Here is a 115,293-nt window from a genome sequence, read left to right as displayed (position 1 = left end):
CCCATCAATGATGTATGCCACCCATGCGTTGAGAGCCTTTGAGGAGCTTTCGCCCTGACTATCAACGTAGCCGGATTTCTGCCGGTTTCTGTCGCGCTATCCAGTTCTCCGACAAAGCGTCGTAGCGTGCGACTTACTGCGGCGCCATGTCCGCATGATGATGCATATGCCCATCCATCGCATCAGCACCGTGGTCCGACAGCTGCGCGTCGAACCATGCGTGAAGTGACGACACCAGATTCGGGTCATTGCTGCGATAGGTGAGCTCGCCTCCACCTCTAATGTCCTTATACGTAATCGATATCTGACCAGGCTTTGCCGCCCTGAGTTGCGCCAACCCGGGCATGTCGGCTCCGTGAGTCCGGGCGGGCCCCGAAAAGTCGCCACGCTGAAACTGCGTCTGTATTTCACGCAGATGCTTGCGAATCAGCCCAATTTGGCGGCTATCAGACGGGTTTTTCGCAATTACCTGCTGGCTCCCACCATCGTCCGATTTGGTGAAGATGTGAGTTGTGGCCTTGAGGCTGAACGGCATGACCTCCGCACCTCGCTGCGCGACCTCGGCCTGACGTTCAGCGTCCGCCGCGAACGATTCAACCGCCGCGCCCAGGCCTGCCATCACGATAAGCGCAGTAAATAATGTGCCCGGCTTCATTGAATGAAATTCCTGCGTAGTAGACAGTGATCGCCGATTACACTCAATCCCCTCTCGTGCCGGCCACAATCATGTCAAGAACAAAGAGCAGCATGGGTAATGCCACGATAACGTCGCCAGCATCCGTCAGCGCCAGAATCAGGCCGACAACAGCTCCCGGTAGCATACTGACTGCAGCCATGCGGTCCATTCCTCTGCCCCTATAAGCGCGGGAATTGCGCGAACGGCTCACCAATCCGTGCGCAGCGTGTCAGCCCTGCTGCCGACTCAATTTCGCGCGTTCGACGAACTCGAACACGGCCATGCCACCGAGCATTGCGGCCACAAAACCCCATGCTTTCGGAAAGCCAGCGCCCAGTGCGACCAGCGCGGGTCCCGGGCAAAATCCCGCGAGCCCCCAGCCGATGCCGAATACCGCACTTCCCAGCACAAGTCTCAACGTCACGTTGGTACTGGCCGGAATCTGCATGGGCAGCCCCAGCAGGGATTTCTTGCGGCCTTTTGCAAACAGGAACGCGATAGAGCCGATGGCTATCGCGCCGGCCATCACGAATGCAAGAGAGGGATCCCATCGTCCCGCGATATCGAGAAATCCCAGCACCTTCGCCGGATTAGCCATGCCGGACACGATCAGGCCGACTCCAAACAGAAGGCCGGAAATTAAAGCAGCGAGCAAACCCATTTCAACCTCCAAGCAGATGCCTTGTCACGAACACGGTCATAAAACCGCTTGCCATGAATGTTGCCGTCGCGACCAGCGAACGGATAGAGCCGCGCGAGATGCCGCAGACACCATGGCCGCTCGTGCAACCGCTCGCGTAACGCGTGCCTATGCCGACGAGAAAACCCGCAATGAGTATTTCGGTCCACCCGGCCTGGATATCAGGCGCTACCGGGTTTCCAAGCAGGCTTGCCAGCACCGGTGCTCCAATCAACCCGGCAAGAAAAGCGACACGCCAGCCGGCATCTTTGTGTGGCGCGCCAAGCAGCCCACCGAGGATGCCGCTGATGCCAGCTATACGTCCGTTGGATAAAACAAGCACGGCAGCCGCGGCGCCGATCACCAGACCGCCAGTCAATGACAGGCCCGGCGTAAAACTCGCGATATCAATCGACATGGCCTCTCCTCACCTTCATTGGGCGCAAAACTGGTCGTACAGCACGGTCATGACCGCAATCGCTTCCTTGCTCGCGATGGAATAAAAGATGCTCTTTCCCTCCCGCCGCGTCTCAACGAGCTCGTTATCCCGAAGCACCCCAAGTTGTTGTGAGAGTGTGGGCTGACGTATGCCTAACTGCTCTTCCAGGTCACTCACGCACAACTCGCCCTGGGACAACTGGCACATCAACAGCAACCTGTCGGGATTGGCCAGCACCTTCAGGAGACCACAGGCTTTCTCCGCCGATGCCTGCATTACCGACAGATCGATTGGGGCGGACTTCTTCCTCATCTCACCTTCCTATCATTTGCACATTGATAATATATCAAACTATATATTATTTGTGAGCACAATGAGCGCTATCTCAGGATGGTCGGGATGCAGCGCATAGTTCGACCAACTGTTTCGTGAAGACGGAGAGTTCTTCATCGGAATGTGAACGGCAACCATGTCGCTGATCACCTCGCCGCTTTCCTCAGTCGCGTTAACGAGTCGTAAATTTTTGCATTGGCATGACACGGGCAGGCAGGTCGACGCTCCTGATGGCCTCGCCAAGTCGTGCGCCATTCATCGCAGGCGCCCACTGGTCGATCATGCCCCCGCGCCGCCCATGTCGACCGCGCTGACGCCGTCAGGCCTTTATGTTGATGAGGGTGCCTACCGTCTGACCGCTGGAGTTGACACTCGGCGCGGCGCCCGATGGTGCTGCAACCGCCGGGCTAGCCTTCCGGCCCCCGTCATCAGCGTCGCCGTCGAGGTCGGGTCCGACTTCACCAGCTTCACCACCCTTGACTGCCTTTTGCGGCGTCGGATATTGCGCGCTGATCTGAGGATTCGCGATGGAGGAAATTGTCATGGTTCACCTGAGGACGAATGTGAGCACGACCATTCGTGCTCGATGCAGATAACGGCGCCATGATTTTTTACTTGATATCTATTGAAAGAAATATTCGGGAATCGAAAAGTCAATCGGATAATAGCCCGGCGCGATCCATTCTTCATTTTTCGGGTGCTTAAGTTTTCCTTCAGGTCGATATGCTAGATTCAGCGCAATTCGATTCATCTCGATGAAACCGGTATCTAAATTTTCGCGGTCCGACTGGTGGCGCGACTCGTGGCGCATGCCCCTGAAGAGCTATTCGTGACATCCTTGTTTCGGCTGTCGGCAGTCGCCCTGATACTGGGCGCGCTCCTGGTGATCAAGCGTATGGCGCGAAGAGCGTTTCGTGTTGGCCTTGTGCGTAATGATGTGACCTTCACAGGCACGTCCTCACATCGAGCATTGATTTCGCTGACATGCCCGCAACGGCCGCTAGTCATTCTTCACATTAAGCTCGCTGGCGTGGCGAGAGATACCTTTCGTCCATAGGTAATCGGAGTTTTCGCTCGAAGCGGCCCGGCTTGTTGCGGGGAGGGATATCTCCGTTCGACCACCATCAATCGTCAACGGCGCTGAATCCATCTGCGTAGCGGCATTCTGAATGACTGTTCCGGAAATGTTTTACGTGTCGATCGATGAGCCGCGGACAAAATGCTTTCTCTGAATTAAATGCGTGTACAGATTGCATCGGACCTCCATCTGGACGTCCTCGAAAAAAACAGAGGCTTCAATGACTTACCGCTTCAAGTCGCAACCGACGCGGATGTTCTTGTCCTTGCTGGCGATGTTCATTGTGGCACGCACGCTGTCGACTACTTTGAGCACTGGCCGGTGCCGGTTGTCTATGTTTCGGGGAATCATGAAGCATTTGGATTACCTTATGCTTCGGTCGTAGAGGCGCTTCGAGTCAGGTCGGCTGGCACACAGGTCAGATATCTTGAGCGTCAATCTGTCGTTATCGGCGGCGTACGGTTTCTCGGAGCCTGCCTGTGGACCGACTACGAGCTCTACAGCACGCGTGATTCGAGTATGGATTACGCACGCGCCCACATGTCGGACCATTCGGCGATCTGGCTTACTGATACCGAACGCTTCAGCCCGGAACACGCTTTTATCGAACACAAAGGCGCGGTCGACTGGCTGACGCGCCAATTGAGCATCCCGTTTCCAGGAAAGACAGTCGTGGTGACTCATCACGGCGTGTCACCCGATTCGATTCACCCGCGCTTTCTGGATCACCCAATCAATCCTGGCTTTCTCAGCGATCTACGCAACCTGCTTGGCCAGGCGAATTTATGGATTCACGGCCACGTGCACGATTCGTTCGATTACCACCACGGTGCGTCGCGGGTCGTTGCGAATCCGCGTGGATATCCGGCCAACCTCGGCAACGCCAGGTCATACAGTGACCTTACGTGGGAAAATCCGGCGTTTTGCTCGACCAAGGTGGTGGAATTATGATTCACCGCGACTGCGGCAGCGGCGCCGGCTTGGCAGCAACCGCCTTCGCTTATCGATATGACGACGGTACAGGGCATCTGATCATGGAACCGACTGAGTCCCGACTTGCCAACCGCCTTTAAAGGCAGCACTTTCTCGCCATCTGGAGTGGTTCGAAGGCGGTTGATGTCACGTCCAAAGGATGACCCTTCAAGGTGACGCGCTTCGCACTATTTTCGCGAGCGTTCAGTTGCGCATCGTGCGCGTAGCCACCGCCAGATCAATCGTCATCGTCGCCGCGGTGATGGTGCTCCCATCCGCGGTGGCGGCCGTGATCATGCCACCTGCGTTCGTCGCCGTAACCCCCTTCATAGCGGTATCCATAGCCATAGACCGGTGCCGGCGCGTAGACCACTGGCGGCGGTGCTTCATAGACCACTGGCGGCGGAGCCTCATAGACGACCGGGGGAGGTGCGGCATAGACGGGACCCGGCACACCGAGAAACACGCCGATATCCGCATGTGCGAGAGCCGCGCTGGATGCGCACGCGGCGCAGAGTCCCGCCGCCAGAAAAAGGGTAACGCGTTTCATGGATATCTCCTGTATCGCCGGCTTCTGGCGAATACCAGGCAATGGCGAACAACGCGGATTTTAGAGAGGCGCGCGGACGCAGGTGCGTCCGAAGTGTCAGTTCTGTAACCGGCAGTAACCCGCTGCGAAAACTGCCGGGTACAACCATGATTACGACACGCTTAGCGAGTCTCCTGAGACATGGACGCGCTCACCCACCTGGACCGAGGGCTGCGTCGAGTAATTGAAATTCCGGTAGCTGCCGTCCTGCATTCTTACCTGCACCTGGTAGCTCGTCGCCTTGCGCACCGCATGCTCGATGCCGTTGCCCGCCAATCCGCCGCCAACCGCTCCTGCAATCGTTGCCAGCACGCGACCGCGCCCTCCTCCAACCTGGTTTCCCAACAGACCGCCGGCGACAGCTCCGCCTACGGCGCCAAGACCCGTCGTTGATTCGGGTTCCTGAACTGTGTTAATGGCCACAACTTCGCCGGCATTCGGGTCGACGGCGACCGGCCTCGCTGCGGGCTGTGCCGAGTTTTGATAGGCGTCGTTGTTCCCATATCTCGGAGCCTGCTCGGGCGCCGCGCTACGATGATGATGGACGCCTGGTTGCGCTGGCGTCTGCTCATGCGTGACGCGCTGCTCCGCGACCGGTTGCGGCGACGTCGCCGGGGCGCTGGCAATTTGCGCGGCCACAGGTGCTGCCGCCGTCGAAGGCGCGGTCGTTGCCCGTGACGTTGGCAGAATGCCGGTCATCGCAGCGATGCCTGTGGCACTGGCCAGGATGACGGCCACAGCCGCACCGGCAACCAGAGGGTGAATACGACTGCGTTGCGGCGAATTGGAAGTCAGGTTGGTGTTCATAGTGCGCTCCGTTGACGTATGTCAGCAAGAACGCGGGAGCCGGCAAATTGGTGGACGTAATGCCGGCAAGATTTGTAAGCACTTGTAGCATTTCCCGTCGACTGGTCGGCTCGGGGTTTCATCGAAAAACCGACGCTGTAGCGACCAGCGCCTCAGGCTATGGCACCAAACTTGACTACCATTGTTCAGGCAGCCGCTTGTGCAGGTTGTACTTCAACCGTGACATGCGAGAGGCCCTTGAAACGCTTGAGGACCGCGTGATAGAAGCGCGAATCGCGATGCAGTTCATTGGTCGCAACGGACACCACAGCGCTCATATGGCCGGGGCCGAGTCGCCACACGTGCAGGTCAATGACCTTGTCACCCGAGTCTTCAATCACCTGACGGACGCTGTCCGCCATCCGTCGGTCGGGGTTGATGTCGAGCAGAATCGCGCCTGTGTCACGCATCAGTCCGTAGGACCAGTTCGCAATCACCAGTGCTCCAATGACACCGGCGAGCGGGTCCATCCAAAGCCATCCGAATGCGCGCGCCAGCAGGAGGCCGACAATGGCCAGCACCGAGACCGCTGCATCTGCTATCACGTGGATGTAGGCAGACCGCATGTTGTGGTCCCGAATGGCCGCATGATCCACCTCGTCGTGATGCACATGTTCTTCGAATTCGACCTCGTACTCGCCGCCCGCCATCCGCACCACAGCTTTAAATGCGTGCGGCTCCGGAATGGGGTCTTTCGACTCCAGATACCCACCCCGCTCTACTAAATCAAACACCTGTCGCGATCCGTCAGGTCGTACGGTCGTAATGGCTCCCCCGGCCGCTTCCAGCCGCGAACCCGCAGTCGCAGGCGCAACCCGAAAGACTGGAGGCACACCGTCTTCAAAGATAGACACGTCAAACACGCCGGACGCGGTGAAGACCTTCTGTGCGTCGTCTTCGTGCGCATGGTCGTCGTGGCCATGCTCATGACCGTGCCCGTGCCCGTGGCTGTGAGCATGGCTATGACCGTGATGGTCGCCGCCAAGAAGCCAGACACTCGCGAGGTTCACCAGCAGGCCGACTACCGCGATAGGAATCGCCTCACCGAAATGGATGGGTACCGGCGAAAGGAAGCGTGACACTGCCTCATAGCCAATCAGCAAGGCAATCATTGCGAGCACGATGGCACTAGTAAATCCCGCCAGGTCGCCCAACTTGCCCGTACCGAATACGAAGCGGGAATCCGTGGCATGTTTGCGCGCGTACGTGTAAGCCAGTGCGGCAATCAGCATCGCACCCGCGTGCGTCGACATGTGGAGTCCATCGGCGACGAGCGCAAGCGACCCGAACAAACTGCCACCGACGATTTCCGCGACCATCATGGCCGAGCACAGCGCAATCACCGCCCAGGTCCTGCGTTCGTTCTGCTCATGGGCTGAACCCAGAAAGATGTGGTCATGCCCCGCACCGAACGCGGCATCGTTGAAATCACTCATTTTTGACTCTACTTGAAATAGCTGTGAACAACTTCGATGAGCTGTTCGGTCGCGCTGACATCAGGCTCATCCGCGCTTTCTGCATCGACGAGATGATTGCGGATATGGTCCTCCAGTACGACGGCAAGCAGGCCATTCATCGCTCCGCGGCAACTCGTAATTCGCTGCAGAACATCGGAGCAGCCATGCTCTTCCTCGAGTGCCCGCTCAATGGCTTCAACCTGCCCCTTGATACGGCGAACCCGGTTGAGAAGTTTCTGTTTTTCATGGACCGTATGACTCACCGCGCTCCCCAGACACCCCTTCAGGGCGAAAAATAGACTTGAGTTTAACATAGGGGGTGGGGGTATCCGTCGGTTTCGTCAAACCAGCCTTGCGAATTTCGCCTGATACCGCCTTGCTCGTATTCGAAGGCCGATTTCTGTGACCTCGCAACCTTTGCCCACAACCGTGGTCCGAGTGAAGCACGTCCCGCTGACAATTCAGCTGCTCAACATTGGAGGTTGTGATGAAAATCCTGATGGTTTTGACGTCCCACGATCAACTCGGTAACACAGGAAAGAAGACCGGATTCTGGCTCGAAGAATTTGCCTCACCCTTTTATGTATTCAAGGACGCGGGAGCAGAAATTACTTTAGCTTCGGTCAAGGGAGGCCAACCGCCGCTTGATCCAAAAAGTGACGAACCAGACGCGCAAACCGAGTCAACGAAACGCTTTCGCGCTGACAAGGAGGCGCAGGCACTGCTCGCTCATACGCATCCGCTGTCGGAGGCTGATGAAGCGGAATACGACGCGGTCTTTTATCCCGGCGGCCACGGCCCGCTGTGGGATCTTGCCGAGGACTCGAAATCGATATCGTTGATTGAAGCATTTCAAACAGCTGGAAAACCGGTTGCGTTTGTCTGCCATGCGCCTGGCGTCCTTCGGCACGTGAAGGGCACCGACGGAAAGGCGCTCGTGAACGGGAAAAAGGTCACCGGCTTTTCCAATTCAGAGGAGGCTGCAGTCGGGCTTGTCGACGTGGTTCCGTTTCTTGTCGAGTCGGAACTGCAAAAGCTTGGCGCGCATTACAGCAAAGGACCGGATTGGGCGAGCCACGTGGTGGTCGACGGACAGTTGGTGACGGGGCAGAACCCTGGCTCATCGGAGGCGAGCGCAAAGGCAGTCATAAAGATGCTGGGCTGAAATGCGGCGCAGTAGTCGACACCCGAGCAGTGCGGTGTCGACTCTGTGGTCTCGCAGGAGGGCGGGTGACTTTTCTCGCGGATTCGGCCAGTTAAACCGCTGCGCGTGTGCGGCACAACAGGCCTCATCAACGCGAAGACCCAGCCCTTGCGTTCAGGCTTCGCTTCATGCGGCCTTAAGCCATTGCAGAACCCGCCCCCAGTCCTGCGGCGTCATGGCGCCGAACCAGTCGTCGTGATCGGCGTTGGGCAACAGCATGAGCCGGGCGTGATCGTGTTCGCTTGCGAAACGGCGTGCATGCGCGACCGGAATCAACTCGTCTCGTTGCGCCCCGATGATGACCAGCGGCCCCTCATAACGCGATACGGCGGCGATCGAATCAAAGCGGTCGTGCAGTAGCCACCGCACCGGGAAAGCCGGATACTTTTCAGCGGCCACATTCGCAAGCGAGTCCCACGGCGTAATAAGCACGACGCCCGCGATTGCCGACTCGTTGCCCTTGACCACTTGCGATGCCATGCCCGCGCCGAGCGACTCGCCCACTAGATAGACTGGACCGCGCCATTGCGAGAGCACGGATGCCAAAGCTTCACGGGAAGCAACCGTCGCCGCTTGCATGGTCCGCTCACCTCCCCGCTTGCCGTGCCCCGGATATTCGACAATGACGACCCGATACCCGGCGTGTACGAATACATTGGCGAGCGGCAGCTTGGTCTCCGCCGACTCCTCGTTGCCGTGATAGACGATGAACGTACCGCGCGGTTCGTGCTCCGTCGGCGCGACGACGTAACCCGCGTACGCGCCTTGCGCTTTCCACGCGTCAATGTGGTTACCCGCGTTCACGACCGTGCGCAGATCCGCCGCGTCCGGGGTGGATGGAAGCAGCATGCGGTCCTGCATCAGATACAGCGTCAGCGCCGCGCCCAGATAGGCGGCGACAGCGAACCATAGGGCATAGGTGAGCACTCGCATGCTTTGTCTCGTGCGAAGCGGCTTTACTAGTTTCGGGGCCGATATAAGGACAAACGCCGGATCGATGCGCTAATTCCCATTGGTCAGTTTGCTGCCATTGCATTCGGGAAAACACGGCCCAGTCCAAACTTTGCCTGATATCGCCGGATATGTCACAAAAGTGTCTGGCACAATCACTGTTTCATGGGTCAATGTCACCTCGCCGTATATAACAAAATGAAAGTCAAAAACTCTCGCCGCTGGGCGCCGCGAGGCCGCAGACGGTGGATTATTGCAGCTACGGCACTTTTTACCGCCGCTGCCATCCGATCGGTACTGCACCCGCTGCTTGGTCCGATCATGCCGGGCACCGCCTTTCTCATCGCCGCCGTGCTCGTGGAATACTATTGTGGTCTCGCGCCCGCATTCAGCGTGATGCTGGCGGGACTCTGTCTCGCGGATTACCTGTTTGTCCCGCCGTACGGACGCCTGGACGTCATCGACGCGTCGGATATCCGCCTGCTGGTGTCGTATCCGCTGATCACGATTGTTGTGATCACGCTGGTCGAGCGTTTGAAACGCGCGCAGTATCGCGCCGAACTTCTGGCGTCTGTCGCGCAGTCGCGCTATGAAATGCTGCTGCGCGGCGATAACGAACGCCTGCTCGCGCGTCGTGCCACGGATGAAATGCATCGCATGCTGCATCACATCGCCCAGCACAACCGCTCACTTATTCTCATCAAGGCAGTCGATCCGGCAACGAGCGCGCCGCCTAGCAGTTTTGTTGCGGCGGCGGCGACTTCCACGGCCGACGGCGTCATCGACGACGAATCGTTTCGTACGGGCATCGCCTACGGCACCAGGAATTCGGAAGTGCATCAGGATGATCTCGCGCGTGTGAACGACCGCCTGATGCCGGGCCATCACCGCATGCGTTTTCTATCGAGTGGACACGGTTGGCGCGCGGTCGAATGTATGTGCGAACGCTTCATTACGCCGTCCGGCGAGTTTCTGATCCTTCGGGCGGAAGACTGACCATGAAGCCCTCTCCATTTCCCTCCGCTCAGGGCAACGATCACGCTGTCCTGCTTTTACACGGCCTGTCGAGTTCTCCCGCGGAATTGCGCTTCCTTGCGCGCGCGCTTGCCGAAGAAGGCTTCGTGACTCACACGCCGGAGCTTCATGGCTACAGTGCCGGCACGGGACATGCGCCGATGGAACAGTGGATCAGCGCTGCCGTCGCCGAATTCGACGCGCTTGCCGCGCGATACCGGCACGTTTCGGTATGCGGACTTTCCATGGGCGCGACGCTGGCCGCCGCCGTCACTCAACAGCGCCCGACCGCGCGCGCGTTGCTGCTGTTGTCGATCACACTCAGTTACGACGGCTGGGCGATTCCCTGGTATCGATTTCTACTCGACTACGTCTACTACACGCCGTTGCGCTCGCGCTATCGCTATCGCGAGCACGAACCCTACGGTCTGCGCAACGAGGCATTGCGCTCGAAAATTGCGCGCGTGATGCAAAGAGGTGAAATCAGCGAAGTGGGACCCGCATCCATTGCGATGCCCGCGCTTCACGAAGCGAGCCGGCTTGCGAACTGGGTACGCGAGAAGCTGAAGAGCATCAGCACCGACTGCCTCATCATTCATGCGATCGACGACGAGACGTCCAGTCCACACAATCCGCAGTATGTCGTGGCGAACGTCGGCGCGTCGTTTCTTCGCACCATCTGGCTCGACGACTCGTACCATATGATCACCTCTGACAACGAGCGCGAGGTAGTCGCGCGGGAATGCGCGCTATTCATGCGCGAAAGCGCCGCAACGTCGGCGTCCTGCAACAATCCGACGCCTGTCGTATCACGGGCGCTCGCTCGACGCCTGAGACAGTTGGCCGCCGTGGCGAGGAAAGCATGAAGCTCCATATCGCATCTTTCCGACGCCGCTGCCTGGCGCTCGCAGCGGTAAGCGCGTGTTGTACGACGGGTATCGCGCACGCCGATGAACCGCAGGCGGACAGCGACTGGAAAATCTCGGTCGGGCCGGGCATGTATGTGTTCCCGAAGTTCCCCGGCTCCTCACAGTTGCAAGTGCTTCCCTTCCCCGTGCAGGACATTTCATGGAAGGACCGCTTTTTCTCGCAGGGTCCGGATGTGCTCGGCGTCAACGTGATGCACGCGGAGAACTATCACCTCGGCATGTCGGTGAGTTTCGACTTCCAGTCGAGATCATCGTCCGACGATGCGCGGCTCAAAGGCTTACCCGATGTGCACTATGGACCGAAGCTGCGGATCTTCGGCGATTACACGTGGTGGGCGTTCACCGGCGCGGTGGCGGCCTACCAGGACATCGCGGGAACGGGGCAAGGTCTGACGGCGATGGCCGATCTGTTCGTATCGGCGCCGATCGGCAACTGGCTGATTTCGATGGGTCCGGGCCTCACGTGGGCCAACGCGACCTATACCCAGACGATGTTCGGCGTCACGCAGCAGGAAAGCGCGGCATCGGGACTACCGCACTACGATACCGGTTCCGGTTTGCGCGATGCTCACTTCAACGTGAATGCCACGTACAAGATCAGTCCGCACTGGTCGGCGAACGTTGCGGCCGTTGTGGGACGCCTCGAGCGTTACGCCGCCGGCAGTCCGATCACCGAGCGCCGGCTCGACCTCAACGGGATGGCGTCGGTCCTTTACCGCTTCTAGCAGCGAAACTCATTCGCGCAATCTCACTGGACGGAATGAACAATGGCGCTCAAAGAAGCCGGACGGGCCGGCTATCTGTGCATTCGGAATGAGTTGCCTTCACTACGTCCTGATGGAACTGCATGGTTTTCCATGCCATCCGATAGCGCGGATGATCAGGCTGCCGGCTCCCTCCTGGTTGGCCGCTGCGGAATCAGCACGATACACGCCACCATGAAAGTAAGCAGGATACCCGACGCATACAGCCGACTCACCTGCAGTCCGCCCTGCGCCACCGGTTTATCGAGGAAGTCCCCCAACGTCGCGCCGAGTGGCCGGGTCAGAATAAACGCTGACCAGAACAGCGCCGTGCGCGATACACGCGTCCAGAAATAAAGTGCGGCCACGACAATCAGGCCCGCTCCAAAGAGCATTGCGCCATATTCGTATCCGATACCGAGCCCGCCGCGGTCTTCACCCGCTACCCAGTCCCCGAGCGCCGTGCCGAGCGTTTGTGAAAACAGGATCGTAATCCAGTAAAACCATTCAGCCCTGGCGGTGACGATGCTCTCGACCGAGACCGTCCCCTCCGACCGATACCATATGGCCAGACTGCCAATCAATAGCGCAACGACTAGCGTAGTCCCGCCGGGATATCCGATGCCTAGCGATCTATCGGCGAAGTCCGCCATTGTCGTACCCAACGTGGTCGTGGCGACAATCGTCGCCCAGTACAGGAAGCGATGGAAATCTCTTGCCTTGACCTGGGCGGAAACGAGGGCGACGAATAACACGAGGAAGATCGAAGAGCCGACCAGATAACCAAGATTCAGCGACATGGATACCCAATCTCCGCCGGTTTCCCCCAGCGTCGTCGCGGCCACCTTGATCGCCCAGAATCCGATCGTTACCTCGGGAACCTTGCTGACAGCCTGGCTGGCAAAGCTCGCAGTGCTTCCTTTCATGTTCATTCCTCTTTCTTTGCACTTCAATCGATCGTTGCGCCCGCAAGCGCCTGCGCCTCGCGCCAGCGGCGCCGAAGACGTGGCAGACAGATTGCATCAGTCAGGTTAACACCCGCTTAACCAGGCCGTTCGCGCGTATTCAATCCACACGGAAGCCGGATAAGCGTCACCTAAGGTTCAACACGTACTCTGATGATGCACGTCACAAGGGCCCTCGACGTGATGCTCCAGATCGGCGCGCAGGACTCGAAGCGCGAAGGTCAGGAATATTCATTCAGATTCCCAAGGAAAACGCACTATGAAACGCATCCTCTCCATCTGCATCCTTGCCATCACCGCTTCGCTGCCTGTCGCCAGCTTCGCGCAGGCGACCAATGGTCCACTCACGCGCGCCGAGGTGCGAGCGCAAACAGCCGAAGCCGAGCGACACCACACCCTGCATCAATCCAAAATGGGTTATCCGGCTTCTCAGCAATATGCGAGCCCGCGCCAAACAGCCGGTGCGACTGGTTACGGCACGCAAACGGGCGGATCGTCAGAATCTCGGACGCCGCCCGCTCATGTTGCGTCGTCTGGCGCGGATGCCGGGCTTTTCACTCACCACTAGACTGTCCATGCGTCGTCTGTCGACCGGCGCATCGCGCCGTTCCGCAGCGCTTTCGTTTGCCCAAGAATGCGACGGCGTGCATGAGGGCTTCGATCCGCTTGCTCACGAAAGGCAGATAATATTGACCAAACGCTTAACAATTGCTTAAGGAAACGTTAATTCCGGATGCGCGACAATGTCGGATGGTGAACAACGCAAGGAGCGCCGATGCGTCTGCTTCTGGTAGAAGACGATGAAATGATTGCGGAAACCGTGCTCGAATCAATGGGGCGCGAAGGATATGCAATCGACTGGGCACAAGACGGCCGGGCGGCCGAGTTGTCGCTTGGCAACGGCGTGTACGACCTTGTCCTGCTGGATCTCGGCCTGCCTAAAAAAGACGGCATCGACCTGCTCAATAGCTACCGCAAACAAGGTGGTCAGGCGCCCGTCATCATCCTGACAGCACGCGACTCCGTGAACGAGCGCATTCGCGGCCTCGACGCCGGAGCCGACGACTACCTCATCAAGCCCTTCGATCTGGATGAACTGGCAGCAAGAGCGCGGGCGTTGCTGCGACGACGAACCGGCCAGAAACAGCCGATCTATTCCCATGGTGAACTGACGCTTGACCCCGCCGCTCACGAAGTGAGGAAGAACAGCGCACCGGTAGCGCTCGTGCCGCGGGAGTTCGCGCTGCTGCAGGCGCTGATCGAAGAGCCCGCGCGCGTCTTCACCCGGTCCGAACTCGAAGACAAACTGTATGGATGGGGCGATGAAGTGGGAAGCAACACAATCGAAGTGCACGTGCACAGCCTGCGGCGCAAGATCGGCGCAGAACAGATCGTGACGGTGCGTGGCGTTGGCTATCGATTGAAGAGGCATGAATGACGTCGATTCGCCGCTGGCTACTCGGCTGGCTGATCTGTGGCCTCGCCGCCGCCTCCGGAATTGCTGCATTCGGGATTTTTCATACGGCCCGCGAAGAGGCCAATGAACTGTTCGACTACGAACTGCGTACCGTTGCCCTATCCTTGCCATCGAATCTCGAAACGGCGGAGACAGTCGAGCGGCAAGGCTCGGAGTTCGAAGGTATTTCGGACGACCGGATTCTGATCGAGATATGGGACAAAGGGGGCTCGCTCGTCTACCACTCCCGCTTGTCGCCGGTTCTGGCGCGACTGCCCGCGGGTATTCGCACCATCGAACGGGGCGAGGCTCACTGGCGCGTCCTGGGCTTGCAGCAGCCGGACCGCTTTGTCCAGGTTGCGCAACCGGTGTCCGTACGAGAAGCGCTGGCGCTCCACCTCGCGCTCCATACCTTGTGGCCGCTCGGCCTGCTGATGCCTGTGACCATCGTACTCGTGCTGTTCGTCGTGGCGAGAGGTCTCGCGCCGATTGGCGGCTTATCGCGCTCACTGGCAACGCGCTCGCTCGATTCGCTCGAACCATTGCGTCTCGACGGCCAGGTGCCGGTCGAAATCCGGCCGCTCGTCGATGCATTGAACGACCTGCTGCAGCGTCTGAACGCCGCCTCACAGGCGCAGCGCACTTTCATTGCGGATGCCGCGCACGAACTGCGCTCGCCGCTTGCCGCGCTGAAACTGCAGTTGCAGGCAGCGTCGAACAACGGCACCTTGAAAGACGATGGCCAGACGATCGAGCGGATCGACACACGGCTCAATCGCATCATCCGCCTCGTTCAACAGCTTTTGACGCTTGCAAGGGAGGATGCAAATCCGGCAAACGAAGGCGTATCGGTCAGCTTGAGGAAACTCGGCGAGCAGGCAGTCAGCGATTTCTCCCTGCTGGCGGAACAGAAGCAGATTGATTTGGGCCTGGAGTTCCGGCATCCCGTGACGCAGGACAATCCGTGCGATGTGCGAGCTGATCCGCACGGGGTGAGTGTGCTGCTGAATAACCTGATCGACAATGCGATCCGCTACACGCCGCAAGGCGGCAGGGTCGACGTCGTACTCTGCCTCACAGGGGAGCGCCTGGGCTTCGACGTGGTGGACACCGGACCTGGCATTCCCGAGCGAGAGTTGGAGCGTGTGCTTGACCGCTTCTATCGCGGAGAGCATACCAAGGGGACGGGCAGCGGGCTCGGACTCGCCATTGCGGCCCGTATTGCGCAGCGACAGCAGTTGACGCTCAAATTGGCGAACAACGTAGATGTAGCCGGTCTCACGGTGTCAGTCCGCGGATTTATCAGACCTGACGGGTCCAACGCAGCGGCACTTTAGCCCCACCTTCGACGTACGAGGAACCCTTCGCCTGCGTTCGGCGCGACAACGATCACACAATTGCCAAACACTGTCTGATCACGACGGGATTCGAGGCGTGCAAGACGTTCAAATACTCGCGACAACGTTCCGGTCAACGTTAGCGATTCAGCTCAACTTTTCAACCCACCACTCAATCCTTAAGGAAACCTTAAGGCAATTGCTGATTGCTGTTTTTTTCCAGTCCATACCATTAGCCGCTTGCTGGTTATGGAATCGAAAGCGCCCATTCATCCTGACGACTCAATTGCCCTGCACATTCATTCCCGGATTACCAAATGTTTCGTGGCAACCTGAAAAAAGGACGGGAAATGAAGACGATGCGCATAGGGAAACGCAAGCAAATCGGCCTTGGCGTGGGCGTTGCCCTGCTCGCCGGGCTGTACTCGATGGGCGCGGCGGCGGCCGATCAGCATGAACACGAGCACGAGCACGAGTCAGTGAAGCATGTGTTGCTGATCAGCTTCGACGGTCTGCATGAACAGGACGTCGCACGCTGCATCGGTTCGAATGCATGCCCGAATCTTGCGCTGCTCGCCAGGTCTGGTACGACCTACACCAATGCGCACACACCGGGCCTGTCGGATTCGTTCCCGGGTCTCGCGGCGCTCGTCACCGGGGGCTCGCCCAAATCCGCCGGCCTCTTCTACGACGTATCCTACGACCGCACGCTCTTCGCGCCGTCCGATAGCAATTGCACCGGCAAGCAAGGCTGGAATGTCGTATTCGACGAAACGACTGGCATCGACGGCGAGAACGGCGGCGCACTAACGCATCTCGACGGTGGCGGCGCGTTCAATCCGCAGGCTATCCCGCATACGTTGGTCAATGGTGTCTGTGCGCCCGTCTATCCGCATAACTATGTGAAGACCAATACGATCTTCGAAGTAGTCAAACGCAACGTGAAAGGCGCGCGCACCGCCTGGGCAGACAAACATGCATGGGGCTACGACTGGCTGAACGGGCCGTCAGGCACGGGCGTGGACGATCTCTCGCGCACCGAGATCAACTCGATCGATCCGGCCACCAAGACGAACTACACCGACGTCTATACGCACACGGAAAAGTTCGACAATTTGCATGTGCAGTCGCTGATCAATGAGATCGACGGCAAAGACTCCACAGGTCAATCCAGCGCCGATGTGCCCACACTGTTTGGCACCAACTTCCAGACTTTGAGCGTCGCACAGAAGGCGACGGTCGCGCATGGCGGCGGCTATCTGGATGCGAGCTTCACGCCGGGGCCGCAGGTCAGCAATGCGATTGCTTATCTTGACAACGCTCTGGGTCGCATCGTGACCGAACTGAAGCAGCGTAATCTCTATTCGTCGACGGCGATCATCGTCACGGCCAAGCATGGGCAGTCACCGACCGAACATTCGAAGCTGATCAAGAACGGCGACACGCTGTCGAAACTGCTTGAAACAAGCAACTATCTGGATCCGAACGGCAACTTCGGGCAGAACGCTACGAAGAGCGGCAACCTCAATGACGGAACGGGCCTGGTCGGAACGGGTTTCGTCCAGACCGATGACGTCGGACTGATCTGGTTGCGCGATCAAAGCCAACTGTCTGCCGTCGTGAAGACCCTCAAAGGCAACCTCGGTTGCAACGCTCCCGGTATTTGCGCAGACGGTCCGCAGGCATACATTCTCTACGGCCCGCAATTGACCGGCCGGTTTGGGGACCCTGCCGATGGACGCACGCCTGACATCGTCGTCCAACCGAACCCGGGTGTGATCTATACCTCGAGTACGGCAAAGGACGAAGAGCACGGCGGCAACGCTCCCGACGACAGCCATCTCGGTCTTGTGATCTATGTGCCCCACGCCCAACACACTGGACAGATGAACGGCGAACATGTACTGACCACACAAGTTGCGCCCACGATTCTGCGTTTGCTCGATCTGAAGCCAGAACTGCTGCATTCGGTTGCTGTTGAAGGAACGCGTGCGTTGCCGGAATTCGATCGCGAGCACTTCTAGGCGAATGGCCGTGCTCCGTGGCTGAAAGCGCGGCACTTCAATAGTGCGATGCTTCAGGATATCCAACGGCGTTCGGTGCTCGCGCAGACGGAAGCGTCATGAGGGGCGTCGCTCCCGGTTAGCCGAGTTGGGCGCTCGACGACATGTTCGCAAACATGTTGTCGAGCGGCGCAGCGATCTATCGCTAGCCAGTGCCAGACCGCTTCACACCTGCGCCTTCGGCCGACCGCTGCCCTCACCCGCACCCGCCCGCACATCAAACGCCCCGCCCGTCAGCACCTGATCGCGCAACGTGACCGGCCTCTTGCCGGGCAACAACGGGAACACAAGCTCCGCGAAACGGATCGACTCCTCGAGATGCGGATAGCCGGACAGCACAAAACTATCCGCGCCCGCGTCGACATACTCCTGCAACCGCGCGGCGACCGTCTTTGCATCGCCGACCAGCGCCGTGCCCGCGCCGCCGCGCACCAAACCCACACCGGCCCACAAGTTGGGGCTGATCTCCAGCTTGTCGCGGCGTCCGCCATGCAACTCCGCCATCCGGCGTTGCCCGACCGAATCCATGCGCGCATAGTTCTCCTGCGCGCGGCGGATGTCTTCGTCGTCGAGCTTGCTGATGAGGCGCTCGGCTTCGGCCCATGCCTCTTCGTTGGTCTCACGCACGATCACATGCAGACGCAGCTTGCGGCCATGGGCGGCGGCACGCCGCTGCACATCGGCGAATTTTTCGGCGACGGCGGCAGGCGGCTCGCCCCACGTCAGATACGCATCCACATGCTTGGCCGCGAGTTCATGCGCGGCCGGCGACGACCCGCCGAAATACAGCGCCGGCGCCGGCTGCTGCACCGGCGGATGAAAGTTGCGCGCCTGCTCCACGTGAACGTATTTGCCCTTGAAGTCCACCGTCTTGCCGGAGAGCAGATCGCGCCAGACGGTGAGGAATTCGTCGGCGGCCGCATAGCGCTCGTCGTGGGGGAGAAACACGCCGTCGGCGGCGAGTTCGGTGGCGTCGCCGCCCGGCACCACGTTCAGCAGCAGGCGTCCATGCAACGCCTGGTCGAGCGTCGCGGCCTGGCGCGCGGCGGCAGTCGGGCCGCTGATCGAGGTGCGCAACGCGACCAGAAGCTTGATGCGCTGCGTCACCGGCACGAGACTGGCGGCGGTGACCCACGGATCCTGACAACTGCTGCCGGTCGGAATCAGCAAGCCGTCATAGCCCAGACTCTCGGCCGTGACCGCGATCTGACGCATATATTCGTTGGTCGGCGGCCGGCCAAAATCGGACTTGCCGAGATAGCGTGTATCGCCCGAGGTCGGCAAAAACCAGAAAATATCGAGACTCATGCGTGCTCCTGTGACAAACGTTGTGCGAGGCGGACCGTGTACGGTTTCATACCGCCTCCGCGGCATGCTGCCGGAAGCTCGCCGCCGCGTGCCGGGCCGGCAACTGGTCGCCCTCCCCGAACAGCTTGTGGCGCAGCGCGCCGTCGGTATAGGCGGTCTTGTACAGGCCGCGATTCTGTAATTCCGGCACGACCAGATCGATAAAATCTTCGTAGCTTTCGGGCACCACCGTGCGGCTCAGGTTAAAGCCGTCGACGCCCGTTTCCTCGATCCACGCCTGCAGTTCGTCGGCAACCTGCGCGGCGCTGCCGACAATGGCCGGATAGCGGCCGCCTAGTTCGAACATCTCCAGCAACTTGCGGCGTGTCCAGCCGTGCTGTTTGGCTGTTCGCGTGGCCGATTCGATCGCGTTGCCGGGCGCGTAGTCCACCGGCGCGTCGAGATCGTATTGCGCATAGTCGATACCCGTGCTTGCCGCGAAGTGCGCGAGCCCGGCTTCGCGGCTCGCATATTGCCGATAGTCGGCATATTTCTCGCGGGCCTGCTGCTCGGTTGCGCCCGCAACCACCGCGGCGCCGACGAACACCTTCACGTCCTCCGGACGGCGGCCGGCCTGCACCAGTTGCTCGCGCAACGTGCGCACGGTTTCGCGCGCGGCTTGCCGGTTCGGCGGCGAGATGAACACGCATTCGGCGTGACGCGCGGCGAACCACTGGCCGCGCCCGGAACTGCCGGCCTGGAACAGCACTGGCGTGCGCTGCGGCGACGGTTCCGCGAGGTGATACCCCTCCACGTTGTAGTACTTGCCCGCATGCCGCACCTGATGAACCTTCGCCGGGTCCGCATACACGCGTCCCGCCTTGTCGCGCAGCACCGCGCCCTGCTCCCAACTGCCTTCCCACAGCTTGTAGAGAATCTCCAGGTATTCGTCCGCCCGGTCGTAGCGCTCGTCGTGCGGCAGTTGCTCGCTGAGTCCCATGGCGCGCGCCGCGCTGTCGAGGTAGCCCGTGACGATATTCCAGCCGACCCGGCCTTGCGTCAGATGATCGAGCGTCGAAAACCGGCGCGCGAGAATATAGGGCTGCTCGTAGGTGAGATTGACCGTCACGCCGAACCCAAGATGCTCGGTCACGGCGGCCATTGCCGACACCAGCAGCGTGGGATCGTTGACGGGCAACTGGATCGATTCGCGCAACGTCACGTCCACGTTGCGTTGATAAACATCGTAGACGCCGACGATGTCGGCGAGAAAGAGCCCGTCGAACAGTCCGCGCTCCAGGGTGCGCGCGAGGTTGGTCCAATACGGCAGCAGACGGTAGTCGCTCGAACGGTCGCGCGGATGCGTCCACAGGCCGTGGTTGATATGACCCACGCAGTTCATGTTGAACGCGTTGAGCAGGATCTGTTTCTTCGCCATCACAAGGCTCCATGCCGCGGCGGCAGCTTGTCGTTGAGGTAGTAGTTGCCCACGGCGTGATACTTCCAGCGCACCGGGTCGTGCAACGTGTGAGTGCGCGCGTTGCGCCAGAAACGGTCGAGGCCGAGACCGTCGAGCGTCGCGGCGGTGCCGGCGAGTTCGAACAGGCGCGACCCGGCATCCAGCGACACGGTCGTGGTGAGCGCGCGCGCCTCGGCCACAGCGATCGACGCCTGCGCGACCGACTGCTCGGTGGGCTGCGCCTGCGCGGCATCGACGAAGCGACCCGCGCGGCGCAGCAACGCTTCTGCCGCGCGCAACCGCACTGAGAGGTCGCCGAACTGCGCAATGGTCAGCGGATCGTCGGCGGCCCGTTCGACCTTCGCGTCGATCCACGGTCGCGAGTGCTCGCGCACGAATTTCAACGCGGCTTCGAAGGCGCCGCGCGCCTGACCGAGATCGATTGCCGCATGAATGATCTGCGCGAGCGGCCCGATCGTCGTGGCGCGCTCGAATGACGCCTGAAACGGCACGACCCATTCAGGCTCGACGTGCACATGATCGAACTGCACCGACCCGCTGCCGGTGACACGCTGGCCGAAGCCATCCCAGTCGTCGGTTACGGTGACGCCCGGTGTGCCGCGCGGCACGAACGCCAGATAAGTGACGTCGCGGCCCTGCTCTTCGGCGACGACCAGCGTGGGGATCCAATGTGCGTAGAGCGCGCCCGTGCAATAGAACTTCCGGCCGTCGACATACCAGCCGGCCGCCTCTCGCGTGAGCCGTGTGCGTCGTTTGAAATCCTTGTGGCCGATTTCCGCGAGCGCATTGCCAAAACGCTCGCCCGCGAGCACCCGTCCGTAGAAAAAGCGCTGTTGCTCCAGGCTGCCGCCAACGCGCAGCACCTCGAGCGCATAGAAATGGTTCTGCGGGATCTGGCCGAGCGAGCCGTCGGCTGCGGCGATCGTTGCGGTGACTTCGGCGAGCGTACCGTTGCTCACACCCGCGCCGCCGAATTCGCGCGGCACGGTGACGCCCCACAGGCCGCTCGCCACGAAGGCGTCGAGTTCGGCCCACGGAAGCCGCCGTTCGCGATCGCGCAGTGCGGCTTCGGACGCGAATGCCTCGGCCAGAAAGCGAGCGACGAGACGCGCCTGCGCGTCGTCAGCGATCAGCTCGGGAGTGGGCAGCGAACGCAGTTCGCGAGGCAGCACGGCTGGCGCGGCGCTGTCGCCAACCGCGGAAGAAAGGTCAATGGTCATGTTTCAATTCCACGAATGCCGCGCGGGAAGCACCTGATTCAGGTGATAGTTGCCGAGCAGATGCAGCTTCCAGCGCACCGGGTCATGCAGCGTATGAGTGCGGGCATTGCGCCAATGCCGGTCGAGGTTGTGTAGCGCACGGGTCGACGCGGAGCCGGCCAGTTCGAACAGCTTTTCACTAGCCTCCAGCGCGATGCGTGTGGTCAACACCTTGGCCTCGGCAACGGCGACGGAGGCGCGCGCGCTGGCTTCGGCATCGATCGGCCGGGTCGCGATCGCGTCGAGCGTGCAGCCGGTTTCCACCAGCACTTCATGCGCGGCATGCAGGTCGATCTCCAGACGGCCGACATCGGCGATGATGTACGGGTCGTCGGTTGCGTGCTCGAGGCCGGAATCGACCCACGGCCGCGCGCGTTCGCGCACGAAGGCGAGCGCGTCGGCAACGGCGGCCTGTGCGATACCCTGGTCGATCGCCGCCTGAATCAGTTGCGACGTCGGGCCGGACAGACCCGGGCGGTCGGCCAGTTGCCAGATCGGCAAGACGTCCTGCGGATCGACGGGCACCGCGTCGAAGGTGACGGTGCCGCTTGCCGTGGTGCGCTGGCCGATGGCGCTCCAGTCGTCCACCACCGTCAGGCCCGGCGCATCGCGCGGCACCCAGACCTGCACGGCGCGTCCTTCGTCGTCGGTCGCGCGCGTCGGGACGCGGTGCGCGAACAACGCGCCGGTCGAATAGAACCGCTTGCCGTCGAGGCGCAAGCCGTCGGGCGTCGCGCGCAGGCGCGTCGAACCCTGCAGGACCGTCGCGGCCGCCGCCGAGCGACGTTCCGGGCCGGCATTACCAAGCCGCCGGCCGGCCAGCACTTCGCCGTACAGACGCTCTTTCTGCGCCGGGCTGCCGACTTCGCGCAGCACGCCCAGCACGCCGAACTGGTTCTGCGGAATCTGCCCTAACGCGGGATCGGCCGCGCAGAGGTTCACGAAGACTTCGGCCAGCGTCGCGAACGACACATCCGCACCGCCATATTCGCGCGGCACGGTGATGGCGCCGAGACCGCTTTGCGACCATAGATCCAGTTCGGCCCATGGCAGCACGCGATTGCGGTCACGTTCGGCGGCGCCCGACGCGAAAACGTCGGCGAGGGTGCGGGATGCGGCGAGCGCCTGTGCGTCGTCAGCGATCCGCGTGACGCGCGCCGGATCGGGACGCGCCGGCAGTCGCGACGCGACAGGGCTGGATGTGGGACTGGACATGATGGCTCATACAGACAGTTGAGACCCGTCCGCTTGCGGCGTTTCGGCCTGTTGCCATTGGCAGCAGTACGGGTCCGACTCGCCACGGAAGGGCTAATCGTCTATTGGACCAGTACCTGCGCGTCACGCCTACTATCGAATTGGCAATTGCTTATCACGCGTTCCGATTTGCGGTGACGGCCTGCCCGGCTGCCTTGCGGCTTTTTCATTCGCGGAGTCCACCGAGCGGCAACGGCGTAGCAGGTTCCTCATTCGATCGCATAGTGGCGTGAGCGGACGGTGTGTGCAGCAGGATGCGGTGAGCGATCCATTGCAACGCGGAGCACAGCAGCAGATAAACGATGCCGACGAACACGAAAATCTGTGCGGGGTAAATCATCAGGCGGCTGTTGACCTGATTGGCGAGGAACGTGAATTCCGGCACGCCGACGATATACGCCAGCGAGGTGTCCTTGACCAGCGACACCCACTGATTGACGAACGACGGCATCATGATGCGCACCGCCTGTGGCAGCACCACGTGACGCAACGCCTGCCAGCGTGTGAGCCCGAGCGACAGCGCCGCCTGTTGCTGACCCGCGCCGACCGACACGATGCCCGCATGCACGGCGTGCGACAGGTACGCGCCGCCGATCAGCGACAGCGCGCACACCACCGCGACCAGTCCCGGCACGTCGATATGCAGCAGGATCGGCATCAGGAAGAAAGTCCAGAAGATCAGCATCAATACCGGAATCGCCCTGAAGAACGCGACGATTGCGACTAGCAGCAGATGCACGCCACCGCGTGTCAACGAGAGCGCCACGCCGCCCGCCAGCCCCACCGCCGCGGACAGCAACGCCGACACCACGGATAGCACGACCGTCAGCGCGGCGCCGCCCAGTGGCCCATTGGGGAACGCGCCGAGCAGCAGATACCGCAGCGTCGGCAGCCACTCGAGCGCCGTCATGCCCGCCCTCGCTGCAACGCACGTGCGCCAGTGTGTTGCCAGATCACCAAGGCCGTTTCGATCAACGCGATGGTGCCGATATACAGCACGGTTGCAGTCCCGAAGGCCTGGAAGGTGCGGAAGCTCTCCGTGTCCACCTGACGCGACATATAAGACAGTTCGGCCACGCCGATCGCCATGGTCAGCGACGAGTTCTTCACGACATTCATGTATTGCCCCGCGAGCGGCGGCGTGGCGATACGCACCGCTTGCGGAAGAACGACGTGCCGCAAGGTCGCATAACGCGTCATGCCCAATGCGGCGCCCGCCTGGTATTGCGCGATGCCCACGCCGCGGATGCCGGCGCGAAACTCCTCCGCGATAAAGGCTGTGCTGTAGCAGGTCAGGCCCAGCCAGCCGGCGAACAGTTCGAAGCTCGGCCAGTGCACGGCAAAGGGCCCGGCGCTCAACACATGCGGCGTGTTCAGCCACGTCATCCAGGCTTGAGGCAGCAGCGTCGCCGCGCCGAAGTACCAGAACAGCAATTGCACCAGCAGAGGAGAGTTGCGAAACACGAGTACATAGCCTTTTGCCGCAGCAGCGACCGTGCGATGTTGCGCGATATGGGCCATTGCCAGCCCGAATCCGAGCAGCGTCGCGCACACGCTCACGCACGCCGACAGGATCAGCGTGATGAGAAAACCGTGGGCGAGCCAGCCGAGATAGCGCGGGTCCAGCCAGAAATTCAAGAAATGCATGCGGGAAAAACGCGGTCCGGTATCAGCAAGAAGGCCCGGTCACGCGTGTCGGGCGGTGACCGGGCCATGTGGAGGCGGCTGTGAAGCGAGGCGCGTCAGATCTTCTGCGGATCGCCGATCCTGAACAGACGCGGCAACGGCGCGGCGCTCTTCGGGCCGAACCAGGTATCGTAGATCGTGCCGGCCGTGCCCTTGGCTTCGAGATCCTTCAGCGTATCGTTGACGACATTCAGCAGGCGCGTCTCGCCCTTCGGTACGCCCACGCCTTCGTAGTCGTTGGAGATCGTGAACGGCGGGATCTCGTAGTTCGCCTTGTCCGGCACCTTCGCGAGCAACGCGACGAGCTTCGGTCCGTCTTGCGTGATTGCCTGCACGTTGCCCGTGCGCAGCGCGGCGAAGGCGAACGGCGTGTCGTCATAAGCAATGATCGTGGCGCTCGGGAATTGCGCACGCACCTGCTGCTCATTGGTCGTGCCTTTGTCCGCGCCGATCCGCAAACCGTTCAATTGTTGCGGCGAGGTAAGCGTGCCCTTCTTCGCAATGAATTGCGTGCCGGACGCAAAATAGGGGGTGCTGAAATCCACCTCCTTCTTGCGATCGTCGGTAATCGTAAAGTTGGCGAACACCAGATCCACCTTGCCCGACTTCAGGAAAGCAATGCGATTGGCCGGATTGGTCGGCTGGATCTCGAGCTTGACGCCGAGGCGCGTGGCGAGCGCTCGCGCATAGTCGACGTCGAGCCCGACAATCTGATTGCTCTTCGGATCGACGAAACCGAACGGCGGATTGCTGTCGAAAGCGGCCACGCGCAACACGCCCGCTTTCTTGATGTCGTCGAGACGATCCGCATGCGCGGCAGCGGACATGACAAGCAGACTTCCTGCGATCACTGCGCCAAGCACTCTGAGATTCATAACGGTGGTTTCCTGTTGTTTTAATGGGCCGCGCGTGAGGTCGAACGGCGCGTGCCCTTAGCGTGAGACGTGGACTCTAACAACGCTCGCGGACGGCACAAACCAAGCAATTTTCAGGTGCTAAGCAGCGTTGCTGATAACCCCTCGCGTCTATGGCCGAGATCGCGAACAGGTGTCGTGAACAGATAACTTGAACGACTCAGCGGCGCACGAGCATGGCGAGCGAGCGGTGCGCATCGAGTTGCCTGTCGTAGCCCGCCAGCGCGCCGTCCACACGGCGCGTCAAAGCCGGCGTGGCGACAGTGGTTACATCGGGCTCAAGCGGCGACGCGCAGACCGGCGTCGCGCCCGACAAACAGTAGCCGACATCGCGCCGGGCATTGATGCACGTGCGCACCTTGCCGCTGGCGATCAGCGTGGCGAGCGCGGCTTCGACCGCTTTCTCCGATACGCCGAACAGACGGGCGAAAGTCACAGCCGTATAGACGCGGCTGTGCCTCATTTTCAGCATCAGACTCTCGATCAACGGATCCATACTCGATAAAGGTGGGTCACTGCGGTTATGAAATAGACGCCGCGCGCTGACACCGCGCACGGCCTGAGTCAAAGCATGGCAGTGTTGGCGCGAATTTGGAAAGACCGAGTTCCGATATGGTTATGAAGCGAGCGGCACATCGCAAATCACGGTGGCGGCCCGAACGCTGCGCGGCATCATGCTGGTCTCGCATGCGGGCGAACCTTAGTCGTTGTCGACATATCGATGCCAGAAATCGTTAGTGGTCTCGAATGCACAGCCAATCGACAATTGAAGAGTCGGCCAGATGCCTTTGCTCCTTAGTTGCTGGCCCTTCCCGCATTCGACCAGACCCATGAGAAACGACCCGCCGCGCCAGCTCCATCTGAACGTCAACATTCTCCACTCAGGCTTCGTGCCTTCCGCCTGGCGTACCGAAGACGCGGACCCTCGCGCGTTCATCGATATCGCTCACTATGTTCGCGTCGCGCAGATCGCCGAGGCGGCGAAGTTCGACGCCGTGTTTCTCGCCGACAATGCATCGATCGCCGATCAGATCGACTTCAGGCCGATCACGGCGCTGGAGCCGACCGTGCTGCTCGCCGGCATTGCTGCGGCCACGACGCATATTGGTGTGATCGGCACGGCGTCGACGAGCTACAACGAGCCGTATAACATCGCGCGGCGCTTTGCCACGCTCGATCATCTCAGCGCGGGGCGCGCGGGCTGGAACATCGTGACGACCGCCGATCTCGGTTCGGCGCGCAACTTCGGCCGCGAAGCGGTGCCCAATCATGCCGAACGCTACGAACGCGCCGCCGAATTCACGGAGGTCGTGAAGGCGCTGTGGGATAGCTGGGAAGACGACGCCCTTATCGGCGACAAGGTACATGGCCGTTTCGTCGACGCGGCGAAGGTGCATCGCATCGACCATCGCGGCAAATATTTCAGCGTGGATGGCCCGTTCAATCTGCCGCGCAGTGCTCAGGGCCACCCGGTGCTGATCCAGGCCGGCGGCTCGGTGGATGGACGCGAGCTTGCGTCCCGTCATGCGGAAGCGGTCTTCTCCGCGTCACAGTCGTTCGACGAAGCGGCTTCTTATGCTCGCGAGCTCAAGTCGCGCGCCGCGGCATTGGGGCGCGGCAACGACGCGATCCGCGTGCTGCCCGGCCTCACCACCATCATCGGCGCAACCGAGGCGCAAGCCTTGCGTCGTCGCGATGAACTGGTGGATCTGATTCCGTGGACTTACAGCCTCACGCGTCTGGCGGGCATATTGGGTGTGAGCGTCGAGCGGTTGAAACTCGACGAGCGTCTGCCGGACGATCTTTCACTGCCCGGTGGCGGCAACGGCAATCACACGTTCTTCCATGCCACGCTCGCGCAAGCTCGTGCGAATGGCTACACGGCGCGCCAGTTGATCCGCGCGCTGGCCGGCGGTGGCGGGCACCGTGTCATTGTCGGCACACCGGAACAGATCGCCGACGATATCGAACACTGGTTCAAAGGCGGCGCCGCCGATGGATTCAACCTGATGCCGGATGTTTTGCCGGGCGGCTTGCAGGATTTCGCGGACGGCGTGGTGCCGCTATTGCAACAGCGCGGCATTTTCCGCACCGAGTATGAAGGCCGTACGTTGCGTGAGCACTTCGGTTTGCAGCGGCCCGTGAGCCGCCACCTCGAAACACGGGAAGCGGCAGCGACCGTTTGAACGCTCAACCGAGCCGTCATACGGCGTGTCGCGCAGAAGTGGGAGTGGTGCCAGTGGCACCTCACGCGGCAGATTGAGAAAGCGGCAAACGCAAGCGTTACCACTGACCGGATTCATTCGGTAAAAAGGCGGCAGCCGTAGCCGGCCACCGCCTGTATTCAGCGTCGCGAAGACAACCGTCGCACTACAGACACCAGCGCATCGACTTCATCGCAGGTGTTGTAGAAAGCGAGAGACGGCCGCACGGTCGCCTCGACGCCAAAGCGTCGCAAGATCGGCTGTGCACAGTGATGCCCCGAGCGCACGGCAATGCCCTCTTCGTTGAGCGCCTGCCCGACTTCCTCGGTCTCGTAGCCTTTCAGCACGAAGGACAACACACTGGCCTTGTCGCGCGCAGTGCCGATCAAGCGCACACCGGGCACCGGTTGCAGCACGCTCGTCGCATACGCGAGCAGATCGTGCTCGTAGCGCGCGATATTCTCGATGCCGACGCGTTGAACGTAGTCGATCGCCGCGCCCAGACCCACTGCATCGGCGATATTGCCCGTGCCGGCTTCGAAACGATTCGGCGGCGGCTGGAACACCGTGCGCTCGAACGTGACGTCGGCGATCATGTTGCCGCCACCCTGCCACGGCGGCATGTCCTCCAGAATCGCGCGCTTGCCGTAGACCACGCCGATGCCGGTCGGACCGAACACCTTGTGACCCGAGAACACGAAGAAGTCCGCGTCGATCGCCTGCACATCCACCCGCATATGCGACACCGACTGCGCCCCATCGACCAGCGCCTTCGCGCCGGCCCGATGCGCGAGCTCGACGATCTCCCTGACCGGCACCACCGTCCCGAGCGCATTCGACACCTGCGTGACGGAGACGATTTTCGTGCGGTCATTGAGCAGCCGCCGGTATTCGTCGAGCAATACCTGGCCGCTGTCGTCGACCGGAATCACGCGCAGCTTCGCACCGGTTTGCGCGGCAAGCTGCTGCCAAGGCACGATATTGGCGTGATGCTCGAGGTGCGAGACGATGATCTCGTCACCCTCACCCACATGCTTCACGCCCCACGTCTTCGCGACCAGGTTGATCGCCTCGGTAGTGCCGCGCACGAAGATGATTTCCTCCGGCGACGCCGCACCGATGAAACGCTGCACCTTGCTGCGCGCGGCTTCGTATGCGTCGGTGGCGCGGCCGGCCAACGCATGAGCCGCCCGATGGATGTTGGAGTTCTCATGCGCGTAAAAATACGCCAGCCGGTCGATCACCGCCTGCGGTTTGTGCGTGGTCGCGGCATTGTCGAACCACACCAGCTGACGGCCGTTCACACGCTCCTGCAGAATCGGGAAATCGCGGCGAATCGCATTCACATCGAACGGCGGATGAGCGGACGGCCCCGCATGCGGCACACCTTGCGACGCGCCGGCTGCCTGCCCTGGAACGCGCGACGGCTCGTTCAGATTCAGGAAGTAGTGCGAGCCGCCCGGGTGTTCCGCGGGCGTGGACGATGGCGCGGCATGCGCGGCATGCGCGGCATGCGCGGCATGCGCGGCATGCGCGGCATGCGATGCAGCCGGACGGTCATACGGGAAACGTTGCTCGGCAAGCGGCTCATCGACAGCGGGCAGACCGAACGATTGCGCACTCACCTCGCTCCAGACCGGCACGACGATATCCGGCGACGCAGCCGACGCGGCGCGAGGTTGACCCGATTCGCCGAGAAAATAAAACGGCGAGGCGGACGCCGGCGAAACCGGCGACGCGGGTGTCACCGGCGAAGCGCCACCCGCGGACGGACGCTGCGCGCCGTGTCCCTCCGGCACACCCAGCGCGGAGCCGCCAAAGCGCGGATCGAGTGCGGGCGCAACGGTCACCACGCTGTCCGGCAAGCCGTTCTGCGCCGTCGCATGCGGCGTCAATGCGGGCGCGCGGTTACCCAGCGACAGCACATGCGTCGGCGACGAGGGCAACAGGTTGGCGCCGGGCACATGCCCCTGCGGCAACGCTGCACCCGGCACGCCGGTGCCCGTGCCGCCGGGACCCGCGAGCGGCGAACCCGCAGGCGCAGGATTGCTGATCTCGCTGGTCACCGGCGCCGTGAACGGCAGCGTGCCGGCGAGCCCTGGCGTCGCGCCCGACTGCGGCGGGCTGCCCGGCAGTGCCGAAAAGAAAGCATTCGCCAGCGACGCCAACGTGGCAGGGTCAGGCAAACCCGCAGGCAAGCCCCCGGGCGGACCGCTCGGCACATCGTGCGGCAGGACGCTATCCATGGGCTTACTTGTAGGTGTCTGGGTAGTCATGGTACTTGCCGATCTCCACGTCATCGAGAACTGCCAGCGCGTCCGGCGAATGCACGGCGAGCGAGCAATAGAGCGAGATCAGATACGACGCGATCGCGTGATTGTTGATGCCCATGAAGCGCACCGACAGACCCGGCCCCTGCTCGCCGGCCACGCCCGGCTGGAACAGACCGACCACGCCCTGGCGCTTGTCGCCCACGCGCAGCAGCAGAATCTTGGTCTTGCCGTCGGCCACCGGCACCTTGTCCGACGGAATCAGCGGAATGCCGCGCCATGTCAGGAACTGCGAGCCGAACAGGCTGACCGTCGGCGGCGGCACGCCACGGCGCGTGCATTCGCGGCCGAACGCGGCGATCGCGAACGGATGCGTCAGGAAGAACGCCGGTTCTTTCCAGACCTTGGTCAGCAGTTCGTCGAGGTCGTCGGGCGTCGGCGCGCCGGTCAGCGGAAACACGCGCTGCTCTTCCGCCACGTTGGCGAGCAGGCCGTAATCCGGATTGTTGATCAGCTGGCTTTCCTGCAATTCCTTGATCGTCTCGATCGTGAGCCGCAGTTGTTCCTTGATCTGATCGTGCGGGCTGCTGTAGAGATCCGAGATCCGCGTGTGCACGTCGAGGACCGTGCTGACGGCATTCAGGAAGTACTCGCGCGGTTGCTCTTCGTAGGGCACGAAGGTGCGCGGCAGGATGCTTTCATCTTCACGCGCGGTGCAGGCGGCCACCACGGCTTCGGGATTCTTCACCTGATTCAGGCGATAAATGCCTGCCTCGACCGGCAGCCATTGCAGCAGATGGGTGAGCCAACGCGGCGTGATCGTGGCCAGTTGCGGAACGGTTTTGGTGGCATTGGCTAGTTGCCGTGCTGCGTTATCGCCGAGCGCCGTCAGGCCGCCCACTGTTGCTGTCATCTGAAGCTCCGGGATTGATAGAAGAAAAACGGGAAAGCTTATGAGCGAAGGCGATTATCGGGAGGCCACCCCTGCGCTTCAACATGCTATAGACGGCAAACGTTGATCTACCTCACGGACGGCGGATCGACGAACGCAGAGCGCGCGAGCACGGCAATGCCCGAGGCTTCGGAAGACAGGGTGAGCAGGTGCTCGATCGGCACCTGGAATGCGCGGGCAAGCTTGTCGACCGTGACGATCGACGCGATGGCCGAGCCGCGTTCAACCTCGCCGACATACGAGCGGTTGAGTCCCGCGTATTCCGCGAGTTGCTCCTGAGACCAGCCGCGTGTCTCACGCAGACGCCGCACCGCGGCGCCGAACTCCCTGACGAGTCCGCTCATCGTGCGGCTCCCGCCGCGACAGGAAGCGCGTCTGCATGACCGCGCGGCGTGCGCTCGCCATTCGCGGCGGCGGCGGTGCCCTCGTTGCGCGACACGGCCTGCGTCACGTGCGAGCCCGGCGCGACATCCTGCGTGAGCCAGACATTGCCGCCGATCACCGAACCCCGGCCCAGTGTGACGCGGCCGAGAATGGTCGCGCCCGCGTAGATCACCACGTCGTCCTCGACGATCGGATGGCGCGCATGGCCCTTTTCCAGATGCCCTTGCGCATCGCGTGGAAAACGCTTCGCGCCCAGCGTGACGGCCTGATAGAGCCGCACGCGCTCGCCGATCACGGCTGTCTCGCCAATCACCACGCCCGTGCCGTGATCGATGAAAAACCCGGCGCCGATCTTGGCACCAGGATGGATGTCGATACCGGTTTGCGCATGCGCGAGTTCGGCGACAATGCGCGCCAGCAGCGGCAAACCCAGCCCATATAGCTCGTGCGCCAGCCGGTGATGGATCATCGCGAGCACGCCGGGGTAACACAGCAGCACTTCATCCACGCTGCCGGCTGCGGGGTCCCCGTGAAACGCCGCCAGCACGTCGCTGTCGAGCAGGCTGCGAATCGCCGGCAAGCGCGCGGCAAACGCGCGCACCGCAATGCCCGCCTGAGCCTCGATCGTTGCGGCTGGCGGCGGATGATGCCGGCTGCGGTAATGCAGCTCCAGCCGCGCCTGGCTCAACAGCGCATGCAGCGCGGCGTCGAGCGCGTGCCCGACATAGAAGTTTTCGCTTTCCTGACGCAGATCGAGCGGACCCAGGCGCATCGGAAACAGCACGCCCTTGAGCGTATCGATGATCTCCGCGAGCGCTTCGCGCCCCGGCAATTCGCGCCCGCCCGGTTCGAGCGAGCGTTTCTGCACTTCGCGCCATTGCTGGCGGACTGTCTGAAGCGCCTCGACAATCTCATCGACATCAAACACAGCCACAGTGGTGACTCCCCTAAAGTGCAGCGTGAGCGATCAGGCTTTTCAGTCCTGAATCCACGGCAGCCCGTGAAAACGCCATCCATTGCTGGCGCCGCGCCGTTGCGCGTCGTCCAGCTCTCCCTCAAAACCTTCCAGTACATTGAAAACCTGCGTGAAGCCGGCCTTCGCGGCGGCTTCCGCGGCCAGCGCGGAACGGTTGCCGCTGCGGCACAGCAGCAGCACGACGGCATCTTTGCCCGTCTTCGCTTCCAGCTCACGCACAAAACGCGGATTGCGCGTCAGACTCGTACCGGTCGCCCACGCGACATGCAAACTGTCGGGCACGAGCCCGACAAATTTGCGTTCTTCGGTGGTGCGCACGTCCACCAAGACAGCGTTGCCGGCCTGCACGAGTGCCCATGCATCCTGCGGCGACACGCCACCGGCGTAGGACAGGCCGGCTTCGGCGGCGCGGGATCGAGCGGCTTCGAGCAGCGCGTGGGTGGGTCGTTCTACGAGTTCAAGCGTCATGACGTCTCCTTCGATATCGCGCGCATCCTTACGCGCCGGTTCAGGGCCAACGGTGAAAGCAACCGTCTATAGCCATCAGGAGACACTATGAAAGATCGAAGGCCGAAGCCGAACCAATTAATTGTGATTTCTAAAGAAGCATCGGTTTGGTCGCTCCCGCTCGGGATTGCCGATGCTCCGCGCCCGTCTGCTGTCTGCGGAGCCCTCAATCCGGCGGTATTTCCAGCGGCACGACGAACATGCCGGCGGTGTATTCCATATGGAAGTACCCGGAGCGTGCGTAGGTGGCGATGCGTTCGAGCCGCTCCTGCGATTGGGCACCGTCATTGGGAACAGGCCTTTCGCCGGCCGATTGATCAAACGCAATCGGCGCGCGCCTTGCGAATTGTTTTTTCAGGGTGCGAATGGGGTGTCGAAGTCCGACCTGGAAAAATGTCGCTGAAAGCGTGGCCATACGCCCTCCGTCGATTCGTTGCCATACGAACGAATCTAACGGCCAGAAAAACGAAGCGCAAACAAGGTTTTGTGGATTGGTTTTCGTGGAACGTATCAAACGCAAATGACGTCGGGCGTGCGGATGACGGAATAAGGTTGCGAGAATAAATCGGTTCAGTCGCCCGGTGCGCGCGGATAAAGTGGCTCGGCAAAGCCTGACGCGACTATCCACACACCGCACTATGCAATCGACAATCCGTTGCTAGTGTTTTTGCCGACGGCTTCGCATACTCATCGGCCACCTTCCTGAGGAGTCAAGCCGGCATGTCCCTTTCACTCGACCACGTCGTGATCCGCGTGCAGGATCTCGAACAGACCATCGCTCATTTCAGCGCACTCGGCTTTACGGTGCAGCGCGGCGGCACGCACGCCGACGGCGCCACTCACAACGCGCTGATCGGCTTCGCGGACGGCAGCTATTTCGAACTGATTGCCTTTCTGCGGGACGCACCGGAACATCGCTGGTGGGACGCCGGTAATCGGGTCGGCGACGGCTTCGTCGATTTCGCGCTCCTGCCGCAGTCGGTCGCGGCAACGATCGATGCCGCTCACGGGCGCGGGCTGCTCTACGACGGCCCGATTGCCGGCGGACGCGTGCGCCCTGACGGCGAGCGGCTCGAATGGCAGATCGGCAAGCCGCGCAGCGCTGACCTGCCCTTTCTCTGCGGGGATTTGACACCGCGCCGCTTACGCGTCGCCGAAGGTGACGTGCGCCATCACGCCAACGGCGCGCGCGGCGTGGCGAACATCACGCTTGCCGTGCACGATCTGGATGCCAGCCTCGCGCGGTATCGTGCGCTGCTCGGTGAATTCAGCGTGCAGCGCGCGCCTTTGCCCGGCTACGGTATCCGGTTCGCGATCCTGCCGCTCGGCACGACGACGTTGACGCTCGTCAGCCCGTCACGCCCGCCTCACGAACCCGTTGAAGGTTTGGCATCCGACATTCGGGATTATCTGGCCACACGTGGCGAAGGCGTCTTTGCGGTTGCATTGGAAACGCATGCAGGTGGCTCGCCGCGTGAATTCGCGCGCGAACTCACACACGGTGCCACCCTCGAACTCGTGGCGGGTTCCTGATCCCCGAATGTCGGAGAGGCGGCCGTCAAATGACCGCCGACTGATCGCCGACGGCCTGCCGCTCCGGCCGCTCGCTATGTTCATCGCGCCCACCGGCCACCGTCGCGCCGCAAAGGACAACGGACGCTACGGCAACGGCCCGCGCCGTGCCGCGAACGCTATAGCCTCCCGCTCACGATGCCGTTTCCGCCGCAAGCGACCCGCCAAGATAAGCATCGCGAATCCGTTGATCGCCGAGCAGTTCGCTTGCGGTGCCGGACAACACCACTCGGCCGGTCTGCAACACATAGCCGCGATGCGCGATCTGCAAGGCAAGGCTCGCATTCTGTTCGACCATGAAGAACGTAATGCCCTGCCGGTTGATGGTCTGGATCAGCTCTAGCACCTTGTCGACATAGAGCGGCGACAGCCCCATGGTCGGCTCGTCCATGCAGACGAGCGCCGGGCGGCTCATCAGCGCGCGCGCCATGGCCAGCATCTGCTGCTCACCGCCCGAGAGCGTGCCGGCGCGTTGCGTCAGGCGCTCTTTCACGCGGGGGAACAGGTCGAGCATGCGTTCATAGTCCGCGGCGATACCGGCGCGGTCGTTGCGCGTGAAGGCTCCCATCAGCAGGTTCTCGCGCACTGTCATGTCGCCGAACAGGCGGCGCGCTTCCGGCACGGAAGCGATCCCGCGCCGCACGATCTGCGAGGTCGGCAGGCCGTTCAACGGCTTGCCGTCGAAGTTGATCGTACCGTTTCGCGGTTTGTGCAGGCCGAGGATCACTTTCATCGCCGTCGATTTGCCGCTTGCGTTGCCCCCCAGCAGGCTCACGATCTCGCCGCGCCCAATGCTGAGATTCAGGCCGAAGTGCACCTGAATCTGCCCATAGAACGTGTCGATCTGGTCGAGTGTCAGCAACGGCTCTGTCATGGCTTGTTCAGTTGTGGGTAAATCATTCGACGACACGAGATGCAGGCTGGAGCTCGTCATGCGGCGGCCGTTTCGTTGCGGCCGGCCTGCACGCCAACTTGACGATGCCCAAGGTAGGCTTCGATCACCGCGGGATCGTTGCGCACCTCGTCCGGCAGACCGGACGCGATCTTGCGGCCGTCGTCGAGTACGAGCACGCGGTCGGAGAGACGCATCACCAGGTCGAGCTTGTGTTCGATCAGCAGGATCGTGAGTCCGTCGCGTTTCAGTTCGAGAATCAGTTCGAGCATTTCCGCGGTCTCGGACTCGTTCATGCCGGCAGTCGGCTCGTCGAGCAACAGGATGCGCGGACGCAGCGCCAGCGCGCGCGCAATCTCGACACGCCGGCGGTTCGCGTAGGACAGGCTGTGCGCCGGCTCGTCGATGCGAGGCGCGAGGCGTGTGCCGAAGCGCGCAAGCAGCGCCTTCACTTCGTCGCGCAATTCGGCTTCCTCGCGGCGCACCGCCGCGGGCCCGACCAGCGCGCGCAGCACTTCGGCGAACGCTCCAACAACGGGCCAGCCGCGCCGCGTCATCGCAAGACGCGCGTGCGCGCCGATCAGCACGTTGTCCAGCACGCTCAGGTTGCCGAACACCCGCCCATGCTGGAACGTCCGGGCGACCCCGCGCGCGGCGAGCTGTTCCGGCGCCATGCCGGTCACGTCTTCGCTGCCGAAGCGCACCGAGCCGGAGTCGGGCGTATCGATTCCGGTCAGCAGATTGAACAGCGTGGATTTACCCGCGCCGTTCGGTCCGATCACGCTCACGCATTCGCCGCGCGCAACCGACAGGTTGACCTCGTCGACGGCGACGAGGCCGCCGAAGCGCCGCGTCACGCGCCGCACGTCGAACAGAATGTCCGCACCACCACTGGAAGAAGTTGTCATGGTCGTCCCCGTCATACCGCGCCGAACAGGCCCTGTGGCCTGAAGCGCACCAGCAGAAGCAGAATCACGCCGTAGATCAGCATCCGGTAATCGGCGGCGAAGCGGAAGAGTTCGGGCAGGCTGATGAGTGCGATCGCCCCCGCCACCGCGCCAACCACGCTGCCCAGGCCGCCGAGGATCACCATGGTGAGCGCAAGGATCGACACTTGCGAGTCGAAGGTCTGATAGTTGATGTAGCTGTACAGATGCGCCGCAATGCCGCCCCCGATGCCGGCCGCCAATCCACCGCACGCGAATGCGATGGCCTTGTAGCGGTTAGGCCGCACGCCATACGCGCGCGCCGCGACGTCGTCCTCGCGGATCGCGCGCCATGTACGGCCCAGATGCGAGCGCAGCAGCCGTACTTGCAGCAGCGCAAGCAGCACGAGTACCGCAAGCGTGAACCAGTAAACCGCACGCACGCCCGTCAACTGCCAGCCGAACAGCGACAACGGCGGAATGCCGGTGATGCCGACCGGCCCGCGCGTCAGGCTATCCCAGTTCAGCACCACCAGTCCGATGATCTCGCCGATACCGAGCGTGGCAATCGACACGTAATGTCCGCGCAGCCGGAACGACGGATACACCAGCAGCGTGCCGATAGCCGCGGTGATGAGGCCGGCGAGCGGAATCGTCAGCGCGGGCGACCAGCCCAGATTCACCGAGAGCAGCGCCGACGCATAAGCGCCGATCAACAGGAGTGCCGCGTGGCCGAGCGAAATCTGCCCCACGGTCCCCGCGACGAGTGTCAGGCTGAGCGCGAGCAGGCCATAGATCCAGCCGTTGGTCAGCGTCTGAAGCACATACGCCGACGGTGTCGCGAACGGCAACACGAAGGCGAGCGCCACCACCGCGACGATCACGCGGCGCGGAATCCTGACCGCCTTGCGGTTCGACAGGAACGTACCCGTGAGCGGCTCGGGCGGCAGCCGGCGGCTCGAACTGAAGAGCCCGTTGGGCCGCCATACTAGAAACGCCAGCAGCAGCACGAACGCGAACAGGTCGCGATAGCTCGTGCCAAACAACGCGACGCCATAGCTCTCCACGAGCCCCAGCAGCAGGCTGCCGGCGATTGCGCCCGGCACGTTGCCCAGCCCGCCGATCAGCAGTGCGACGACGCCTTTCAGCGTAGCCTGAAAGCCCATCGCCGGATCGATGCTGTTGTAGTACATGCCGACCAATAAGCCGCTCAGGCCGCCGAGCCCGCAAGCAATCGCGAACACCGCCTGATTCACGGCATTCACGTTCACGCCCATCTGCTGCGCGGCGTCGCGATCCTGCGCGGTGGCGCGCACGGCCCAGCCGAGCCGCGTAAAGCGCAGGAACACGTAAAGCACGGCCGCGGCGCCGATGCCGATCGCCGCGATCAGCAGATCGAGCGAACCGAGCGTCGCCCCGCCGAGCGAGAGCGTCCAATCCGGCAACGGGCTCGGCACCGGACGCGGATCCGGGCCGAAGACGATTTGCGCGAGCTGGTCGAGCACGAAACTGATGCCGATCGTGGCCAGCAGCGGCGCGATACGCGCGGCGCCCTGCAACGGCCGCAAGCCGATCCGTTCAATAAGGATGCCGAGCAGCGCGCAGCCCGCGATGGTCGCGACGAGCGCGACCGGCAGCGGCAAGCCGAGCCGCGTCAGGCACAGCCAGCCGATGAAGCCGCCGACCATGTACACGGAACCATGCGCGAAATTGATCAGATGCGAGACGCCGAAGATCAGCGCGAGGCCGACCGCCAGCAGCGCATAGATATTGCCGACGATCAATCCGTTGATCGTGTAGTCGAACCAGGCCGTCATAGCGTGTCAGTCCCGTAGCCCGCGTTGATGGTGCGTTCGATCATTGCGCGCGCACGGCGCTCACGCCGTCCCACAACGCAAATTTACCGTCCTTGACGACCAGGTCCAGGTTCTTTGCACCGGCCACGCGGCGCGTTTGCGGATCGAATTTGAACTTGCCGAAAATCACGCTCGGCACGTCGTTGATCTTCGCGAATCCGTCGTGCACGGCCGTGCGGTCGGCGCCATAGCGGCGGATTACCTCGCTCGCCAGAATCATCGCGTCGTAGGCGCGCGCGGCGAACGTGTCCGGCTCGGCGTTATATCTGGCGCGGTAACGCTGTACGAAGCTCTGCACTTCCGGGCGCGGGTCGCCGGGGAAAAAGTTCGATTCAGTGTAGACGCCGTTCACCGCGGGTCCGCCCAGGTCGAGAAATTTGGGCGAATACACCGAGCCGACGGCCGCGATCGGTGTATGCACGCCTGCTGCTCGCGCCTGGCGAACGATCTGCGCACCGTCTGAATAGTACGAAATCAGGACGATCGAATCCGGCTCCGCGCTGCGCACGCGCGTGAGCGTCGCGCGAAAGTCTTTCTCGTTCGGCTGATAGGCCTCGGCCGCGACGACCTCCGCGCCGTTCGACGTGACGGCCTTCGCGAAGATGTCCTTGCTGGTGCGGCCCCAGTCGGTGTTCAGATACAGCACGGCGATCTTTTTGAAGCCGAGCCCTTTGGTGACGTAGCGTGCAAGCATCGGCTGTTCCTCCGCCTGGCTGATCGCCGTGCTCCACATATAGTCGCCGCCCTTGGTGAAGTCCGGGTGCGAGTTGGTGAAGCCGAACTGCACGAGGCCAGCGCGCTGGTAAACCGGCGAAGCGGCCATCGACGCTCCGCTCGACAGATCACCCAGTTCGAGGAGGATGCGTTTGTCGTCGACGAATTTCTGCGCGATCGCGACGGCCTGGCGCGGATCGCTGCGGCTGTCCTCGAAGTCGTAACTGAGCGGATGACCATTAATGCCGCCATTGCCGTTGATCTGCTCGAGCGCGAGATCGAAGCCACGCTTCCACTGCTCGCCGTATTGCGCGTCCTGTCCGCTCAGCGGTCCGGTCACGCCGACCCAGTAGGGATCCGCCGCGTGTGCAGCAGGCATTGCGCCGCCCAAAGCAATAGTCAGTGCGCCAGCCAGTTGAAGCAGCGTGCGGGCTGCACCGCGCTTGTTGTTCCACAGAATCGACATGCTTTTCTCACGCCATGTAATTGAGTGAGACGATGTAACCATGTCGCCTGGAAGCCGGCCAACGAAGATAACGGTCAAAGCTTATTCCCGTGAATCCGCCAAGCTTATGAGTGTGAGCGATTACGCAGTGCGCCGAGCTTGTGCGCTGCTGCGGCCAATGCAAAAAAGCCCTTATTTCACGGCACTTTTTGCACTTCCAGCGGAAAGATGATTGGCTCACGTCAGTTGCGCGCGTGCGGGAGGACCGCAACTTTCGTCAATTGCATAGCCGAATTTATTATAAGAATCGAGCATGAAACGGCCTCTAGAATGCACCCATCACATGGATGAGGCATCGCATGGAGTTGCATCAACTCGAAGCGTTCTCGGCAGTCATGTCGGCGGGCAGCATGACCGGCGCGGCTCGCCTGCTGCGCCGCTCGCAGCCGGGCGTGACGAGAACGATCCAGGATCTCGAACAGGAGATCGGCTATGCACTGTTCGACCGCAAAGGGCCACGCGTCACGCCGACGAGTCGCGCATTTCTGCTTTATGACGAAGTGGAGCGTTCGCTGATCGGCCTCGATGCGATCCGTGCCAGTGCGCGCGCCATCGGCCGCGACGAACCCATGCCGCTGCGCGTCGTGGCAACGCCCGCACTCGCCGCGGCGCTGGCGCCGCGCGCCCTTGCGAAGCTGAACCAGGCGGCCGCGCAAGCAGGCACACGCGGCAACACGCAACTGCGCAGCGCGTCCGCCGAGCAGGTCGTGCAGGCGTTGCTCTCGCGTGCCGCCGATGTTGGCATCGCCACGCTTCCACTCGATCATGCGGCCCTCGATGTGCACTACATCATCGAAGCGCCGTGCGTGGCCGTGCTGCATCGCGACGACCCGCTGGCGCAGGACGCCGTGTTGCCGCTCGCGCATCTCGCCGGACAGCCGGTCGCGACGCTGGCGAACCGCTACCGGCTGCGCAACAGGATCGATCGCGCGTTCGATCAGGCCGGAATTGCGCTCCTCGCCGCGCTGGAAACCAACGCGTCGCTCAACGCGATGATGGCGGCGCAGGAGAAGCTCGGCGTCGCCATTGTCGATCCGGTGACGGCGTTCGGGCTGCGCCTCGCCGATGTCGAAGTGCGGCCGCTCGACGTGCCGATCCCGTTTCTGTATGGCGTTGTCACGCTGTCGGGCCGACCGCGCACTCCCGCAATGGACGCGATGATCGACGCCCTCGCGGAAGTCTCACACGCTCTGCTGCCCGGCGCGGTGCGCCACGCGGCGTCGCAGCATGGCGCACTGGTCGCTCACGATCGCATGGATGGCGCGGACAAGGCTGGCGATTCCGATTCCTCCTCTCATCGCGACACCGGAGTTCCGGCATGACCGTATTGAATCCACCACCCGCCGCCGACTGCCTTGCCGCGCTCGAAGCCCGGCTTCGCGAAGACCTCGACTGGCTCGAACTGCCTGCGCCTTCCTGGGTGCCCGCGCGAAACGTCGGTGCGCAACGCGTGCTCGATGTCGCGATCATCGGCGCCGGCATGGCCGCACTCGCGGCGAGTGCCGAGTTGCGTCTGCTGGGCATCGACAACCAGCGGCTCTTCGATCAGGCGCCGGCGGGCCGCGAAGGTCCGTGGGTCACCTACGCGCGGATGCAGACCCTGCGCTCGCCGAAACAGCTGACCGGGCCCGCGCTCCGTCTGCCCGCCCTGACCTTTCGCGCATGGTACGAAGCCCAGTTCGGTCGCGAACAATGGGACGCGCTCTACAAGATTCCGCGTACGCAGTGGATGGACTATCTGCGCTGGTATCGTCGCGTGCTTGAACTGCCGGTGCGCAACGACACTCGCGTCGAAAAATTGCGCCCACGCAGCGATGGCCTGATCGAACTCGATCTCCTCGACGGAGCGGCGAACGACACCAGTCGCGCCCGGCGCGAAATCGTGCTGGCCAGGCATGTCGTGCTGGCAACCGGACGCGAGGGCCTGGGCGGCCCCTTCATTCCCGAGGTTGCACGCGAACTTCCCGCCCACCTGCGCGCGCACTCGTCGGATGCGATCGACTTCGCCGCGTTGCGCGGCAAGCGTGTCGGCGTGGTGGGTGCAAGCGCGTCGGCGTTCGACAATGCCGCGAGCGCGCTCGAAGCCGGCGCGGCGCAAGTCGATCTGTTCGTGCGACGCGACGCGCTGCCTCGCATCAACAAGTTGACCGGCATTGGCAGCCCCGGGCTCGTACACGGCTTCGCCAGCCTGCCTGACGAATGGAAATGGCGCTTTCTGCACTACTCCGCCCAGACTCAGGCGCCGCCGCCGCGCGATAGCGTGCTGCGCGTCGCGAAGTATGCTCACGCGAAGCTGCATCTTGCCAGCCCGCTCACGCGCGTAAGCCACGAGGACGACACGGTCGTCGTCGCTACACCGAGAGGCCGCTACACGCTCGATTACCTGATCTTCGCGACCGGTTTTCACGCCGAGATCGACACCCGCGACGAGTTTGCGCTGATCGCGCCGCATGTGCGCCGCTGGCGTGACCGCTTCGAACCCGCGTGCGAACTGCCGAGCGACGACCTCGGCAGCTCGCCGGATCTGGATCGCAACTTTGCCTTGCAGGAACGGATCGCGGGCACATGTCCGGCGCTCTCGCGCATTCACTCATTCAATCACGGCGCGAGTCTGTCGCACGGCAAGATCGCCGGCGACATTCCCGCGATCAGCGACGGCGCGCAACGTCTCGCGCGCGCCATCGCCGCCATGCTGTTCGACGCCGACCGGGACACGCACTACGCCGCGCTGCAGGCATTCGACACCGCCGAGCTTGCCGGAGACGAATGGGCCGACGCCGACGCGCCCGTAATCGACACCACCGCCTGACTCTCCCCTGACGAGACCTATCACTCATGTCTTCTTCATTGACCGATCACACATCCACTGCCGCAACCGATGACTTGGTCGCAGCGTTGGCGGGGCTCGCGCCCGACAGCCCTGTCGCTGCGTTGCGCGCCTTCCGCGGTGACGCAACCCGCTATACGCAAGGCAGTCACGACGCGCTGTTCTCCAGCGACGTCGTCGATCTAACGCTGCGCGAACGGCTGTACGCGGCGTGGTATGCGGCGCTGCTCTCGCGCTCGGAGCAGACCGCGCAAGCGTATCGCAAACGCCTGCTGGCACTCGAACCAGCCGCGGGACCAGACGCGGAAACAGATGCGCACACAACGAGCGCGTTGCTCGATGCCATTGCGCAACATCGCACGGCGCCCGACGTGACGGCCGACCCACGACTCGCGGCGATCCTCGTGCATACCGAAGCACTCGTATTGCAGCCTGCCGCGACCGGCAAGCCGGCCCTCTCGGCGCTACAGTCAGCCGGTCTGACGACGCGTGCGATCGTCGCACTCGCGCAACTCGTCGCATTCGTCACGTATCAGGTGCGAGTCGTCGCCGCGTTGCGCGCGCTGGAGGCACGAGCATGAGCACGGATCACGGCTTCACCTCGCAGACCCTCGGCTGGCGCGCATGGCTCGATACCGTCCCGCTCGCGCAGGCATCGCCCGCGCAGACGGCGGTGCTCGAAGCGAGCCATCCCCAGGCGAAGACTTCGGACTATTACCTGCTGCTTGTGCACGAAGCGGAAATCCTCCGGCAGCGCTCCGGTGCGTTCAACAGCATCATGTACGCGCCAGGCGGCCTCTCGCGCGCGGAGCGCGAGCTTGCGAGCACGGTTGTCTCGCGGGTCAATGGCTGCGTGTACTGCGCCTCGGTGCATGCGCAGCGCTTCCAGCAACTCGCGAAACGCGACGACGTAATCCAGCAGATCTTCTCGGACCCGCAGACCGCGGGCACGACGGAGCGCGAACGCGCCATCGTGAAGTACGCGATCGATCTCACGCTGCATCCTGAAGCGCTCAGCCGGGCCTCGCTCGACGCGCTGCGCCGCGCAGGGCTCGACGATACGCAGATTCTCGACTTAAGCCAGGCGATTGCGATCTTTGCGTGGGCAAACCGGCTGATGCTGACGCTCGGTGAGGCCGTATTTCCGGCGTAGGTCGGGCTTCGCATTGCATTGACCTCGCATCGCGCGGGCCGGCGAATATGGATATGCGAATCGCTTCGTTGTCGCACGATGTGATGCGTTAGAGACTCGCAGTCCAACTCATTTCGGGGGAAATGCCCATGTCTGCCTCGCATCCTTTCCTGCGGTTCCGGCGACTGTTCACGCTCGTCGGCGCCGTGCTTGCCTTCTCCGTTTATGGTGTATCTTCCGCGGCGCCGGCCACCGGCGAGCCGGTATTCTTCGGCGTAAGCGGACCACTGACCGGCCCGAATGCGCAATATGGCGCGCAATGGAAAGCCGGCTTCGACCTCGCGCTCGACGAGATCAACAGCCAGGGCGGCATCAACGGCCGACCCTTGCAGTACGTGTTCGAAGACAGTCAGAGCGACCCGCGCCAGGCGGTCGGCATTGCGCAGAAGTTTGTCGACGACAAGCGCATCCTGATCGAACTCGGCGATTTTTCGAGTCCGGCCTCGATGGCGGCCTCGCCGATCTATCAGCGCGCCGGCCTCGTGCAGTTGGGTTTCACTAACTCGCATCCTGACTTCACCAAGGGCGGAGACTTCATCTGGAGCCCGTCCGTCAGCCAGGCAGACGCCCAACCGCTGCTCGCGGACCTGGCCGTCAAGCAGGGTTTCAGGCGCATCGCCGTGCTGTTCCAGAACACGGATTGGGGTCGCGCCAGTAAGGACGTATTCGTGAAGGCGGCGGCCGCGCGTGGCGCGCAGGTCGTGGCCGCCGAAGGTTATCAGCCCACCGACAAGGATTTTCGCGCCACGCTGCTGCGCGTGCGTGATACCAAGCCCGATGCACTGGTGCTGATTTCCTACTACTCGGACGGCGCGCAGATCGTGCGCCAGGCGCGTACGAGTGGCATCAGCCTGCCGATCGTGGCCGCCAGCTCCGTGTACTCGCCGAAGTTCATGGAGCTGGGTGGTGAGTCCGTCAACGGCGTGACCACCAATACCAGCTTTTTCCCGGGCGATCCGAGTCCCGAAGTTCAGCATTTCGTTCGTGGCTTCGAGGCGAAATATCACCATCAGCCGGACGCTTTCAACGCGTTTGCTTACGACGCCACGATCATCGCCGCTTATGCGTTGCGCGCCGGCGGCCTCGATCGCCGAGCCGTGCGTGATGCGTTGCCAAAGTTGCATGACGTGCCCAGCGTCGTGTTCGGCAAGGCGACTTTCGATCCGGCGACGCGCCGCGTGATCGGCGTGAAAAGCGTCAACCTCGTAGTCGAAAATGGCGAGTGGGCGCTTCTTGGCAGTAAGGCTGCGGTGGCGGCGAAGTGAGTGCGGGATATCCGGCGGCACTCGGAGGCGTGAGCCTTGCCGAGGTTGCCGGACGGTCTGGATGCAAAGCGTACCCCGGAAGTGGTGCTGATCACGCCGGGCTGGAAGTCGAGGGGAAGCGGACACTCCTTCCCCTTTCTCTCCACACGCTCTACGGCTGAATATACAAATCAGCAAAATTCCCGCGCAACCCTTCCCCGGTCGGCGCATAGTCCCTCACCTTCTTCGAAACGACCGTAATGCTCGGATTCGCGCCGAACTCGATCGACGGAATGTCGTCGTGAACGATCTGCTGGAACTGGATGAATAGCTGACGGCGCTTTGCTTCGTCGGTCTCAACGGAGGCGGCTTCGAGCAAACGGTCGACCTCCGGGTTCGAATAGTGCGCCGCATTGGAGAACGGCAGTCCGATCTTGAAGTTCTTCGACCAGAAAACGCGTTGCACGCCCACTGTCGGGTCGAATACATTGGAGAGCGCTTCGAGCGTGATATCGAAAGCGCGATCGGTATAAGCCTTCTTTACGTAGGTCGCGAAATCATAACTCTCGATCTCCCCATCGATCCCGATACGCGCCAACGACTGACGCACAAAATCCGCCGCCCGCGGATCCTGGAACGGATTGAACAGCAATCGCAGTTTGAAGCGCTTTCCGTCCGCGCCGCGCTTCAAGCCGGCCGCATCCAGCGCGGCATTGGCCTGAGCAATGTCATACGGAAAGTAAAGAATGTCGGCGTCGTGATACTTCGTATTGGCCGTGCCGACCGGCGCAGCGGACACCTGACCATAGCCATACCAGACCACGCGGTTCAATGCATTGACGTCGATTGCCTGTGAAATCGCTTTGCGCACGGCCTTGTCTTTGAGAACCGGCGTATCCAGGTTGAAGATCAACTGCTGATGGTTGCTCGCGTACGGCCAGTTGGTCGTATCCACATTGAATTCAGGCAGTGTCGTGAACCGCTTGACGTCTGCTAACGGAATCGCCTGATCGCCGAGATTGGCCGCACCCGATTCAAGCGCTGCCGCGCGGGCCGCGCCATCGGGAAGAAAGCGCACGATGATCTTGTCCACGTAGGGCTTGGGTTTGTCCCAGTAGTCCGGATTGCGTTCGAGCAGAATATAGCTGCCGTGAACAAACGATTTGTAAATGAACGGCCCCGTGCCGACCGGCGCGCTGTTATATGGGTTGGATCCGATGTCCGTCCCTTCGTACAAGTGCTTCGGCACGATCGGCGACTCGGAACCGGACAGCGCGGTCAGCAGAAACGGCGCGGGTTTCGATAGTTCGATGATCGCGGTGTAAGGGTCCGGTGTCTTGACATCGGTGACGTTCGCGAACGTGCTGCGGCCGCGCGGATGCACCTGCTTGAGCGTCAGAATCGAAAAGGCGACGTCTGCGGAAGTAAACGGCTTGCCGTCGTGCCACTTTACGCCGCGCCGCAAATTGAAGCGATATTGAAGCCCGTCTTTGCTCACCGACCATGCGGTAGCCAGCAGTGGTTGAGGATTGAGGTCCTTGTCATAGGTCAGCAAGCCTTCCACCACCTTCGGGCCGATCTCTGCGTTACCGCCAGCGGTGGTGGTCAAAGGAACGATCGACGCAGGTTCAGGCGTGACGAGCCATGTGAGGGTTCCGCCATGATTGGGCGCCGCCAGAGCGGGCGCCGGACTGGCGGCAATCAGCGAGAAGGCGAACACCGCGGCGGAAAGGGTTCCGCACAAACCGTTTTGCAAGCTCATAGGTATCCTCTTTATTATAGGAATGTCGGATAGTAAGGCGGCTTGAAAGGAACGAAAAGCAAGCAAAAGTGATTAGCTTTGCATCCTGTGTTTAGCGTGATTCAAGGCGCTTTCCGTAGCTCACTGACATGCCGCAACGTACCCACGCGCTTTGCTAACGCCGATTGCTCTTTTCCCGCCGCAAACTGCCGGTGTGTGCGCGCGTTCAACACTACTGTGCCGCCAGACGGTCTTCTCGTTCATCCTGCCATGCGCGATATCTCCGCTATAACAGCACGGCTTTGCAGCATCCGTCGCTTCAATTGAAAAGCAGAATTCATTGTTTTGCATTCCCAACCTTGCATGATCTACTGCGTTCACGCGAGCGTTGACGTGGTGGCGAGAATCGTTGCCGCCGCCAGTCACGCGCGATGGTCGACCGCCCATCGAATGCGCGCTCTTTACGCCAAAACGGCACGGACAATTACTGTGACTGATTCCATTCTCGCCGCTCCACCTGAGGCCTCGGCGCCTGCTGCTGAAGATAGGCGGGCTGCCACGCCATTCGTTCCAGTTCGATCACCGGCTGCATTCGCCGATAGCCCGGTCTCACGCGCCTTCGAACAGCCGCTGCTGCTGGGACTATTTCTGCCGATTCAGGCGGGCGGGTGGAGCGCGTCAACACTGCCTCGCTCCACCGATTGGAACTTCGATTACAACCTGGCACTGGTGCAAAAAGCCGAGGCATTCGGTTTCGATCTCGTCTTCGCGCTGTCGCAATGGCTGCCAAAAGGCGGCTACGGCGGCGTATTCAACGGTGAAGCGCTCGACTCGTTCATGTCGCTGGCCGCGATGACGGCGCGCACCGAGCGCATCATTCTGGTCGCCACCAGCCACGTGCTCTACGGGCCATGGCATCCGCTGCACTTCGCCAAATTCAGCGCGACGCTCGATCACATCTCGAAGGGACGGTGGGGTATCAATGTCGTCACCGGCCATCGCGCCATCGAGCATGAAATGTTCGGCTGGCATCGTATCGAACATGACCGGCGCTACGAACTTGCCGCCGAGTTTCTCGATGCCGTGCAGCAACTCTGGGCGCAGGCTGAAAATTTCAGCTTCGCACCCGAGCTATCCAGCTGGAAGCTCGACAAGGCGTTCGTCACGCCGAAACCGAAATACGGCCGTCCGCTTCTCGTGAATGCGACCGGTTCCGACGCGGGTATCGACTTCGCCGCCCGTTACTCGGACGTCGTGTTCATCACCAGTCCGGCCGGCTCCGAAATCGAAGCGGCGTTAGCGGCGCTGCCGGCGCATACGGCGCGCGTGAAGGCTACCGCCGCGAAGCACGGCCGCAAGATCCGCACCTTGATCAATCCAATGGTGATCTGCCGCGAGTCCGAGGCAGAAGCACGCGCCTATCACGACTCGATCGTGGCGCACGGTGACGAAGGCAGTTTTCATCGCTTCGACAGCGACGCGCACGCATGGCGCGGCAACGCTGAACAGCGCAATCAGGCCGCCGCCCGCGCGGTGGGCGGCAACATCGCGATGGTCGGCTCGCCGCAGCAGATCGCCGATTACATCGTGCGTTTGCATCAGGCCGGTGTCGACGGCGTGCAGTTGAGCTTTTTCGATTTTCAGCCGGACCTCGATTTCTTCGGCGAGCGCGTGGTGCCGTTATTGCGCGAAGCAGGCCTCCGATACTGATTGCACGCCCACCTTTGGATGCGAAAACCGCCGTCCGGTTGCCCGATAGTCTTCAATTACAAGGTCATTGTATGAGCCGCCTCTGGTACACGCGCTGCCCCGCCCCCACGCCATTCGGCATTGCCGTGCAGAAAGGCTGGCTCGAAGAGGAATTCGCGGCCGACGGAATCGATGTCAGAGCGCTACAGGACGCCGACGACGTGACGATCCGTCGCTCGCATTTCACGCATACGCAGCCCTGGTCGTTCCGTCAGGGCGGCAATATTCCCGCGCTCTGGGCGCGCGCACAAGGCAGCGACACGCGTCTGATCGGCCTGAGCTGGGTGGACGAATTCCAGGCCCTGATCACGCTCGACCGTCACCTCGAAGCGAGTCCGGATGCATTGGCCGGGCGTCGTTTCGGGTTTCCGCTCAATACGCGCGCGGGCGTAGTCGACTTTCATCGCGCCACCGCACTGCGCGGCTTTTCTTCGTTGCAGGGCGTGCTGGGCGTGCAACTCGAAGATATCGATCTGGTCGACCTGCTGCACACGCCGCGCAGTCTCGAAGACGCCAAACCCGCCGCCGATGCGCCGCTCGCCGATTGGCTCGACGCGCAACGCTCTCACGAGTACGCCCGCGAGGCCGAAGCGCTGTTGCGCGGAGAAGCCGATGTCGTGTTCGTCAAAGGGGCGACGGGCCTCGATATCGCGAACCTGCTCGATGCGAAGATCCTCGTCGACATCAGCGCGCAGCCGAATCGCCTGCTACACGCGAACAATGGCACGCCCCGGCCGTTGACGGTAGACGCGCGTCTGCTACGTGAACGCCCCGACCTGGTCGAACGGGTGCTCGCGCGCACGTTGGTTGCCGGCGATTGGGCCGAGGCTCACGCAGGCGATGTGGCGCACTACGTCGCCCGCGAAACCCGCAGTGCCGAACATTGGGTGGAGCGCGCCTATCCCGGCGGGCTGCATCGACAATTGACGATCGGACTCGACCCGCAGGCGCTCGCGGCGCTCGCCGACTTCAAGCGCTTTCTTTTCAAGTGGGGCTTCATTGCATCGGATTTCGAGTTCGACGCATGGATCGACCCCGCGCCACTTCACGCCGCGCTCGCGCGCCGGCCCGCGCTGACGGCATTCGCAAACTGAATCCGCTTCTTCACCCGATTCTTCTCTCACACAACCATACGATGACCTATGTCACAACGCAGGCGGCGCCAAGCCGCCGCGGCGCGCGCCTGTTCAAGGGCGCGCTCGGTCTGGCAGTCACCCTGATCGTCACACTGTTTGCTGCGCACGCGCAGGCGCAGACTCGCGGCGGCACGCTCAATTTCATCGTTACGCCGGAGCCAACCGCGCTCGTGGACCTCGCCACCACGGCGACCAACGTGCTCAAGGTTAGCCCGAAAGTCGTGGAAGGCTTGCTGGAATACGACTTCAAGTTTCAACCGAAAGCTTCGCTAGCCACCTCGTGGGAAGTGAGCGACGACAGCCGCAAATACGTTTTCCATCTGCGCCGCGGCGTGAAATGGCACGACGGCAAGCCCTTCACGTCCGCCGACGTCGCGTATTCGATCCAGACGCTCCGGCAGGTGCACCCGCGCGCCAAGACCACCTTCGCCAACGTTACCGATGTCGCGACGCCGGACCCTTATACCGTTGTCATCACGCTGTCGAAGCCGGCACCGTATCTGATCAAGGCGTTCTCTTCGTCGGAAACGCCGATCGTGCCAAAGCATATCTACGAAGGCACCGACGTGCTGACCAACCCCGCGAATAACGCGCCGATCGGCACCGGTCCGTTTCGCTTCGTCAAATGGGTGCGCGGCAGCTACGTCGAATACATGCGCAACGACGACTACTGGGACAAAGGCAAGCCGTGGCTCGATCGCATTGTCGTCAAGGTGATCAACGATCCGGCCGCCCGCACCGTCGCTTTCGAAGACGGTTCCGTGGACCTGAGCGGCGACTCGCCCGTGCCGCTGTCCGATCTGGAGCGCCTCAAAGCCAACCGGAAGCTCGGACTCGAGACTCGCGGCTACGAGTTCCAGGCGGGCGTGGCGCGCATCGAGTTCAACCTCGACAACCCGGTATTGAAGAATCCGAAAGTGCGTCAGGCAATTGCTTCGGCGCTGGATCGTGAAGTGATTCGCAAGGTGATCTACTACGGCTACGCGACGCCGCTCGCCAGCCCGATCATTCCGTCGAGCCCCTACTACGACCCGGCGCCCACGCCCTATCCATTCAACGTGGAGCGTGCCAACGCGTTGCTAGACGAAGCGGGCTATCCGCGCAAAGCCGACGGCACGCGTTTCGCCCTGACCGTCGATCCCTTGCCGATCGGCGATCTGCCAGCGCGCACCGCCGCCTATGTCAAGTCGGCCCTCGCCCGTGTCGGCATTGCCGTCACCGTTCGCAGCCAGGATTTGCCTGCTTATCTGAAGCGAATCTACACCGACCGCGATTTCGATTTCTCGATCAATGGCATGAGCAATCTGTTCGATCCGGTGGTCGGTGTGGCGCGTCTCTACACGACCAGCAATTTCCGGCGTGGCGTGCCCTTCACCAACGGCTCCCATTACAGCAATCCGGAGATCGATCAATTGTTCTCGCAGGTCGCCGAAGAAACCGACGAAGCAAAGCGCAAGCAACTCTTCTCGCAGATTCAGCGCATTCTCGAACGCGATCTGCCGGACATCAATCTGGTGTCACCGCAATACCTGACCGTCTACTCGCGCGCGGTGCATAACCATACGACCTCGCCGGACGGCGTGTCGTCCAGTTTCGCCGATGTGTGGCTGCAACGCTAACCCTCTCCCGATTCACTCTCTCACGGAATTCGACTCACATGGAATACAGACAACTCGGCCGCAGCGGCATCAAGGTCTCGACGCTGACGCTCGGCACGATGATGTTCGGCGGCCCCACCGACGAAGCGAGCGCCGCGCGCATCATCGATCAGGCTCAGGAGCACGGCGTGAATTCGATCGATACGGCGGACGTGTACGCCAAAGGCGAGTCCGAGCGCGTGGTGGGCCGCAGCATCGCCGCGCAGCGCGAGCGCTGGGTGCTGGCGACCAAATTCGCGAACCCGCTGCAGGACGGCGATATCAACGCGCGTGGCGCATCGCGCAAGCACATCATACGGGCCGTGGATGCCAGCCTGAAACGCCTCAACACCGACTACATCGACCTGCTCTATATCCACCGCGAAGACCACGAAACACCGGTTGAAGAAACGGTGCGGGCACTCAACGATCTGATCCAGGCCGGCAAGCTGCGTTATTACGGCTTGTCGAATCATCGCGCGTGGAAAATCGCCGAATTCAGCCACACTGCGCAGGCGCTCGGACTCGATGCGCCGGTAGCGAGCCAGCCGCTCTACAACATCGCCAACCGCCAGGCCGAGGCTGAGCAATTGACAGCCGCGCACCGCTACGGACTCGGCGTGATTTCCTATAGCCCACTCGCGCGCGGCGTGTTGACGGGCAAGTACGAACCGGGCTCGACGCCAGGCGCCGATACGCGCGCGGGCCGCAGCGACCGGCGTCTGCAGCAGACCGAATGGCGTGCGGAATCACTCGAACTGGCGCGGCGCGTGCGCGAGCATGCGCAAGCGCGGGGGCTTTCCGCCGGGCAATTCGCACTCGCGTGGGTGCTCAATAGCCGTTACATCAGTTCGACCATTGCGGGCCCGCGCACGGAAGCGCAGTGGCTGGACTACTTGCCGGCGCTGCGCTACCGCCTGACGGCGGAAGATGAAACGTTCGTCGACTCGCTCGTCACGAGTGGCCATCCGTCCACGCCCGGTTTCAACGATCCGGGCCATCCGTTCTTCGGGCGAATCCCGCGTCATGGCACGTCCGAAAAAGAACCCGTGCTCGTTCAGCAGGGATCGCATTGACTTTCCACGGTTGCCAGCTCATGCAGTTGGCGACGGTTTTTTTCCGCCGGCACGGCAACCGCCTGGCCGGTCTTCGCAAAGCTACCGCGACTGACAATCGCCCGATAGCCCCGCTTCTTCCAATCACCCCCATTCCCCGCACTTCTATCATCATGTCCCGATCCATTGCAGCACCATCAGCCGTCAGACGGCGTGTCACCGGCGCTTTACTTCTGGCCACCACGCTTGCGAGCTTCACCGCGTTCTCCGCCCTCACCGCTTATGCCGCGGACAGCGGCGGCACCGCGCAGGAACTGCGCGTCGGCTTCGTGCCGGGCCCCTATGCCGACGAATTCAAGGCAGGTGTCGAGCCGCAATTGCGCAAGAAAGGCTATGCGATCAAATACGTCGAGTTCAGCACCGGCCTCGAAGCGAACCAGGCTGTCTATCGCGGCGAGATCATCGCCGACGTCATGCAGCACGAGGTCTATCTGAAGTCGTATAACGATCGCAACGGAACGGATCTGGTGGGCGTGGTGCAGGTTCCCACACCGCCGATGGGACTCTATTCGAGCAAACACCGTTCACTCGCGGAAGTGAAACCCGGCACTCGCGTCGCGGTACCGAACGATCCGGTCAATCTCGAACGTGCGCTGAAGATACTCCAGCGGATCGGCTGGATCAGGATCAAACCGAACCCGAATCCCGTCGACGTCACCGAGCGTGACGTGATCGCCAATCCGGCCGGCATCAAGATCGTCCCGCTCGAATCGGCACAGGCGCCACGCGCCCTTGAAGATGTCGATTACGCCGCGATTCAGGGCAATTTCGCGATCTTCAGCGGCCACAAACTGACCGATGCGCTCGCGCTCGAAGAGATGACGCCGCCGTATATCAACCAGGTCGTCGTGAAGGCATCCAACCGCAACGCACGCGCGACTCAGGATATCGTGCAGGCTTATCAGTCTGCAGACTTCCAGCACGCGATTCGCAGCAATCGCTTCTATGACGGCTTTCGCTTGCCGGCGTACTTCGGCAACGAGTGAGACGGTTTGAAGGATCGCGAGGGCGCCACCAGGCCACCCTCGCGAGGACTCGCACGCTATGCGGCCTGCGCGTCGAATGTCCGGCCCGGAATCGCGTCGAGCAGCGTGCGCGTGTACGGGTGTTGCGGCGCGCGCCAGATGTCCCGATGGTGCCCGCTCTCGACAATGCGCCCCGCCTGCATCACATGCACGCGATCGGCGATATAACGCACCACGGAAAGATCGTGCGAGATGAACAGATACGCCAGCCCGAGATCGCGTTTCAGATCGACCAGCAGATTGAGAATCTGCGCCTGAATCGATACGTCGAGCGCGGACACCGGCTCATCGCAGATCAGCAGATCCGGTTCCAGCACCAATGCCCGCGCTATCCCGATGCGTTGCCGTTGACCACCCGAAAACTCATGCGGAAAACGCGCGAGGGCCGAGCTCGGCAAGCCCACCCGATCGAGCATGGTGGCGATGCGTGAGCGGCGTTGCTGGGCGTTGCCAACACCGTTTCCCACCAGCACGGTATCGAGAATGTCCGCGACGGTGCGGCGCGGATTGAGCGACGCGTAAGGGTCCTGAAACACCATCTGCACATGACGCCGCAACGGCCGCAACTCGCGCTCGCCCAACGGCACGAGATCGGTGCCGCGCAAGCGGATGGCGCCGCCGGCGGCCGGCACGAGCCGCAAGATCGCCTTGGACAGCGTCGATTTCCCGCACCCGGATTCGCCGACAAGACCGACGGTCTCGCCGCGAGCGATCTGCAACGACACGCCGTCCACGGCGCGCAGCGTGCTCTTCCCATGGCGTTGCGGGTAGTCGATCCGCAAGTCCCGCAGTTCGAGCAACGGCGCATCGCCGGGCGACGCGGCACGCCCCGTGGCATCCGCGTCCGCCACGTATTGGCCGGTGCGCACCGAACGCGGCACCACGGCGAAACTCGGCTTGCCATCGTCGCCGATACCGTGACGGATTTCCGGCAGCTTCCACCCGCGATAATGCAGATCGTCCGCCAGGTTCAGCGAGGCGCCGAGCAGCCCGCGTGTGTAGGCATGCTGCGGTTGGGTAAAAAGCCGCGCAACCGGCGCCTCCTCGACCTTCTCACCCGCCAGCATGACCGCAACACGGTCCGCGTGCTTCGCGACGATGCCGAGATCGTGCGTGATAAGCAGCAACGACATCGACAACTCGCGCCGCAAACCATCGAGCAGTTCGAGAATATGCGCCTGAATGGTGACGTCGAGCGCCGTGGTCGGCTCGTCCGCAATCAACAGGCGCGGCCGGCAGGCCACCGCCATCGCAATCATCACCCGTTGGCGCTGGCCGCCGGAAAGCTCGTGCGGATAATCGAACACGCGTCGCTGCGGATCGGGAATCTGGACCAGTTCGAGCAATTCGACCGCGCGCTTCCATGCCGCCGCTTTGGAGAGGCTCTCGTGCTGGCGCAATGTCTCGACGATCTGCGCGCCGATCGAAAGCACGGGATTGAGCGAGGTCATCGGCTCCTGGAAGATCATCGAGATCTGCCGGCCGCGAATGTCCCGGATCTGGCGTGCGGGCAGATCGAGCAGCTCGCGGCCGTCGAAACGCAGGCTGCCCGTCACGCGTCCCGGCGTGGGCACGAGCCGCATCAACGAAAGCGCCGTTGCTGATTTGCCGCAGCCCGATTCGCCGACCAGCGCCAGCGTCTCGCCTTGCGCGATATCGAAACTCAGGCCGCGCACGGCTTGGTGCGCGCCGAAACTAACGCGCAGGTCGCGTACTTCAAGCAGGTTTGCCACTGTGCATCCTCGAATACGTTGTCAGCCGCGCGGCAGGCCGCGTCATGCGCCCGCCATTCAGCCGGATAGGGTCTCAGGCGCGTTCGCGCAGGCGCGGATTGAGTGCGTCGTTCAGGCCGTCGCCAAGCAGGTTCAGAGCGAGCACCGCGAGCACGATCGCCGCGCCGGGAACCGCGGTCAGATACCATGCCGTGCGCAGCGAATCGCGGCCGGCGCCGATCATGCCGCCCCAGCTGACCACGTTGGGGTCCCCCATGCCGAGAAACGATAGCGATGACTCGATCAGGATCGCGCTCGCCACCATCACCGAGGCGGTCACGATCACAGGCGGCAAAGCGTTCGGCAAAATCTCGCCGAAGATGATGCGCGCGTTGCTGAACCCCTGGCTGCGTGCGGCGAGCACGAAGTCGGACTGGCGCAGCGAGCGGAATTCCGCTCGTACGATTCGCGCGACGGTCGGCCACGAAGCGATCCCGATCGCGAGCGCGATGACCGTCACACTCGGCCGGCCGATCGCGACGATCACGATCACCAGCAAGAACGACGGCACCGTCTGGAAGAGTTCGGTAATACGGACCAGCACATTATCGATCACTCCGCCGAAGAAACCGCCCGTTGCACCGACCAGCGTGCCGATCACGAGCCCGATGCCGGCCGACACCGCGCCGATCAGCAGCGACACGCGTGTGCCATGAGCAATGCCCGCGGCCACGTCGCGCCCGAGTGAATCGGTGCCGAGCCGGTATTGCGTGTCCGTCCCCGGCCATTCGAATGGGGCCGCCACCATATCGAGCGGGTCGCCGGGAAACAGATGCCCGGCGCTCAGCGCGAGCGCGATGAACGCCGCGAGCAGCACCAGCCCGGCGAGCGCCGACGGATTGCGCAGCAGCGCGCGCCAGACGCCGCGCCCCGCTCCCGCGCGCTCCGGTGCAACGGCCGCATTGCCGCGCCGCAGACCAAACAGCGTACCGGCCAACTGGCGCCGCCACGGCGATGCCGTGGGCTCGGGCGGAGTGGAGATCAAATTGGAAGAATCGGAAGCCATGTCATCCTTCTGGAAAAAAACGAGTGGCGTCGACGCGATCCATCACGCGACGCGCGGGTCGAGCCATGCCTGCAGCAAATCGACCAGCACATTGGCGATGATCACGAGCAGCGAAGACAGCAGCAGCACGCCGAGCAGCACGCTGAAATCGCGCGCCATTACGGCGTCGAGCGCGAGTCGCCCGAGGCCGGGCCAGCTGAACACTGTCTCGGTCACCGCGGCGCCGCCCAGCAACGTACCGAAATGAATCCCGACGATGGTCGTGAGCGGCATCAGCGCATTGCGCAGCACATGCCGCACCGTGACACGCCACGGATGCAAGCCCTTGGCCTGCGCGGTACGCACGAAGTCCTGACGCTGCACTTCCAGCATCGCGGCCCGCGTCAGCCGCGCATAGATCGCGACAAAGAAGGTGGCCAGCGTCGCGGCCGGCAGCAGCACGTGCCGGGCTGCATCGGCGAAATACGCGAAGCCGTGCAATTGCACGCCGAGCGTGAGGTTGCCGCCGCTCGGCAACCAGCCCAGGTGTACCGAGAACAGCACGATGGCGAGCAATCCAATCCAGAAACCCGGCGTCGAATAGAACAGCAAGGCCAGCACGGAGAGCACACGGTCCGGCCACTTGCCGGCCCAATGTGCCATCACCGCGCCAAGCACCACGCCCGTCACGATCGCGAACGACAACGCCACGCCCATCAACAACAGCGTATTGGGCAGGCGCGACAGGATCAACTGCATGACCGGCATGTCGTAGCGCGGTGAATAGCCCAGGCTGAAGTGGGAAAGATGCGTCAGGTACGACCACAATTGATGCAGCACCGGTTGGTCGAGACCGAACTTCGCGCGCAGCACCTGCATGGTTTCCGCGGTCGCCGAACCGGATTCGCCGGCAAGCACGTCGGCGGCGTCGCCTGGCATCAGCTTCAGCAGGAAGAAGTTCAGGATCACGATGCCGATCACCGTCGGCAATGCCTGCCATGCGGTACGCCGGAGAATCGCACCAAAACGCAAACCTCGACTCATCGTGCCGCTCCTGTCATGCGCTGAGGTAGACATCCGCGAGATTGCCTTCCAGGCCTTGTGCGGACACCGTATGGTTGTGAACGCGCCGGTTCGCCAGCGTGACCATGCGCGGCGCGACCAGGTTGAGGATCGGCAGATCGCGGTACACGATCTGCTGGAACTGCTGGTACAACACGACGCGTTTGCTTTCGTCGGTTTCGACCGCGGCGCTTTCGAGCAGGCGGTCGACTTCCGGATTGCTGTAATGCGGTGCATTCGAAAACGGCACACCTGGGCGGATATTCTTCGACCAGTAGAGGCGTTGAACCCCCACGCTCGGGTCGAATAGCGTGTTGACGCCGATGCTCGTGAAATCGAACTGGCGATCGGCATACACACGCTTCAGGAATGCAGGCAAGTCCTGCGAGCGAACCGTCACGTCGATACCGACACGCGCCAGCGCGGATTTGACGTAGTCGGCCTGGCGCCGGTACATGTCGCCGTACGGCAGGAAGTCGTGCGTCAGACGGAAGCGCACGCCGCCGTCCTTGCGCGGATAGCCCGCGGCGTCGAGCAGCTTCTCCGCGTTGCCGATATCGAACGCGTACGGTGCGAGTTTTGCGTCGTGATAAGGCGAGCCCGGCGTGATCGGCGTGGGCGACAGATCGGCATAGCCGTAGGCCACCGTGCGCTGCACGACCTGCGGATTGATCGCATGCGCGATGGCCTGGCGCACGCGCACGTCTTTGAGGATAGGATGATCGAGATTGAAGTCGATCTCGGCGAGCGGTTCCAGAAATCGATAGCCGCGCGTTTCGACCGCCAGTTGCGGCAGTTGCGTGAGGCGCGGCAGATCCGTGAGCGGCACCGGGTTCTCGCCGCCCAGATCCAACGCGCCGGTTTCGAACGCGGCCGAGCGCGCGGCGGCGTCGGGAATGACCTTGAACACAAGGCTGTCGATGTACGGCTTGCCCGCGTCCCAGTAGTCCGGATTGCGCTCATAGACGATATTGGCGCCGCGCGTCCACGATTTGAAACGGAACGGTCCGGTGCCGATCGGCGCGTTGTTGTGCGGATTGGACAGCGGGTCGCCCTGCGCGTACAGGTGCTTGGGCACGATTGGCGATTCGCCGGCCGAGAGTGCTTTCAACAGATACGGCGCGGGCTTCGACAACTCGATCACCGCCGTGCGCGCATCGGGCGTGGCGACGCTTGTCACATTCGCGAACGTGCTGCGGCCCCTTGGATGCACCGATTTGAGCAGATCGATCGAGAAAGCGACGTCGGCCGACGTGAACGGCTGGCCGTCGTGCCATTTCACGTTCTGCCGCAGGGTGAAGGTGTACTTCAGGCCGTCCGGGCTGACGGACCACGCCGTGGCCAGTTGCGGCTTCGGGCGCAGGTCGAAGTCATAAGCCAGCAAGCCTTCCAGCACTTTGGAACTCGCGACGAGCGCGGGTCCGGTCGTCTGGAAGATCGACACGAGCACCGGCGGCTCCGGATTGATCAACATGTTCAGCGTGCCGCCCCGTTTCGGCGCGCCGGCCTCGCCCTGGGCGAACGCAAGTGCCGGCATGCCGGCCGCCGCGAGCGCCGCGCCCGATGAAATAAGAAATTCGCGTCGATTCAACCGTGCCATGTAATCCAGATCCTTATGCCGATGTTTCGGCCTTGCCGGCCGAATAGAGTGTTGTCGTGTCGGCAATGCCGCTGCCGCAGCGCTCACGATAAAGCCGCAGCGTCGGTAAAAGAACCAATCGTTATGTATATGCAAAGCATGGTGCGGAGGAAAGGCGCATCGGCGGGACGCCGCCTTTCCTTTTGTTACGTCGAGGGAGCATCGCTACGAAAACATACAAATAAGGATTGCGTATCTATTGTCGAGAGTTTGCGTTATTACTAAAGAATCGGTGTTTTAGCGCTTATTCGAGAGAAATAGTCGATATCCATATCGAATTTGATTGTTTGTTTCGTCGATTCGTTTTGCTTATCGTTGCTCGCCCGATTCGAGATTTTCCTCGGGCAATCACTTCTCCGACTCGCCCTCAAAAACGATTCAAACAACTATGAAAAAACTGCTTTTCGCTTTCAGCGTTTCGTCTCTCATGGTCGGTACGGCCAGTGCTCAAAGCAGCGTCACCCTGTATGGGATCGTGACCGGCAATGTGACCTACTCGAATAACGCGCAGACGGCTGCAACGCCGTCCTCCGGCAAACCCAAAGGCGGCGCGCAGGTGGCGCAGTTCGATAGCGGATCATCGGGACTCGCGTCGAGTCGCTGGGGCCTGAAAGGCGTGGAAGATCTGGGCGGTGGATTGAAGGCGCTGTTCCAGCTTGAAAATGGCTTCAGCGTGAACAACGGCGCAATTGGTCAAGGCGGCACGGAGTTCGGACGCCAGGCGTGGGTCGGTCTGAATGGCGGCCGCTACGGTACGTTCACGTTGGGACGCCAGGGCGACACCTCGGTGGAATTCGTATCGCCACTGATCTACGGGTGGTATTGGGGCAACCTCGCGATTCATCCGGCGGACTACGACAATCTGAACTTCACTCACCGCATCAACAATTCGCTGAAGTACCTCTCGGATTCGTTCAACGGCTTCCGCTTCGGCGCGCTGTACAGCTTGGGTGGCGTGGCCGGGAACGTCACGCAGAATCAACTGTGGTCCACCGGCGCCAGCTATACGGGCGGCGCGTTCGCCATTGCCGCGTCGATCGTCAACGCGCGCAATCCGAACACGTCGCTTTACGGCACCAATGCGAATGCAAGCGCCACGGGAAACAACCTTGGATCCGCGGGTTCGGCAACGACCGCCGAGTCCAATCCGGCGATCGCCGGCTTCGCATCGGCAAACACGCAGCAGACGATTTCCGTGGCGGCAACCTACACGGCAGGCGGAGCGATTGTCGGTGCGGCCTACTCGACCACCCAATTCCGTGGGCTGGGCTCGAACTCTTCGCTGAATACGCTGCACTATAGCGGTTCGACGAGGCTGAGCACCGTCAGTGCGAGCCTGCGCTATCAGGCCACGCCGTTTCTTCGATTCGGCACGTCGTTCGACTATACGGAGGGCGGCAGCGTGAGCGGAAAAGAGAGCGCCAAATACGAGCAGTTGAACCTTGGTGCGGCGTACTCGCTTTCCAAGGCAACCGACATTTACGTGACCGGCGCTTATCAACACGCGAGCGGCACCGATTCATTGGGACGGCCGGCGGTCGCGGCAATCGGCTATCTGACACCGTCCACCACCAGCAACCAGGTGGCCGTCTCGGCGGGTGTCAAGCATCTGTTCTAGAGCGAAGCAACAGGCCCCGGTCGAGCAACGGCTCGGGGTGAATGCCGTTGTCACATCGAAACACGCTAACGACATTTACCCCAGCATACACCCCGCTTCAGCTTCGTCAATGCACTTTGGGGAAACCGTGACGCTGCGCGAGTAGATCGAGAATGCGGCGCGTGTCCGTCACGAAGCGCTTGCTGCCCAACGTCTGGGCATCGGCGGGCGCGGGCTGCTCGTCACCGAGAATCAGTACCGGCAGACTCTGGTGCTCAGCGTCCAGCGCCTCGATCACCTCGGCGCGCGGACGCGCAAACGGCAGGCGGCGAATGTCGAGATGGGCGTTGCGCGCGGGATCGCTCGCCAGCAAACCTTCAATGGGCGCTCCGTCCGGGCAGATAAAGCGCTCGCCCGGATGATCCGGATCCGTAAAGCCCGGCTCCAGTAGTAACAGCAAATCTCGGCTCATAGTGTGCAATGCTCGAAAGGTGGTGAATGGATGGCAATCCGTTAGAACACGCGTCCTTCGGTCAGATGCGTAGTCACGCCGTTCAACTCGTAGTCGCCGATCACGCGCGCTTTGTGCAGCAGAGGGTTGTGACTGAAAATGGTGCGCAGATTGCGCCAATGACGGTCGAAATTGTGCGCGCGGCCTGTGGCCGATGCGCCGCCAATCTCGAACAGACGCTCGCCCGCATAAAGCGCCAGCTTGCTCACCACGAGCTGGGTTTTGGCAGTGGCCAGTGCGCCTTCCAGCACCAGCTCCTCCGCATTCGCCGCGCCGCTGTGGATCGCATTCGCCGAGCGGTCGAGCGTGCGTGCGTTCGCCGCGACCAGTGCATCGATCGAGAGGCTGTGCGCCGCAAGGTCGCCCACCACCTGCTGCACGAACCCATCCTCGCGCGCCGAGGGCGCCGGACTATGCAGCACCGGCCGGCCGTATTGCGTCACGTAGCGCCGTGCGTCCGCGAGAATGTTTCGCACGATACCCGCCGCGACCGTCACCAGATGCAGCTGCCGCACGGCGCTGCCATGCCGGCCGGCGAGCGTCGTATAGCCGCGTGTCGCTATCTCGTGAGAGAAAACCTGCACGTTGTCGAGCACGAGGCTGCCGCTCGCCGTCATGCGTTGCCCCATGCCGTCCCAGTCGTCGAGTACCTGCAATCCTTCACGCGACACGGGAATCACGATCGACACTTTTTCGTCGTTCTCGTTCTGCACGTTGATCCGCGCATAGTCGGCGAACGCGGTGCCGGTCGAGTAGTACTTTCTGCCTGTCACACGAAAGTGCTCGCCGTCGCGCACCAGCTTCGTCACGATTTCGCCCGGCCTTGCCGTCCCCAGTTCCGTGGACGCACCGCCAAAGATCGCCCCTTGCCGTATGCGCTCGATCTGCGTGTCGTTGAAGGCGGAACGCGGCGACAGCAGCAGTTGCTCGGTCTGGTCGAAGTGAATCCGCAGTGCGTGCGCGACATTCGATTCATGCGCGCCCAACGTGGCGATCACCTCGAAGAGGTCTTCCAACGTTCCGCCCAAACCGCCCCACTCGACCGGAAAACGGAGCACGCCCAGGCCGGATTCGCGAAACAGCCTGAAGCCGTCGAATGGCAACTCGCGCCGCACCTCACGTTGCGCGGCGTCTTCGCCAATCGCCTGAGCCAGCGCGGGCAACCCGGCGAGTGCTGCGTCGAGCCTCGCACGCGCCGTGGTGTCCTGAGAGACCTGCATGCCTTGATTCCTTGTAAAAGCGCACGGATCGCATTCGATCCGACTGTTTGAGTTGGGAAGATGGACCGGCGCGCCAATAAGACATGCCGCTGTGACGAATCAGTATAGGGACACGGCTCTCCGCACAAAACCAGCGAATCAAGCTATGAATATGCGCGATTGTGAAATGCGAATTGCGGATAAGGATCGATGAATCCGTTATTGGAGCAACGGGCGCCGCATTTCTATACTCGATCCCGGTCAGCACTCACCAACGACGAGTGCCAGAATTTAACCGTGGAAATGGAACCATGAGCCTACGTCCCTTGCATGACCGCCTGATCGTCAAGCGTCTCGACCAGGAAACCAGAACCGCTTCAGGCATTGTCATTCCGGAAAGCGCAGCGGAAAAACCCGACCAGGGCGAAGTGATCGCCATCGGACCGGGCAAGCGCGATAGCGACGGCAAACGCATCGAACCCGATCTGAAAGTCGGCGAACGCGTGCTGTTCGGCAAATATGCCGGGCAGTCGGTCAAGGTCGACGGTAATGAACTGCTCGTGCTGCGCGAAGAAGATGTCGTCGCAGTCGTCACTCAATAACGAAGGGAGCGTCTAACCATGGCAGCAAAAGAAATCATTTTCAGCGACGTCGCCCGCTCGAGGCTGGTCGAAGGCGTCAATATTCTCGCCAATGCGGTCAAGGTCACGCTGGGTCCGAAAGGCCGCAACGTGGTGCTCGAACGCAGCTTCGGCGCACCGATCGTCACCAAGGACGGTGTGTCGGTCGCGAAGGAAATCGAATTGTCGGACCGCGTGCAGAACATCGGCGCGCAGCTTGTCAAAGAAGTCGCTTCGCGCACCAGTGACGCCGCGGGTGACGGCACCACGACGGCGACCGTGCTCGCGCAAGCCATCGTGCGTGAAGGTCAGAAATACGTGGCGGCGGGCCTCAACCCGCTGGATCTGAAGCGCGGTATCGACAAGGCCGTGGTCGCCGCAATCGATGAACTAAAAAAGATCAGCAAGCCGACCACGACCAGCAAGGAAATCGCGCAGGTCGCGACGATTTCGGCCAACGGCGAAGAGTCGATCGGTCAGCGTATCGCGGAAGCGATCGACCGCGTCGGCAAGGAAGGCGTCATCACCGTGGAAGACGGCAAGTCGCTCGACGACGAACTCGACGTGGTGGAAGGTCTGCAATTCGATCGTGGCTACCTGTCGCCGTATTTCATCAACGATCAGGATAAACAGGTTGCGGTACTCGACAACCCGTTCGTGCTGCTGCACGACAAGAAAGTGTCGAACATTCGCGATCTGCTGCCGATCCTGGAACAGGTCGCGAAAGCCGGTCGCCCGCTGCTGATCATTGCGGAAGACGTGGAAGGCGAGGCGCTCGCCACGCTGGTGGTCAACAACATTCGCGGCATTCTGAAGACCGTCGCGGTGAAGGCGCCTGGCTTCGGCGATCGTCGCAAGGCGCTGCTCGAAGACATCGCGATCCTCACCGGCGGGCAAGTGATCGCTGAAGAAACTGGCCTGACACTCGATAAAGCGACGCTCGCCGAACTGGGTCAGGCCAAGCGCATCGAAGTCGGCAAGGAGAACACCACGGTCATCGACGGCGCGGGCGACAGCAAGAATATCGAAGCGCGCGTGAAGCAGATTCGCGTGCAGATCGAGGAAGCGACTTCCGACTACGACCGCGAAAAACTTCAGGAACGCGTCGCGAAGCTGGCGGGTGGCGTGGCGGTGATCAAGGTGGGCGGCGCAACCGAAATCGAGGTCAAGGAAAAGAAAGACCGTGTCGACGACGCACTGCATGCAACGCGCGCAGCCGTTGAAGAAGGCATCGTGCCGGGCGGCGGCGTCGCGCTGATTCGTGTGAAGCAGGCGATCAGCGGGCTCAGGGGCGTGAATGCCGATCAGGATGCAGGCATCAAGATCGTGTTGCGCGCGCTCGAAGAACCGTTGCGCCAGATTGTCACGAACGCGGGCGAGGAAGCGAGCGTGGTGGTTGCGAAGGTCGCTGAAGGCACGGGCAATTTCGGTTACAACGCACAGACCGGCGAATATGGCGATCTGGTCGAATCGGGCGTGCTGGATCCGACCAAGGTCACACGCACCGCGCTGCAGAACGCGGCTTCGGTAGCCGGGCTGCTGCTGACCACCGACGCCACCGTTCACGAAGCTCCGAAGGATGCGCCGGCCGCGGGTCAGCCAGGCGGTCCTGGCGCGGGCGCCCCGGGACTCGATTTCTGACGACTCACCGCTTCCGCCTGGCACCAGGCAATTAGCGCGGTAAACACGGGCCGGTACTCGCTTTCCAGCGAGCCGGCCCGTTCTGTTTTCCACTTTCCTCGCACATGTATGGCAGACGCCGAACCATGCCCATCGCTATGTCATCGCGATCCTGCATGCGACTCGCGCTGGTGTGCTTTGGTGCACGAATCCCGCGCTGGCCGCGGGTCCGCATACTAATTCAGCATTTCTACAACAAACTAAAATATTGCGGTGCAGCAAAATGCACTAAACTCAGCGTAGAAGTCTGCAATTCGCACTCACGGTCATGTTGCGACGGAGGAATGTGCCATGACGACTCATGAGGCTTTACACGTAACAAACACGGCTGTTCTGCATGTCTTCGAGCAGGACGGCGGCTGGCATTGGGGCATCACCACGCCGCGCGCGGCGGGATCCGGATTCAAGGTGGTGGCGTTCAGCAAGGAAACCTTTCCGATTGAGGAAGCGGCGCGCAGCGATGGCGATCGGGCACTGCGCTGCCTGTCAGGCACCGACGTTCGCGAATCGACCCATTGACGACGCCTCCCGCGTGACATCGGCCGGCGCTATCGTTCACTGATCACAAGTCCAGCGTTACACCAGCTTGCACACCGGGATCGCCGGCAACCGGATGCGCCATGCAAATCAGCGCAGCACCGGGCTCGATCTGCGCCTCCACTTCGCCGTCGTACTGAACCTTTCCCGCCAACACGCGCGTCGAACATGTACCGCACATACCCGAGCGGCAACTCGACGGCGCGTTGATGCCGTGCGCCTCGGCAAGCTCCAGCAAGCTGCCGTCGCGCGGCAGCCATTGAATCGTACGCGCCGAACGCGCAAAGCTCACCTGCACACCGTCAGTGCCTTGCGCCGGCGCTTCCTGCGCCTTCGTCCCCTCGCTGGCGCGCGTGCGCTTCACGGTCGCCGGGCCGAAAGCTTCGAAGCGAATCCGTTCATCCGCGACGTTCAGTCCACGCAGCCCTTCATACAGGTCCTGCATGAACTGCTCGGGCCCGCATAGATAGAAGTCGTAGTCGTCGAAGGGCAGCGCGCGTTTCAGCGCGTCGATGCCGATCCGTCCGGGCGATACGCCGTCAGTCGGCACAGATACGGTGCTATCGAAAAGATGCAGGGAAACTGCCGGATTACGCGCCGCGATCTCCTTCAGATCCGCACTGAAAGGTCGTTCACGATCACTGCGCGCACCGTGAAAGAAGAAGAGTCGCCTCGCTTTCGCGCCGTCGTCGCGCGACGCGGCCGACGCATGCCGGAGCATGGCCATCATCGGTGTGATGCCGATACCCGCCGAGATAAAAACGGCGGAGCGCGAGCTCTCTTCCGCATAGGTGAAGGTGCCGCGCGGCTTCATCGCTTCGATCTGCATGCCGGCAACCAGATGCTCGTGCAACCAGTTCGAGGCGACCCCTTCGCGTTTCACGCTGATTCGATACCGCAACGGATGGTGCGCATCGGAAAGCGTGTAGGTTCGCAACAGTGGTGTGTCGAGACCCGGCACAGGCAGGCGGATCGGCAGAAACTGCCCCGGTTTGTAAGGCGGCAGCGGTGCGCCGTCGATCGATTCGAAGTAGAAGGAACGAATCGACGGTGTCTCGTCGACCACCGCCGCAACCGTCAGCTTGTGCCAGGGCGACGCAGCAACCGGCTTACGTACTGCCGCCGCAAACTGCGGCGCAAACTCCACATCGGACCAGCGAAACGGCAATGCGCCCCGGCTGCGCCGCACTTCCCGCACGTGAAAACGTACGAGCCGTTGCGCGCCTTCGAACGCCGCCAGCTCCGCGCCGTCCCAGACGATTTCCGCAACTGCGGCGACATACACCAGATCGCCGGTCGCGAAGTCGATGAACAGCAACCCGGCGCGTGGATCGTGGATCAGGTTACCGATCGTATTGAAGAAGTTGTTGCCGCTGTAGTCGGGCGTGGTTAGCGTGTGCTCATCCTTGATACGAACGAACCCCGGCGGCCCGCCGCGATGCGACACGTCGACGCCGCGAGCGAGACCCGCGTTCTCTTCGAGATTCGCGCTCGCGATGAAAAACGTGTCGGCTCCCGCCAGCAGCTCACGGTCGGCGTCGCTGAGTTGCGTTGCTATTTCCGGCGGCACCGAAGGCCCGGACACGCCCTGCTCCACCCAGCTCGGCACACGGCTCTGAATGTACTTCGCGCAGTTGCCGAAGCTCTGGCGAACCTCGACGGTCAGCGCGGCTCCGTCCACCGATGTCACCACGCCGTTGATCCGGTTGCGGCGCCGGGTCTTCGGCTGCAGTCCAAGGCCGCCGATCATGGCACCCTTCTGCCAGCGGTCCGCAAGTGGATCACCGGCCAGCACACCGCCTTCGATCCGCAGCGTCCGCGCATCCGGCGAGCTTACGAAACCCGGCGCGCCCGCGCGCACCGTCGCCCATGGCTGGCCGTGGGCGTCGACACCGCCGAACACCATGAACGGCTGTTCGGCGAAGAACTGGCGGTGCTGGTCCGGCATGGAGCGGCGAATGCCGCGGCGGCCCGACGCATCCGCCTGGCTTCTCACCCCCGCACGCTGCTGGGCGGCGAGTTCGGCTGTGTGAAACGGCGAGGCGTCGGCGCCCCAACTATTCAGAGGAATAAACGTGGACATCATCGGACTCCGTTGACGTCAAAAATCAGCCGCTCATCCGGCGAGCAGTCCGGCCTTCGTCGACGGCATGGCGACAAACCGCGGCAACGCTTCGACGCGGCGCAACCACGCACGAATGTTCGGGTACGGTTCGAGCGACACGCCGCCTTCCGGTGCATGTGCGATATAAGTGTGCGCGGCAATGTCGGCAATCGTCACCTGATTGCCCGCGGCGAACGCCTTGTCCGCTAGTTCGCTTTCGAGCACGTTGAACAGCTTCACGGCAATTTTCTTCGCGCTCTCATGATCGAGCGGCGCGCCGAACACGGTAACGAGCCGCGCGGCACATGGCCCGTAAGCGATCTGGCCGGCGGCGAGCGACAGCCAGCGCTGTACGGTGGCCGCGCCGAGCGGGTCTTCCGGCAGCCACGAGGCGTCGCCGTAACGCTTTGCCAGATACACGAGAATCGCGTTCGAATCGAACAGCGTGAGCTCGCCGTCCTGGATCGTCGGCACCTGCCCCAACGGGTTGAGCGCCAGATACGCGGGCTTGCGGTTATCACCGGCTTTCATGTCCAGTTCGACCACTTCGAACGGCAGGTCGAGCAGGGTCAGAAAGAGCTTCACCCGATGGCCGTGGCCGGAAAGCAGTGTTGTATACAGGCGGATCGGTTGGGCGGGTCGCGCAGCGGGCATAACAGGCTCCATCGAGCAGGAAGGGATGGGACGAGCATAATGCGCACGAGCGCCTTTGCAGAAGCCCGATAATCCGGGAAACACAGTCAATCGAAGATGGACAATCCACCATGGCCGACGTACGCGACGTAAACCTGAACCGCCTGGCGATCTTCGTCGCGGTCGTCGAGGCCGGCTCGCTGACCGCCGCGGCAGCGCGTCTGGGCCTCGCCAAAACCATGGTCAGCACGCACATGCAGCGGCTCGAGGCCGAGGTGGGCGCGAGCCTGCTGGTCCGCACGACGCGGCGGCTAGGCTTGACGGAAGCGGGCCGCGCGTTTTACGACGCCAGCGTGAAGATCCTGCGCGCCACGGAAGAAGCACTGACGGCGATCGGCGGAGAATCGGCGCCTGTGCGCGGCACCTTGCGCGTGAGCTCACCGATCGACTACGGCTCGCTTGCCGTCGCGCCGGCGCTCGTCGAACTGCGCCGCGCGAATCCGCAGCTCAATGTCGAATTGCTGTGCACCGACCAATATGTGGATCTCATCGCGGACGGCATCGACGTGGCAATCCGCCTCGGCCGGCTGGCCGACTCCAATTACCGGGCGGTGAAGCTCGGCAGCTTCGTCAAGTGGATCGTCGCGAGTCCGGAGTTCGTCGAAATAAGGGGAGAGCCGCAAACGCCCGCTGAGCTGTCGGCGATGCCCTACTGCGCGTTGACGGTCTTGCCGCATCCATTGACGCTCGAGCTGCGGCGCAGCAATGGCAAGAGCACAGACGACGGTGACGCCGAAAGCGTGCGCTGCGAAAACGCGTTTCTTGTGAACACGGCCAACGCTTGCCGCTCGGCGACGCTTGCCGGCGGCGGATTCGGCCTGTTGACCGATTTCTCGATCGACGCCGATGTCGCCGCGGGCCGGTTGATCCGCCTGTTGCCCGAATGGGCGACCGAACCCGCCAGCATTCAGGCGGTGTTTCCGCCCACCAGCCATCCGCCGGCCAAAGTGCGGGCGCTGATCGAAACGTTCAAGAAACAGCTCGAACGGCCATCGTAATGGCGCGGGCGGTTCCCGTGACACACGGAAAGCCGCCCTTTGCCGCCGGTCAGAACGAATGACGCATGCCGATCCGCACGTCGCTCTGCGTGTTCGACGAAGACGGCGTGAAGCTATAGCCGATCACCGCGTTCACGCCATCCGACGCGCGCAGATAGTCGCCGGAAATATAGACGTCCGTGCGCTTGGACAACAGGTAATGCAGGCCGAGCGAGCCCTGGTTCCAGTGGTTGCCTTCGAACCGTGTGTGTTGATAACCGCCGTACAGCATCAACGCCGGGGTGAACGTATAAGAAGCGCCGACCTCATAGACCTGCATATGCGAGGTCTCGCCGAGCCCCTTGATCGTCGTGTAAGTGAAGTCGCCGCTCAGCATGACCTTGCCGATCGTATAGGCCGCACCCACGGCAAACGCTCCTTGCTTGTCGACCGGAAACGCCGACGAGCTGTACAGGTCCGTTACCGCGCCGGTCGCGGGATCGACGGACACGGTCGGCTTGCCGAGGAACGTGCGCGTGCCGATCATCGCGTACGGGTCGAATGCGTAGATGCCGTACGGATTGTTCAACTGCGTATAGGCCGCGCCCATGTTGAAGTCGCTGTGCTCGTAACGCGCACCCACGCTCCATGCGCTCTTGTTGTGAAAGTCGCCCGCGGTATTGCCGAAAGAATACATGCCGCCGAACGAGAAGCCTGCGTAGTCGTTAGAGAGAAACTTGACTGAATTCGGCAGCCGGTCGCCGTTCATCCGGTCGAAGTCGCCCTGATGGATCGCATAACCGCTCGCCCACGACGAGATGTTATAGAGGTAGACAAACTCCTCGGTCATGTCGAGCTGATTACCGAGCGAGAGCGTACCCCAGTTGCTCTTCAGGCCGACATATGCCTGGCGGCCGAACAACGCGCCGCCGAATCCGAGTTGCCCGTTGCCCACGTGAAAACCCGACTCGAGTACGAACACGGCCTGCAAGCCGCCGCCGAGATCTTCGACGCCCTTGAAACCGATCCGGTTACCGTACGAAATACCGTCGTCGAATTTGAACTGGTTGGCGCCACCGGCATTGTTCACGTAGGTGATGCCGGCATCCAGAATGCCGTACAGTGTGACGCTGCTTTGCGCATGGGCGGCCATCGGCGCACAGATAGCGCTTGCCGCGATAGCGAGTCCCGAAAGGCTGACGGCATTGCTCTTCTTCATCTAATTCTCCCCTGCTCTTTGCCTGCGTATTTCGTTGGATAAAGCGATCCCTGCTGCGCGCTGTTGACCAGCGCGCGGCGCTTCTCGCATGACGGGCAGTTCGAAACCGGCTGAGACCGAGTAAAACGGATTGAAGCTATCTGCGATGCATGTAATGACCAGTCACATTCACATCGCCGGATCAAGAATACGAGTCCAGATTTAGGAGGATTCGACCGGAAGCGACATAAATCTGTCGCCTGGCGACTTCATGGTTAGGAATGCGCTGTTATTTCATGCCGAGCGCCGTTTGCACGGCTTGCAAACCATTGGCGCCGCTCGCCGTGTTCACGCCGTCGAGCCACGACTTCAACAATTCAGGGTGACGCTTGAGCGCTTCGGTCGCGGCAGCGTTCACAGGGGTCTTCTTTTCCAGTACTTCGGTGATCACGCCGTTTTCCAGATCGACATTGAAGGTGAGCTGCCTGAACAGCTTGCCGACGTTCGGACACTGCTCGGCATAGCCGCTGCGCGCCACCGTATTGACCGTGGCGCCGCCGTAGTTGGGCCCGAAGTACCTGTCGCCGCCATCAAGGTAAGTGAGCTTGAACCTGGTGTTCATCAAGTGCGGTTCCCACGCAAGAAAGACAATCCATTTCTTCTCGCGCACTGCCCGCTCCACCTGCGTGAGCATGCCGGTCTCGCTCGACTCGACGAGCTTCCAGTTGCCGAGGCCGAACGCCTTGTCGTCGACCATCTTCTTGATGTTCTGATTGGCCGGTGCGCCAGGTTCGATGCCATAGATCTTGCTATCGAACTTGTCGGCGTTCTTTGCCAGATCCGCGAAAGAATGGATGCCGGCCGCCGCCACATAATCGGGTACGGCCAGCGTGAACTTGGCGTTGCTCAGATTCGGATGCACGACCTCGATCGACTTTTCTTCCTCGAACGGTTTGACGACCGGCGCCTGCGCGGGCATCCAGTTGCCGAGAAACACGTCGATCTGCCCTTTCTTCAAGCCTTGATATGTGATCGGCACCGACAGGTTCGCCACGCTCTGCTTATAGCCCAGCGCCTTCAACAGTACGCCGGTGATCGCATTGGTGGCGTCGATGTCGGTCCATCCGGGCCCCGCCATGTTGACTTGCGTGCACGACTGCGGCTCGGCGGCCAACGCGAATGTGGCCGACGCGCAAAGCAGCGCCACGCCGGTTACCGCCTGTTTGAAGAGCTTTTTCATTATGTCGGCTTCCTGTTCGTGAAGTGGGGTGGATCGTTAGCAGAGTGGGAATCAACGCACGACGGCGGGAAAACGCGCCATCGCTTCGAGCGTATCCAGATCGATGTGATTGCGCATATAGCGCTGGCTCGCATCGACATGCGGCTGCCAGTCCCACGACGCGACCGTGCCCTGTGTCGTGGAAGCGAAATGAAAATGACGCCGCCGCTGGCTTTGCAACACTTCGTTGTGCAGCGCGGCGAGATCCCAGCGTTGCGCGATCTCCTCACGCAAAGCCGCGACCTGTGCCGCGTATTCGCTGCGCGCGGCAAGATTCTCCCGCTCCAGCGGGTCCGCTGCGACGTCGTAAAGTTGATCGGGATCCGCCGGCGTATGAATGAACTTGAAGCGGCCGCGCCGCACCATCACGATCGGCGCAATCGCACCTTCCGCCAGATATTCGCCAATGGCTTCATCGTGACCATCTTGGCGGCCCTGCAGATGCGGCACGAGGCTCTGTCCATCGAGCGAATCGGGCCACATGGCCGGCGATTCGCCGCGCGCCAGTTCGACCAGCGTGGGCAGCAGATCGAGATGCGAAACGGATGCCCGCACGCGATGCGCGTCGAATTGCTGCGGCGCGTGCACGATGAGCGGAACGCGGCAGCCACCTTCGAAGAAGGTCATCTTGTACCAGAGGCCGCGCTCGCCGAGCATCTCACCGTGGTCGGAGGTTACGACGATCATCGTGTCTTTCGCGAGTCCCGACTGTTCGAGCGCTTCGAGGATCGCGCCGAACTGGTCGTCGACGTAGGAGATTGCGCCGTAGTAGGCACGGCGCGCATTGCGGATCTGTTGATCCGTGGGCGGCGTGCGGTCGGTTTCGCATACATGGCGCAGGCGCTTCGAATGCGGATCGGCGTCTTCGATTGAATCGCGAAACGCGGGCATGTCGATGTCTTCGTCGCGATACAGGTCCCAGTACTTTTTTGGAATCGCATACGGGTCGTGCGGATGGGTTAGCGAGGCGACCATGCAGAATGGTCTTGCATCTTTTCCGGCATGACGTTCGCGTGCGATGTCGAAGAGTTTCTGGCGCGTGGTGAACGTGACTTCGTCATCGAAATCGAGTTGGTTGGTGCGCACGCACGGGCCCGCATCGATCACGGAGCTCATGTTGTGATACCACGTGGGGCGCGCTTCGAAATGCGCCCAGTCGGGCGTCCAGCCAAAGTCGGCAGGATAGATGTCGGTGGTGAGCCGCTCTTCGAAGCCATGCAACTGATCGGCGCCGCAGAAATGCATCTTGCCGGACAGAATGGTGCGATATCCTTCGGCGCGAAGATAGTGCGCGAACGTCAGCGTTTGCGACGGAAATTCCGCTGCATTGTCATAGGCGCCGATTGCCGACGGCAGCTTGCCCGACAGGAAGGAAAACCGCGATGGCGCACATAGCGGACTCGCGCAATAGGCGGATTCGAATACCACGCCTTGCTTGGCGAGCCGGTCGAGATTGGGGGTCCTGGTCAGACGGTGTCCGTATGCGGCCAACGCGAACGGCGTCATCTGGTCAGCCATCAGAATGAGGATATTCTTTTTGCTCTCAAGCATGGGGGCGTGCCTCGAATAGAATCACAAGTGTCGGTGCAAATGCCGCCGTTGTTGCAACGGCAAACGCGCGGCCCGATGCCGGGCCCGCCATGCGCACCACTATTGCCGTCCAATTCACGACTGTGAAGACGGCAAATCGTTATGTGCCTATAAGGGGTCGTTATGCCGAGGCAGGATCGCTTGCCGCCAATGCAGGCGCTGGCCATGTTCGAATCCGCGGCGCGTCTGGCCAGCTTCACGGCTGCCGCGCGCGAGATGGGTTCGACACAGCCGGCTGTCAGCCAGCGCGTCGTGCAGCTTGAAGAAGCGCTGGGCACCCCGCTCTTCGAGCGCGGCCATCGCGGCGTTACGCTCACGGAAGACGGCGTGCGCTTGTTCGAAGCGGTGCGCCACGCGCTCGACACGATTCGCCTCGCCACCAGCGAAATCCGCGCGCGGCGCATGCCGCAAACCCTCACGCTCTCCACCGATTTCGGCTTCGCCACCTATTGGCTGATGCCACGTTTATCGCAGTTCAAGGCGCTGATGCCGGACGTCGACGTGAAGATCATCACCTCTCAGAACGTGTTCGATCCTTCGCACGATCAGGCGGACATTGCCATTGCATTCGGCGACGAACACGCCGACTGGAGCGCGCGCGGCGTGGTCAAACTGTTTCCCGAGCGCGTCACGCCGGTGTGCAGCCCCGCCTTTGCCGCGGCACACCCGTCGCTGCGTACGCCGTCCGAGCTGCTGCACCTCCCGTTGCTGCATCTCGAACCGACCCAGCCGGCGCGCTGGCTGTCCTGGACCGACTGGTTCGCCGCGCACGCGCTGGATGCGCCGCCCGCGCATCGCGGCATCACGTTCAACAGTTTTACGCTCGTGGCCCATGCGGCGATCATGGGCCAGGGCGTCGCGCTCGGCTGGGCGCCGCTCGTCGACGAACTGCTTGCAACGGGGCAACTCGTCGAACTGTTCGAGCCGCCGGTCGTCACCGAGCGCGGCTATCTGCTCGTCACGCAGCGCGCGGCGACGCCCGCTGTTAGCGCCTTTCGCCAATGGCTGCTCGGCGAATGCGGACTCGACGCCGACTGAGCACCGCCCCCGAATCTGGCGCTCCCGTTCCAGCGCGACGGCGTTTAGCTTCTATCCGCGCATGCGCCTGATTTGATCTACTGCGATGATGCATGCCGCGCCCCGTGGCATCGCCCTATCATCCAAGTGGAGAGCGCATGTCCGCCGATTCCCGCCCCGATCAACTGGTTCTCACCGTCGCGTGTCCGAGCGCGGCGGGCCAGGTCGCCGCCGTTGTCGGCTTTCTCGACCGGCATCATTGCTATATCGACGAACTGACCGTTTTCGACGACGACCTGAGTGAACGCTTTTTCGTGCGCTGCGTGTTCCACGGCGTGGACAGCAGCGAGACGCTGCATGCCGCGGGCCTCAAGCGCGAATTCGAGCCGATCGCCGAGCGCTTTCGCATGACATGGGCCATGCACGACGTCGGCACACGGCCGAAAGTCCTGATCATGGTGTCGAAACTCGAACACTGTCTCGCCGATCTGCTGTTCCGCTGGCGCATGGGCGAGCTGAAAATGGACATTGTCGGCATCGGTTCGAATCATCGCGATCTCCAACCCTTGGCGCAGCAGCATGGCCTGCCCTTCCACCATCTGCCGATCACCGCCGATACGAAGCCGCAACAGGAAGCGCGCCTGCTCGATCTGTTCGAGACATCGGGCGCGGAGTTGATGATTCTCGCGCGCTATATGCAGATTCTGTCCGGGGAAACGAGCCGTGCGCTCGCGGCACGCGCGATCAATATCCACCATTCTTTCCTGCCCGGCTTCAAGGGTGCGAAACCGTATCACCAGGCACATGCGCGCGGCGTCAAACTGATCGGCGCCACCGCGCACTTCGTCACTGACGATCTCGACGAAGGTCCGATCATCGAACAGGTGGTGGAGCGCGTCGATCATTCGTATAGCCCGGAGCGCCTGCTTGCCACCGGGCGCGACGTCGAATGCATCACGCTGGCGCGGGCCGTCAAGGCGTTTATCGAACGGCGGGTGTTTATCAACGGCGATCGGACCGTTGTACTGCAATAAACGAAAACGCCGCTAAAAAAAGCGGCGTTCTCTGGAAGCTGCCGCTTCACCGAAGCGGCAGCACGTTCACACTAAGCGCGTAATCACTTCACCCAGCTATCCACGCGGTCGCCGTGCGCGCTGATCCACGCATCCGCGGCAGCAGTCGGCTTCTCGCCGTTTTGCGTGGCCAGCATCACGCTGTCGATCTCACCCGGCTTCCATTGGAACTTTTTGAGGAACGCGACAACCGTCGGCGCCTTCTTCTCGAGGTCAGGATTCACGACGCTATCCACGTGCTCCGCTTCGCCGAATACTTTCTTCGGATCTTCGAGGAATTTGAGCTTGTACTTCGCGAACATCCAGTGCGGCTTCCAGCCCGTCACGATAATCGGCTTGCTCGCCGCTTCCGAGCGCGCCAGTTCGGCGGTCATCGCGCTGCCCGAGCTCGGCATCAGCGTGTAATCGAGTCCGTAGGCCTTGATCGCCTCGCTGGTTTTCTGCATCACGCCCGCGCCGGCGTCGATCCCAACGATGCGGGAGCCGAACTCCGTCTTCTTCGCCTCCAGATCGCCCACGCTCTTCACGTCGGCGTTTTCTGGCACGATCAGGCCGATCTTCGCATCGTTGAAGTTCGGACCGAGGTCGACCACCTTGTCCTTGAAGTTGTTCCAGTACGCGCCGTGCGTGACCGGCAGCCACGCGGACAGCGTCGCATCGAGGTCACCGCGCGCCACGCCTTGCCACATCACGCCGGCTGCGACCGGCACGAGTTGCACCTGGTAGCCCAGACGCTTTTCGATCACGCGCGCGGCCACGTTCGAGGTCGCGACGCTGTCGTCCCAGCCTTCCACGTAACCGATCTTGATAGTCGGCTTGGTATCGGCCGACACACTCACGCTGCTTGCCGTCAGCGCCGCGCTCAATGCGCTCAACACGAATATCTTTTTGATCAGTCTCATCGCCGTTCTCCCGTTTGCCGTCACAACAACCCAATGAGCATTTAGAATCGCCAGCCAGAATTGCCAGGTAGCGTTGTTTTCCGACATCCAGTTGTCCGCACGCGACTTCGGCCACTGGGGGCCGTCCTTCTCGTCTTACTTATCCACGACCAGATCGGTCAACGGCTTGCTGCAGCACAACAGCACCATGCCCTGATCGATCTCACGCTGGCGAATGCCGCCTGCGTGTTTCATCGCGACTTCCCCCGATACCAGCTTGACCTTGCAGGTGCCGCACATACCCTGAGTACACGACGCGGGCAGCCGCACGCCCGCTTTCTTCGCGGCGTCGAGCACGTGCTGGCCACTGCCGCATTCGATCTCGCGATTGCTCTTGGCGAAACTCACCTTGAAGCGGGTTTCCGTTTCTATGGAAGCGGGCGCCGGTGCGAGCGCGGGCGTGAAGCCCGGCGCCTGTTCGCGCGCCTCGATAAAGCTCTCGGCCGTGACCGGCGCGCTCGCGTTCAGCAACGCGTCCGCCACGTGAGCGGTGGTCAACTGCGCGGCCACTTCGCCCACGGTCTCGAACGAGAAACTTTCCTCATGGTAGTGACTGCGATCGAAACCGCCCTCGTCCAGCAGATTGCGCACCGCTTGCATGTACGGCGCGGGTCCGCAGGTAAAGATCTCACGTTCCAGAAAGTCCGGCGCGATGAGCTTGAGCAGCGGCAATGTCAGAAAACCGGTCACACCTGGCCAGTTCGTGCGCGCGCCGAGCCGTTCGCAAACAAACGCGGTGCGGAAATGCGCCTGATTCGACGCGATCAGGTCGAGTTCGCGCGCGAAGATAATGTCGTCCGGTGTACGGGCGCTATGCACGAACACGATGTCGCTATCTTCACCGAGTTCATGATGCGCGCGGCTCATCGACATCAGCGGCGTAATACCCGAGCCCGCCGATAAAAACAGGAATTTGCGCGCCGGGTGCCGCGCGCAGGTGAATTCGCCCGCCGGCCCGAGCACGCGAACCTTGGCGCCCGCATGCAGATTGTCATGCAGCCAGTTCGACACCTTGCCGCCCGGCACGCGCTTGACCGTGATCGAGATCGTATGCGGACGCGTGGGCGGCGAAGAGATCGTATAGCAGCGATTGATCGACTCGCCGTCTATCTCCAGTTCCAGCGTAATGAACTGCCCCGGCTCGAATACGAACGCCCGTCCGGACGGCGCGCGAAAGAAAAAGCTCTTTACGTCGTGCGTTTCCTGGCGGACCTGGCAGCACACCAGCGTGTCGTCGGTGTCGCTGTTCCAGCGCGCCGGCAACGCTTCCCAGAAACGCGGCTGCGTGACCCGGCTGGCAGCGTGGTCCGCGGCCGGCTGGGTGTTGAGCTGAAACGTCGCCTGATCGCGCATCATTGTTTTCTCCGACTCCTGGTTGCGGTGCCGCGCTCAGCGCATGAAAGACACGACTTTTTCGCCGTGCGAAGCCGGCGTGGTTTCGCCTGCTTCATGGGTTTGGGGCGCATTGCTGTAATCCGCCAGGCGGCCGATGTACCACTCGCAGAACTTCTCGACGAGGCCTTCCGTGAACGGCGAATACGGACCCGGCTCATAAGCGCTGCTCGTCGCGCCGCGTTGCGAGTATTCGACGAGTGCGCGATCCTGATCGTTCGTGGCGCGCCACACGGCCGTGAGGTTGTTCACGTCGTAATCGATGCCTTCGCGCGCGTCCTTGTGAACGAGCCACTTGGTGCGCACCAGCGTCTTGCCCGCCGAGAGCGGAATCACCGAGAAACTGACAATGTGATCGCTCATGAAGTGATGCCACGAATTGGGCTGCGTCCAGAACGACAGGCCACCGAGATCGGCTTGCTCGAAGCCGCCGAGCAGTTTCTTCGAGGCCACTTTCGCGTCGAGCGTCTGCGATTCGCCGTCGCGATCGAGCGGCAGGCGTTGCGTGCGAAAACCGGTGACCAGATCGGCAAGCCGTTCGATTTCCGCGGAAGGCAACTGCATCGCTTCCCATTGCGCGGTGCGGCGAGCCACGGTCTCTTCGAACGCGGCCATGCCCTCTTCATTGGCCGGCGTGCGCTGATAACCGAAACCGTATTCGTACAGCGAAATGGTCAACTCGGGATGGTTCGCGACGCAGTGATAGCACTCGCGATTGTTTTCCATCGTGAGTTTCCAGTTGCCCTCTTCGACAATGTCGATCGAGGCCGCGATCTTGCAGTTGGCCAGATCGTGCGGCAACAGATACGGTTCCATCGCCGCGCGCACCACGGCGAAGTCCGCTGGCGGGTTGTCCGCGAGGCAAATGAAAATCAGGCCGGCCAGATTCTCGAGATGCACGGACTTCAGGCTATGTTTGCAGCGGTCGAACTGGTCGCCCATGTGTTCGGCGAACATCAGATCGCCGTTCAGGTTATACGTCCAGCTGTGATACGGGCAGACGATATTGCCGAGCGAGCCTTTGTCGGTATTGCACAGGCGCGCGCCGCGATGGCGGCAGACGTTGTGAAACGCCCTCACCTGCATATCGTCGTCGCGCACGATCAGGATCGAATCGTTGCCGATCTCCACGGTGATGTAGTCGCCCGGCTCCGGCACGTCCGGTTCCACCGCGACCTGAATCCAGTGTTGCCGGAAGATCGCCTCCATGTCGAGCGCGAAAATATTCTCGCTCGTATAGAAAGGCGCTTCCAACGTGTGATTCTTCTTACGGCGTTCGATCATTGCGCGAACGTCTGCCGAAACTTTCATTGTGTGCTCCGTTGCATGTCACGTCTGGCGCCGCGCCAGGCCCTCCTGGTCGCATGCTGGCCCGAACCGGAAATCAGTAATCCACGAGTTGATGCTCGCGCAAATACGCGAGAATGACTTGTGCTTTTTCGACGGAACTCCCTTCAATTACGACGCTGCCGCCTCGGCTCTCGGTCGTCGTGGCAGACAGCATGCGGGCGTGGCCGGAACGCTTTTCGGCGGCGGCAAGCCGCACCGGTTTGGCGGCTGCCGGGCGGATAGTCCAGGCAAGCTCGTCGGCGCTGCCGGCGGCTTGCGCGGCGACCGGGCGGATCGTGCCTTCGCGCAACCGTGCGTAGGCGTACGTGGGAGCGGCGTTGGCCAGCGGATGCACGGCGATCAGCGCGGGCAACCGCACCTCCACGCGGCGGCGCAACCCCTTCGGCATGAACTGGCGCACTTCCGCAAAACCGTCGCGCAACGTCACGTCGACAGCCGCGCCGACCAGCGCGATCTCCAACGCATTGGCGACGCGATACGGCAGCATGCCGCTGTCGAACCCGCCTTCAGCGCGCGTGCCGGTCAGAACGAGGTCGTAGCCACGCAGCCGCGCGGCTAGCGGAGCGGCTGCGTCCGCCTGGATATCAGGTGTCGTAGCTATTTCAAGCACTTCGACCGAACGTGCGCCGAGTGCCAGATACTCCTTCAACGCAGGGTTCGACGGATCGCCCGCATGTAGCACGTCGAGCGTCGCGTTGTGTGTTCTGGCGAGCGAGAGCGCCATGGTCAGCGCGGCGGCATCGTTGCGGCTGTAGCGCGCCGTGCCGCTCACCGGATGACGGCCCACGGAAACGAGGACGGCAATCTTCATGCGAGCGCTCCTTCGGTGACAGCCGTTGAATTCAGCAGCGCCGCACCGGTTCCGCGCGCAGTGCGCGCCGCGGCCGCTGCTTCGTTGAGCGCCGCGATGGTTTCCTGCGCGTCCGCGATCACTGTCAGGTTCGCGCGCTTGGCGATCGGCGCACTCGCGTCGAGATTCACCGCGATCACATGCCGGCAGTCCTTGATCCCTTGCAGATGCTGGACCGCGCCGGAAATACCGAAGGCGATATACACACTCGCCTCGACGGTCTTGCCGGTCGCGCCGATCTGTTTGTCGCGGGTGAACTTGCCGTCGTCCACGGCCACACGGCTCGCGCCGATGGCCGCGCCCAGCGTGGCCGCCAGACGCTCGAACGCCGGCACGTCGCGCACGCCGTTGCCCGCCGAAACGATGAAATCCGCTTCTTCGAGCGCCAGTTGCGCGGCGTCGATTTCCTCGATGCCGAGATCGCGCACCGCGCCTTGCGCTGCTGCGGCGTCGCCGTCGAAGCGCCACATGACCCGCTCGCCCGCGCCGACGAACGGCAGCTTCGGATCGACCGCGTTGGGCGCGAGCAGCACTACCTCGGGCAACGTGCGCGCGGCATACGCTGTATTCGCCTGAACATAGGCCGCCACATGCGCGGCGTCGATCTCGACGACATGCGTGGCCACGCTCGCATTCGCCGCGGCTGCATAACGGCGGCCAAGGTCGCCGTCGCCGGTTGCGTTATCGGGAAGAAAAACATGCACCGGTGCGTAAGCCGCGACGCACGCGGCCAGCGCATTCAATTCGTCCAGCGGCGCGAAGGTGCGGCAGTCGAACATCGGCAATTCGATCAGCTTGTCGGCGCCGAGCGCTGCGGCGTCGCCGCTGAACTCGCCGAAGACCAGCAAGACCACCTCGGTCGTTGCGTCCGCAATCAGGGCGGCGCCGGCCAATACCTGGCGCGCATGATCGTCCAGCGCGCCACGGTCCGCGTGGGCGGCCACCAGCATCACACGCTGAGGCGTCGCCGTGGTGCGGCGCGGTTTGGCCTGTTCGCGATGCGAGGCGCCGTGCGCGGTGAATTCCAGTGAGCCCGCCACACCCGTCACACCGAGGGTGATACGCCTGAGTCCGTCTGCCGTGATCGTGAACGGACGGCGCGGGTCGATTCGTTTGAGAGAGTTCATCGCGTTACTCCAGCGCCGCTGCAACCAGTTCGGCGACGTCCAGCACTTCCGGACGCGGCCCCACAACGCCTTCGAGCATCGCCGTGCAATTCGGGCAGCCGACCGCGACGATCTCCGCACCGACGGTTTTCGCGTCGTCGATACGAATGTCGGGAATGCGCCGCTTGCCCGGAATATCGGTGAGGGGCGCTCCGCCGCCACCGCCGCAGCAGCGTCCGCGCATGCCGTTGCGCTCCATTTCCACGACCTTGATGCCAATGGTCTTCAGCAAGCGGCGCGGCGCCTCCGTTTCACCGTTATAGCGGCCCAGATAGCACGGGTCGTGATACGTGATCTTGCGATCCGCAAACGCGGCCACCGCACGCGGCGTGAGCTTCCCGCTCGCGACCAGTTGCTCGATCAGCGCCGTGTGATGCTGCACCTCGTAGAAACCGCCCAGCGCGCGATACTCGTTGCGCAGGCTGTGCAGCACGTGCGGGTCCGCGGTGACGATCTTGCGGAACGAGTACTGCGAGAGCGTGCCGATCAGCTTGTGCGCGAGCTGCTGGAAAGTCGCTTCGTCGCCGAGACGGCGGGCAGTGTCGCCCGTATCGGTTTCCACGCCGCCCAGCACCGCATAGTCGATGCCCGCGCGATTCAGCACCTTGACGAGCGCACGCAGCGTGCGCTGATAGCGCATGTCGAACGCGCCTTCGCCGGCGATCAGCAGCACGTCCACCGGACGGCCCGGCTGCGCGACCTGCACTTGCAGATCGACGGCCCAGTCGTAACGCGCGCCGATGTCGTAGCCGTTCGAACTGCCCGTCTCGCGCAGATTCGCGAGCGTGATCGGCCCCTTGCCCGGCACGCTGCCTTCAACCAGCGTCTGATTGCGGCGCATATCCACAATCGCGTCCACATGCTCGATCAGCATCGGGCACTCCTGCACGCAAGCGCGGCAGGTCGTGCAGGACCACAGCGTGTCCGCTTCGATCAGGCTGGAGATCAGCGGCTTGCCCGGCGCACCGGCGTGCTTGCCGACCGGAATGCCCGGCGTGGGACTGCCCGCGTATTCGGCGTCCGTGCCGCCCACCATGCCCGTGACGAGGTCCTGAATCAGCTTCTTCGGATTGAGCGGCTGACCGGCGGCGAACGCGGGACAGGCCGCTTCGCACTTGCCGCACTGCACGCACGCGTCGAAACTGAGCAACTGGTTCCAGCGAAACTCGACCGGCTTGCCGACGCCGTATTCCTTCGCGTCGAGCAGCGGTGCTTTCAATGCAGTAGGCGGCACCACGTCCGTGTCATTGCGCTCGGCAAAACGCTCCTGACGCGGATGAAACGCGAGATGCAGCAACCCGGCAAGCGCATGCTTCATCGGGCCGCCGCGCGCCGCGCCGAACGTCATCGCGAACGCGCCCGCCGCGATCAGCAGCGCGACGATGACGGCGAGCGCACCGGACATCGCGGAAGCCGGCAGCGCGATGAACAGCACCAGACCGAGCGCGAACGACCCGAGCAGCAGCGGCAGATGATCCCATGGCCCGCGCGAGAGCCGCGCCGGCACCGCTTTCGCGCCGTGGCGGCGGCGCCAGACGAACACCGCGCCGACCAGCATGACGAGCGCGGCCAGAAAGATCAGCTTGTCGAGCCACGGCGAGTAAATAGCCAGCCCGTAGTTGACGAACACCAGCGCCATCGCGAGAATCGCGCCGCCCGCGGTCGCCACGTGCGTTTTGGCGATGTACGGATCGCGCGCCACCACATGATGCAGGTCCACGAAATAGCGCTTGGGAATCGCCAGCAGATTGGTCCAGCCGTAAGCGCCCGCCGCCGTGGCGCGGCCTTCGCGCCAATACGCGGCGCGCTTGACGAGCGCGAACGCCAGACCAGCCACCGACAACCACAACAGGACGGTGATGACAAACACGGGGCTCATCGTCAGAAATCCTTGCAAAGGCGCAGCGCGTCGTAGATCGCGCCGTGAATGTTGTGCATGGAAATGCAGTCGCCGACGCGGAACAGAAGGAAGCGGCCATTGCCGAGTTCTTCGCTCAAAGACGGTTGCGGCTCGGAGGCGAACAGCTTATGCACGTCGACCTGGCCGCGATTGACCGATTCCGGCTTGAGCTTCCAGTACAACTCGTCGTTCGGCGTGCTGCCGTTTTCGATCACCACCTGATCGACCGCGCGCTCTTCCTGCTCTTCGGTGTACTCGTTGCGGATCACGGCGATCTTCTTGCCGTCTTCCTCGTAGACCTTGTCGAGCCAGTAGTTCGGCGTATGGATCACGCCTTGCGCGTACAGACGCCGGTAGAAAATCGGGAACGTGGTGCCGCCCACGTCGTCGGCCACTTTCACGTCCGGCGTCACGATCTCGACATTCGAGCCGCGGCTCGACATGAAATCGGCCACGCCCGCGCCGGCATGCGTGCTGACGCCGTCGTACACCAGCACGTTCTTGCCCGGCTCCACCTTGCCCGACAACACGTCCCACGAACTGACGGCGAGACCTTCGTCGACGCCCCACGCCGCGACTTGCGACGTGAACGACGAGCCGCCCGTGGCGAGCACGACGATGTCCGGCTTCTCGGCCATGATGGTCTGCTCGTCGGCGGCGACACCGAGACGCCGGTCCACGCCGAGGCGCTTGGTCTCCATGTCGAACCAGCGCACGATGCCCGCCATCTGTTCGCGCTGCGGCGCTTTCGCGGCCAGCATGATCTGGCCGCCCACGTAGTCGTTCTTCTCGAACAGCACCACGTCGTGACCGCGCGACTTCGCCACGCGTGCCGCTTCGAGTCCCGCCGGACCCGCGCCGACCACGACCACCTTGCGCTTCGGCCCACGCGTTTTGGCGATCACGTGCGGCATCGTTTCTTCGCGCGAGGTCGCGGCGTTCTGCACGCACAGCACGTCGAGCCCGTTGTATTGACGGTCGATGCAATAATTCGCGCCGACGCACTGCTTGATTTCGTCCTCGCGGCCATCGCGGATCTTGATGACCATATGCGGATCGGCAATCTGCGCGCGCGTCATGCCGACCAGATCGACCATGCCGCTGGCGAGCAGGCGCTCGGCCTGGCCCGCGTCGCGAATGCTTTGCGCGTGCATGACGGGCAGCTTGACCACCGATTTGATACCGGCCGCGAGATGCACGAACGGCTCGGGCGGCAGCGCCATGGGCGGCATGCAGTTGGCAAGCGTGTTGTGCGTGTCCGCACCCGAACCGATCACGCCGAGGTAGTCGATCAGGCCGGTTTCGCTCATGGCCTGAGCGATCTCTTTCAGTTGCTCGTGATCGAGCCCGTCTTCATGGAACTCGTCGCCGCACATGCGCAAGCCGACGCAGAAGTCCGCGCCTACCGCTTCACGCACGGCCTTCAATACTTCAGTGCCGAAACGCAGGCGGTTTTCCAGCGAACCGCCCCATTCGTCGGTACGGAAGTTGGTGCGCGGGCTCCAGAACTGGTCGATCAGATGCTGGTGCGCGGCCGAGATTTCGACCCCGTCCATGCCCGCATCTTTCACGCGCTTCGCCGCGGCCGCGAAATCGCTGATGATGCGGCGAATTTCCTCGACCTCGATGATCTTCGCATTGCCGCGGTGCACCGGCTCCCGCACGCCGGAGGGCGACATCAGATGCGGCCAATGCTCGCCGTGAAACGCCGAGCGGCGTCCCATATGCGTGGCCTGGATCATGATCTTCGCGCCATGCGTGTGCATCGCTTCGGCGAGCCGCGCAAGCGGGTCGATGATCTTGTCGGTCGACAGATTCACCGACTTCCACCAGCCTTGCGGGCTGTCGATCGACACCGGGCTCGAACCGCCGCACACAGCAAGGCCGACGCCGCCCTTGGCCTTCTCCTCGTAGTAACGGATATAACGGTCGCCAGGCAGTCCGCCCGGTTCCGCATAGACCTCCGCGTGCGCGGTGCTGACGATACGGTTGCGCAAAGTCAGCTTGTTCAGCGTGAGAGGCTTGAAAAGGTTCGGGTAACGCATCGCGATCGACCTCGGAATGAATTGCTTGTTGCGCTGTGCCGTGCGCCGTGGTGGAAGCCGTTTATGTGTGTGCTTACGGTTGCGCTTACGATGCGAGCGGCGACACTTCGAACACACAGTGTTCGTGGCCTTCAGCGGCGCATTGCGCTTCTCTGGAATGCGATGGCGGGCCCTTGCGCGAGGCGTCCGGCGCGGTATCGTTGACCCAGTCCATCGCCCCCGCGAACCAGCCGGCGAACATGTAGCAAAGCTTGCCCACCTTGCCCGGCTGCGCCAGCACGAACGACGAGTGATGCAACTCGATGCGCGCACGCGAGCTCGACGGATCGGCTTCGGTGATCGTGAAGATGCCCCAGCCGCGTTGCGACAAACGCTTCAGGTAATGCTCGAACACCGCCATGCCCGCCATGCCGTGCTGCTTCGCTTCCTTGTCGCACCAGAAATACGCGGACTTGTAGCCGGCCTTGTAGAGAATCTCGGCATACGTATCGAGTCCGAGGGCCTCTTCCACAGCGGTGTGGTTGTTCGTGAAGAAGTGACGCGGTACGTACAGCATCGGCAGCGCGTCGGTGGTCCAGACGCCGGTATTTGCGTCGACGTCGATAGGCAGTTGGGGTTGCATGTGGAGGCTCCGTTTTTATCTGTGGGATAGGTGTCGATTCAGGCAGCGGTCAAACCTTCCAGACTTCGCCGAATACCCGTACCCAGTTTTCGCCCATGATCTTCTTGATGCGCGTTTCGCTCCAGCCGGCGCGTTCCATCGCGGCCGTCAGGTTCGGAAACTCGCCGATCGTGCGAATGCCTTCCGGATTCACGACCTTGCCGAAGTTCGTCAACTGGCGATAGCGGCCCTTGTCGTGCGTGATCCAGTCGAAGAATTCCGTGCTGTAGCCTTGCGTGAAGTCCGTGCCGATGCCGACCTGGTCTTCGCCGATCAGGTTCACCACGTACTCGATCGCTTCGATATAGTCTTCAACGGTTGCGTCCGGACCGCGCTTGAGGAACGGCGCGAACATCGTCACGCCGACGAAACCGCCCGCGTCCGCGATCTCTTTCAGTTGCTCGTCGCTCTTGTTGCGCGGATGTTCTTTCAGGCCCGACGGGCAGCAATGCGAATAGCACACGGGCTTGTTCGAAGCCGCGATCGCTTCGGAAGAAGTCTTGCCGCCCACGTGCGAGAGATCGACCATGATCCCGACGCGGTTCATCTCCTGAATCACCTCGCGGCCATAGCCCGACAGACCGCCATCGCGCTCATAGCAACCGGTGCCCACCAGGTTCTGCGTGTTGTAGCAAAGCTGCACCACGTTCACGCCGAGGTCCTTGAACGCCTCGATATAGCCGAGGTTGTCCTCGAAAGCATGCGCGTTCTGGAAGCCGAAAATGATGCCCGTCTTGTTCTCTTTCTTCGCGCGCAAGATGTCGTCGGTCGTGCGCACGAGCGTCAGGATCTCGCCGTATTCGCGGATCTGCTGCTTCATCTCGGCAATGTTATCGACGGTCTTCTGGAAGCTTTCCCAGACCGAGACCGTGCAGTTCACCGCGGTCACGCCGCCTTTGCGCATATCCTCGAACACCGAGCGCTCGAACTTCGAAATGTTCAGACCGTCGATGATGATGCTGTTGTCGTGCAAAGTGCTCATCGTTTGCTCCAGGCGTGCTTAGTAGATGGGAAAGCGTTCGCACAGCGCGAAAATCTCGCGGCGTACGCGTTGTTCAGTTGCGGCATGGCCTTCCGGGTGATCGCGCAGCGCATCGAGCACCTCGACGATCAGACGCCCGACTTCGCGGAATTCGCTCACGCCGAAGCCGCGCGTGGTGCCCGCGGGCGTGCCGAGGCGAATGCCGGAGGTGATCGTGGGCTTCTCGGTATCGAAGGGAATGCCGTTCTTGTTGCAGGTAATGCCCGCGCGCTCCAGCGCCTGCTCGACCTGATTGCCCTTGAGGCCCTTCGGCCGCAGATCGACCAGCAACAGATGGTTGTCGGTGCCGCCCGTCACCAGATCCACGCCGCCGGCCTTTAGCACCTCGCCGAGCGTCTGCGCGTTGGCGAGCACGCTGTCGATATAGGTCTTGAAGCCGGGTTGCAGTGCTTCGCCAAATGCAACCGCCTTGCCGGCGATCACGTGCATCAGCGGGCCGCCCTGCAAGCCCGGGAACACGGCCGAGTTGATTTTCTTGGCAATGTCTTCGTCATTCGTCAGCACAAAGCCGCCGCGCGGGCCGCGCAGTGTCTTGTGCGTGGTCGAGGTGACCACATGCGCATGCTCGACCGGATTCTGATGACGCCCCGCCGCGATCACGCCTGCGATATGCGCCATATCCACCATCAATTTGGCGCCCACGCCGTCGGCGATCGCGCGCAGCCGTGCAAAGTCCAGCGCCCGCGGATAAGCCGAGAAGCCGGCGATCAGCAACGCAGGTTTGTGCTGCTGCGCGAGTTCCTCGATCTGCTCGTAATCGATCAGCATCGTGTCGCGATTGACACCGTACTGCACCGCGTTGAACCATTTGCCCGACATGGCCGGCTTGGCGCCGTGCGTGAGGTGGCCGCCCGCGTCGAGCGACATGCCGAGCACCGTGTCGCCCGGCTTCACCAGCGCGAGCATCACCGCGCCGTTGGCCTGCGCGCCGGAATGCGGCTGCACGTTGGCGAACTTCGCGTTGAACAACTGCTTGATGCGATCGAGCGCGAGCGTTTCGATCACGTCGGCGTATTCGCAACCGCCGTAGTAACGCTTGCCCGGATAGCCTTCCGCATATTTGTTGGTCAGCACCGAGCCCTGTGCTTCGAGCACCGCGCGCGACACGATGTTTTCCGACGCGATCAGTTCGACTTGCGACTGCTGGCGCTCGAGTTCTTTCAAAATAGCGCCGCGCACCGCCGGATCGCGCGTGGCCAGCGATTCTTCGAAGAAAGGATTCGGGTTCGACATGGAAGGTCCGTGGAGTCGTTGACGGAAGGCCGGAAGCCGCGCCTGGGACTCGCTTCGCCCCTGCTGCTACCGGTGTGCATTGCGTCTATTCTTGACGCTCGCCCCGCGCGTCAATTTATGAATTCAGACGCGTTCTTTGCCTTTTCCGCCATAAGCGTCCTTTTTTCACAAGTCGGCCCTTGCCCGCGTTCTACCGATTGCCGCACGAGCGTGCTTTGCGGCGGATCATGCTGCACTGCACCTGAACGCCGTGCGCAATTCGGGTGCGCCAATGAACCCTGTCAGCGCCGTTCTGGTGCCGTTTGGTTAGCTATCCGACTGGAATGATGGGTAACCAGGGGTTTAGCCTGATGGCACGGTAGTTGCCCTAGTCCTCAGAATTACAGAAGTCGCTGCTCCCCACGGCGACGCGACATTACAGATTCGAAGGAATCATTCCTCCCATGTCCACCGATCGCACGGCATCGTTGTCGCATTTCGCATTCATGCCGGTTCCCAACTTCACCATGATTGCGTTCACTAACGCGATCGAAGTCCTGCGCATGGCGAACTATCTGACCGGCCAAACGCTTTACCGCTGGTCGATCGTGAGTCCGGAAGGCGGTCCGGTCATGGCGAGCAACGGCTTGTCGGTCGATACGGGACCGGTGGAATGCGTCGGTCAGCCCGATATCGTGTTCGTGGTCGGCGGCATCGACGTGCAGCATGCGACCACGCCCGCCCATCTTTCCGCACTGCGCCGCTTTGCCCGTATGGGCAGCGTGCTCGGCAGCCTGTGCACCGGCACGTACGCGTTGGCGCGCGCCGGTCTGCTGGCCGGGTATGCGTGCGCGATTCACTGGGAGAACATGTCGGCGCTCAAGGAAGAGTTTCCCGACACGCGCTTTCTGAAAGAACTGTTCGTGATCGATCGCGATCGCGTCACGTGCACCGGCGGCGTGGCGCCGCTCGATATGATGCTGAACCTGATCGCGCCGCGCGTCGGCACTGCGCGCGTCACGCAGATCGCCGAGCAGTTCATTGTCGAACATGTGCGCGACACCAGCGCGCAACAGAAAATGCCGCTAGTGGCGCGGCTCGGCTCGGCCAACAAGTCACTTTTCGAAGTGATCGCGCTGATGGAGAACAACATCGAAGAGCCGCTCTCACGCGAAGAACTCGCGCGGCTCGCCGGTATGTCGCAGCGCCAATTGCAGCGGCTGTTCCGCGAACATCTGGGGATGACGCCGACGCATTACTATCTGACGCTGCGTTTGCGGCGCGCGCGCGAGTTGCTGTTGCAAACCGACATGTCGATCATGCACATCACGATGGCATGCGGCTTCCAGTCGGCCTGCCACTTTTCGAAAAGCTACCGCGATGCGTTCGGCACGGCGCCGACGCGAGAACGACGCAAGCAGGCGCCGTCGCTGGCGGTGGCGCCGGTGCTGGCGGCTTGAGGCGGCGGCGTTTCCATCAGCGGAGCGCACTCAGTACATCAGCGCACCGTCCATTCAGCGGATGACGGAACGCAGGCCGCAATTGTCATAGCGCGGCCAGCCACGCCGCTGCATCCCGCACGACGGGATCCCAGTCGCCCTCCCGCGTTTGCCGCAACAGCGTCGCGCTTTCGATCCAGTTGGACGTGCTTCCCGAATGGCCCCAACGCCAGTCGCCGGACGTGTTGACCGGCACGCAAGTCAGTTTGCCCATCATCGCGGCGAGATTGGCCACGGCCGAATCAACCGCGAACACAGCGTCCAGTTCGCCGATGCATGCGGCGGTGTCATCGAAAAGGTGGATGCCGGGCAGATAGCGCTCGACCGTGGCGGGCGGCATGCCTGCTGCCGCCTCGGCAAGCGGATGATGCAGATTCACGAAACAGATTCGCCCGGTCAGCGCGGGATCCGTCACGAGCCGATTGAGCGCATCGAGCGGCAGGCTGCGTCGCGCAGCCCAGCACCGCATTGAGCTGCCGACATTGGACAGGTGGCGCTGGCCACAGTCCCAGAACAACCCGACGAGCTTCTTTCCGCGATGTTGCGCGCGCAACTGTCGCGCCCACGCTGCCGCAATCTGCCGCTTTGCCGGCGGAGCCCGTAGATACGCCTGAAACCGGTATGGACATGTCGTCTGCGCGGCGCGCAACACCGGCAAATGCAATAGCGTCGCGTATAAGTGCGGCGCGAATGCTTCCACTCGCGCGCGCACCGCGTCGGGCAGTGGGCCATGGGTCTGCAACGGACGCGCCGCGCTGACGACTTCGCAGTCGGGCAAGGACGCCTGCATGAGCGCATGGATCTGCGGGTCACAGGTAATCATCACCTGCGCACCGGCAGCGCGCCAGTCCGCCACGCAGGCGCCCAGCAGAAAGTTGTCGCCAAAACCGAGTTGGTGCACGACGAGCACCCGCCGGCCGCGCGGATCGGATTCGCCGTCCCACGCCGGGATGCCGGCCGGACGATAACTGCCGGCATCGCCAGAATCGTTGCGCCGGGTCCAGTGCTTAAAGCCACGCGGGTCGCCTGCCTTGAGCATCGCTTCGCCGAGAAGCTGTTCGGCGGTTGCCAGGACATTGGGCGTGCTCGTTGCCACCGGCCGTCGCGCCTCATCCAGCAACTGGATCGCGTGAGCGAAATGGCCTGCCATCATCAGGCTGTAGCCGAGACGCAGTTGGGCGAGCGCGGGATTATCCGCCATCGACGGGGCATGCGTTCTAGTCTCCACCGCCTCGGCATGCCGCCCCTGCAGATCCAGCGCAAACGCGCGCATGGCAAAAAAATGGTGGTCCTGAGTACCGAGTGCCAGCGCCCGGTCAGCCCAGTCAATGAGTTCGTCCTCGCGCTCGAGCGTGATCAGCACATCGCATATCTCGCGCAGAATCGCCAGGTTGTGAGGCTCGTGCTCATGACGCACGCATGCGTTTCGCAGTTGCCGCTCCAGATCGTTGGTCGGCGTCACTCGCACAATCCATCGCAAGCATTCTTCACCACGCTTTCGCACAGGTCGACGTATTGCAGCGCGGCCTCCGCGGTCAGCCCTATCACCATCATGTTCCGCACGAACTCCTGGGTGCTCCATAGGCGCCGGTAACGCTCGTACATCACCTTTACGCAGTCGAATTTGCGCTGATCGCAATAGATCTTCAATAGCATCAGGACCTCGTTGGAGCTGTAAGTCCCGATGTCCAGCTTACGCACCATATCCATCAGCATCTCGTCGCCGACGTGCCGCCACATGTTGAACACGGCGTGAAAACCGAAGGTCGGCCTGTCCGGCAGCACATGCTCATAAGCGAAGCGGATCGCGACTTCCTCGGGCGCAAACCGGATGCCGTATCCGCTTTCGAGCAAGGGCCTATATACGCGGCAGATCAGGTCGTCCTCGTTGACGCCGGGAAGGAATTCGAACCGTTCGTCCGCCAGCGCCTGCAACAGCTTTGTCGAACGCAGCGAGAACCCGCCGTTGCCCACGTTCATGCCATCGCGGTGGAACGGCCATTTCGCACCGATGTAGTCGTAGTCGAAAAACGTATCACTCCACGCCGCGGGGTCCAGCACATAACCGTCCCATTGAACGACGAGTACCCACGGTGTGGTCACATGGCCGAGCAGATGCTTGACCATGAAAGCCGAATAGTCTTCTTTGGACTGCAGGCGGGGAATCAGCACGGTACGTACAGAGGTGGGTACGGTCTCGTGAGTGAAGAGGATCGCGTCGGCAAAGTTGCACCGGGCCGCTGAGATCTCGAGCGCGCGCGCGGCGAATACGGGATTGATCGAATCCGCCGCACAGAGCGTCACATTGCGCAGATTCAGGGGGGAAGCGTTACTGCTCATCAGGACTATTCGGCCAATCGGTGCTTTATCGGTCTGCGCAATGCGCAAAGGGTTTCCCTCAGCAAAGCTGAATGGGCGCAACCCTCACGCTACGACTCGCGCCAGTCATCGGGCCGCTTCGTACCAAAGCTTTCAACTGCGACCGTTGCTCGCAGTTGCCCGACGACCGAGCACGCCTCGTCGCGAATAGCATGATCCTATACAAAGTTCACGCAAACCGAAGGATGACACGATGTCGCTGACGAAGGCTCGCCTACGCCGCGTTCAACAACCCATGCGGGTCGATCACGAACTTCTTCGGTGCACCGCCATCGAATTGGCGATAACCATCGGGCGCCTGGTCGAGCGACACCACCGTCACGTTGACGATATCCGCAATCGGCAAGCGGTCCCACAAGATCGCCTGCATCAGGTTCTGGTTGTACTTCATCACAGGCGTCTGTCCGGTATGGAACGAATGCGACCTGGCCCAGCCCAGACCGAAACGGATGCTCAGACTGCCTTTGCGCGCGGCGGCATCGGCGGCGCCGGGGTCGTCGGTCACGTAAAGGCCCGGAATGCCGATCGCGCCCGCAGCCCGCGTGATTTCCATCAGCGAATTGAGCACGGTGGCCGGCGCTTCCTCATGCGAGCCGCTGCTGCCGTGGCCGTGTGCTTCGAAGCCGACGCAGTCCACCGCGCAATCCACTTCGGGCCGGCCAAGAATCTGTTCGATCTGCTCGCCCAGCGTGGCGTCCTTCGACAGATCCACGGTCTGGAAACCCATCTTGCGCGCATGCGCGAGACGCTCCTCGTTCATATCGCCGACGATCGTGCAGGCCGCGCCCAACAAGCGCGCCGAAGCGGCCGCCGCCATCCCCACCGGCCCCGCGCCCGCGATATAGACGGTCGCGCCGGGCTTCACGCCGGCCATCACCGCGCCGTGATAGCCGGTCGGCAGAATGTCGGAGAGGCACGTGAGATCGCGGATTTTCGACAGCGCCTGCGCGCGATCGGGGAATTTCAGCAGATTGAAGTCGGCGTACGGCACCATCACGTATTCGGCCTGGCCGCCGATCCAGCCGCCCATGTCCACATAACCATAAGCACCGCCGGCACGCGAAGGATTCACGTTCAGGCACACGCCGGTATGCTGCGCCTTGCAGGTCGGACAGCGTCCGCAGGCCACGTTGAACGGCACCGAAACGAGATCGCCGATCTTCAGCGTTTCCACGTCGCGGCCAATCTCGATCACCTCGCCGGTAATCTCGTGGCCGAGCACGAGGCCGACCTCGGCGGTCGTGCGGCCGCGCACCATATGCTGATCGGAGCCGCAAATATTGGTGCTCACTACCTTCAGGATCACGCCGTGGCCGATCGAACGGCCACGCGGATCGACCATCTTCGGATAGTCGATCGACTGCACTTCCACCTTGCCCTGCCCTAGATACACGACGCCACGATTGCTGCTCATTGTCTGTCTCCATGTCTTGTGAGCGGCGTGCCCGGTTCAGTGCAGCACGCCGTTCAACGAGCGTAGCGCCCGCCGAACGAAGCGCATGTGCCGAACGCGACACGGGTTTGGCCGGAACCGACACGACCAGCGCAACCCGTATCCATGTTGATGCAACCCGCTTTTTATTGATTGACCGTTCAATATAAAAAACCTACCATAGCCACTCGAATCCACTCAGGCGGATCGTGTTTTCGTCTTGCGCAGTCCGCCCGAAGCTCATGCCAGCAATAGCGCCCGCACCATGCCCAAACTTGGAATGCGCGAAATCCGCCGCGCGCAACTGATCGACGCCACGCTCCTCACCATCGACCAGACCGGTCTCGCGGGAACCACGCTGGCTTCGGTCGCGCAGCGCGCGAGCATTTCCACCGGCATCGTCAGCCACTATTTCGGCGACAAGGACGGTTTGCTCGAAGCCACCATGCGGCACGTGCTGCGCGATTTGTGGCAAGCCACCTCGCGCCGGCGCCGGGCGGCCAAGGCGGATCCGCGTTCTAAATTACGCGCCGTGGTCGCCGCGAATTTCGACGCCGAGCAGACCAGCGGCCCGGTCATGAAAACCTGGCTGGCGTTCTGGACCGAGAGCATGCACAAGCCGCAATTGCGCCGGCTGCAATACGTGAACACGCGCCGCCTGAATTCGAACCTGTGCGCGGATTTTTCCAAGGCCATGCCGCGTGCCGCGGCGCGGCGCGCGGCGAGCGGCCTCGCCGCCCTGATCGACGGACTGTGGCTGCGCGGCGCGCTCTCGGGCGAGCCGTTCGACACTCGCGCAGCGCTGCGCGTGGCCAACGACTATATCGATCTGGTCCTCGCATCGCGCGATTAAGGACGCGGGCAGATCGGCGACATCTTCAGAAAGGAGCAAGTCATGGCGGTATTCGCAACGCAACGCCTCTATATCGGCGGCGCTTACGTCGACGCAACCAGCGGCGAAACCTTCGAGACGCACGATCCCGCCACCGGCGAGACGCTCGCGAGCGTGCAGCAGGCCTCGGCGGCCGACGTCGATCGCGCGGTGCAATCCGCGCGGGACGGGCAACGCGAATGGGCCGCGCTCACGGCCATGCAGCGTTCGCGCATTCTGCGCCGCGCAGTCGAGATTCTGCGCGAGCGCAACGACGAACTCGCCGCGCTCGAAACGCGCGATACGGGCAAGCCGATTGCCGAAACCCGCGCGGTGGATATCGTCACCGGCGCGGACGTGATCGAGTATTACGCGGGGCTCGCCACTGCCATAGAGGGTCAGCAGATTCCGCTACGGCCCACCTCGTTTGTTTATACGCGGCGCGAGCCGCTTGGCGTTTGCGCGGGCATCGGCGCATGGAACTACCCGATCCAGATCGCCTGCTGGAAGTCGGCGCCCGCGCTCGCGGCCGGCAATGCGATGATCTTCAAGCCGAGCGAGATCACACCGTTGTCGGCGCTGAAGCTCGCCGAGATCTATACCGAAGCCGGCGTGCCCGCGGGCGTGTTCAACGTCGTGCAAGGCGACGGACGGGTCGGCGCGATGCTCGCCGCGCATCCGGACATCGAGAAAATTTCGTTCACCGGCGGCATTGAAACGGGCAAGAAGGTGATGTCGCTCGCCGGCGCCTCGTCGCTGAAAGAAGTGACAATGGAACTCGGCGGCAAATCTCCGCTGCTCGTATTCGACGACGCCAACCTCGAACGCGCCGCCGACATCGCGATGAGCGCCAACTTCTTCAGCTCCGGCCAGGTCTGCACCAACGGCACACGCGTGTTCGTGCAACGTGGCGTGCTGGAACGGTTCGAGAAGCTGGTTCTGGAACGCGTCGAACGCATTCGCGTGGGCGCCCCCACCCACGCCGACACCAACTTCGGCCCGCTCGTGAGCGCCGCGCAATTGCAGAAAGTGCTGGGTTATATCGAAAGCGGCAAGCAGGAAGGCGCGCGGCTCGTGGCGGGCGGCAAGCGCCTCACCGAAGGGCATTTCGGCAATGGGCAGTATGTCGAACCGACCGTATTCACCGGCTGCCATGACGACATGCGCATCGTGCGCGAGGAAATCTTCGGCCCAGTCATGAGCATTCTCGTTTTCGACGACGAAGACGAGGCGATCGCGCGCGCGAACCACACCGCGTATGGCCTCGCCGCGGGCGTCGTGACCGAGAACCTGGCGCGCGCGCATCGCGTGATTCATCGTCTGGAAGCGGGGATCTGCTGGATCAACACCTGGGGCGAGTCGCCTGCGGAAATGCCGGTGGGCGGCTACAAGCAATCGGGTGTGGGCCGCGAAAACGGCATCACCACGCTCGAGCACTACACGCGCATCAAGTCCGTGCAGGTCGAACTCGGCCCGTATCAACCGGTGTTCTAAGGAGGCATGGCGATGGCTGCGAACGAATACGACTACATTATCGTGGGCGCGGGTTCGGCGGGCAACGTGCTCGCCTCGCGCCTCACCGAAGACGCGGACGTGACCGTGCTCCTGCTCGAAGCGGGCGGCCCTGACTACCGCTTCGACTTCCGCACGCAGATGCCGGCCGCGCTCGCCTATCCGCTGCAAGGGCGCCGCTACAACTGGGCGTACGAAACCGACCCCGAGCCGCATATGAACAACCGCCGCATGGAATGCGGGCGCGGCAAGGGGCTCGGTGGATCGTCGCTGATCAACGGCATGTGCTATATCCGCGGCAACGCGCTCGATTACGACGGCTGGGCTGCGCAGGCCGGCCTGGAAAACTGGACCTATCTGGATTGCCTGCCGTATTTCCGCAAGGCCGAGACGCGCGATGTGGGCGCCAACGCGTACCACGGCGGCGACGGCCCGGTGCATGTGACCACGAGCAAGCCCGGCAACAACCCGCTCTTCGCCGCGATGGTCGAAGCCGGTGTGCAGGCAGGCTTTCCGCGCACCGACGATCTGAACGGCTATCAGCAGGAAGGCTTCGGCCCGATGGATCGCACGGTCACGGCGAATGGCCGGCGCGCCAGCACGGCGCGCGGCTATCTGGATCGCGCGAAGGAGCGGCCGAATCTGACCATCGTTACGCATGCCGTGACGGATCGCGTGCTGTTCGCCGGCAAGCGCGCGCTCGGCGTCGCGTATCTGCAGCATGGCAACGCGGTGAATGCGCACGCGCGCCGCGAGGTGCTGGTATGCAGCGGCGCGATTGCTTCGCCGCAATTGCTGCAGCGCTCGGGCGTGGGCCGCTCCACGTGGCTGCGCGAACTCGATGTGCCGCTCGTTCACGATCTGCCGGGTGTGGGCGAGAACCTGCAGGATCATCTGGAGATGTATATCCAGTACGAGTGCAAGGAGCCGGTCTCGCTGTACCCGGCTTTGCAGTGGTGGAATCAACCGGCTATCGGACTTGAATGGATGCTGAACGGCACGGGTATCGGCGCGAGCAACCAGTTCGAAGCAGGCGGTTTCATCCGCACGCGCGACGACGATCTGTGGCCGAACATCCAGTATCACTTTCTACCCGTTGCGATCAACTACAACGGCTCGAACGCGATCAAGATGCACGGCTTCCAGGCGCACGTCGGTTCGATGCGTTCGCCAAGCCGTGGCCGCGTGAAGCTCACGTCGCGTGATCCGAACGCGCATCCGAGCATCCTGTTCAACTACATGGCCGATCCGCTCGACTGGCGCGAATTCCGCGACGGCATTCGCATCACGCGCGAGATCATGCGGCAACCGGCTCTCGATCGTTATCGGGGCCGCGAACTGAATCCCGGTGCCGAGCTGACTACCGACGAACAGCTCGACACTTTCGTGCGGATGCGGGCCGAGACGGCGTTTCATCCGTCGTGTTCATGCAAGATGGGCTACGACGACATGGCCGTGGTCGACAACGAGGGCCGCGTGCACGGCATCCAGGGATTGCGCGTGGTGGATGCGTCGATCATGCCGCGCATCACCACCGGCAATCTGAATGCGCCGACCATCATGCTGGCGGAAAAGATCGCCGACCGGATTCGCAAACGCGAGGCGTTGGCGCGGGTGGATACGCCCTATTTCGTGGCAAACGGCGTAGCGTCCCGCAAACGGGAGAGCGCGACGGTTTGACGCCGAAGCCCGCCTGCAAGATTTTCTTTACCCTCGCGCAACTTATACTCGATTGTCAGCGCGGCGCAAAAGCCGGATAGTGCGGCTTCATCCGCAGACAGACAATCAAGGAAACGCGAGCGATGAAGTTCAAAGCCCTCAGCCTCACGGCGGCCCTTTTCTTTACCCTGTGCGCGACCGCTCCGGCGAGTCGCGCAGCCGGCGATACGCAAGACAGCATTCAACGGACCGTCGACGCAGCGATCCGCCCGCTCATGGCGAAGGATGGCATTCATGGCATGGCGGTCGGCATCGTTGTCGGGGGCAAGCCTTATGTGTACAACTACGGCGTGGCGTCGACGGAAACCGGCAAGCCCGTGACGCGCGACACGCTGTTCGAACTCGGCTCGATCAGCAAGACCTTCACGGCGACACTGGCTTCGTATGCGCAGGTCAGTGGCGATCTTTCGCTGTCGGATGCGACGAGCAAATATCTGCCCATTCTCCAGGGCAGTCCGTTCGGCAACGTGAAGCTTGTCAATCTGGGCACGCATACGCCGGGCGGTCTGCCGTTGCAGGTGCCGGACGAGATCCATAACGACGATGAACTCATGCAGTATTTCAAGGCATGGCAGCCGAGTTGCGTGCCGGGCACATGCCGGACTTACACCAATCCCGGTATCGGCACGCTCGGCCTGATCACGGCAAAGAGCATGGGCCAGGATTTCACATCGCTGATGGAACAGCGACTGTTTCCAGCACTGGGGCTGAAGAACAGCTATATCGACGTTCCGCAAGCGCGAATGCAGGACTACGCGCAAGGCTATAAAAAGGATGGCGCGCCGATCCGCATGGCGCCCGGCGTGCTATCCGCGCAAGCGTACGGTGTGAAATCCAGCGCCGCTGATATCACGCGCTTTCTGCAAGCGAACATGAATCAGCTCCAACTCGATGCGAAGTTGCAGCTCGCGATCACGCAGACGCACACCGGCTACTTCAACGCAGGTGTGATGACTCAGGATCTGATCTGGGAGCAATACGCGTATCCGGTCGCGTTGAAGACGTTGCTGGCGGGCAATTCGTCGACGATGGCTTTAAAGGCGACGCCCGCCATCGAAATCAAGCCGCCGCTCGCGCCGCGACAGGATGTCTGGATCAACAAGACCGGTTCGACCAATGGGTTCGGCGCGTATGTGGCTTTCGTTCCGGAGAAGCAGTTAGGCATTGTCATGCTCGCCAACAAAAACTTTCCGATGGAGGACCGGGTGGCCGTGGCTCATAAGATTCTGACGCTGCTTGCTGGGGCGCGTTGAATAACGAAGTGGACATGGCGGGCGACAAGGACAAAATGCGGATGAGCACCGCCGTGGCATTCATCCTCTTTACATGACCGTGTCGCGTTCGGATGGAACGGCGTCATGGTGCGCGCGCCGTCCGCAAGAAGTGAACCTTCAATCCCGCACCGGACTCAACACCCCACGCGCATCCGTCTCAACCGCCTCCGACACCAGCGTCTCCAGCGCCAGCCCACGCGTTTCGATGCCGAGAATCCAGACCGCTGCCGCCGCGATCACGAAGCACATCGCGCCGAGTGAGAAGACACCGCCCTGGCCGAATATCGGCAGCACCACGCCCACCACATAAGGTCCGATCAACGAACCCACGCGGCCGATCGCCGACGCGAAGCCCGAACCCGTCGCACGCGCACCGGTCCCGTAAAGCTCGGGCGTATAGGTGTACAACACCGCCCACATCGCGAACAGGAAGAACTGCATCGCCAGCCCCGCACAGATCAGCAAGGTCGGCGTCTGCGCGTGCAGCGCGGTTTGCCCATATACGTAAGCCATCACCGCGCTGCCCGCGAGCGACGCAATGCAGGTCGGCTTACGCCCCCAGCGTTCCACCAGCCACGCCGCGCAAATAAACCCCGGAATGCCGCCGAGCGAAATCAGCACCGTGTACAGCACCGACTTGGTCACCGCGAAGCCGGCCTGCTGCATCAACGCGCCCAGCCACGACGTCAGCCCATAAAAACCGAGCAGCGCGAAGAACCACAGCGTCCACACCATGATCGTGCGGCGCCGGTATACGAGGCTCCAGATCTCACGAAACGCGCCCATGCTCTTCGCGGCAGGCGGCTCGGCGAGCATGGCCGGTGCGCGCAACTGGCTCAGGCCGGCCGCTTTCATCACCTTCACTTCGACTTCGGCGAGTATCTTGTCCGCTTCGTCGAGGCGGCCGCGATGCTCCAGCCAACGCGGCGATTCCGGCACCACGCGGCGCACGATCAGCACGAATACCGCAGGAATGGCGAGCAGCGCGAACTCGGTGCGCCAGCCGAACGTCGGCAGCACGAAGTACGACACCACGCCCGCGGTAATGAAGCCGAGCGGCCAGAACCCGTCCATCAACGCAATCAGGCGGCCGCGCGACGCAGCCGGCACGAACTCCGACAGCAACGTCTGCGCAATGGGAAACTCCATCCCCATGCCGAAGCCGAGCAGCACGCGATAAAAGATCAGGGCTTCGACGCTTTGCGCCGTGGAACACAGATACGATGCGAGCCCCCATAGCACCATGCTCCATTGAAACACCGGCCGGCGTCCGAAGCGATCCGCCAGCAATCCCGCAATCGCCGCGCCGATCACCATGCCGAAGAAGCTCGCGCTGGCCACCAGCCCCGCCGTCGCGCTCGATAAGCCGAATTCCGTCCTGATCGAACCGAGCACGAAAGTCATCGTGCCGAGATCGACGGAATCGAAAAAGAACGCAACGGCGATGATGATGAAAATGGTCCGGTGATAACCGGAGAACGGCAGTCGTTCGAGTCGGGCGGCTGCGCTCGCGCGCGGCTGATAAGCGGTAGACATGTCATCCCCTGGTTGATGCGGCGGCTGCCGCGTGGGTGCTGCGAGGAGATTTCAGTAGACGCCGACATAAATCGGCCACATAGAAGAAATACGTCATCGGGATGGAACGGGGGCGTCGTTCCATCCACGTGCGTCTCGAACGCTACGTCCGCAAACGCGAGCGCGCGGCACCGGCAATGCGCGCAAGCGTGTCCGCACTCAACCGCGCGGCGATCTTTTCGACGTATTCGTGATGACGCGCCTGCAGCGGCGCGCCGAGTTGCTGGGCAAGCAGATAACGGATCAGCGCGATGCGCCGGTGCCGCAGCACGATGCTCTGATCGAGCAGCGCGAGCGCGGCGTGCGCATCGCCCTCGTGGCACGCGCGCTCGGTGAGGCGCGCGGTGGCTAGACGTGTCGACGTCATGTCGGTCAATCAGCGCGAAAAAGGCGCGAGCGGTTCGGCATCGACCGCCCGCCGCGCCTTACGACATCAGCGGCTCGGCCGCGTCGAGCATGATCTTGACGAAGTAGTCCGCAAAACTGCGGCGCACGACCAGGTCAAAACTGCTCGCGCCGGTGGGCAGCAATGTCATCGATGCCTTGAAGAAGTGACTCTGCGCGCACTGTCCCTCGCCGAATAGTTTGGGATGCAGATCGAGCGGACAACCGCGCGACAGCACTTCACGCGTGCGCGTGCCGCTGATTTCGAGCACCGTATAGCCACTGCCGATATCCACCGCCGACGCGAACACGCCTGCGAACGCGGCACCGAGCTTGGCCTGCAACGGCGCGGTACGCGTCGCGTCGTGGGCGGCGGCCGAGCGCACCAGCCACTCGTCCGGGCCGAGCCACATCACGTCGTAGCCGTTGCCGCGCGCCACCGTGTTGGCCTTTTCAGGCGGACGGCAGCCGACCACGCTTTCGAAAGCGCGCACGAACGCCGCGTCACGCGTATCGCCGCGCACATTCACGAGTTCCAGAAATGGCCGCTCGTTCAACCTGAACGCCGCGGATGCCGTCGCCTGATGTTTCTTCAGCAGCGCATCCGCGCCCACCAGCGGCGACTCCTGCCACACGCCGGTCTGCTTGCCGACAGCGCGATCCACGACCGACGCCGTCCCTCTCGTTTCATTCCACATGTTGACGTGCTCCTTCGCTGTCGTAGAACACCGAACTGGTGACCTTCGCTGCAATCTGTTTGCCGCTAGAAAGCGGAATCGTGACCGTCTCGCCGATCTTGTCGAGACCGCCCTTCACCACCGCCATCGCGATCGAGCGCTTCAGGATCGGGCTGTAGTAGCTCGACGTGACGTGGCCGAGCATCGCCGCCGTCTCGCCCTGGAACGGACCGGCGACGATCTGCGAACCTTCTGGTATCACGAACGACGGGTCGTCCGAGAGCAAGCCGACCAGTTGCTTGCGCCCCGCCTTCGCGGTATCCGAGCGGGTCAGCGAACGCTTGCCGAGAAAGTCCTTCGACTTCGCGACGAGTCCGCCCATGCCGAGGTCATACGGCGTCATCGAACCGTCCGTATCCTGGCCGACGATGATGTAGCCCTTCTCCGCGCGCAGCACGTGCATGGTTTCGGTGCCATACGGCGTAATGTCGAATTCCGCGCCCGCGGCCATCAGCGCCTCCCACACCGCGCGTCCGACGTTGGCCGGCACGTTCACTTCATAGGCGAGCTCGCCCGAGAAGCTGATGCGCATCACGCGCGAGGCCGCGCCAGCCACCGTGCCTTCGCGATAGCTCATGAACGGGAATGCCGCGTTCGCGAAGTCGATGTCGTGGCAAACCTTCTGCAGCACCTTGCGGCTGTTCGGACCGACCACGGCGAAGGTCGCCCAATGGTCCGTCACCGACGCGAGCCGCACGCGCATGTCCGGCCATTCCGTCTGCAGCCAGCGTTCGAGCCATGTCAGCACACGTGCCGCGCCGCCGGTCGTGGTCGTCATCATGTAGTGCTGGTCGGCGAGGCGCACGGTCACGCCGTCGTCGAAGATCATGCCGTTTTCGTCGAGCATCAGGCCATAGCGGCACTTGCCGACTTCCAGCTTGCTCCACGGATTCGTATAGACCCAGTTCAGCAGCTTCGCCGAATCGGGGCCCTGAATGTCGATCTTGCCGAGCGTCGAGGCGTCGAGAATGCCGACGCTCGTACGCACCGCGAGAGACTCGCGCGCCACTGCCGAGTGCAGATCTTCGCCAGCTTTCGGGTAGTACCACGGACGCTTCCAGTTGCCCACGTCCTCGAACGCCGCGCCGTTTTCCACGTGCCATTCGTGTACCGCCGTCTTGCGCACCGGATCGAGAAACTCGCCCAGCTCGCGGCCGGCAAACGTGCCGAACGTGACGGGTGTGTAGTTCGGCCGGAACGTGGTCGTGCCGGTCTCGGGAATCGTCTTGCCGAGCGCCTGGGCGAGAATCGCCATGCCGTTGATGTTGCCGAGCTTGCCCTGGTCGGTGCCGAAGCCCATCGCGGTATAGCGTTTGACGTGTTCGACCGATTCGAAGCCTTCGCGCGCCGCGAGGAAAATATCCGCGGCCGACACGTCGTTCTGGAAGTCGATGAACTGCTTCGGCCCGCGCGTGGCCAGTTCGCGGCCGCCGACCAGCCACAGCGGCTGCATCTTCGCTTCCGTGATCTCGGCCACCTGCACCGGATTCGGCCGCGCGACAATAAAGCCCGCCGCGCGCGCCGCCTCGATACCGGCATCCACCGCAAAGCGGATGCCCTGGCCCAGCGTGAAGTCGCCGGCACAGGCGCCGACGCTCGTCTCCGCCTGCATCGCCTTGCCCGGCACGAAGCAGGCCTTCTCGTCATGCCAATGCGCCTTGCCGCCCGATTGCGCGAACAGATGCAGCACCGGGCTCCAGCCGCCGGACATGGCGAGCAGATCGCACGAGAGTTCGCCCTGCTTCGCACCGACCTGCCCATTCGAATACGACGCCACGTCAACCGACGCCACGCGCAGTTTGCCGTGCGCGGCCGTGATTACCACGCCGTTCATCACCTTGACGCCGTAGCGCCGTGCCAGCGCGGGCAGCGTGCCCTTCGATTCGCTCGCGCGCGGATCGACCACCGTCACCTGGGCGCCGGCCGCTTTCAGATCGAGCGCGCATTGATAGCCGTCGTCATTGTTCGTGAAGACCACTGCGTTGCGGCCCGGCAGCACCGCATAGCGATGCAGGTAGGTCGACACGGCCGACGCCAGCATCACGCCCGGCAGATCGTTGTTGCCGAACACGATGGGCCGTTCATGCGCGCCGGTCGCGAGAATCACGCGTTTCGCGCGGATCTTCCACATCAGTTCGCGCGTGCCTTTGCGCTGCGATACCGGCAGATGCTCGGTGAGCCGCTGTGTCACCGTCACTAGATTGTGGTCCTGATAACCGAACGCCGTGCTGCGGCACAGGATTTTCACGTCGGGCATCTGCCGCAGTTCGTCTTCGATCTTCTGCACCCAGTGCAGCGCGGGCTTGCCGTCGATCTCCGCACGGCACGACAGCAGCGAGCCGCCGAGTTCCGGCTGATCGTCGACCAACGTCACGCGCGCGCCGGACAATGCCGCGGCGTGCGCCGCCGCGAGCCCGGTCGGGCCACCGCCCACCACCAGCACGTCGCAATGCGCAAAGCACTTGTCGTAGCGGTCCGCGTCGGTGTGTTCCGGCGCCTTGCCGAGACCTGCCGCGTCGCGGATCACTTCTTCGTACTTCGGCCAGAATTTGCGCGGCCACATGAAGGTCTTGTAATAGAAGCCCGCCGGAATGAAGCGCGCGATCTTCTGGTTGACCGCCATGCGGTCTTTCTCGATGCTCGGCTTCGCGTTCACGCTGGTGGCGACGAGTCCCTGGTACAACTCGACTTCGGTCGCACGGGCATTCGGCACTGTGTACGCGCCGGTTTCCAGTTGCACCACGGCATTCGGCTCTTCCACACCCGCCGTGACGATGCCGCGCGGCCTGTGGTACTTCCAGCTACGCGCGACGAAATGCTCGCCGTTCGCGAGCAGCGCCGAGGCCAGCGTGTCGCCTTGATAGCCCTGGTACTGGCGGCCGTTGAACGTGAACGTCAGCGGCATGGCGCGATTGATGCGGCCGCCGTTGGGGAGTCGGTCTTTCTGGCTCATGATGCCTTGCCCTCTTGTGCCTGGTTCGGTGCCTTGTCTTGTGGTTTAGCCTCGTTGCTGCCCATGGCGAGCAGCGGTCGCTCGAACGTCTCGTAGCCCTGGATCTCGTAGCTCACCGTGTCGCGCTGCGCCTTGAACCAGCGGCGGCAGCCTTGCGTGTGCAGCCATTGCTCGCGATGCACGCCGCGCGGGTTCTTGCGCATGAACAGGTAGTCGCCCCATTCCTTGTCGGTGAGTTTGTCGGTGTCGAGCGGACGGGCAATATCCGCTTCGCCGCCGCAGGAAAATTCGGTTTCGGCGCGTGGCCCGCACCACGGGCATTCGATCAATAGCATTTCTTCGTTCCTCGTCGCAGTGCGTGGCGTTAGTGGGCGACGGCGGCGGCGCCGTGCTCGTCGATCAGGTGGCCGGTATAGAAACGGTCCAGCGAGAATGGCGCATTCAACGGATGCGGTTCATCCTTCGCGATGGTGTGCGCGTAAGCCCATCCCGAGCCCGGCGTCGCCTTGAAGCCACCCGTGCCCCAGCCGCAATTGAAATACAGCCCTTTCACGTCGGTCTTGCTGATGATCGGGCACGCATCCGGCGAAACATCCACAATGCCGCCCCACTGCCGGTTCATCCGCACCCGCGAGAACACCGGGAACATTTCGACGATCGCTTCGAGCGTGCCCTCGATAATCTGGAAACTGCCGCGCTGACCGAAACCCGTGTACTGGTCCACGCCCGCGCCGATCACCAGGTCGCCCTTGTCGGACTGGCTGATATACGCGTGCACCGCGTTCGACATCACGACCGTATTGACCACCGGCTTGATCGGCTCCGACACCAGCGCCTGCAACGGGTGGCTCTCCAGCGGCAGCCGCACGCCGGCCATGTCGGCGAGCGTGGAGGTATTGCCCGCCGCCACCACCGCGACTTTCTTCGCCTTGATGAAACCCTTCGTGGTGTCCACGCCGACCACCTGACTGCCGTTGCGGCGAATGCCCGTGACCTGGCAGTTCTGCACGATATCCACACCGGCCTGATCCGCGCCGCGCGCGAAACCCCAGGCCACCGCATCGTGACGCGCCACGCCGCCGCGGCGCTGGATCGAAGCGCCGAGCACCGGATAGCGGCTGTTGAGATTGATGGTCGGCTCGATTTCCTTGATCTGCTCGGGCGTGAGGAATTCAGCGTCCACGCCGTTCAGCCGGTTAGCATTCACGCGGCGCTCGGTGTCGCGCACGTCCTGCAACGTGTGCGCAAGGTTCATCACGCCGCGCTGGCTGAACATGACGTTGTAGTTCAGGTCCTGCGAGAGCCCTTCCCACAGCTTCATCGCTTTTTCGTACAGCGCGGCCGACTCGTCCCACAGGTAGTTCGAGCGCACGATGGTCGTATTGCGCGCCGTATTGCCGCCGCCGATCCAGCCTTTCTCCAGCACGGCGACGTTGCGCACGCCATGCTCCTTCGCCAGGTAATACGCGGTGGCGAGACCATGCCCGCCGCCGCCGACGATCACGACGTCGTATTCACGTTTGGGCTCGGGGCTCTTCCACTGTCGCTCCCAGTTCTCGTGATACGACATCCCGTTGCGCAACAGGCTGAATATCGAATAGCGGCTCATCGTCTGTCCTTAGTGGGTACTCGTGCTTAATGCTTCGTTGCTGTTCAACACTCGATGACGTTCACGGCCAACCCGCCGCGCGACGTCTCCTTGTATTTCGTCTTCATGTCCGCGCCGGTTTCGCGCATCGTCTTGATCACGTTGTCGAGCGACACATAATGCTGGCCGTCGCCCTTCATCGCCATGCGCGCGGCGTTCAACGCCTTGATCGCGCCCATCGCATTGCGTTCGATACACGGAATCTGCACGAGTCCGCCGACCGGGTCGCAGGTCATGCCCAGGTTGTGTTCCATGCCGATTTCGGCGGCGTTTTCGACTTGCGTCGGCGTGCCGCCCATCACGGCGGCGAGCGCCGCGGCGGCCATCGAGCAGGCCACGCCCACTTCGCCCTGGCAGCCCACTTCCGCGCCGGAGATCGACGCCGTTTCCTTGTAGATGATGCCGATCGCCGCGGCCGTCAGCAGGAAGTTGACAATGCCTTCGTCGTTCGACGCATGCATGAACTTCACGTAGTAGTGCAGCACCGCGGGAATCACGCCGGCTGCGCCATTGGTCGGCGCCGTGACGACGCGCCCGCCCGCCGCGTTTTCTTCGTTGACGGCCATCGCGTACAGGTTGACCCAGTCGAGCATGGAGAGCGGATCGCGCAGCGACTCTTCCGAACGCGAACGCAGTTGCGCGCACAGATCGGCGGCGCGGCGCTTGACATGCATCGGGCCGGGCAATTCGCCGCGCACCTTGCAGCCGCGTTCGACGCAGGCCGCCATGGCGCGCCAGATGGTCAGCAGGCCGTCGCGCACTTCCTGTTCAGGACGCGACGCGCATTCGTTGCGCAGCGTGATCTGCGCGATCGACAGACCGGTTTCGCGGCAGACGCGCATCAGATCGTCGCCGGTCCGAAACGGATACGGCACCTGGGCACCGGCGCGCACGCCGTTCACGCGATCGCCTTCGCGATTCACCACGAAGCCGCCGCCGATCGAGAAATACTCCTTCTCCACCAGCAACTGGCCGTTTTCGTCGAAAGCCTGAAAACGCATGCCGTTCGGATGCACGATGCCCGAGCCCGGCGCGCCCGGCATCAGCTTGCGGAAAAAGCCGAGATGCTCGCGTTCGTCGAATTTCACCGGATGCTTGCCGAGCAGCACGAGCTGCTTCGTCGCGCGAATGGCCTGCAGGCGCGGCTCGATCACGTCCGGGTCGATGGAATCGGGCAGATTGCCTTCGAGCCCCAGCAGCACTGCCTTGTCCGTGCCGTGCCCTTTGCCGGTCGCGCCGAGCGAGCCGAACAGTTCGACCTTCACGCCGCGCACGAAGCCGAGCAGATTGGCGTCTTCGATATGCGAGGCGAAGCGGCATGCAGCGATCATCGGCCCGACCGTGTGCGAGCTTGAGGGACCGATACCGATCTTGAACAGATCGAAGACGCTGACGTTCATGGCGTACCTTGTGCGTTGCGATGCCTTGGGTGGATTTGCTGCTATTGCACCGCACGTCAATTTGAATCGATAGAATAAAAACGGCATGACAGTGGGATAGTGGCGTCAAGCCGGCTGCCGGCAAAGGGCGGCGACGTATTTGCGAAGACTTTTGACGCATTTGCGAAGGGCGCCGCGCTTGCGGCTGGCGATGGCCGCCATCCCTGGTGCTATGCTTGATCCCACCCTTTTCCTTGCTGGCTGCATGCATGAATTCCGCTGAACCGCTTCCCCCTCAATCGATCGACGGCACCTCGAAGCAGCGCATCCGCTTCGGCATCATCCTGCTGCCGAACTTCACGCTGACGGCGTTTTCGGGTTTCGTCGACCTGCTGCGCCTGTCCGCGGATGAAGGCGATTTCAGCAAGCCCGTGCGCTGCTCGTGGAGCGTGATAGGGGAAACCCTTGCTCCGGTGCGTGCGAGTTGTGGCATTCAGATCACCCCGTGGGAAACCTTCGACACCGCCGAGCCGTTCGATTACGTGGTGGTGGTGGGCGGCCTGCTGCATTCCGGGCCTGCCACGAACGAAGCGACCCTCGCCTTCATTCGCCGCGCCGCCGCCACGAATGCGACGCTCGTCGGCATGTGCACGGGCGTGTTTTCGTTGATGCGCGCGGGCGTGCTGGAGGGACACCGCATCTGCGTGAGCTGGTTTCACTACTGGGATTTCATCGAACGTTTTCCGTCGGTCAACGAGGAAGCGCTGGTCGCCGACCGGCTGTTCGTGATCGACCGCCGGCGCATTACGTGTTCAGGCGGACGCGCGTCGATCGACGTCGCCGCCGCGATTCTGCTGCGGCATTTCGAAACCGCCACGGTGCAGAAGGCGCTGCGTATTCTGCTTGTGGACGACATGCAGAAAGGTAACGCGCCGCAGCCGCATCCACCGGGACTCGCGCCGGCCGCGCATCCGAAAGTGAAGCGCGCGATTCTGCTGATGGAACAGCACGTGGGCCGGTCGTTGTCGCTCGACGAACTTGCGGGCAAGCTCGATCTGTCGCCGCGTCAGTTGGAGCGGCTTTTCAAGGCGCAAACGGGTAAGGCGCCGCAGGCTTATGCGAAGCAGGTGCGTTTGCGCACCGCCGCGTGGCTGCTCACGAGTTCGGACAAGACGGTGGCCGATATTGCGTCGAGTTGCGGGTTTTCCGATGCGTCGCATCTGGGGCGGGAGTTTCGCAAGCAGTTTGGTTTGCCGCCGATGATGTATCGCGAGCAGCGCGGCACGGCGGCGGAAGCGGTGGATAGTGGGGATTATGAGGAGACGTTTCCGGGGCGGGCGCGGGCGATTTGAGGGGGGTGAGAGCGGGCCGGACAAGAATTTGCCAGCCGAATGACAGGATTCATCCAGTCGGCAGGTTTGAAGGCTAAAGCAGCGGGCCGGAATGTTGCCGCACAAGTTGCGGTCACTGGCCCATCCCGCAAGTCAACCGACTACAGTTCTATCCGGAAGCGCTCTGGCGGTTGTAGAAAAAATGGATAGAAGTGCCTCGCACACTCCATGATATCGGCCGGACCATAAAAGACGCCGACGTCCCATGATCGATCGCCAAAGGCGATCCACTCACCTTCCACCGGCAGGATCGCATAGTGCCGATGATTCACACCCAGTGCATCCGCGGGACTTCCGCCCGGATCTTCCATCATGAAGTGAAAGAACTCGTCGTCCGAGTTCTCACCGCGATGAATGAAGCCGGGATACTTTCCAAAATGATGGTGGAAATAGTCGAACGGATCGGGATTCAAAATCAGCGTCACAAATTCGGTACTACTCTGCAACGCAAGCAACGCCTGTACAAGCTCAAAGAATTTTTGCGTTGAGATATCGATCGGGTCGAAGTACAGCAACTCGTCGCGCGGGACGCCGACGAGAGCGCGCACACCCTCCCTCGCGCGCTTCCAGAGAAGCGTGAACTCCGTCAAATCATGGATGTAATCTAATCTACTCATTGGTTACCACATCGATGCCTATCAGATTGGATATTGAGCGTTCCCTCTTTGGCTAAGGAGGGAAAGTATTCCGCGGTTGAGGCGCCGTTGTTCGAACAGCCGCCAGGGAATCAATCCCGTATTGTCGGCGCGCGATTAGATGCCGCACGGTCTTTCGCTGCAAAGTGCAGCATTCGGCAGGCAAGCAGGCAAGGGCCTCCTAGTCAACGATTTTGAAATTGACCCCAGGTCGCAAAATGTCACCTGATAGTGTCGTGCGGGCAAATTCATTGGCTTCTGCTATTCCAGGGAACGCCGCAGCCTCCTTCGAATCATTCCCGCAGGCTAGCCATTGCCCGGATCGAGGCAAGATCGCATAAGCTCAGGTGTTAAATGCTAGCGCGTCCGCAGGACTGCCGCGCGGGTCGGCCTGCAACATGGCACAGTAGTCGGCTTCAATGTCTGTCGGCTGAAAGATGATCGCGGGATACCTTGAAAAGTGGTTGAAGAAGTATCCGACCGGATCTGGGCGCAATCCTACAAAAGCAAAATCGTCCGTGTCTTGGTTCGTGAATCTAAGCAGGGCTCTAACGAACTGGTAGAAGTGGCGTGTCGTAACGATCGACGAGGCCAAATACACGACGTTATCTTGTGGCGCGTGCTTGAGTAGCCGCACGCCCGCAGTGGCGCGTGCCCAGAGATCTTGAAACTCAGCTGGGTTGTCGACGAAGATTCGCTTTTCCATTTCACTTCAACCTGATCCTGTACGTGACGCAACCGTCCTGCGATTAGCCAAATCGGGCCTCGAACGCGCGTTGAATTCCTCCGTTCGCTGGGTTTCGCTGACGCGAAGGAGCCACGTGTTTACGCGTTGAGCGACCGCCTCCAGTGGAAGCGTGTGTCCCGACCTGTTGTCCGGGACACGCGCGCTACTTCCGTAATCGGACGTAACGACGACGATGGCGATTCAATAAAGATTTACGCTGGATTCTCGTAAAACGCGAAACGCTGCTTAGCAAATTGCATGACGTCCGGGGGACCGCTGAGAACACCAGTTCCGCCAACCCATCCTCGATCGGCATAACAGAACCATTCGCCCGATGGTGGCAAGACGACGTATTGCTCCGAATAAAATCCAATCGCGTCAGCTGGACTGTCACCAGGGTCCATCATCAGTATGTCAAAAAAATCCTCGTTCGTATGACGAGCTTCAAGTATGAATCCCGGATACTTGCCAAAATGCATATGGAAGTAGCTGAACGGATCTGGGTTAATAACGACCACAGCGAACTCACCGCTTCCGTGGAACACCGCGATGCTTCGGATAAGGTCGAGAAAAACCTCCGTAGCAATGTTAGAAGAGTCGAAGCGCAAAAGCTTCGAGGCCGGGGTCACTGACACTCGTTCCATACATTCGCGTGCACGTTGCCAAAGCAGCGTGAATGTCTCAAGGTCATTGATGTAATCAATGTTGCTCATAAACTGCTCAAGCGGATTTTGACAGTTGCGCTTTTCGAACCCGCAGGAATCTTGCGTAGCCTCAGGCGGTAAACGTGGCATGCGGAAACGACGCGGATTGTTACGGCGTTTCCGCCCTGCCTGACCTCGCGATCTAACGCAAGCTATTCAACAACGCTGAACCCTTCACCAGGTTGGAGAAAAAACGGATAAAAGCTTCGGGCAAACGCAAGGATATTAGGCGGCCCTGTCAGTACGCCCATTTCCCGTTTTCTGTCCGCGTACATGAACCATGTTCCAGGTGTCGGCAGAACCGCATACCGCTCAGAATTGGCCCATAAACAATCTGCCGGACTGTCGCCCGGATCCTGTTGCCAGGATTCAAAAAAATCGTCATCGGATTGCTCCGCGCGATGCACGAAGCCGGGGTATTTGTGGAAGTGAAAATTAAAATGACTGAAGGGGTCAGGCTTCAGTACCAGGCTGACAAAATCGCGCCCACCTTCCTGGGCCAGCAATGCTAGTACAAGTTCAAAAAATTTCTGTGTGGATATATCAACAGAGTCAAAATAGAGTAGCTCGGCCGGCGAGGCTGACGCCAACTCTTGCACGCGCGCGCTCGCACGCTCCCACAGCGGATAAAAGGTCGCCGAATCTGAAATGAAGTCTGGCTTGGTCATGACGGAAGGCAGCTTACCGGTGCCAACTGGGCGAACCCGGCTTCGCGCCGGTGGCCGCCCACACCGCATTGCAATCAGCAGCGTTCGCACCGAACGCCAACATGAGCAGCATGAATGCGGCCAACAGGCGGGTCACCATTGCGCCCGGACTCTCTTTAATTCTGTTTCTTATCATCGTCGTCCTTATCGGTTGTACTTGGATTTAGCCCAAGCACCCTATAAGGACTGCAACAATCAAAAAATCCGACAACTCCTAAAACTGAGGTATCCACACACGGAATCTAATGCGAGTCGATAAACACCGACACTCGCCGTAGGAACTCTGAAGCGAAACTATCAGACAAGATCCAATCGCGATGCAGAAACGGCCGTCTGCCGGCAACACACGAGACCGCCGCCCGCGGGCTAAACGAACAGAAAACAAAAAAAACAAAGCGACGTATAAGGCATCCCTAAAAGACTGCCCCATCCGCCGCCCCATTCTCCAACCCAACCTCACTTCCCGGCTACATAAGCCTTCACAGCCGGCAACCCATCCTTCCCGTCATACGTCTTCACCCCTGCCAGCCATTTGTCGAGCACCGCCGGATTCGCCTTCAGCCATTTGCGCGCGGCCTTGTTCGGGTCGGTCTTGTTCATGATCGGCAGCATGACGTGGTTCTCGATATCGGTCGTGAACTGCAGATTCGACACCAGCTTCGCCACATTCGGGCAACGCGCCGAATAATCGCTCGGCGTGACCGTCAGCACTTTCGCTTCGCCATAATTCGGTCCGAACACATCGTCACCGCCAGACAGATAATCGATCTTCATCTGCACGTTCATCGGATGCGGTTCCCAGCCCAGAAACACGATCGGTTTGTTCGCGCGGATCGCACGGTTCACCTCGACCAGCATGCCCGCCTCGCTCGACTCCACCAGCTTGAATTTGCCGAGCCCGTACTGATTGCTGTCGATCATCTTCTTGATCAACGCATTGCCGTCGTTGCCCGGCTCGATCCCGTAGATCTTGCCGTCGAGCTTGTCGTAGTTCTTCGCGATATCGGCGAACGTCTTGATGCCGGACTGATACGCATAATCCGGCACCGCCAGCGTGTATTTCGCGCCCGTCAGATTCGGCGTGGGCAAGACGGTGAGCTGTCCGGACTTTTTGAACGGATCGATCATCGGGTCCATGGTCGGTGACCAGTAGCCGAGGAACACGTCGATCTGTTTGCTCTTCACACCGGCAAAGGTGATCGGCACCGAGGCGATCGTCTTGGTCGGCTTGTAGCCGAGCCCCTCGAGCACGGTCGACGCAAGCCCGGTGGTCGCCGCGATATCGGTCCAGCCGACGTCAGCGAACCGGACATCGCGGCAGGTGGCGGGTTCCGCAGCGAAGACAGACGACACAGACAGCGCGCACAACGACGCAGCCCACAAACGTTTCATGGCGTTCCCTCAGGGTGATTGATGCTTGACTGGTTTTGACGGACGAAGCGGATCTCTTACGCCGCCCGGTTCAGGCGGCGCTGCATGCAATTCATGGTGTGGCTCATTACGAAGACAACCGCCGCTCGACGCTCGGCGCATGACCGAACTGCGCGCGATAGGCTTTGCTGAAATGACACGGCGAATGAAAACCGCACACCGCCGTCACCCGCGCAATCGACGCATCCGTATTGCGCAGAAGCTCGCGCGCGCGACGCAGACGCAGCGTCAGGTAATAGTGCGTCGGCGACACGCTCAGGAACATCTTGAACATGCGTTGCAAATGACGTTGCGACAGATGCACGAGCCGCGCGAGTTCGTCGAGCGATAACGGCTCCTCGATATTCGCTTCCATCAGCCGCACTACCTCGATCAGTTCCGCGCGCGAGAAACCGACCCGCGCATCGACGGGAATGTGCTGGTAATCGGTTGAACCGCGAATCCGTTCGACGATGAATTGTTCGGACACCTGCGCGGCGAGCGCATGCCCCAGCCGCATGCCGACCAGGTTCAGCATCAGATCGAGCGGCGCGGTGCCCCCCGTGCATGTCATGCGATCGCGGTCGATCACGAACAGCTCGTCGGCGAAACGCACATCCGGGTAGGTCTTGTGCAACGGCGACATGTCTTCCCAATGCACGGTGCAGCGATAACCGTCGAGCAATCCGGCAGCCAGCAGCGCATACGGTCCCGTGCAGATGCCGCCGAGCGGAATGCCTTTTGCGGCGACGTCGCGTAGCAACGCAATCACCGTGTCGTTCACGTAATCGCGCACATGCCAGCCGGCGCAGACGATCAGCACGTCCGGCATGCCGGCCTCGGCGAGCGTGGTGGTGGGTTTTACCGTGATGCCGTTGCTCGCTCGCGCCGGTTCGCCGTCGGGCGTGATCACCGACCATCTGTAGTGCTGCGCGCGGCCTACGTAGTTGGCCATGCGCAGTACCTCGACCGCGCTCGTGAACGCGATCATCGAAAAATTCGGCAGCGTCAGAAAGCCGACGTGCGCGAGCCCGGACAGCGGCGAATCGGCTTGGGGCTCGACCGGCGTGATCGCGTCGCGCTTCATCGGCGGCTCAGCCGTGTTGCGCCGCCGGCTCGCGGCGCACTTTCATGACACTGCGCAAGCCCGACAGCAGCGGCGCGCGCGCCATGCCCGGCGAGCGGCCAAAGCTCTCCGTGATGCGGTCCAGAATGATCGCGAGCATCACCACCGAAAGTCCGCTTTCAAAGCCGAGCCCGATATCGAGCCGTTGAATACTGGCCAGCACGTCGTTGCCGAGACCGCCCGCGCCCACCATCGACGCGATGATCACCATGGAGAGCGCCATCATGATGGTCTGGTTCACGCCGGTCATGATGGACGGCAGCGCGTTCGGAAACTGCACCTTGTAAAGCAATTGCCACGGCGTGCAGCCAAATGCCTGCCCTGCTTCGACGATTTCCCGGTTCACGTGCTTGATACCGAGCGAAGTGAGACGCACCGCCGGCGGCATGGCGAAAATCACGGTGGAGAGAATCCCCGGCACACGGCCCAGACCGAATAGCATCGCGGCCGGAATCAGGTACACGAACGCCGGCATGGTCTGCATCAGATCGAGCACGGGGCGCACGATCATCTCGACGGTGCGGCTCTTCGCGGTCCAGATGCCGAGCGGCACACCGAGCAGCAAGCTGATCAGCGTGGACGACAAGGTCAGGCCGAGCGTGATCACCATCTGATCCCAGAACCCGGTGCCGTAGATCAGCAGCATGGCGAGCAGCGTGAACAGCGCGAAGCGCCAGCCCACCCGCCACAGCCCGATGCCGACGAAGAACGCCATCAGCGCCCACATCGGCACGGCTTGCAAGCCGTGTTCGATCACCGCGGCAAAGCTCTCGATCACCTTGCCGATGGAATCGAAAGTTTTTGCGTCGTGGTCGAGCAGATAGTGAACGCCGTGATCGACCCAGGCGCCAAGTGGAATGACTTCAGACATGGGAACTCCGATGGCGGGTGAGAACGTTCAGCACGTTCGTCTTGTTGACCGAACCACAGTAGGAGCCGTCGGCTTCGACAACCGGCAGCGGCGCGCGGCTCGCCACCACGCGTTCGACGACGTCATCCAGCGGTGTAGTGCGGCGGATGCATTCGATCTGATTGAGCTGCGGCGAAGCGCTGCCCATCGCGTCGCGGCAGACGAAGCCGCGAATCTTGCGCTCGCTGTCGAGCACAAACGCGTAGTCGGCGCTGCCGTTGAGCGTGGCGGCCACGCTCGACGCATCGATCTGCGGCGAGTGCTGCATGAGCGGCACGGCGTCGGTCTGCATCAGATCGCCGGCGGTCAGATAGCGGCTCGTGTCGATGCCTTCGAAGAACGCGCGGACGTAATCGTCGGCGGGATTGGTGATGATCTGCTGCGGCGTGCCGACCTGCACGACCCGGCCGCCTTCCATGATCGCGATGCGGGTGCCGATGCGCATCGCTTCTTCCAGATCGTGCGACACGAACAGGATGGTGCGCTGCTGCTCGCGTTGCAGATCGAGCAGCACGTTCTGCATTTCCTTGCGCTTGAGCGGATCGAGGGCGGAGAACGCCTCGTCCATGATCATCAGCGACGGATTGACCGCCAGCGCCCGCGCGAGACCCACGCGCTGCTGCATGCCGCCGGAGAGCTGCGCGGGGAGCTTTTCCGCGAACGGCGCGAGGCCGACCTGTTCGAGCACGGCCATCGCGCGCTTCTCGCGTTCCTTGCGGCCCACGCCTGCCACTTCGAGGCCGAACGCCGCATTGGACAGCACGGTTCGCTGCGGCATCAGCGCGAAGGACTGGAACACCATGCTCATGTCCTTGCGGCGCAGCGCCGTCAATTCCGAGCGCGGCACGCTCGCCACATCGCGGCCGTCGATCAGCACCTTGCCGGCGCTCGGCTCGACCAGCCGGTTGATCAGACGGATCAGCGTCGACTTGCCGGAGCCGGACAGGCCCATCAGCACGAAGATCTCGCCTTCCTTGACTTCGAACGATACGTTGTGAACGCCGACAATCTGACCGGTGCGCGCGAAAACCTCTTCTTTCGTTGCGCCGCCTGCCAGCATGCCGATCGCCTGTTTCGGGTTGGTGCCGAACACCTTGCACAGCCCTTCGACCACGACCTTCGGGGAATTCATTGAATGCTCTCCTATGTCGACCGGAGTTAGCGCTTTAGCGCTTACTCCGGTCCCATGCACCG

General features: G+C 62.2%; 104 protein-coding genes. 34 read left to right on the top strand and 70 right to left on the bottom strand.

Annotation, left to right across the window (positions count from 1 at the left end; genetic code table 11):
• Positions 1–133 precede the first annotated feature (133 nt).
• The 6 genes from P0D70_RS14660 to P0D70_RS14635 all read right to left on the bottom strand — a co-directional run bounded on the left by P0D70_RS14660 (position 134) and on the right by P0D70_RS14635 (position 2,671).
• A complete protein-coding gene (locus P0D70_RS14660) occupies positions 134–655 on the bottom strand; it encodes an aspartate carbamoyltransferase (RefSeq protein WP_408185028.1) in 522 nt (173 codons plus the stop codon).
• A 43-nt stretch (positions 656–698) separates the two neighbouring features.
• Positions 699–836, bottom strand: a complete 138-nt coding sequence (locus P0D70_RS14655) for a hypothetical protein (RefSeq protein WP_408185027.1) — start codon at positions 834–836, stop codon at positions 699–701.
• 69 nt (positions 837–905) lie between these two features.
• Positions 906–1,337, bottom strand: coding sequence for a DUF6691 family protein (locus P0D70_RS14650; RefSeq protein ID WP_408185026.1), 432 nt, complete (start codon positions 1,335–1,337; stop codon positions 906–908).
• A gap of 1 nt (position 1,338) precedes the next feature.
• Positions 1,339–1,773, bottom strand: a complete 435-nt coding sequence (locus tag P0D70_RS14645; protein WP_408185025.1) for a YeeE/YedE family protein — start codon at positions 1,771–1,773, stop codon at positions 1,339–1,341.
• Between the two features lie 15 nt (positions 1,774–1,788).
• Positions 1,789–2,106, bottom strand: a complete 318-nt coding sequence (locus tag P0D70_RS14640) for an ArsR/SmtB family transcription factor (protein ID WP_091801279.1) — start codon at positions 2,104–2,106, stop codon at positions 1,789–1,791.
• A gap of 340 nt (positions 2,107–2,446) precedes the next feature.
• Positions 2,447–2,671, bottom strand: coding sequence for a hypothetical protein (locus tag P0D70_RS14635; protein ID WP_408185024.1), 225 nt, complete (start codon positions 2,669–2,671; stop codon positions 2,447–2,449).
• A gap of 693 nt (positions 2,672–3,364) precedes the next feature.
• Between P0D70_RS14635 and P0D70_RS14630 the strand changes: the two genes are divergently transcribed.
• Positions 3,365–4,156, top strand: coding sequence for a metallophosphoesterase (locus tag P0D70_RS14630; protein ID WP_408185023.1), 792 nt, complete (start codon positions 3,365–3,367; stop codon positions 4,154–4,156).
• Positions 4,157–4,415: 259 nt separating this feature from the next.
• Here the strand turns inward: P0D70_RS14630 and P0D70_RS14625 are convergent, their stop codons facing one another.
• The 4 genes from P0D70_RS14625 to P0D70_RS14610 form a co-directional block, all read right to left on the bottom strand.
• Entirely contained in the window at positions 4,416–4,727 is a 312-nt protein-coding gene (locus tag P0D70_RS14625) for a hypothetical protein (protein ID WP_091801288.1), read from the bottom strand.
• Positions 4,728–4,877: 150 nt separating this feature from the next.
• The gene (locus P0D70_RS14620; protein ID WP_408185022.1) at positions 4,878–5,573 is read right to left on the bottom strand and encodes a glycine zipper 2TM domain-containing protein; all 696 of its coding nucleotides are present in this window, start codon (positions 5,571–5,573) and stop codon (positions 4,878–4,880) included.
• 185 nt (positions 5,574–5,758) lie between these two features.
• The gene (gene dmeF / locus P0D70_RS14615) at positions 5,759–7,048 is read right to left on the bottom strand and encodes a CDF family Co(II)/Ni(II) efflux transporter DmeF (protein ID WP_408185021.1); all 1,290 of its coding nucleotides are present in this window, start codon (positions 7,046–7,048) and stop codon (positions 5,759–5,761) included.
• Between the two features lie 8 nt (positions 7,049–7,056).
• Complete coding sequence (locus tag P0D70_RS14610; protein ID WP_091801298.1) at positions 7,057–7,332, bottom strand: metal/formaldehyde-sensitive transcriptional repressor; 276 nt, start codon at positions 7,330–7,332, stop codon at positions 7,057–7,059.
• Between the two features lie 224 nt (positions 7,333–7,556).
• Between P0D70_RS14610 and P0D70_RS14605 the strand changes: the two genes are divergently transcribed.
• A complete protein-coding gene (locus P0D70_RS14605) occupies positions 7,557–8,234 on the top strand; it encodes a type 1 glutamine amidotransferase domain-containing protein (RefSeq protein ID WP_408185019.1) in 678 nt (225 codons plus the stop codon).
• Between the two features lie 165 nt (positions 8,235–8,399).
• Here P0D70_RS14605 and P0D70_RS14600 read toward each other — a convergent pair whose 3' ends face one another.
• On the bottom strand, positions 8,400–9,206 hold the full coding sequence (locus tag P0D70_RS14600) for an alpha/beta hydrolase (protein ID WP_408185018.1): 807 nt from the start codon (positions 9,204–9,206) through the stop codon (positions 8,400–8,402).
• 216 nt (positions 9,207–9,422) lie between these two features.
• Between P0D70_RS14600 and P0D70_RS14595 the strand changes: the two genes are divergently transcribed.
• The 3 genes from P0D70_RS14595 to P0D70_RS14585 are packed head-to-tail and all read left to right on the top strand — an operon-like array spanning position 9,423 to position 11,892.
• A complete protein-coding gene (locus P0D70_RS14595) occupies positions 9,423–10,220 on the top strand; it encodes a DUF4118 domain-containing protein (protein ID WP_408185017.1) in 798 nt (265 codons plus the stop codon).
• A 2-nt stretch (positions 10,221–10,222) separates the two neighbouring features.
• Complete coding sequence (locus P0D70_RS14590; protein ID WP_408185016.1) at positions 10,223–11,104, top strand: alpha/beta hydrolase; 882 nt, start codon at positions 10,223–10,225, stop codon at positions 11,102–11,104.
• On the top strand, positions 11,101–11,892 hold the full coding sequence (locus tag P0D70_RS14585) for a MipA/OmpV family protein (RefSeq protein ID WP_091801308.1): 792 nt from the start codon (positions 11,101–11,103) through the stop codon (positions 11,890–11,892). Before P0D70_RS14590 ends, P0D70_RS14585 begins: the two co-directional genes overlap by 4 nt.
• 155 nt (positions 11,893–12,047) lie before the next feature.
• On the opposite strand, the gene P0D70_RS14580 is transcribed toward P0D70_RS14585, so the two are convergent.
• A complete protein-coding gene (locus P0D70_RS14580) occupies positions 12,048–12,836 on the bottom strand; it encodes a COG4705 family protein (protein WP_091808697.1) in 789 nt (262 codons plus the stop codon).
• Positions 12,837–13,134: 298 nt separating this feature from the next.
• Here P0D70_RS14580 and P0D70_RS14575 point away from each other — a divergent pair, with 298 nt between their 5' ends.
• The 4 genes from P0D70_RS14575 to P0D70_RS14560 all read left to right on the top strand — a co-directional run bounded on the left by P0D70_RS14575 (position 13,135) and on the right by P0D70_RS14560 (position 17,692).
• Positions 13,135–13,443 (top strand): DUF4148 domain-containing protein, encoded by a 309-nt coding sequence (locus tag P0D70_RS14575; RefSeq protein WP_408185015.1) that lies wholly within the window; start codon positions 13,135–13,137, stop codon positions 13,441–13,443.
• 207 nt (positions 13,444–13,650) lie between these two features.
• The gene (locus P0D70_RS14570; protein ID WP_091801313.1) at positions 13,651–14,313 is read left to right on the top strand and encodes a response regulator; all 663 of its coding nucleotides are present in this window, start codon (positions 13,651–13,653) and stop codon (positions 14,311–14,313) included.
• Complete coding sequence (locus tag P0D70_RS14565; protein WP_408185014.1) at positions 14,310–15,668, top strand: ATP-binding protein; 1,359 nt, start codon at positions 14,310–14,312, stop codon at positions 15,666–15,668. Before P0D70_RS14570 ends, P0D70_RS14565 begins: the two co-directional genes overlap by 4 nt.
• A 428-nt stretch (positions 15,669–16,096) precedes the next feature.
• Positions 16,097–17,692: an alkaline phosphatase family protein gene (locus P0D70_RS14560; RefSeq protein ID WP_408185030.1), complete on the top strand. Its 1,596-nt coding sequence runs from the start codon at positions 16,097–16,099 to the stop codon at positions 17,690–17,692.
• A gap of 204 nt (positions 17,693–17,896) precedes the next feature.
• Here P0D70_RS14560 and ssuD read toward each other — a convergent pair whose 3' ends face one another.
• From ssuD to P0D70_RS14520, 8 genes are all read right to left on the bottom strand, one after another.
• Positions 17,897–19,039, bottom strand: coding sequence for an FMNH2-dependent alkanesulfonate monooxygenase (gene ssuD, locus P0D70_RS14555; RefSeq protein WP_408185013.1), 1,143 nt, complete (start codon positions 19,037–19,039; stop codon positions 17,897–17,899).
• Between the two features lie 46 nt (positions 19,040–19,085).
• Positions 19,086–20,456, bottom strand: coding sequence for an LLM class flavin-dependent oxidoreductase (locus P0D70_RS14550; protein WP_408185012.1), 1,371 nt, complete (start codon positions 20,454–20,456; stop codon positions 19,086–19,088).
• A complete protein-coding gene (locus P0D70_RS14545) occupies positions 20,456–21,718 on the bottom strand; it encodes an SfnB family sulfur acquisition oxidoreductase (protein WP_408185011.1) in 1,263 nt (420 codons plus the stop codon). The genes P0D70_RS14550 and P0D70_RS14545 overlap by 1 nt, the downstream gene beginning before the upstream one ends.
• Positions 21,719–21,721: 3 nt before the next feature.
• Positions 21,722–22,972, bottom strand: coding sequence for an SfnB family sulfur acquisition oxidoreductase (locus P0D70_RS14540; RefSeq protein ID WP_408185010.1), 1,251 nt, complete (start codon positions 22,970–22,972; stop codon positions 21,722–21,724).
• A 205-nt stretch (positions 22,973–23,177) separates the two neighbouring features.
• Entirely contained in the window at positions 23,178–23,921 is a 744-nt protein-coding gene (locus P0D70_RS14535; RefSeq protein WP_408185009.1) for an amino acid ABC transporter permease, read from the bottom strand.
• Positions 23,918–24,658, bottom strand: a complete 741-nt coding sequence (locus P0D70_RS14530) for an amino acid ABC transporter permease (RefSeq protein WP_408185008.1) — start codon at positions 24,656–24,658, stop codon at positions 23,918–23,920. Before P0D70_RS14530 ends, P0D70_RS14535 begins: the two co-directional genes overlap by 4 nt.
• Positions 24,659–24,753: 95 nt before the next feature.
• Positions 24,754–25,572, bottom strand: coding sequence for an ABC transporter substrate-binding protein (locus P0D70_RS14525; RefSeq protein ID WP_408185007.1), 819 nt, complete (start codon positions 25,570–25,572; stop codon positions 24,754–24,756).
• A gap of 199 nt (positions 25,573–25,771) precedes the next feature.
• Positions 25,772–26,083 carry a hypothetical protein gene (locus tag P0D70_RS14520; RefSeq protein ID WP_408185006.1) on the bottom strand — a complete coding sequence of 104 codons (312 nt, stop codon included), beginning with the start codon at positions 26,081–26,083 and terminating at the stop codon, positions 25,772–25,774.
• Positions 26,084–26,441: 358 nt separating this feature from the next.
• Here P0D70_RS14520 and P0D70_RS14515 point away from each other — a divergent pair, with 358 nt between their 5' ends.
• The gene (locus P0D70_RS14515; RefSeq protein WP_408185005.1) at positions 26,442–27,797 is read left to right on the top strand and encodes an LLM class flavin-dependent oxidoreductase; all 1,356 of its coding nucleotides are present in this window, start codon (positions 26,442–26,444) and stop codon (positions 27,795–27,797) included.
• 158 nt (positions 27,798–27,955) lie between these two features.
• Here the strand turns inward: P0D70_RS14515 and P0D70_RS14510 are convergent, their stop codons facing one another.
• From P0D70_RS14510 to P0D70_RS14485, 6 genes are all read right to left on the bottom strand, one after another.
• Positions 27,956–30,091, bottom strand: a complete 2,136-nt coding sequence (locus P0D70_RS14510; protein WP_408185004.1) for a family 2A encapsulin nanocompartment cargo protein cysteine desulfurase — start codon at positions 30,089–30,091, stop codon at positions 27,956–27,958.
• A complete protein-coding gene (locus P0D70_RS14505) occupies positions 30,066–30,998 on the bottom strand; it encodes a family 2A encapsulin nanocompartment shell protein (RefSeq protein ID WP_408185003.1) in 933 nt (310 codons plus the stop codon). The genes P0D70_RS14510 and P0D70_RS14505 overlap by 26 nt, the downstream gene beginning before the upstream one ends.
• 107 nt (positions 30,999–31,105) lie before the next feature.
• On the bottom strand, positions 31,106–31,381 hold the full coding sequence (locus P0D70_RS14500) for a helix-turn-helix domain-containing protein (RefSeq protein WP_091801351.1): 276 nt from the start codon (positions 31,379–31,381) through the stop codon (positions 31,106–31,108).
• Entirely contained in the window at positions 31,378–32,355 is a 978-nt protein-coding gene (epsC, locus tag P0D70_RS14495) for a serine O-acetyltransferase EpsC (protein WP_408185002.1), read from the bottom strand. Before epsC ends, P0D70_RS14500 begins: the two co-directional genes overlap by 4 nt.
• A gap of 42 nt (positions 32,356–32,397) precedes the next feature.
• Positions 32,398–32,865 (bottom strand): rhodanese-like domain-containing protein, encoded by a 468-nt coding sequence (locus tag P0D70_RS14490; RefSeq protein ID WP_091801356.1) that lies wholly within the window; start codon positions 32,863–32,865, stop codon positions 32,398–32,400.
• Between the two features lie 205 nt (positions 32,866–33,070).
• Positions 33,071–33,319 carry a hypothetical protein gene (locus P0D70_RS14485; RefSeq protein WP_408185001.1) on the bottom strand — a complete coding sequence of 83 codons (249 nt, stop codon included), beginning with the start codon at positions 33,317–33,319 and terminating at the stop codon, positions 33,071–33,073.
• A gap of 305 nt (positions 33,320–33,624) precedes the next feature.
• On the opposite strand from P0D70_RS14485, the gene P0D70_RS14480 reads away from it, so the two are divergent.
• A complete protein-coding gene (locus P0D70_RS14480) occupies positions 33,625–34,437 on the top strand; it encodes a VOC family protein (protein WP_408185000.1) in 813 nt (270 codons plus the stop codon).
• Between the two features lie 172 nt (positions 34,438–34,609).
• Here the strand turns inward: P0D70_RS14480 and P0D70_RS14475 are convergent, their stop codons facing one another.
• The 4 genes from P0D70_RS14475 to P0D70_RS14460 are packed head-to-tail and all read right to left on the bottom strand — an operon-like array spanning position 34,610 to position 39,330.
• Complete coding sequence (locus P0D70_RS14475; RefSeq protein ID WP_091801365.1) at positions 34,610–35,410, bottom strand: ABC transporter ATP-binding protein; 801 nt, start codon at positions 35,408–35,410, stop codon at positions 34,610–34,612.
• The gene (locus P0D70_RS14470; RefSeq protein WP_408184999.1) at positions 35,407–36,276 is read right to left on the bottom strand and encodes an ABC transporter ATP-binding protein; all 870 of its coding nucleotides are present in this window, start codon (positions 36,274–36,276) and stop codon (positions 35,407–35,409) included. The genes P0D70_RS14475 and P0D70_RS14470 overlap by 4 nt, the downstream gene beginning before the upstream one ends.
• 11 nt (positions 36,277–36,287) lie before the next feature.
• Positions 36,288–38,111: an ABC transporter permease gene (locus P0D70_RS14465; protein ID WP_408184998.1), complete on the bottom strand. Its 1,824-nt coding sequence runs from the start codon at positions 38,109–38,111 to the stop codon at positions 36,288–36,290.
• 40 nt (positions 38,112–38,151) lie between these two features.
• Positions 38,152–39,330, bottom strand: coding sequence for an ABC transporter substrate-binding protein (locus tag P0D70_RS14460; protein WP_091801375.1), 1,179 nt, complete (start codon positions 39,328–39,330; stop codon positions 38,152–38,154).
• 338 nt (positions 39,331–39,668) lie between these two features.
• Here P0D70_RS14460 and P0D70_RS14455 point away from each other — a divergent pair, with 338 nt between their 5' ends.
• The 5 genes from P0D70_RS14455 to P0D70_RS14435 all read left to right on the top strand — a co-directional run bounded on the left by P0D70_RS14455 (position 39,669) and on the right by P0D70_RS14435 (position 44,653).
• Complete coding sequence (locus P0D70_RS14455; protein ID WP_408184997.1) at positions 39,669–40,691, top strand: LysR family transcriptional regulator; 1,023 nt, start codon at positions 39,669–39,671, stop codon at positions 40,689–40,691.
• Entirely contained in the window at positions 40,688–42,178 is a 1,491-nt protein-coding gene (locus tag P0D70_RS14450; RefSeq protein ID WP_408184996.1) for an NAD(P)-binding domain-containing protein, read from the top strand. Before P0D70_RS14455 ends, P0D70_RS14450 begins: the two co-directional genes overlap by 4 nt.
• A 26-nt stretch (positions 42,179–42,204) precedes the next feature.
• Positions 42,205–42,777, top strand: a complete 573-nt coding sequence (locus P0D70_RS14445) for a CMD domain protein (RefSeq protein WP_408184995.1) — start codon at positions 42,205–42,207, stop codon at positions 42,775–42,777.
• Positions 42,774–43,349 carry a peroxidase-related enzyme gene (locus P0D70_RS14440; protein WP_091801386.1) on the top strand — a complete coding sequence of 192 codons (576 nt, stop codon included), beginning with the start codon at positions 42,774–42,776 and terminating at the stop codon, positions 43,347–43,349. Before P0D70_RS14445 ends, P0D70_RS14440 begins: the two co-directional genes overlap by 4 nt.
• A gap of 122 nt (positions 43,350–43,471) precedes the next feature.
• Positions 43,472–44,653, top strand: coding sequence for an ABC transporter substrate-binding protein (locus P0D70_RS14435; protein ID WP_408184994.1), 1,182 nt, complete (start codon positions 43,472–43,474; stop codon positions 44,651–44,653).
• Between the two features lie 151 nt (positions 44,654–44,804).
• On the opposite strand, the gene P0D70_RS14430 is transcribed toward P0D70_RS14435, so the two are convergent.
• On the bottom strand, positions 44,805–46,394 hold the full coding sequence (locus P0D70_RS14430; protein WP_408184993.1) for an ABC transporter substrate-binding protein: 1,590 nt from the start codon (positions 46,392–46,394) through the stop codon (positions 44,805–44,807).
• A 468-nt stretch (positions 46,395–46,862) separates the two neighbouring features.
• On the opposite strand from P0D70_RS14430, the gene P0D70_RS14425 reads away from it, so the two are divergent.
• The 5 genes from P0D70_RS14425 to P0D70_RS14405 all read left to right on the top strand — a co-directional run bounded on the left by P0D70_RS14425 (position 46,863) and on the right by P0D70_RS14405 (position 52,996).
• Positions 46,863–48,083, top strand: coding sequence for an LLM class flavin-dependent oxidoreductase (locus P0D70_RS14425; protein ID WP_408184992.1), 1,221 nt, complete (start codon positions 46,863–46,865; stop codon positions 48,081–48,083).
• A 71-nt stretch (positions 48,084–48,154) separates the two neighbouring features.
• Positions 48,155–49,216, top strand: a complete 1,062-nt coding sequence (locus tag P0D70_RS14420; RefSeq protein WP_408184991.1) for an ABC transporter substrate-binding protein — start codon at positions 48,155–48,157, stop codon at positions 49,214–49,216.
• Between the two features lie 41 nt (positions 49,217–49,257).
• Positions 49,258–50,877 (top strand): ABC transporter substrate-binding protein, encoded by a 1,620-nt coding sequence (locus P0D70_RS14415; RefSeq protein WP_408184990.1) that lies wholly within the window; start codon positions 49,258–49,260, stop codon positions 50,875–50,877.
• Between the two features lie 38 nt (positions 50,878–50,915).
• Positions 50,916–51,971 carry an aldo/keto reductase gene (locus P0D70_RS14410; protein ID WP_408184989.1) on the top strand — a complete coding sequence of 352 codons (1,056 nt, stop codon included), beginning with the start codon at positions 50,916–50,918 and terminating at the stop codon, positions 51,969–51,971.
• Positions 51,972–52,123: 152 nt separating this feature from the next.
• On the top strand, positions 52,124–52,996 hold the full coding sequence (locus tag P0D70_RS14405; protein ID WP_408184988.1) for a MetQ/NlpA family ABC transporter substrate-binding protein: 873 nt from the start codon (positions 52,124–52,126) through the stop codon (positions 52,994–52,996).
• Positions 52,997–53,052: 56 nt separating this feature from the next.
• On the opposite strand, the gene P0D70_RS14400 is transcribed toward P0D70_RS14405, so the two are convergent.
• The 4 genes from P0D70_RS14400 to P0D70_RS14385 form a co-directional block, all read right to left on the bottom strand.
• Positions 53,053–54,768 (bottom strand): ABC transporter ATP-binding protein, encoded by a 1,716-nt coding sequence (locus P0D70_RS14400; RefSeq protein ID WP_408184987.1) that lies wholly within the window; start codon positions 54,766–54,768, stop codon positions 53,053–53,055.
• Between the two features lie 73 nt (positions 54,769–54,841).
• Positions 54,842–55,813 carry an ABC transporter permease gene (locus P0D70_RS14395; protein WP_408184986.1) on the bottom strand — a complete coding sequence of 324 codons (972 nt, stop codon included), beginning with the start codon at positions 55,811–55,813 and terminating at the stop codon, positions 54,842–54,844.
• A gap of 42 nt (positions 55,814–55,855) precedes the next feature.
• Positions 55,856–56,836: an ABC transporter permease gene (locus P0D70_RS14390; protein WP_408184985.1), complete on the bottom strand. Its 981-nt coding sequence runs from the start codon at positions 56,834–56,836 to the stop codon at positions 55,856–55,858.
• A 13-nt stretch (positions 56,837–56,849) separates the two neighbouring features.
• Positions 56,850–58,454 (bottom strand): ABC transporter substrate-binding protein, encoded by a 1,605-nt coding sequence (locus P0D70_RS14385; protein ID WP_408184984.1) that lies wholly within the window; start codon positions 58,452–58,454, stop codon positions 56,850–56,852.
• 427 nt (positions 58,455–58,881) lie between these two features.
• Between P0D70_RS14385 and P0D70_RS14380 the strand changes: the two genes are divergently transcribed.
• Entirely contained in the window at positions 58,882–60,111 is a 1,230-nt protein-coding gene (locus P0D70_RS14380; protein ID WP_408184983.1) for a porin, read from the top strand.
• Between the two features lie 106 nt (positions 60,112–60,217).
• Here P0D70_RS14380 and P0D70_RS14375 read toward each other — a convergent pair whose 3' ends face one another.
• Together P0D70_RS14375 and P0D70_RS14370 are read right to left on the bottom strand one after the other, a co-directional pair.
• Entirely contained in the window at positions 60,218–60,562 is a 345-nt protein-coding gene (locus tag P0D70_RS14375; RefSeq protein WP_408184982.1) for a DUF3088 domain-containing protein, read from the bottom strand.
• Between the two features lie 41 nt (positions 60,563–60,603).
• Positions 60,604–61,821, bottom strand: a complete 1,218-nt coding sequence (locus P0D70_RS14370; protein WP_408184981.1) for an acyl-CoA dehydrogenase family protein — start codon at positions 61,819–61,821, stop codon at positions 60,604–60,606.
• 290 nt (positions 61,822–62,111) lie between these two features.
• On the opposite strand from P0D70_RS14370, the gene P0D70_RS14365 reads away from it, so the two are divergent.
• The 3 genes from P0D70_RS14365 to P0D70_RS14355 all read left to right on the top strand — a co-directional run bounded on the left by P0D70_RS14365 (position 62,112) and on the right by P0D70_RS14355 (position 64,619).
• A complete protein-coding gene (locus tag P0D70_RS14365; protein ID WP_028199802.1) occupies positions 62,112–62,402 on the top strand; it encodes a co-chaperone GroES in 291 nt (96 codons plus the stop codon).
• A gap of 18 nt (positions 62,403–62,420) precedes the next feature.
• Complete coding sequence (groL, locus tag P0D70_RS14360; RefSeq protein ID WP_408184980.1) at positions 62,421–64,061, top strand: chaperonin GroEL; 1,641 nt, start codon at positions 62,421–62,423, stop codon at positions 64,059–64,061.
• Between the two features lie 330 nt (positions 64,062–64,391).
• The gene (locus tag P0D70_RS14355) at positions 64,392–64,619 is read left to right on the top strand and encodes a hypothetical protein (RefSeq protein WP_408184979.1); all 228 of its coding nucleotides are present in this window, start codon (positions 64,392–64,394) and stop codon (positions 64,617–64,619) included.
• A gap of 43 nt (positions 64,620–64,662) precedes the next feature.
• Here P0D70_RS14355 and P0D70_RS14350 read toward each other — a convergent pair whose 3' ends face one another.
• Together P0D70_RS14350 and P0D70_RS14345 are read right to left on the bottom strand one after the other, a co-directional pair.
• A complete protein-coding gene (locus P0D70_RS14350) occupies positions 64,663–66,720 on the bottom strand; it encodes a pyridoxamine 5'-phosphate oxidase family protein (protein ID WP_408185029.1) in 2,058 nt (685 codons plus the stop codon).
• A 33-nt stretch (positions 66,721–66,753) separates the two neighbouring features.
• Positions 66,754–67,395: a glutathione S-transferase family protein gene (locus tag P0D70_RS14345; protein WP_408184978.1), complete on the bottom strand. Its 642-nt coding sequence runs from the start codon at positions 67,393–67,395 to the stop codon at positions 66,754–66,756.
• Positions 67,396–67,505: 110 nt separating this feature from the next.
• Here P0D70_RS14345 and P0D70_RS14340 point away from each other — a divergent pair, with 110 nt between their 5' ends.
• Positions 67,506–68,432: a LysR family transcriptional regulator gene (locus tag P0D70_RS14340; protein ID WP_408184977.1), complete on the top strand. Its 927-nt coding sequence runs from the start codon at positions 67,506–67,508 to the stop codon at positions 68,430–68,432.
• A gap of 49 nt (positions 68,433–68,481) precedes the next feature.
• Here the strand turns inward: P0D70_RS14340 and P0D70_RS14335 are convergent, their stop codons facing one another.
• The 3 genes from P0D70_RS14335 to betC form a co-directional block, all read right to left on the bottom strand.
• Positions 68,482–69,630, bottom strand: coding sequence for a porin (locus tag P0D70_RS14335; protein ID WP_091801437.1), 1,149 nt, complete (start codon positions 69,628–69,630; stop codon positions 68,482–68,484).
• Between the two features lie 268 nt (positions 69,631–69,898).
• Positions 69,899–70,849 (bottom strand): choline ABC transporter substrate-binding protein, encoded by a 951-nt coding sequence (locus P0D70_RS14330; protein WP_408184976.1) that lies wholly within the window; start codon positions 70,847–70,849, stop codon positions 69,899–69,901.
• Positions 70,850–70,900: 51 nt separating this feature from the next.
• The gene (betC, locus tag P0D70_RS14325; RefSeq protein WP_091801445.1) at positions 70,901–72,439 is read right to left on the bottom strand and encodes a choline-sulfatase; all 1,539 of its coding nucleotides are present in this window, start codon (positions 72,437–72,439) and stop codon (positions 70,901–70,903) included.
• A 162-nt stretch (positions 72,440–72,601) separates the two neighbouring features.
• On the opposite strand from betC, the gene P0D70_RS14320 reads away from it, so the two are divergent.
• Positions 72,602–73,516 carry a choline sulfate utilization transcriptional regulator gene (locus P0D70_RS14320; RefSeq protein WP_408184975.1) on the top strand — a complete coding sequence of 305 codons (915 nt, stop codon included), beginning with the start codon at positions 72,602–72,604 and terminating at the stop codon, positions 73,514–73,516.
• Positions 73,517–73,653: 137 nt separating this feature from the next.
• On the top strand, positions 73,654–74,529 hold the full coding sequence (gene purU, locus P0D70_RS14315; protein ID WP_408184974.1) for a formyltetrahydrofolate deformylase: 876 nt from the start codon (positions 73,654–73,656) through the stop codon (positions 74,527–74,529).
• A gap of 83 nt (positions 74,530–74,612) precedes the next feature.
• Here purU and P0D70_RS14310 read toward each other — a convergent pair whose 3' ends face one another.
• From P0D70_RS14310 to P0D70_RS14265, 10 genes are all read right to left on the bottom strand, one after another.
• The gene (locus P0D70_RS14310; RefSeq protein WP_091801454.1) at positions 74,613–75,470 is read right to left on the bottom strand and encodes a glycine betaine ABC transporter substrate-binding protein; all 858 of its coding nucleotides are present in this window, start codon (positions 75,468–75,470) and stop codon (positions 74,613–74,615) included.
• 135 nt (positions 75,471–75,605) lie between these two features.
• Positions 75,606–76,865, bottom strand: coding sequence for an FAD-binding oxidoreductase (locus P0D70_RS14305; RefSeq protein WP_408184973.1), 1,260 nt, complete (start codon positions 76,863–76,865; stop codon positions 75,606–75,608).
• A 33-nt stretch (positions 76,866–76,898) separates the two neighbouring features.
• Entirely contained in the window at positions 76,899–78,212 is a 1,314-nt protein-coding gene (locus P0D70_RS14300) for an aromatic ring-hydroxylating oxygenase subunit alpha (protein ID WP_091801460.1), read from the bottom strand.
• A 73-nt stretch (positions 78,213–78,285) separates the two neighbouring features.
• Positions 78,286–79,062 (bottom strand): electron transfer flavoprotein subunit beta/FixA family protein, encoded by a 777-nt coding sequence (locus P0D70_RS14295; RefSeq protein ID WP_408184972.1) that lies wholly within the window; start codon positions 79,060–79,062, stop codon positions 78,286–78,288.
• A complete protein-coding gene (locus tag P0D70_RS14290; protein ID WP_408184971.1) occupies positions 79,059–80,228 on the bottom strand; it encodes an electron transfer flavoprotein subunit alpha/FixB family protein in 1,170 nt (389 codons plus the stop codon). Before P0D70_RS14290 ends, P0D70_RS14295 begins: the two co-directional genes overlap by 4 nt.
• Positions 80,229–80,232: 4 nt before the next feature.
• Positions 80,233–82,146, bottom strand: coding sequence for a (Fe-S)-binding protein (locus P0D70_RS14285; RefSeq protein ID WP_408184970.1), 1,914 nt, complete (start codon positions 82,144–82,146; stop codon positions 80,233–80,235).
• A gap of 2 nt (positions 82,147–82,148) precedes the next feature.
• The gene (locus P0D70_RS14280; RefSeq protein ID WP_091801474.1) at positions 82,149–84,212 is read right to left on the bottom strand and encodes an NADH:flavin oxidoreductase; all 2,064 of its coding nucleotides are present in this window, start codon (positions 84,210–84,212) and stop codon (positions 82,149–82,151) included.
• Between the two features lie 85 nt (positions 84,213–84,297).
• Positions 84,298–84,834 (bottom strand): DUF5943 domain-containing protein, encoded by a 537-nt coding sequence (locus P0D70_RS14275; protein ID WP_091801477.1) that lies wholly within the window; start codon positions 84,832–84,834, stop codon positions 84,298–84,300.
• Between the two features lie 49 nt (positions 84,835–84,883).
• Positions 84,884–85,855: a dipeptidase gene (locus P0D70_RS14270; protein ID WP_007177107.1), complete on the bottom strand. Its 972-nt coding sequence runs from the start codon at positions 85,853–85,855 to the stop codon at positions 84,884–84,886.
• Between the two features lie 18 nt (positions 85,856–85,873).
• On the bottom strand, positions 85,874–87,148 hold the full coding sequence (locus P0D70_RS14265; RefSeq protein ID WP_408184969.1) for a serine hydroxymethyltransferase: 1,275 nt from the start codon (positions 87,146–87,148) through the stop codon (positions 85,874–85,876).
• Positions 87,149–87,591: 443 nt separating this feature from the next.
• Between P0D70_RS14265 and P0D70_RS14260 the strand changes: the two genes are divergently transcribed.
• A complete protein-coding gene (locus P0D70_RS14260; RefSeq protein ID WP_091801487.1) occupies positions 87,592–88,587 on the top strand; it encodes a GlxA family transcriptional regulator in 996 nt (331 codons plus the stop codon).
• 85 nt (positions 88,588–88,672) lie between these two features.
• Here P0D70_RS14260 and P0D70_RS14255 read toward each other — a convergent pair whose 3' ends face one another.
• From P0D70_RS14255 to fdhA, 3 genes are all read right to left on the bottom strand, one after another.
• A complete protein-coding gene (locus P0D70_RS14255) occupies positions 88,673–90,088 on the bottom strand; it encodes a hypothetical protein (protein ID WP_408184968.1) in 1,416 nt (471 codons plus the stop codon).
• Positions 90,085–90,966, bottom strand: a complete 882-nt coding sequence (locus tag P0D70_RS14250) for a DUF5672 family protein (protein WP_408184967.1) — start codon at positions 90,964–90,966, stop codon at positions 90,085–90,087. Before P0D70_RS14250 ends, P0D70_RS14255 begins: the two co-directional genes overlap by 4 nt.
• Before the next feature lie 253 nt (positions 90,967–91,219).
• Positions 91,220–92,419: a formaldehyde dehydrogenase, glutathione-independent gene (gene fdhA, locus P0D70_RS14245; protein WP_408184966.1), complete on the bottom strand. Its 1,200-nt coding sequence runs from the start codon at positions 92,417–92,419 to the stop codon at positions 91,220–91,222.
• A 283-nt stretch (positions 92,420–92,702) separates the two neighbouring features.
• Here fdhA and betI point away from each other — a divergent pair, with 283 nt between their 5' ends.
• From betI to ampC, 4 genes are all read left to right on the top strand, one after another.
• Complete coding sequence (gene betI / locus P0D70_RS14240; protein WP_091801498.1) at positions 92,703–93,290, top strand: transcriptional regulator BetI; 588 nt, start codon at positions 92,703–92,705, stop codon at positions 93,288–93,290.
• A gap of 42 nt (positions 93,291–93,332) precedes the next feature.
• Complete coding sequence (gene betB, locus P0D70_RS14235; protein WP_408184965.1) at positions 93,333–94,802, top strand: betaine-aldehyde dehydrogenase; 1,470 nt, start codon at positions 93,333–93,335, stop codon at positions 94,800–94,802.
• Between the two features lie 12 nt (positions 94,803–94,814).
• A complete protein-coding gene (gene betA, locus P0D70_RS14230) occupies positions 94,815–96,500 on the top strand; it encodes a choline dehydrogenase (RefSeq protein WP_408184964.1) in 1,686 nt (561 codons plus the stop codon).
• Positions 96,501–96,622: 122 nt separating this feature from the next.
• Positions 96,623–97,792, top strand: a complete 1,170-nt coding sequence (ampC, locus tag P0D70_RS14225; RefSeq protein WP_408184963.1) for a class C beta-lactamase — start codon at positions 96,623–96,625, stop codon at positions 97,790–97,792.
• A gap of 138 nt (positions 97,793–97,930) precedes the next feature.
• On the opposite strand, the gene P0D70_RS14220 is transcribed toward ampC, so the two are convergent.
• The 7 genes from P0D70_RS14220 to P0D70_RS14190 all read right to left on the bottom strand — a co-directional run bounded on the left by P0D70_RS14220 (position 97,931) and on the right by P0D70_RS14190 (position 106,510).
• Positions 97,931–99,349, bottom strand: coding sequence for an MFS transporter (locus tag P0D70_RS14220; protein ID WP_408184962.1), 1,419 nt, complete (start codon positions 99,347–99,349; stop codon positions 97,931–97,933).
• A 142-nt stretch (positions 99,350–99,491) separates the two neighbouring features.
• Positions 99,492–99,755 (bottom strand): hypothetical protein, encoded by a 264-nt coding sequence (locus tag P0D70_RS14215; RefSeq protein ID WP_091801516.1) that lies wholly within the window; start codon positions 99,753–99,755, stop codon positions 99,492–99,494.
• A 58-nt stretch (positions 99,756–99,813) separates the two neighbouring features.
• Complete coding sequence (locus tag P0D70_RS14210) at positions 99,814–100,470, bottom strand: sarcosine oxidase subunit gamma (RefSeq protein ID WP_408184961.1); 657 nt, start codon at positions 100,468–100,470, stop codon at positions 99,814–99,816.
• Positions 100,460–103,462, bottom strand: a complete 3,003-nt coding sequence (locus tag P0D70_RS14205; RefSeq protein ID WP_408184960.1) for a sarcosine oxidase subunit alpha family protein — start codon at positions 103,460–103,462, stop codon at positions 100,460–100,462. Before P0D70_RS14205 ends, P0D70_RS14210 begins: the two co-directional genes overlap by 11 nt.
• Positions 103,459–103,797, bottom strand: a complete 339-nt coding sequence (locus P0D70_RS14200; RefSeq protein ID WP_408184959.1) for a sarcosine oxidase subunit delta — start codon at positions 103,795–103,797, stop codon at positions 103,459–103,461. The genes P0D70_RS14205 and P0D70_RS14200 overlap by 4 nt, the downstream gene beginning before the upstream one ends.
• Positions 103,798–103,826: 29 nt before the next feature.
• A complete protein-coding gene (locus P0D70_RS14195) occupies positions 103,827–105,071 on the bottom strand; it encodes a sarcosine oxidase subunit beta family protein (protein ID WP_091801526.1) in 1,245 nt (414 codons plus the stop codon).
• Positions 105,072–105,115: 44 nt separating this feature from the next.
• Positions 105,116–106,510, bottom strand: coding sequence for an L-serine ammonia-lyase (locus P0D70_RS14190; RefSeq protein WP_091801529.1), 1,395 nt, complete (start codon positions 106,508–106,510; stop codon positions 105,116–105,118).
• 248 nt (positions 106,511–106,758) lie between these two features.
• Between P0D70_RS14190 and P0D70_RS14185 the strand changes: the two genes are divergently transcribed.
• Positions 106,759–107,841, top strand: a complete 1,083-nt coding sequence (locus P0D70_RS14185; protein ID WP_408184958.1) for a GlxA family transcriptional regulator — start codon at positions 106,759–106,761, stop codon at positions 107,839–107,841.
• Positions 107,842–107,981: 140 nt separating this feature from the next.
• Here the strand turns inward: P0D70_RS14185 and P0D70_RS14180 are convergent, their stop codons facing one another.
• The 8 genes from P0D70_RS14180 to P0D70_RS14145 all read right to left on the bottom strand — a co-directional run bounded on the left by P0D70_RS14180 (position 107,982) and on the right by P0D70_RS14145 (position 115,231).
• Positions 107,982–108,497 (bottom strand): hypothetical protein, encoded by a 516-nt coding sequence (locus P0D70_RS14180; protein WP_408184957.1) that lies wholly within the window; start codon positions 108,495–108,497, stop codon positions 107,982–107,984.
• A gap of 361 nt (positions 108,498–108,858) precedes the next feature.
• Positions 108,859–109,221 carry a hypothetical protein gene (locus P0D70_RS14175; RefSeq protein WP_408184956.1) on the bottom strand — a complete coding sequence of 121 codons (363 nt, stop codon included), beginning with the start codon at positions 109,219–109,221 and terminating at the stop codon, positions 108,859–108,861.
• A 233-nt stretch (positions 109,222–109,454) separates the two neighbouring features.
• Positions 109,455–109,955 (bottom strand): hypothetical protein, encoded by a 501-nt coding sequence (locus P0D70_RS14170; RefSeq protein WP_408184955.1) that lies wholly within the window; start codon positions 109,953–109,955, stop codon positions 109,455–109,457.
• A gap of 143 nt (positions 109,956–110,098) precedes the next feature.
• Positions 110,099–110,614: a hypothetical protein gene (locus P0D70_RS14165; protein ID WP_408184954.1), complete on the bottom strand. Its 516-nt coding sequence runs from the start codon at positions 110,612–110,614 to the stop codon at positions 110,099–110,101.
• A gap of 495 nt (positions 110,615–111,109) precedes the next feature.
• Positions 111,110–112,045, bottom strand: a complete 936-nt coding sequence (locus P0D70_RS14160; RefSeq protein ID WP_408184953.1) for a choline ABC transporter substrate-binding protein — start codon at positions 112,043–112,045, stop codon at positions 111,110–111,112.
• Positions 112,046–112,151: 106 nt separating this feature from the next.
• Positions 112,152–113,150, bottom strand: a complete 999-nt coding sequence (locus tag P0D70_RS14155; RefSeq protein ID WP_091801551.1) for a GlxA family transcriptional regulator — start codon at positions 113,148–113,150, stop codon at positions 112,152–112,154.
• A 7-nt stretch (positions 113,151–113,157) separates the two neighbouring features.
• Positions 113,158–114,060, bottom strand: a complete 903-nt coding sequence (gene choW / locus P0D70_RS14150; protein ID WP_408179140.1) for a choline ABC transporter permease subunit — start codon at positions 114,058–114,060, stop codon at positions 113,158–113,160.
• Positions 114,053–115,231, bottom strand: coding sequence for a quaternary amine ABC transporter ATP-binding protein (locus P0D70_RS14145; protein ID WP_091801558.1), 1,179 nt, complete (start codon positions 115,229–115,231; stop codon positions 114,053–114,055). Before P0D70_RS14145 ends, choW begins: the two co-directional genes overlap by 8 nt.
• Positions 115,232–115,293: the final 62 nt, after the last annotated feature.

Source organism: Paraburkholderia sp. RL17-381-BIF-C (genome assembly GCF_046026435.1).
In the GTDB taxonomy this organism is placed as follows: Bacteria; Pseudomonadota; Gammaproteobacteria; order Burkholderiales; family Burkholderiaceae; genus Paraburkholderia.
Note: the sequence above shows the minus strand (reverse complement) of the source record. Positions and strands in the feature narration are given on the sequence as shown.

Bases quoted from the DNA above. Each gene is read 5' to 3' on its own strand.
- P0D70_RS14505 (WP_408185003.1), bottom strand. From the start codon at position 30,998: ATGACAGCAACAGTGGGCGGCCTGACGGCGCTCGGCGATAACGCAGCA.
- P0D70_RS14380 (WP_408184983.1), top strand. From the start codon at position 58,882: ATGAAAAAACTGCTTTTCGCTTTCAGCGTTTCGTCTCTCATGGTCGGT.
- P0D70_RS14490 (WP_091801356.1), bottom strand. From the start codon at position 32,865: ATGACGCTTGAACTCGTAGAACGACCCACCCACGCGCTGCTCGAAGCC.
- P0D70_RS14445 (WP_408184995.1), top strand. From the start codon at position 42,205: ATGTCTTCTTCATTGACCGATCACACATCCACTGCCGCAACCGATGAC.
- P0D70_RS14350 (WP_408185029.1), bottom strand. From the start codon at position 66,720: ATGTCCACGTTTATTCCTCTGAATAGTTGGGGCGCCGACGCCTCGCCG.
- P0D70_RS14585 (WP_091801308.1), top strand. From the start codon at position 11,101: ATGAAGCTCCATATCGCATCTTTCCGACGCCGCTGCCTGGCGCTCGCA.
- P0D70_RS14435 (WP_408184994.1), top strand. From the start codon at position 43,472: ATGCCCATGTCTGCCTCGCATCCTTTCCTGCGGTTCCGGCGACTGTTC.
- P0D70_RS14455 (WP_408184997.1), top strand. From the start codon at position 39,669: ATGGAGTTGCATCAACTCGAAGCGTTCTCGGCAGTCATGTCGGCGGGC.
- P0D70_RS14570 (WP_091801313.1), top strand. From the start codon at position 13,651: ATGCGTCTGCTTCTGGTAGAAGACGATGAAATGATTGCGGAAACCGTG.
- P0D70_RS14195 (WP_091801526.1), bottom strand. From the start codon at position 105,071: ATGAGCCGCTATTCGATATTCAGCCTGTTGCGCAACGGGATGTCGTAT.
- P0D70_RS14550 (WP_408185012.1), bottom strand. From the start codon at position 20,456: ATGGCGAAGAAACAGATCCTGCTCAACGCGTTCAACATGAACTGCGTG.
- P0D70_RS14395 (WP_408184986.1), bottom strand. From the start codon at position 55,813: ATGGCTTCCGATTCTTCCAATTTGATCTCCACTCCGCCCGAGCCCACG.
- P0D70_RS14165 (WP_408184954.1), bottom strand. From the start codon at position 110,614: ATGACCAAGCCAGACTTCATTTCAGATTCGGCGACCTTTTATCCGCTG.
- P0D70_RS14250 (WP_408184967.1), bottom strand. From the start codon at position 90,966: ATGAGCAGTAACGCTTCCCCCCTGAATCTGCGCAATGTGACGCTCTGT.
- ampC (WP_408184963.1), top strand. From the start codon at position 96,623: ATGAAGTTCAAAGCCCTCAGCCTCACGGCGGCCCTTTTCTTTACCCTG.
- P0D70_RS14305 (WP_408184973.1), bottom strand. From the start codon at position 76,865: ATGATGCGCGATCAGGCGACGTTTCAGCTCAACACCCAGCCGGCCGCG.
- P0D70_RS14620 (WP_408185022.1), bottom strand. From the start codon at position 5,573: ATGAACACCAACCTGACTTCCAATTCGCCGCAACGCAGTCGTATTCAC.
- P0D70_RS14205 (WP_408184960.1), bottom strand. From the start codon at position 103,462: ATGAGCCAGAAAGACCGACTCCCCAACGGCGGCCGCATCAATCGCGCC.
- P0D70_RS14320 (WP_408184975.1), top strand. From the start codon at position 72,602: ATGCCGAGGCAGGATCGCTTGCCGCCAATGCAGGCGCTGGCCATGTTC.
- P0D70_RS14265 (WP_408184969.1), bottom strand. From the start codon at position 87,148: ATGTCGAACCCGAATCCTTTCTTCGAAGAATCGCTGGCCACGCGCGAT.
- P0D70_RS14355 (WP_408184979.1), top strand. From the start codon at position 64,392: ATGACGACTCATGAGGCTTTACACGTAACAAACACGGCTGTTCTGCAT.
- P0D70_RS14385 (WP_408184984.1), bottom strand. From the start codon at position 58,454: ATGGCACGGTTGAATCGACGCGAATTTCTTATTTCATCGGGCGCGGCG.
- P0D70_RS14285 (WP_408184970.1), bottom strand. From the start codon at position 82,146: ATGAGCCCCGTGTTTGTCATCACCGTCCTGTTGTGGTTGTCGGTGGCT.
- P0D70_RS14330 (WP_408184976.1), bottom strand. From the start codon at position 70,849: ATGAAAAAGCTCTTCAAACAGGCGGTAACCGGCGTGGCGCTGCTTTGC.
- P0D70_RS14520 (WP_408185006.1), bottom strand. From the start codon at position 26,083: ATGCTGAAAATGAGGCACAGCCGCGTCTATACGGCTGTGACTTTCGCC.
- P0D70_RS14300 (WP_091801460.1), bottom strand. From the start codon at position 78,212: ATGAAAGTTTCGGCAGACGTTCGCGCAATGATCGAACGCCGTAAGAAG.
- P0D70_RS14515 (WP_408185005.1), top strand. From the start codon at position 26,442: ATGAGAAACGACCCGCCGCGCCAGCTCCATCTGAACGTCAACATTCTC.
- P0D70_RS14470 (WP_408184999.1), bottom strand. From the start codon at position 36,276: ATGACAACTTCTTCCAGTGGTGGTGCGGACATTCTGTTCGACGTGCGG.
- P0D70_RS14510 (WP_408185004.1), bottom strand. From the start codon at position 30,091: ATGACTACCCAGACACCTACAAGTAAGCCCATGGATAGCGTCCTGCCG.
- P0D70_RS14415 (WP_408184990.1), top strand. From the start codon at position 49,258: ATGACCTATGTCACAACGCAGGCGGCGCCAAGCCGCCGCGGCGCGCGC.
- P0D70_RS14260 (WP_091801487.1), top strand. From the start codon at position 87,592: ATGTCCACCGATCGCACGGCATCGTTGTCGCATTTCGCATTCATGCCG.
- P0D70_RS14160 (WP_408184953.1), bottom strand. From the start codon at position 112,045: ATGAAACGTTTGTGGGCTGCGTCGTTGTGCGCGCTGTCTGTGTCGTCT.
- fdhA (WP_408184966.1), bottom strand. From the start codon at position 92,419: ATGAGCAGCAATCGTGGCGTCGTGTATCTAGGGCAGGGCAAGGTGGAA.
- P0D70_RS14185 (WP_408184958.1), top strand. From the start codon at position 106,759: ATGAATTCCGCTGAACCGCTTCCCCCTCAATCGATCGACGGCACCTCG.
- P0D70_RS14565 (WP_408185014.1), top strand. From the start codon at position 14,310: ATGACGTCGATTCGCCGCTGGCTACTCGGCTGGCTGATCTGTGGCCTC.
- P0D70_RS14410 (WP_408184989.1), top strand. From the start codon at position 50,916: ATGGAATACAGACAACTCGGCCGCAGCGGCATCAAGGTCTCGACGCTG.
- P0D70_RS14310 (WP_091801454.1), bottom strand. From the start codon at position 75,470: ATGAGACTGATCAAAAAGATATTCGTGTTGAGCGCATTGAGCGCGGCG.
- P0D70_RS14420 (WP_408184991.1), top strand. From the start codon at position 48,155: ATGAGCCGCCTCTGGTACACGCGCTGCCCCGCCCCCACGCCATTCGGC.
- P0D70_RS14145 (WP_091801558.1), bottom strand. From the start codon at position 115,231: ATGAATTCCCCGAAGGTCGTGGTCGAAGGGCTGTGCAAGGTGTTCGGC.
- P0D70_RS14530 (WP_408185008.1), bottom strand. From the start codon at position 24,658: ATGCATTTCTTGAATTTCTGGCTGGACCCGCGCTATCTCGGCTGGCTC.
- P0D70_RS14375 (WP_408184982.1), bottom strand. From the start codon at position 60,562: ATGAGCCGAGATTTGCTGTTACTACTGGAGCCGGGCTTTACGGATCCG.
- P0D70_RS14440 (WP_091801386.1), top strand. From the start codon at position 42,774: ATGAGCACGGATCACGGCTTCACCTCGCAGACCCTCGGCTGGCGCGCA.
- P0D70_RS14540 (WP_408185010.1), bottom strand. From the start codon at position 22,972: ATGTCCAGTCCCACATCCAGCCCTGTCGCGTCGCGACTGCCGGCGCGT.
- P0D70_RS14535 (WP_408185009.1), bottom strand. From the start codon at position 23,921: ATGACGGCGCTCGAGTGGCTGCCGACGCTGCGGTATCTGCTGCTCGGC.
- P0D70_RS14215 (WP_091801516.1), bottom strand. From the start codon at position 99,755: ATGACGTCGACACGTCTAGCCACCGCGCGCCTCACCGAGCGCGCGTGC.
- P0D70_RS14640 (WP_091801279.1), bottom strand. From the start codon at position 2,106: ATGAGGAAGAAGTCCGCCCCAATCGATCTGTCGGTAATGCAGGCATCG.
- P0D70_RS14635 (WP_408185024.1), bottom strand. From the start codon at position 2,671: ATGACAATTTCCTCCATCGCGAATCCTCAGATCAGCGCGCAATATCCG.
- P0D70_RS14180 (WP_408184957.1), bottom strand. From the start codon at position 108,497: ATGAGTAGATTAGATTACATCCATGATTTGACGGAGTTCACGCTTCTC.
- P0D70_RS14155 (WP_091801551.1), bottom strand. From the start codon at position 113,150: ATGAAGCGCGACGCGATCACGCCGGTCGAGCCCCAAGCCGATTCGCCG.
- P0D70_RS14630 (WP_408185023.1), top strand. From the start codon at position 3,365: ATGCGTGTACAGATTGCATCGGACCTCCATCTGGACGTCCTCGAAAAA.
- P0D70_RS14560 (WP_408185030.1), top strand. From the start codon at position 16,097: ATGGGCGCGGCGGCGGCCGATCAGCATGAACACGAGCACGAGCACGAG.
- P0D70_RS14545 (WP_408185011.1), bottom strand. From the start codon at position 21,718: ATGACCATTGACCTTTCTTCCGCGGTTGGCGACAGCGCCGCGCCAGCC.
- P0D70_RS14525 (WP_408185007.1), bottom strand. From the start codon at position 25,572: ATGAATCTCAGAGTGCTTGGCGCAGTGATCGCAGGAAGTCTGCTTGTC.
- P0D70_RS14345 (WP_408184978.1), bottom strand. From the start codon at position 67,395: ATGCCCGCTGCGCGACCCGCCCAACCGATCCGCCTGTATACAACACTG.
- P0D70_RS14370 (WP_408184981.1), bottom strand. From the start codon at position 61,821: ATGCAGGTCTCTCAGGACACCACGGCGCGTGCGAGGCTCGACGCAGCA.
- P0D70_RS14175 (WP_408184956.1), bottom strand. From the start codon at position 109,221: ATGGAAAAGCGAATCTTCGTCGACAACCCAGCTGAGTTTCAAGATCTC.
- P0D70_RS14170 (WP_408184955.1), bottom strand. From the start codon at position 109,955: ATGAGCAACATTGATTACATCAATGACCTTGAGACATTCACGCTGCTT.
- ssuD (WP_408185013.1), bottom strand. From the start codon at position 19,039: ATGAGTCTCGATATTTTCTGGTTTTTGCCGACCTCGGGCGATACACGC.
- P0D70_RS14605 (WP_408185019.1), top strand. From the start codon at position 7,557: ATGAAAATCCTGATGGTTTTGACGTCCCACGATCAACTCGGTAACACA.
- betI (WP_091801498.1), top strand. From the start codon at position 92,703: ATGCCCAAACTTGGAATGCGCGAAATCCGCCGCGCGCAACTGATCGAC.
- P0D70_RS14660 (WP_408185028.1), bottom strand. From the start codon at position 655: ATGAAGCCGGGCACATTATTTACTGCGCTTATCGTGATGGCAGGCCTG.
- P0D70_RS14460 (WP_091801375.1), bottom strand. From the start codon at position 39,330: ATGTCGATTCTGTGGAACAACAAGCGCGGTGCAGCCCGCACGCTGCTT.
- P0D70_RS14500 (WP_091801351.1), bottom strand. From the start codon at position 31,381: ATGAGCGGACTCGTCAGGGAGTTCGGCGCCGCGGTGCGGCGTCTGCGT.
- P0D70_RS14655 (WP_408185027.1), bottom strand. From the start codon at position 836: ATGGCTGCAGTCAGTATGCTACCGGGAGCTGTTGTCGGCCTGATTCTG.
- P0D70_RS14390 (WP_408184985.1), bottom strand. From the start codon at position 56,836: ATGAGTCGAGGTTTGCGTTTTGGTGCGATTCTCCGGCGTACCGCATGG.
- P0D70_RS14625 (WP_091801288.1), bottom strand. From the start codon at position 4,727: ATGAAACGCGTTACCCTTTTTCTGGCGGCGGGACTCTGCGCCGCGTGC.
- groL (WP_408184980.1), top strand. From the start codon at position 62,421: ATGGCAGCAAAAGAAATCATTTTCAGCGACGTCGCCCGCTCGAGGCTG.
- P0D70_RS14270 (WP_007177107.1), bottom strand. From the start codon at position 85,855: ATGAGCACTTTGCACGACAACAGCATCATCATCGACGGTCTGAACATT.
- P0D70_RS14600 (WP_408185018.1), bottom strand. From the start codon at position 9,206: ATGCGAGTGCTCACCTATGCCCTATGGTTCGCTGTCGCCGCCTATCTG.
- P0D70_RS14200 (WP_408184959.1), bottom strand. From the start codon at position 103,797: ATGCTATTGATCGAATGCCCGTGGTGCGGGCCACGCGCCGAAACCGAA.
- P0D70_RS14210 (WP_408184961.1), bottom strand. From the start codon at position 100,470: ATGTGGAATGAAACGAGAGGGACGGCGTCGGTCGTGGATCGCGCTGTC.
- P0D70_RS14280 (WP_091801474.1), bottom strand. From the start codon at position 84,212: ATGCGTTACCCGAACCTTTTCAAGCCTCTCACGCTGAACAAGCTGACT.
- P0D70_RS14580 (WP_091808697.1), bottom strand. From the start codon at position 12,836: ATGAAAGGAAGCACTGCGAGCTTTGCCAGCCAGGCTGTCAGCAAGGTT.
- P0D70_RS14480 (WP_408185000.1), top strand. From the start codon at position 33,625: ATGTCCCTTTCACTCGACCACGTCGTGATCCGCGTGCAGGATCTCGAA.
- P0D70_RS14430 (WP_408184993.1), bottom strand. From the start codon at position 46,394: ATGAGCTTGCAAAACGGTTTGTGCGGAACCCTTTCCGCCGCGGTGTTC.
- P0D70_RS14365 (WP_028199802.1), top strand. From the start codon at position 62,112: ATGAGCCTACGTCCCTTGCATGACCGCCTGATCGTCAAGCGTCTCGAC.
- dmeF (WP_408185021.1), bottom strand. From the start codon at position 7,048: ATGAGTGATTTCAACGATGCCGCGTTCGGTGCGGGGCATGACCACATC.
- P0D70_RS14590 (WP_408185016.1), top strand. From the start codon at position 10,223: ATGAAGCCCTCTCCATTTCCCTCCGCTCAGGGCAACGATCACGCTGTC.
- purU (WP_408184974.1), top strand. From the start codon at position 73,654: ATGTCCGCCGATTCCCGCCCCGATCAACTGGTTCTCACCGTCGCGTGT.
- P0D70_RS14575 (WP_408185015.1), top strand. From the start codon at position 13,135: ATGAAACGCATCCTCTCCATCTGCATCCTTGCCATCACCGCTTCGCTG.
- P0D70_RS14465 (WP_408184998.1), bottom strand. From the start codon at position 38,111: ATGACGGCCTGGTTCGACTACACGATCAACGGATTGATCGTCGGCAAT.
- P0D70_RS14290 (WP_408184971.1), bottom strand. From the start codon at position 80,228: ATGAACTCTCTCAAACGAATCGACCCGCGCCGTCCGTTCACGATCACG.
- P0D70_RS14485 (WP_408185001.1), bottom strand. From the start codon at position 33,319: ATGGCCACGCTTTCAGCGACATTTTTCCAGGTCGGACTTCGACACCCC.
- P0D70_RS14220 (WP_408184962.1), bottom strand. From the start codon at position 99,349: ATGTCTACCGCTTATCAGCCGCGCGCGAGCGCAGCCGCCCGACTCGAA.
- P0D70_RS14650 (WP_408185026.1), bottom strand. From the start codon at position 1,337: ATGGGTTTGCTCGCTGCTTTAATTTCCGGCCTTCTGTTTGGAGTCGGC.
- P0D70_RS14450 (WP_408184996.1), top strand. From the start codon at position 40,688: ATGACCGTATTGAATCCACCACCCGCCGCCGACTGCCTTGCCGCGCTC.
- P0D70_RS14645 (WP_408185025.1), bottom strand. From the start codon at position 1,773: ATGTCGATTGATATCGCGAGTTTTACGCCGGGCCTGTCATTGACTGGC.
- P0D70_RS14405 (WP_408184988.1), top strand. From the start codon at position 52,124: ATGTCCCGATCCATTGCAGCACCATCAGCCGTCAGACGGCGTGTCACC.
- betC (WP_091801445.1), bottom strand. From the start codon at position 72,439: ATGCTTGAGAGCAAAAAGAATATCCTCATTCTGATGGCTGACCAGATG.
- P0D70_RS14595 (WP_408185017.1), top strand. From the start codon at position 9,423: ATGAAAGTCAAAAACTCTCGCCGCTGGGCGCCGCGAGGCCGCAGACGG.
- P0D70_RS14340 (WP_408184977.1), top strand. From the start codon at position 67,506: ATGGCCGACGTACGCGACGTAAACCTGAACCGCCTGGCGATCTTCGTC.
- choW (WP_408179140.1), bottom strand. From the start codon at position 114,060: ATGTCTGAAGTCATTCCACTTGGCGCCTGGGTCGATCACGGCGTTCAC.
- betA (WP_408184964.1), top strand. From the start codon at position 94,815: ATGGCTGCGAACGAATACGACTACATTATCGTGGGCGCGGGTTCGGCG.
- P0D70_RS14335 (WP_091801437.1), bottom strand. From the start codon at position 69,630: ATGAAGAAGAGCAATGCCGTCAGCCTTTCGGGACTCGCTATCGCGGCA.
- betB (WP_408184965.1), top strand. From the start codon at position 93,333: ATGGCGGTATTCGCAACGCAACGCCTCTATATCGGCGGCGCTTACGTC.
- P0D70_RS14475 (WP_091801365.1), bottom strand. From the start codon at position 35,410: ATGACGAGCTCCAGCCTGCATCTCGTGTCGTCGAATGATTTACCCACA.
- P0D70_RS14190 (WP_091801529.1), bottom strand. From the start codon at position 106,510: ATGAACGTCAGCGTCTTCGATCTGTTCAAGATCGGTATCGGTCCCTCA.
- P0D70_RS14275 (WP_091801477.1), bottom strand. From the start codon at position 84,834: ATGCAACCCCAACTGCCTATCGACGTCGACGCAAATACCGGCGTCTGG.
- P0D70_RS14295 (WP_408184972.1), bottom strand. From the start codon at position 79,062: ATGAAGATTGCCGTCCTCGTTTCCGTGGGCCGTCATCCGGTGAGCGGC.